A 112500-nucleotide genomic window follows, 5' to 3' on the forward strand; every position below is an offset into this window, starting at 1 on the left:
CACCATGGGCAACCAGCCCTCGATGAAATCGGTCGGTTCGGCGGGAATCGGCTGTGGGCTCCAACGCAGGCGGTTGGGGTTGATGCCCCCCAGCGGCCCGCTCAGCGGCTGACGCGCCAGGCGCTCGAAACGAGGGTGCAAGGCAGACGGGCGAATGCGATACAGCCAGGTGCGACGCAGCTCGCTGCGGGCCATGGTGAACGCCGTGCCCGAGAGCAGCTCGGCATACAGCCCATAGGGTGCCTTCTGTGGCGAGTTCTGCCCGACCGGCAAGGCCCCTGGCAGCGCTTCGCTGGCAAACTCGTTGCCGAAGCCGCTGAGGTAGTGAAGGTCGGGTGAGGTGTCGCGATTCATCGATGCCTCCGGGCTCTGGCCGAGCCGTTGCGGGCAGCTGGCTGCTGGCCCGATGTGGGGTGGCAGCGCGTCTGCATTGTTTTTATCGTAATCAGATTACGAATAACGTAATTTGCTCCACGCATGGCGTCAAGCTATAAAGGCCCGACTTGAAGAATCCAGAAGAAGATGTCCATGACCAAAGCCAGCTCCCCCGCCGACAACGGCAAGCAGAAAGTCCGCTCGGCGGAGGTCGGCACCGACATCCTCAAGGCCCTTGCCGAGTTGTCCCCGTCCACCTCGCTGTCACGCCTGGCGGAACATGTGCAAATGCCGGCAAGCAAAGTGCACCGTTACCTGCAAGCGCTGATCGCCAGCGGCTTTGCCGAACAGGATGCCGCCACCAACCATTACGGCCTGGGACGCGAGGCATTGCGGGTGGGGCTGGCGGCGCTGGGCAGCATCGATGTGCTGAAAACTGCCGCACTGCCGCTGTCGCAACTGCGCGACGAACTTAACGAGAGCTGCTTCATTGCCGTGTGGGGCAACCAGGGCGCGACCGTGGTCAGCATTGAACCGGCGGTGCGTGCAGTTACCGTGGTGACGCAGATGGGCTCGGTGCTGCCGCTGCTCACCTCCTCCACCGGCCTGGTGTTCGCCGCCTACCTGCCCGAGCGCGAAACCGTCGAGTTGCGTGACCGCGAACTGGCCGCCCTGCAGCACCACGCCGACGATTACCAGCCGGTGCTGGCAGGCATTCGCGAACGTGGCCTGCACCATGTGCACGGCCTGCTGATGCCGGGCGTGGACGCCCTGTCGGCGCCGGTGTTCAATGCCATGGGGCAGGTGGCGGCGGTGATGACCGTGGTCGGGCCGACTTCGATCTTCCACGCCGACGAACATGGCCCAGCGGCGCAACGGCTACTGGCGGCAGCGCGGGAAACCAGCTGGCGCATGGGCTATTCGCCCGCTACCTGAGCGCTAGCGGCACTATTGCCCGATACGTAAAGGTGAATGTCATAAGCAGCTATTTTTCCCAGCGGATCAAGCGCTTATTCTTAACTCACTGGCCGGCATGAAGGGCTCTCCCCCCCGCCTTTCAGGCCTGCGAGGTTCACCGACGTAGATTTTGAAGCTCCTTGATCTAACGTCTCGATTGGCCGCTGCGGCTTGCAGCGGCCTTTTTTATTTGAGCGGATAAATCTTCAGCCCAGCGGGTACTTCTGCAGGTTCGCCATCATCTGCTGCAATGCCTGCAAACTGTCCTGAGGATGCACCGCCCCGTCAAAGTCGCCGATTTGCGCCCAGTGCTCCGCCACCTGCTCCGGGGTAAACCCCTCGCGCGGATCAAAACCCACTCCCAGGCTGCGCTCCCAACGCACCTTGCCCACCCAGCCGCCGCCCACCTCGAACAGCTCCCCCGTGCCCTGGCACTGCTCGCTGCCCAGGTAAACCACCAGTGGGCTGACCAGCTCGGGCTTGAGCCGCTCGAATACCTGGGGTGGGATCAGCCCCTCGGTCATGCGGGTACCGCCCGTGGGAGCAATGGCGTTGACCAGGATGCCGTGCTTGCGCCCTTCGATGGCCAGCGTGCGGGTCAACCCGTACAGGCCCAGCTTGGCCATGCCGTAATTGGCCTGCCCAAAGTTGCCGTAGATACCCGAGGTGGAAGCCGTGAAGATCACCCGCCCCCAGTTTTGCTCGCGCAAGTGTGGCCAGGCGGCGCGGGTGACTTTGAAGGCCCCTTCGACATGCACCTGGTACACCTGCTCCCAATCGCTGTCGTCCATCTTGTGAAAGGTCTTGTCGCGCAGGATGCCAGCGTTGTTCACCAGCACATCGACCCGGCCGAACGTGTCCAGCGCCTGCTCGACGATACGTGCACCGTGGCTGACCGAGTCATGGTTGGCGATGGCGCTGCCACCGGCGGCGCGGATCTCCTCCACCACCCGGTCGGCGGCCGAGGCGCTGGCACCTTCCCCGTGGGTAGAACCGCCAAGGTCGTTGACCACCACCCTGGCACCCCGCGCGGCGAACAGCAGCGCGTGGGCGCGGCCCAGGCCGCCACCGGCGCCGGTGACGATCACCACGCGATCTTGCAAATGGACGGGCTCGCTCATGCTCATGGCTCCAGGCAGGTTCAGGTCAGCCGAGTGTCCGCCGCCAGCGGCAGGCGGACAATCAAGCTCACACAGGCTGAATGCCTGGCAATAACGCAGGGCGATGAGGCCCCGTCAGGACCACGCCACTTTCGGCTGGTAGTAGCTGGACGGTTGTTCGCGAAAGGCCAGGTAGTGGCGCAGCACCTGCATCGGCGCTTCGGTATGGGGGTAATGGCCAATGCCGTGCAGCTGCACGGTGTCCGGCTCCGGCACCAGTTGCCGGTAACGCTCGAGCATGTGCCCGCCGGACAGTGGGTCGACCACGCCATTGATGAAGCGCAGTGGTACGCCTTTGCGCTGCATCGCCCCGACCCAGCGTTCACGGTGCAACCTGCGCTCGGGCATGTAGCCCACCAACTTGTGCAGGATGCGTGTACCCCGGTTGGTAGCGATCAGGCTCCAGAAGTCATCCAGCGCGCTCTCACTGGGGTGAGTGCAGGGGCCATAGACCTGGGTCACATTGCGCACCAGGTCGTCACGCCCGAACGAACGCCCCACCAGCCAGCCAAAGCGGCTGAGCAGCAGCTTCTGGATCAGCAGCATGCGGCAGCTTTCGGGGAACAGCCCGCTGTTGAGGAACACGCAACTGGCGATGTCGGCGCGCTGCTCATGATGGCGCGCCAACAATTCCTGGGCCACGCTGCCGCCATAGTCATGGGCCAGCAGATGCACCGGCTGCTTGACCTGCAGGTGGGCAAGCAAGGCCTGCTGCAGGTCCGCTTGCTCCATCAGGCTGTAGGCATGATCAACCGGTTTGGCCGAATCGCCAAAACCGAGCATGTCGCACGCGATCACCCGGAAACGTTGGGTCAAAGGCCCCCACAGGTAGTGCCAATCCCAGCTGGCAGTGGGAAAACCGTGTAACAGAAGCAGGGGCTCTCCTTGCCCTGCGGTCCAGTAGCGGATGCTCTGGCCCCGGAAGATGAAACTCTGTCCCCGGGTACGCCAGACGCACAATGGAATTTCGGCCATAGGCATCAGAGCGGTCCCGGAGAAGTGGTGTTGACGGAATAGGGCAAGGCTGCGGTCATTGCATGTCACCTCGGCACATACATGTGCTCTCTATGTCGAGGCAGAGTCTAGCCAGCAGCCCGTTGGCTGGAACTTGCGTTGCCAGCCAGCTTGATGACTGAGCGAGTCAGTGGCACGAACGGTCAGAGCAGCATGGCCAGCAGCGGCGCTGCGAACAGGTTGAGCAGCCCAGTCAGGACCATGACCAGGCCGGCCACCGAGCCTTCTTCGCGGCCCACCTCCTGCGCCCGGCTGACCCCGGCGCCATGCGCGCCAACACCAAACAGCGCACCCCGTGCCAGCGGTGTACGCAGCGGCAACCAGCGCAGCAGCACGCCGCCGAACATGGCGCCGAGCACGCCAGTGAACATCACGAACACCGCCGTCAGTTCCGGCACGCCACCCAGGTCGTGGGCCAGCGGCATGGCGAAGGGCGTGGTGATCGAACGCGGCACCAGCGACAGGCTGGTTGCGCTGTCCAGCGCCAGCAGGTGCGCCAAGCCCCAGGAGCTGGCAATCGAGGCACAGCTACCAGCCACCATGCCCACCATCAGGGCTGGCCAATGGCGCGCCAGCATGGCCCGCTGCTGCCAGATCGGCACCGCGAAAGCCACGGTCACTGGGCCGAGCACGCTCATCAACCAGTGGGTGTTGCGGGCATACTCGGCATAGGCTGTATGCAGCGGCACGGCCACCGCCAGCAGCAAAACCGGCACCAGGATCAATGGCGACAGCAGGTAGCGCTTGCTGCGCCGGTACAGCCAGCGGCTACCCAGGTAGGCCAGCAAGGTCAGCGCCAGCCAGAACAGCGGCATGGGTTCAAGGCTCATGGCGTAACCTCCAACGGCACACCAGTTCCACGGTCAATGCCGTCACCACCATCACCATCAACGTGCTCACAGCGATTACCAGCAAGATGCGCCAGCCCTCTTCACGGATCAGCGAGCCGTAGTCCAACAGGCTCATCAGCGCCGGGATGAAGAACAGCAGCATCTCGGCCATCAGCCAGCCGGCGCCCAATTGCAACATGGCCGGCTTGAGCACACCCGAAGCGAACAGTATCAACAGCAGGGCCAGGCCCATCACGCCGCCAGGGATCGGCCAGCCCAACCAGCTGGCGAGCTGGCCGCCGAGCAGGAACAGGGCACAGAGGATCGCCAACTCGATGAGCAGGCGCAGGGCTTTTTTCAATAAGGCGGGTTTCATGGCGGGTTTCCTCGACAGGCCCTCATTTTAAGATTCGACTGCCTAGGCCAGAAGCGAATTGTTAGACTGATCGCCATTCCATAATGGAATCCAAGCATGGAATTCAAACAACTGCGCAGCTTTATCGAAGTGGTCCACCGGGGCGGTTTTACCCAGGCCGCACAGACGCTGCACATCAGCCAGTCGGCGGTGAGCAAGCAGGTAGCCCAGCTGGAGCAAGATGTGGGCCAGCCGCTGCTGGAGCGTCAGGCCTCGCAACTGCACCTGACCGCTGCCGGGCGCATCGTGCTGGAGCGTGGCGAAGCCCTGCTGCGTCAGCGTCAGGCGTTGCTCAACGAACTGGACGATCTCAGCCTGATGGAGCGTGGCGAACTGCGCCTGGGTTTACCGATGCTAGGCAGCGACGCCTTGTTCGCCGGCCTGTTCGCCGAGTACCGACGGCGCCACCCGAACATCGCCATCCAACTGCTCGAAGGCGGTAGCCGCAGCGTCGAACAGGCTGTCAGAAGCGGCGAGCTGGAACTGGGCGGCAGCTTGACGCCCAGTGACGAGGCATTCGACTACCAGCCGTTCTGCAACGAACCCCTGGACGCCTTGCTGCCGGCTGGGCATGCCTTGTCGGGCTTGGCCGGAGTGGACCTGGGGCAACTGGCCGATACGCCGTTCTTGCTGTACCAGCGCAGCTTCGTGCTTAACGATCGGCTGTTGAAGGCGTGTCAGCAGCAGGGCTTTACCCCGAAAGAAGGCGGGCGCAGTGGCCAGGCAGATTTTTTGGCGGCGCTGGTGGCGGCGGGCCAGGGTGTGGTGTTGCTGCCCCGGGTGGTAGCAAAAGCGCTGGAGCGCCCCGGGGTGGTGCGTGTGCCGCTGCGTTCGCCGGAAGACCTGCGGTGGGATATCGCGTTCATCTGGCGACGCGGGGCCTATCTGTCACGGGCGGCTCAGGCGTGGCTGGCCTTGTTGCGCGAGCTCAACGCCTGACACTGCCCCTGTAGGAGCGGCTCTACCTTGGGACTCAGGCTTTGAAGGCACTCGCCAACTCAGCCAACCACGGCTCGGCATCTGCCTCCGGGGTCACTGTCTCGCTCGCATCCAGGCGCAGCATCGGCTGCACTTCGCGCACGCCCAGCTCGGCAAACAGCTCGCGCATCTGCTCGCCACCACCACAGTAGGTGTCACCATAGCTGGAATCGCCCAGCGCAATCACTGCGCCCGGCAGGCCGCGCCAGGCCGCAGGCAGGGTGTCACGAATGGCGCTGTACAGCGGCATGAGGTTGTCCGGCAGCTCGCCCATGCCGGTGGTCGAGGTCACGGCCAGCAAGGCGTCGGGGGCAAAGCCTTGAAGATCCTGAAGGGTGGCGCGGGCCGCATGCCAGGCCTCCAGCCCCGCTGCCTTGAGCAGCGATTCAGCGTGACGTGCGACTTCTTCGGCGGTGCCGTAGACCGATCCGGAAATAATGACGACTTTCATCGGGAAGAGGATTCCGAAACTGAGTGAAAACGTAGGATACTAGCATCCAGCGATGGCAAAAGGCCGCCTCTACCAAAGTCGCCGCCTTCAGCCCTGCTTCGCCCCTTCTTGCTCAATGGCCCGAACATGATCAACGCGCAATTGCTGCAATCGATGGTCGATGCGTCCAATGACGGGATCGTGGTCGCCGAACAGGAAGGCGACGACACTATCCTGATCTACGTGAACGCCGCCTTCGAACGCCTGACTGGCTACAGCCGCGACGAAGTCCTCTATCAGGATTGCCGCTTTCTGCAGGCCGACGACCGTGACCAGCTTGGCCGCGCGCGCATCCGCAAGGCCCTGGCCGAAGGCCGCCCGTGCCGCGAAGTGCTGCGCAACTACCGCAAGGATGGCAGCGCCTTCTGGAACGAACTGTCGATCACGCCGGTGAGAAGCGACGCCGACCAGCGCACCTACTTCATCGGCATCCAGAAAGACGTCAGCCGCCAGGTCGAACTGGAACGGGAACTGGCCGAAATGTGCGCTCGTCCGAAAACCGACGAACGCGCCTGAACCAAGTACGCCACGCACGGTCAACCCCGTTGAAGAAATCGCCACCACCGAGTTCGATCATGCAAGCAGACGTGCTCCTCACCCAGGACGAGCTGGACTTCATACAGAACATGCAACACTCGCCGCAATTGAACCTGGCCGACTCCATGTCGAGCCTGCTGGTCAATGGCGACCGCCGCATCCAGAACTTGCTCACCCAGCTGGTGGCCAACGAGCAAGTGACCTTGCAGGCCCAGTTCAATAACCAGCAGATCAGTTTCCCGCTGCAACTGGTCGAGGACGAGTTTCACGCCCTGCACTTGCAACTGGGCTCACCGGAAATCTACGAAGACGGCCCCATGCTGCGCCCTTGGCGCCTGTCGATGGACCAGCCGAGCGCACTGCTTGATGCCCATGACCAGACCTGCGGCCTGTGGGTGCGTGATATTTCCTTCAAAGGTGTGTTGCTGGAAATCCGTGATCTGCCAGCGGCACCCGCCCGCTTCGAGCTTCGCTTCGCCCCAGGCGGCATCAGCCCGATCGAACTGCATGGCGTATTGGGCCGGCGCATCGGTCCAAACCTGGCGGCCTACGACCTCAGCCAAAGCCCGGCCGAAGAAATCGAACGGTTGCGGGACTACATCCTCCAGGCCCATCGCCAGGCCCATCCCGAGCTGCACACTCAGGTATCGAGCTGACCGGCCAGGAACTGCCGCAAACGCTGGCGCATCACACTACCTTGCGCCCCCAGGCAAGCGACAAGGCTGCCAGCCAAGCTCTCCTGTGCCACTTCTGCCGCTTCGCCGGCCAGCAACAACGGGCATTCCAGCATCGCCGCCAGGCGCGTAACGTGCCGGGTAGTTTCTGCTGTCGGTGCCTGATGAGAAAACAGCACCAGAGCGTCCGGCTTCAGACGTTCGCAGACCAACGCCAGTTCTCGCAGCGGCTGCCCGCTCGCCAGTAGGGTCACACCTGTTTCCTCGCTGCTCAGAAGCAGGCTGGTTACCAGCAACTCAAGTTCATGACACTGCCCCGGCAACGGCGCCAACAACACGTTACGGCTGCGCGGCACATGGGCAAGCTGCAGACGGGCGAACACCCGACCGCGCAGGAACTGGTCAAGGAACAGCCATTCACTGGTCTGCCCGTAGCCGCCTTGCCGCACGGCCATGTCGTGCCACACAGGCATGAACACTTCGGCGAAAACCTGATCCAGGGTGCTGGCGGCAAATACCATCTCGTAAAGGCGATCCAGGCCTGCCAGATCGAAGCTCTGCACCGCTAGACGAATCTGGTGCTGCCAACGCTGCCAGGCATCTGTCGCGCCACCCGCCTGCCCGGCAAGGGCATGGCCTCGCGCGAGAATACTACCCACCTTGCTGACCGACACACCGCGCTCCAGCCAGCCAAGGATACGGCGGACCTCGTCGATGTCGGCCTGTGAGTACAGGCGGTGGCCACTGTCGGTGCGAATTGGCTGGATCAGGCCATAGCGGCGCTCCCAGGCACGCAGGGTCACGGCGTTGACGCCAGTCAGGCGGGAAACTTCACGAATCGGAAACAGCTCCTGCTGCTCGAAGCTGGCATCGATAACCGGACTACGTCCCTGTTCGTTCATCTGCACGGTGTACCCTGGGTGCGGAAGTTGAACACATAGTCTACTACGACAGCACCCGCCGCAGGGTGCAGCCATTTGCCGGCTGACATTTGCCGGTGATCGCAACTGCGCGATAATCCGCGCCCGATTCTTGCATGCACGCCTGCGTCGCCCACCACCCCGGGCCACGCAGCCAAAGGGGCCAGCTACCCGCCAGCCCCGTTGCCAGGAGATACACGATGTCTACCCCACCCGTCACCTTGATGGTGTCGCGCCGCGCCGCCCATGGCCGCTACCAGGACCTGCTGGCCTGGCTGCACGAAGGCGAGCAGCTGGCCACCGACTTCCCCGGTTACCTCGGCTCGGGCATCCTCGCCCCGCCACGCGATGGCGACGAATTCCAGATCATCTTCCGTTTCAGCGACGAGCCCACCTTGCATGCCTGGGAACATTCCGCTTCGCGGCGGGCTTGGCTGCAGCGCGGCAACGGCCTGTTCGAGCGCCCCAAAGAGGCGCGCATAAGCGGCATCGATGACTGGTTTGGCACCAACATGGTGCAAAAACCACCGCGCTGGAAGCAGGCCGTGGCCATCTGGCTGGCGTTCTTCCCGGTATCGCTGGCATTCAACCTGCTGTTCGGCCACTGGTTGTCGGCACTCGACCTGATACCCCGCGTACTGCTCAGCACTTTGGCCCTGACGCCGCTGATGGTGTACCTGTTCATCCCGTTGTCCACCCGCTTGCTAGCCAGTTGGCTGCTGGCCTCCCCGGCCACCACTGGCGCCTTGCGCAGCCGCTGAGGCCAGGCCATACAACAGGGAAACAGTTCGGGTATGCTGGGTGGCAACCAAAGGACAGACAAGTTGACCGCCCCGAACATGAACAGCCCCATTCTCGTTACCGGAGCCAGCCAGCGCGTCGGGCTGGCCCTGGCCCTTGAACTGGCACAGGCCGGCCATACGGTGGTCAGTGCCAGCCGCAGCATCCAGCCACAGGCGGCCCACCCGAACATCGTGCAGTTCCAGGCCGACCTGTGCCAGCCGGCCGACCGCCAGGCCCTGATCGACCACCTGCACACCCATTACGACGGCTTGCGCGCCATCATCCATAACGCCTCACTGTGGCTCGACGATGGCCTCGACAACCTCGACACCATGTTCCGCCTGCACGTCGAAGCGCCCTACCACCTCAACCTGGCCCTGGGCGACCTGCTGGCCAAGGTGGAAAAGGCCGACATCATCCACATCTGCGACGAAACCTCTTCGCGCGGCAGTAAAAGCCACATCGGCTACGCCGCCACCAAGGCCGCGCTGCAGAACATGGTGCTGTCATTTGCCGAAAAATATGCGCCCAAGGTGCACGTGAACGGTATCCTGCCTGGGCTGCTGATCCTCAAGGAAGGGGGTGACGAAGCCTACCGCCAGCAAACCCTGAAAAAGGCCCTGCTGGAATTCGAACCCGGCGCCGGCCCGCTGATCGAGACCGTCAAGTACCTGCTCGCCAGCCAGTACAGCACCGGCAGCCAGGTGGTCATCAACGGTGGCCGCCACCTGAAGAACCGCATGACTTGAGAGACACCCATGACGCCACAACAACAGCTCGAACTTGAGGCCGCCGCGTTCCGCCGCCTGGTCGAACACCTGCAAAAGCGCACCGATGTACAGAACATCGACCTGATGAACCTGTCCGGTTTCTGCCGCAACTGCCTGTCCAAGTGGTACAAGGCCGCGGCTGACGAGCGCCAGCTCGACCTGAGCCTGGATGATGCCCGCGAAGCGGTGTACGGCATGCCCTACGCCGAGTGGAAAGCCCAACACCAGAAAGAAGCCAGCGCCGAACAACAAGCGGCGTTCGAAAAAGGAAAACCTCGTGACTGATCTGAACACCCTGCGCGCCAGCCTGGCCAGCGGCCAACATGTCTTTGCCGATACCCTGGCGTTCATTGCCGACAACTACAGCTACCAGCCTCAGGCGTTCAACAATGGCGGCGTGGAGAATGCGGCCGGGCAAAACGAAGGTTCGTGCAAAACCCTGGGCCTAGCTTTGCTGGAAGGGCTGAGCGACCAGGAAGCGCTGCTGGCCTTTGGCGAGCACTACCGTGACGTGGTGGCCACGCCCGAGGGCAGCGACCATGGCAATATCCGCGCGCTGATCAAGCAGGGTCTGGCGGGCGTGAAATTTGCCGGGCAGCCCCTGTCGCGCAAGGCTTGAGATAGCCCGGGCCACTCCCACAAGGGGCGCATACTTCCTGTGGGAGTGGCCTTGTGTCGCGATGGGCTGCAAAGCAGCCCCAAAATATCGATCCCACCCTCAATCCATGATGGTTCCAGGCCCCCCTTCTTTCAGCTCTCCCTGCTGCAGCCACTGCAAGGCCACCGGCCACAAGCTTTCGCGAAACCGGTCATGGAAAAACGCGAAATGGCCAATTTCGTCGACCGAGATATCCACAGGCGCGATACGCAGGTGCCGGGCACCCTGTAGATAACCCAACAATCGCTCGGTCGCCGCCACGGTGCCAAACGGGTCGTCAGTGAGGCTGATGGCCAGCGTCGCCGCCCGCACCTGAACGAACGGAAGCGTCGCCAGCGCCCGAGCGCTGGGGCGATGCTCGTAACGTGGGGTACGTGTGGTCCAGTCGTGCACCACGCCGGATGGCGTGTCTTCAAGCCAACCCAGGCGCTTGCCGGGGAAGTAGCCGAATAACCGCGTCAGTAGCGGCATTACCACATGCCATTTGCCGAGCAACTGCCAGCGCTGGTCGACAGCGTAGTCGCGCCAATAGGCAAACTGCGCGCCCACCATCACTACCCGGCGTACCTGGCCTGCCGACGCGGCCAGCCCTACTGCGCAGCCGCCGAAACTGTGCCCCACCACGTCCACTGGCTGACCGGGGAAATGCTCTGCCGCATGCGCCAGCATCGCTTCGAAATCCAGCCTGCCCCAATCGCTCCACGAGGCCTGGAAGCCGCGCAATGAAGCTGGGCGGGACTCGCCGATGCCACGGTAATCGTAGGTCAGCACATCGCAGCCATGGGCAAACAGGTAGTCGGCAAAGCGGGAGTAATAGCGGCAGCGTACCGAAGTGGCAGCGTTGATGATCACCAGCGGACGCTGGGGGTCAGGGCGAGCGTGGCGCCAGCAGAAGCCGCCGAGGCTGTAACCGTCGGCTGTGGCCTGGCGAAAGGGGGCGGCGGGTTGGGTGAGGCTACTCATGGCGCATTCCCTGTTGTTGTGCGCCAAAGCTAGCAAAGATTTTATAGCCTGTACCGGCCTCTTCGCGGGTTTACCCGCAAAAGGGCCGGTGCAGGTTAACTACGGTTACAGCTCGATGCAGTCGAACTTGACATCGGTGGCCACGTCTTCGTCGTAGTTGACGTCAGCGCGCTCGAAACCGAACAGGTTGAGGAACTGCTTCTTGTAACCGGCGTAGTCGGTCAGCTCGAACAGGTTCTCGGTGGTCACTTGTGGCCACAGGGCCTTGCAGGCGGTCTGAACGTCGTCGCGCAGTTCCCAGTCGTCCAGGCGCAGACGGCCCTTCTCGTCAACGTCGGCCGGCGCACCGTCGGCACGGTACATACGGTCGCGGTACATGCGGTCGAGCTGGTTCTGAGTACCTTCGTGAATGCCTTTCTCCTGCATGATCTTGAAGACCATCGACAGGTACAGCGGCATCACCGGGATGGCCGAGCTGGCCTGGGTCACCACCGACTTGAGCACGGCCACGTTGGCGCCGCCTTTCACTTCATCGGCCAGTTTCTGGTCCAGACGCAGGGCGGTTTCGTCCAGGTCCTGCTTGGCCTGGCCCAGGGCACCGTGCCAGTAGATCGGCCAGGTGATATCGCTGCCGATGTAGCTGAAGGCCACGGTGCGAGCGCCTTCGGCCAGCACGTTGGCGCCTGCCAGGGCATCGATCCACAGCTGCCAGTCCTGGCCACCCATGACGGTGACGGTGTCGGCGATTTCCTGCTCGGTGGCCGGCTCGATGCTGGCCTCGATGATGGTGTCCTTGTTGGTGTCGATGGCGGTCGACTTGTACGGCTCGCCGATCGGCTTGAGTGCCGAGCGAATCACTTCACCGGTCTGCGGCAGCTTGCGCACGGGCGATGCCAGCGAGTAGATGACCAGGTCGACCTTGCCACCCATTTCGTTCTTGATCAGTTCGATGACCTTGGCACGGGCTTCGTCAGAGAAGGCGTCACCGTTGATCGACTTGCTGTACAGGCCTTCGGCCTTGGCAAACTTGTCGAAGGCTGCAGAGTTGTACCAGCCAGCGGTGCCGGCCTTGGTCTCAGTGCCAGGCTTTTCGAAGAACACACCCAGGGTGTCGGCCTTGAAGCCGAACGCCGCGGTGATGCGAGCTGCCAGGCCGTAGCCGCTGGAAGCGCCAATGACCAGGACCTTCTTCGGGCCATCCTCGCGCACGCCCAGCTTGCGGGTGGCTTCGATCTGGTCACGGACGTTGAGCTCGCAGCCCTTCGGGTGAGTCGTGGTGCAGATGAAACCGCGAACCTTAGGATGAATGATGGCCAATGTCTGTACCTCGTCAGGTTTATGCCGGGGAAGCGCCGCTTGGGGCGATTCCGATTGATCAGAGGGTGAGACTACCCCCGCAGGTTATCCGACACATATTACGGGGTGATCATGGGGATGCAAAACCGAGGTTCTTGCGTGCCGGCATCAATCCAAGGCCAACGCGGCTCTCAACCAGTCCAGAAACTGCCGGGCCAGCGGATCCTCCTGACTCTCCCGATGCACCAGGCAAGCCCACGCAGGCCCCCGCACCCGCTGCGCCGACAACGCCTGCAAACGCCCCTCTTGCACGGCCCGACGCGCCAGCAACTGGCTGACCAACGCCACCCCCACCCCCTCGCTCGCCGCATCCAGCAACAGCCCCGGGTCGGAAAAATTCAGCCCCTTGCCCTGCTGCCCAACATCCTCGCCGCCCTCCAGTTGCCAATGGCTCCAGTCCATCTCCCGTTCGCCGTGCAAGGTCGTACGCGCGGTTGCAGTCGCCAGGGAAGGATGGCAAGCCGGGTACAGCTGGTCCTGATGCAGCACGCTGAAGCTGCACTCAGCCTGGGCACTGAGATCATCGCGGATAGCCAGGTCGATGGTCTCGGTGGCCATGTCCGGCACCTCGAAACTGGTAAACAACCACAAGTCGACCTGCGGACAGCGCTGGTGAAAGTCCGCCAGCCGCGGCAGCAGCCAGTGCCTGGCAAAAGCCGGGCTGGTGTTCACCACCAGCTGATTGGGCTTGCGGTACTGGTCTAGCCGGCGAATGCCTACGGCCAGGTGCTGCAACAGCGATTGCGTGGTGCTGAGCAGGTCGTGCCCGGCGTCGGTCAGGCTCACGCTACGGCCACTGCGATGAAACAGCGGCTGCTCCAGGTAGGTTTCCAGGCTGCGAATTTGTTGGCTGATGGCCGACTGGGTCAGGTTCAACGCCTCGGCGGCCTTGTGGAAGCTGCCTAGCCGCGCAGCGGCCTCGAAGCCGCGCAGGGCATTAAGGGGTGGCCAGTGTTTGAGCATGATTGATAAGACCCGCTAATCAGATTTGCGCTAAATCTATCGTTTGTCGCCAGCCAAGCCTAGCCATAGCATGGACACCAACACCCGCGACGGCGGGCTTCGTTGATAAAAATCCTTAATAGATCGGAGTTCACTATGCACCTGTCCCTCGACAGCGGCTGGCGTATGCCTGCCGAATGGGCCCGCCACGCGGCAACCTGGATGGTCTGGCCACACAACCAGGCCGTATGGGAAAGCGGCTGGCACGTGCGCCTGGCCGATGTACAACAGGACTACGCTCGTGTCGCAGCGGCCATCGCCCGTTTCGAACCGGTAAAGATGGTGGTCGACCCCTCCGCCATGGCCAGCGCCCGCGCCTTGTGCGGCGCCAATATCGAGCTGATCGAACTGGCCGTGGACGACAGCTGGTGCCGTGACAGCGGCCCAAGCTTCGTCTGCCACCCACAGCATGGCCTGGCCGGCCTGAGCTGGCGTTTCAATGCCTGGGGCGGCAAGTCGCACCACAGCCTGGACCGCAGCCTTGGCCGACGCATGCTCGACCAGCTGGGCCTGGACGGTTTCAGCACGTCCCTGTGCAACGAAGGTGGGGCGATCCATGTGGATGGCGAAGGCACACTGATCACCACCGAATCGGTGCTGCTCAACCCTAACCGTAACCCAGGCATCAGCAAGGCTGAATTCGAGGCCTGTTTCGCCCGCTACCTGGGCATCAGCAAGACCATCTGGCTGCCGGGTGACCCGCAGTACGTCACCGGTGACATGACCGACGGCCACGTCGATGGCGTATGCGCCTTCGCCCGCCCAGGCGTGCTGCTGGTCGACGCCACCCATGAGCAACACTCGGTGTACGCCGAGGTGGTGCGGGAAAACCGCCGCGCCCTGGAACTGGCCACCGACGCCCAAGGCCGCCATTTCGAACTGCTCGACCTGTACGAGGCCAGCGCCGCCGTCGATCAGAATGCCGAGGTGTTCTGCGCGTCCTACACCAACTTCTACATCGCCAACGGCGCGATCATCATGCCGGCCTATGGCATCGCTGCCGACCAGGAGGCCGCTGCGCAGCTGGGCCACGCCTTCCCAGGCCGGGAGATCGTGCCGGTGCGCATTGACCACATCGCCTACGGCGGTGGCGGCATTCATTGCATCACCCAGCAGCAGCCCGAGGTACAGCCATGAGCCAGTTGCGTATCGCCACCACGCAGATGCCGTGCAGTTGGAACCTGCCCGACAACCTCGACCGCGCCGAGCAACTGGTACGCCAGGCCGCTGCCAAGGGCGCCCAGGTGATCCTGCTGCAGGAGTTGTTCGCTACCCCGTACTTCTGCATCGAGCAGGATCACCAGCACCAGGCCCTTGCCCAGCCCTACCCCGACAGCCCGATCCTGCAGCGCTTCGCCGCGCTGGCCGGCGAGCTGGGCGTGGTGCTGCCGCTGAGCTGGTACGAGCGCGCCGGCAATGCCTTCTTCAATTCGCTGACCGTGGCCGACGCCGATGGCCGCCTGCTCGGTGTGTACCGCAAGACCCACATCCCCAACGCCATCGGCTACCAGGAGAAGGAATACTTCAGCCCTGGCGACACCGGCTTCAAGGTCTGGGATACCGCCTTCGGGCGCTTGGGCATCGGTATCTGCTGGGATCAGTGGTTCCCCGAAACCGCTCGCTGCCTGGCCCTGATGGGCGCCGAGGTGCTGCTGTTCCCCACCGCCATCGGCTCCGAGCCGGGCTGCGCCGAACTGGACTCTCGCGACCATTGGCAGGTCGCCATGCGCGGCCATGCCGCCGCCAACCTGCTGCCGGTGGTGGCAGCCAACCGCGTGGGCGAGGAAGTTGCCGCCAGCGATGCAGCGCTAGCCATGCGCTTCTATGGCTCATCGTTCATCTGCGACCACAAGGGCGCCATGCTCGCCGAAGCCGACCGCGACAGCAGCGGCATCTGGCTGCATGACCTGGACTTGGCCGGCATGCGCGAAGACCGCCTGAGTTGGGGCATCTTCCGTGATCGCCGCCCGGAAATGTACGCAACGCTGCTGACCCTGGACGGTAAACACCCACACAGCCTGAGGGCCTGAGCATGAAACACCACGTTCTAGCCGCATTGGCACTGGCCGCCTGCGCTGGCCAGGCACTGGCCGAACAGCCGGTGCTGCGCCTGTACAACTGGGCCGACTATTTTGCCGAGGACACCCTCAAGCAGTTCACGGCCGAAACCGGTATTCAGGTGATCTACGACGTGATGGACGGCAGTGAAGTGCTCGAAGCCAAGCTGATGTCCGGGCGCAGTGGTTACGACCTGGTGTTCCCCGGCGATACCGTTGCAGAGCGTTTGATGCGCGCTGGCAGCCTGCAGCCACTGGACCACAGCCGCCTGGAGGCGCTCGACGATATCGAGCCCGGCCTGCGCAAGCTGCATGCCCAATACCCCAAGGCCAGCCAGGCCACGGTGCCCTACACCTGGGGCACCATCGGCCTGACGGTGAACGCCGACAAGGTTCGCCAGCGCATGCCTGGTGCACCGCTGGACAACCTCGACTTGCTGTTCAAGCCGGAGTTGGCGGCCAAGTTCGCTGACTGTGGTATCTCGGTCATCGACTCGCCCGATGAAGTGCTGGCCGTGGTACTCAACTACCTGGGCCGCGAACCACGCAGTGCCAAGCGTGAGGACCTGGCCGCCGCCAGCGAACTGCTCAAGGCGATACGCCCGTATGTGCGCAAGTTCCAGTCCCAGCCGGTGACCGAATTGGTCAACGAGAACTTGTGCCTCTCACTGGGCTACAGCGGCGATGTGATCCAGGCCCAGCGTACCGCCGAGTCCGCTGGCAAGCACCTCGACTTCCAGTACCGCGTACCGCGCCAAGGCACCACGGTGTGGATGGACACCATGGCCATTCCGGCCGATGCCAGGCACCCGGAATACGCCTATCGTTTCATCAACTTCGTCATGCGCCCGGCGAACATGGCTGCCATCAGCAACTTTACCGGCTACCCCACGGCCAGCGCCAAAGCGCGCCAGGCGGTGGACCCACGCATGCGCGACAACCCCGATATCTATCTCGACGAAGCCACCTATGCCCGGCTGATTCCGGGCCGGGATATTCCACAGGCCGACATGCGGGCACGCATGCGTGTGTGGACGCGCTTCAAGACTGCACAGGACTGAACCATGCCAAGCCGTAGAACCTTCCTGCAACTGTCGTTGGCCGCCGGCCTCGGCGCTGGCCTTGGCCTGCCCCTGGGGCTGGCCCGTGCCGAAGAACCGGGGCGCTGGTTCATGCCTGACGAGGGCGAATTGCAACAGCGCGCCTTCATCGCCTTTGGCGCCCAGGATGCGATCTGGGAGGACTTCACCGCCGACGTGCAAGCCGCACTCGGTCGCATTAGCCAAGCCATCGCGCGTTATCAGCCGGTGACCGTGTTCTGCCGCGCCAGCGAGCGCCAGCTGGCCGAGCAGCACTGTGGCCACCACAACACACATTTTGTCGAATGCCAACTGGATGACATCTGGATGCGCGACATCGGTGCCAATTTCGTCGTCGACGATGACGGCGCCCTGGCGGCGGTGGACTTCAACTTCAATGGCTGGGGCAACAAGCAGCGCCACCGTAACGATGCCCAGCTGGCCAAACGCGTTGCCACCCTGGCCAACGCGCGCTACCAGCGCAGTGAGCTGGTGGGTGAAGGGGGCGCCATCGAGGTGGACGGGCACGGCACCGGCATCATGACCGAGAGCAGTTGGGTCAATGCCAACCGCAACCCGGACTGGAGCAAAGCCGAGGTCGAGGCCGAGCTGAAGGCGCGGCTGGGCCTGAGCAAGATAATCTGGCTGCCGGGCATCGCCGGGGAAGACATCACTGATGGGCATGTGGATTTCTACGCCCGCTTCGTGCGGCCGGGTGTGGTGATTGCCAACCTGGACAACGACCCGGACTCCTATGACCACGCCGTGACGCGTAAACACCTGGAAATCCTGAAGCAGGCCACCGATGCCGAAGGCCGTAAACTGCAGGTTCACGTAGTGTCACCGCCGCTGCGCGGGCGGCGTAACAAGTTCAGCAAAGGTAATGACGACTTTGCAGCGGGGTACATCAATTACTTCGTGATCAACGGCGCGATCATCGCACCGCAGTTCGGTGATGCGCAGGCGGATGAGAAGGCCCGAGCACTGCTGGCGGCGTTGTATCCAGGGCGGGATATCGTGCAACTGGACATCGATGCCATCGCGGCTGGAGGTGGGGGGATTCACTGTGTGACCCATCAGTGCCCGGCCGTTTGAATGAGGTTGCCTGGCCTGGCCTCAATCACGACGCCGCCGGCGCCCGGTGATCATCGACAACGGCAAGTTTTCGCGCAGCAGCACGCTTTCGTAGATGGCCGCCAGCACATGCACACACACCAGCGCCAGCACCGCATTGGCCAACCAACCGTGCAGGTCGGTCGGCCAATCGGCGCCCCACAGTGCATCCACTTCCTGCGACGCCCAACCAGTCAGGCCCAGGCCAGCGATACCCGCCAGCATCAACAGCATCACCAAGGCGCCAATCGGCGAGTGCCCCAGACGATGGCAAGGCTCCCCACGCAGCACCTTGCGCGCGTGCCCGGCCAGGCGTGCCGGGGTTGGCCAGAAGTCGGCCCAGCGCGCACTGGCTGGCCCGACAAAGCCCCAGACCACGCGCACCACGACGCACGCCAGTGCGTAGTAGCCCAGCCACTGGTGCCAGTCATCGCCCTCTTCGTTGAAAAAGTAGTTGGCGAAGAACACCGCTGCGATCGACAGGTGGCACAGCCGCAGGAGGGGATCCCACAGCCGCACCATGCCGTCGCTGTTCAATCGTGGTACTCGGACTTGACCGCTTTGCCGGTCACCGGGTCATGATAAATCTCGACCTTGCGACCGTCCTTGTCGAACCCATAGATCTCGTAGCAATTGCCCTTGGTAACCTTGAACTTGTTGATCTTGTAGCCCTGCTCCTTGAGCTGGGCCTGGAACTTTTCCTGGTCTTGCCAGGTGCTTTTATCCGCGGTGGTGCATTGGGTGGCGGCGAATGCTGTGCTGCTGCCGATCAGGAGGGTCAGTGCGATCAGGATGCGCATGGGTATGGGCTCCATTGGGTTGAGTGAAACAGCACGAAATTCAGCTTAGTTGGGGAGGACGCCAAGTGCCCATTGATTTGTTTTTCATATCATTCCGAAAGAAAAACAAACTTAACAAATAAGCCAAACCCGCCGATGCTGGTGGCACTACGCCTATTGCCCGGAGAACAACAACATGAACGACGTGGTTATCGTCGCCGCAACCCGTACCGCCATTGGCAGCTTCCAGGGCGCCCTGGCCTCCGTGCCTGCGGTCGACCTCGGCGCCGCCGTGATCAAGCGGCTGCTGGAGCAGACCGGGCTGGACCCGGCGCAAGTCGACGAAGTCATCCTCGGCCAGGTGCTCACCGCCGGCGCCGGGCAGAACCCGGCGCGCCAGGCTGCGATCAAGGCCGGCCTGCCCTTCAGCGTACCGGCCCTGACCCTGAACAAGGTCTGCGGCTCGGGCCTCAAGGCCCTGCACCTGGCCACCCAGGCCATCCGCTGCGGCGACGCCGAGGTGGTGATTGCCGGTGGCCAGGAGAACATGAGCCTTGCTCCCTACGTGATGCCCTCGGCCCGTACTGGCCAGCGCATGGGCCATGGCCAACTGATCGACAGCATGATCACCGATGGCCTGTGGGATGCGTTCAATGACTACCACATGGGCATCACTGCCGAGAACCTGGTGGACACGTACAGCCTCACCCGCGAACAGCAGGATGCCTTTGCCGCCGAATCGCAGCGCAAGGCGGTGGCGGCGATCGAGGCCGGCCGATTCGACGCGGAAATCACCCCCATCCTGCTGCCACAGAAAAAGGGCGAGCCCAAGGTCTTCGCCCGTGACGAGCAGCCACGCCCGGACACCACCGCCGAGTCCCTGGGCAAACTGCGCCCGGCCTTCAAGAAGGACGGCAGCGTCACTGCGGGCAATGCCTCCAGCCTGAATGACGGCGCCGCCGCCGTGTTGTTGATGAGCGCGGCCAAGGCCAAAGCCCTGGGCCTGCCAGTGCTGGCGAAGGTCGCCGCCTATGCCAGTGCCGGGGTAGACCCGGCGATCATGGGTATCGGCCCGGTTTCGGCGACCCAGCGTTGCCTGGACAAAGCCGGTTGGCAGTTGGCCGAACTGGACCTGATCGAAGCCAACGAAGCCTTTGCCGCACAGGCGCTGGCCGTGGGCAAGGCGCTGGAGTGGGATGCCGCGCGGGTCAACGTGAATGGCGGAGCGATTGCCCTGGGCCACCCGATTGGTGCTTCCGGGTGCCGCGTGCTGGTGACCTTGCTGCACGAGATGATCAAGCGCGATGCCAAGAAAGGCCTGGCGACCTTGTGCATTGGCGGTGGGCAAGGTGTGGCACTGGCGATCGAGCGCTGATCTCAGATTGAGTAGAACAGGCTAGGCCCTTTCGCGGGGTTACCCGCGAAGAGGCCGGGCCTGCTTGAACACCACTCTCAGGCTTCAGAACCGCTCATCGGCAATCGCCGGCAAGGTCAGCTCCCGCACATAACTGGCCGCCGAAAGCTCCAGCAGCGTGCGCACCATCAGCACCACATCGTGCAGCGGTATCAGCCCCCCTTCCCCACGCGCGGCAGCCTCTTCCACCGGCACATCCAGGCCGTCTTCGGTATTGAGGTACCCAAGGTTCAGGCACGTCACCCCAAGGCCTTGCCCTCGATAGCCTTCACGCAATGCTTCGGCGATGCCGCGCAGGCCGAACTTGGAGGCAGCGAAGGTCACTTCTGGGCGACCGCTTTGGGGCAGGCCGGAAGTGGAACCGGTCAGGATGATCCGTGGTTTTTCGCTTTCGAGCAGCAGCGGCAGCAGCCGTTTGACCAGCAGGATGGTGGCGGTGATGTTGCAGTCGACCATGCGCTGCAGCGCTGCGTCACAGTCATCAAGGAAGCTGTAGTGGTCTTCGAACGCTTCGGCCTCCCACAGGCCGAGGTTATAGATCAGCGTATCCACGCCACCCTCAGCCAGCGCTCGGGCTATCGACTCTACTGCAGCGGCAGGCTGGCCTAGATCGGCCTCGATCCACTGGGCGTCAATACCCTTGCCGACATTCACTGCCGCGGGTTTGCTGCGCGACACCCCAATCAACGTATCGCCGGGTTTGCCCAACCCTTCCATGAAAGCCTTGCCCAGGCCTTTACTGGCGCCGACTACCAGAACACGCATCGCATCACTCCCTGTCGATTTGATCGGAGTCGGCATTCTAGGGGGTTTTAAGCGCCCGTGGCGATGATCAAGCCGCAGCTCGGTTTTCGTCCAGCGCAGCTGCCAGCACGGCCACTTCCTGGCACTTCTGCACGGCCACTTCCACCGGGCTGCGCGACAACGAGCAGGCCGGCGCCAGCCATAGCCGCTCCCCCAGACGCTCATGGGCATCGTGCAGCAGGCCCAGGGTTTCTCCCAAGTCGCAAGCAGCTGCAGTGCGGCCGTCGACCAGGCCCAGCGACAACACCTTGTAGGTCGGTAGGCGGTCCAGAAGGGTCTGGTACTGCTCGGGTGCCTGTACCAGGTCGACATGCAGGCCATCGACAGGCAGGTTCACGGCCAGGCCGAGGTTGCCGTCAAGGCCACCGTAGTAGGTGGCAATCAGCTTTTTCAGCGGCGCGCGCTGAAGAATGTTGTAGACGCGCTCGTAAGCGTTTTTCCAGTCCTGCGGCAGGTCTTCGGCGAGAATCGGTTCATCGATCTGCACCCACTCCACGCCCATTGCAGCCAGGCGGTTGAGGTACTGATCGTACAGCGGCAGCAGGCGCTCGAGCAGTTCCAGCGTTTCGATGCTGCCGTTGTTTTCGCCCTGCCACAGATAAGTCAACGGGCCGATCACCACTGGCTTGACCGCATGGCCCAAGGCCTTGGCTTGTGCCACTTCATCAAAAAGCTGCGCCCAGCTCAGGTCGAACGGTTGATCATGCCAGGCAAAGTCACCCACTGGCAGCAATTGGATGCCGGCATCACGCTGAGCCTGCCAGTGACGGGCACGCGCCTCGCGGTCACCGCTGATGTGTGGAAAGCCCAGGTTGTGTGCCAGTGCCATGTTTTGTCCCTTAACCTGCATAAATGAATGAGAGGGATTTTCCGGCGGATAAACGCTTGAGACAAACTCATTAAATTTGAGATGAACCCAAGATTTCTTCATGATCATGCTGATGTCTCATTCAGAGCATCACCCTGCGCATTCGGACATGACCCCGCCCGCCTTCTGCCGCACAATGCCACCCTGACCACACCGGGTGCCCAGCCACATGAGCCTGCTGAAAACCGCGCTGCGCGAAAAGAACTTCGTCTGCGTCATGGAATTCGTCCCCAAGCCTTCGGCTGAACGCTTCGCCGCCATGGAAGCGATCTTGGCCCGTGCGCACCTGTGCGGCTGGCCGATGACCGTGGCCATCGGCGATCGCGTCGGCAGCCCGCTGGACATGTCGCCGCTGGACGCCCTCGCCTCGTTCGCCAACCCTGTGCCTGCCCTGCCGCATTTTTCCGGCAAGGATCGCGAACGCCATCACCTGCTCGCGCAACTGCAGCGTATGGACGCCGCAGGCCTCGATCAGCTGTTGCTGCTTACCGGCGACCGCCTGCCCGGCCATGAACCAGGCCTGCGCCCGGTGCGCTACCTGGAATCGGTCGCCGCCCTGCAGATTGCCCGCCAAGCCTGTCCGCACTGGCTGCTGGGCGCGGCACTGAACCCGTTCAAGTACCACGAGGAAGAAGGCGGCGCCCAGTATTTCAAGGCCGAGAAAAAGCTGGCGGCTGGGGCTGACTTCTTCACCCTGCAACTGGGCTTTGATGCCGCCAAGCACCAGGAAGCCATGCTTTGGATGCGCCGCCAGCCCACGCCCAAGCCCATGCTGGCCTGCCTCATGAGCCTCACCCACGGGCGCGCGACGATGCTCGACCATGTGGCCGGCGTCACCGTCACCCCGTCCATGCGCGACATGCTCGAAGCGGAGACCGCGCTGTCCAAGGTATTTGCCCAGGCGCGCAGTGTTGACCGCCTGGCCTTGCAGATCATCGGTGTAAAGCTGATGGGCTACGCCGGTGTGCACCTCTCAGGGGTGCACGAACTCAAGCAGTTGCTGGCCCTGGAAGCCCGTATCGAGCACTGGCAAACCCGGGTTCACACGCTGGAGCAATGGGCGCCCGCCTGGCAGGCCAGCTGGCAGATGCCCGGCCTGCCGGCAGTGATCTTCCATCCGCCGCAGGCGAGCTGGCGCCAGGGCGAGTCACAGGTCGATGCCACGTTCAAGGAGAAAGCGCGCTATCACCTGATGCACGGCATGCATTCACTGCTGTTCAGCCGCCGCAACGGCCTGAGCAAGGCATTTGGCTGGGCGGTGCGCCAGCCTCTATGGGCTACGCGCCTTGGCGCACTGGTGCTGCACAAGGTGGAGCGTGCTGTGAAACGGCCACTGGTGGGTTGCGATACCTGTGGCCGCTGCCGCCTCGAAGATACCTTGTACGTCTGCCCAGAAACCTGCCCCAAAGGCCTGGCCAATGGCCCCTGCGGTGGAACCGCCCTGAACCGCTGCGAGTTCGGCGACCGCGAGTGCATCCACAGCGTCAAGTACCGCACCGCCAAAGCCGTGCGGCAAACTGCCGTGCTGACCGAGCGGCTGATCCCGTGCATCGAGGTCGAAACCCGCCACCGCAGCTCCTGGCCGCAGTGGTTCGCAGCGCAGACGCCGCGGCGGCTCAGCCCGCAGCCAACGCCTCGAAGCCAGCCCGAATCGTAGCTTCGGGTAATTCATCGGCGATGAACACCATCACACTCTCGCGCGTTTCGCCAGCGCCCCACTCGGCGTCCCAATCGAAGCCATAGAGCTTGAGCACACCTTGGAATACCAGCTTGCGCTCTTCGCCGGCAATGTTCAGCACGCCCTTGTAGCGCAACAGTTGTGTGCCGTGGGTTTCCAGCAGTTCGTTCATGAAGCCGCTGAGGCGATCGATATCCAACGCAGTGTCCGTGCGCAGCACCATCGTGGAGATACGGTCCGGCGTGGCGGGTTTGAGCACCGGGCGCAGTGTCAGTTTCAAGTTCGCACCCAGGTCAGGGTTGAGGTTGAAACCTCGCACATCCAGTAGTTCAGCCAGGTCGATGCATCCGTGTTCAACCACCCGGATCGCGGCCCGACCATTGATGCGGGCCAGGCGCTCGCGCAGCGCGTCTACCGCAGCCGGCTCGACCAAGTCTGTCTTGCTCAGCAGCAAGCGATCGGCAAAGCCGACCTGGGCCTGAGCGATGGTCTGGGTCAGGTGCAGTTCGGCATGCGCGGCATCGACCAGGGTGATGATGCCGTCGAGGATGTAGCGCTCACGCAGTTCCTCGTCGATGAAGAAGGTTTGCGCTACCGGCGCCGGGTCGGCCAGGCCGGTGCATTCGATCACCAGGCGGTCGAAGGCGATTTCCCCGGCATCCAGGCGCTCGAGCAGCAGGTACAGGGCGCGGGTCAGGTCGCCATGGATGCTGCAACACACACAACCGTTGGCCAGGGTCATCACCTGCACCGGCTGGTCGCCCAGCAATTGGCTGTCAATGCCGGCCTCACTGAATTCGTTTTCGATCACCGCGAGCTTCAGGCCGTGCTCGGCCTTGAGCATGTGCTTGAGCAAGGTGGTCTTGCCGGCACCGAGGAAGCCCGTGAGGACGGTTACGGGAATAGGCGTCTGCACGCAGAAAGTCTCCTGAATCTGAAAATGACTGTGGGAGCCGGTTACCCAGGCTCCCACAGGTTCACACGTGTCGCAGGCTCAACAGCACTTGGGCCCGGACTTGCCGCCGTAACGCGCTTCTTGCCGTTCGCGGAAGAACGCTTCGTAGCTCATCACCGGCTTGTCCGGGTGCGTCTTCTGCATGTGCTCGACATAGTTGTCGTAGTCGGGCATGCCGACCATCAGGCGGGCTGCCTGCCCCAGGTATTTTCCCAGTCGACCCAAGTCGTTGAACATAACTGCAGTCCTCTCGATTACGCGTCAGGCAACGCCTGGAACGGGGTTTCCTTGTCGGTGCGCTCCTTGCGGCCCAGGGCGGCGTAGCCGACCTTGATGGCGAAGAACAGGATGCTGAAGACCACCAGCAGGAACAGAATCGTCAGGCCCGCGTTGGTGTAGGCGTTGAAGATCACGTGCTGCATCTGCCCGATGTCCTTGGCCGGGGCCAGCACTTGGCCTGCGTCCAGCGCGGTGCTGTACTTCTTGGCCAGGGCCAGGAAGCCAACCGCCGGGTTCGGATCGAACAGCTTGATCAGGCCAGCAGCAGTGGTGCAGATCAGCAGCCAGACGGCCGGCAGCAGGGTGACCCAGATGTAGCGCTGACGCTTCATCTTGATCAGCACCACGGTACCGAGCATCAAGGCGATACCGGCCAGCATCTGGTTGGAGATGCCAAACAGCGGCCACAGGGTGTTGATGCCGCCCAGCGGGTCGATCACGCCCTGGTAAAGCAGGTAGCCCCAGAGTGCCACGCAGCCAGCGGTGGCGAGCAGGTTGGCACCCCACGATTCAGTGCGTTTGAGTGCTGGCACGAAGCTGCCCAGCAGGTCCTGCAGCATGAAGCGCCCGGCTCGGGTACCGGCGTCCACTGCGGTGAGGATGAACAGCGCCTCGAACAGGATCGCGAAGTGGTACCAGAAGGCCATGGTGTTTTCACCTGGCAACACCTGGTGCAGGATCTGCGCGATACCGACCGCCAGGGTAGGCGCACCCCCAGCACGGGCCAGGATGGTGTGCTCGCCGATGTCACGGGCGACGGCTTCAAGCTGCTCGGGTGTAATCAGGAAGCCCCAGCTGCTGACTGTCTGCGCCACCGACGCTACGTCTGCACCGACCACGGCAGCCGGGCTGTTCATGGCGAAGTACACGCCAGGCTCGATCACCGAAGCGGCGACCATGGCCATGATGGCGACGAACGATTCCATCAGCATGCCACCGTAGCCGATGTAGCGGGCGTTGGTTTCGTTATCCAGCAGCTTGGGGGTGGTCCCCGAGGAAATCAGCGCGTGGAAGCCGGACACCGCACCACAGGCAATGGTGATGAACAGGAACGGGAACAGGGTGCCCTTCCACACAGGGCCCGTGCCGTCGGTGAACTGGGTCAGCGCCGGCATTTTCAGCTCGGGGGCAATGATCAGGATACCGATGGCCAGGCCCACGATGGTGCCGATCTTGAGGAAGGTCGACAGGTAGTCACGTGGTGCCAGCACCAGCCAGACCGGCAGCACGGCGGCGACAAAGCCGTAGCCCACCAGCATCCAGGTGATCTGCACCCCGGTGAAGGTGAACGCCGGGCCCCATACCGGGTCCGCAGCGATCACGCCGCCCAGCCAGATAGACGCCAGCAGCAGCACTACGCCAACCACCGAGATCTCGCCAATGCGGCCCGGGCGGATGTAGCGCATGTAGATGCCCATGAACATCGCGATCGGGATGGTCGCCATCACCGTGAACATGCCCCACGGGCTTTCGGCGAGGGCCTTGACCACGATCAACGCCAACACCGCGAGGATGATGATCATGATCAGGAAGCAGCCGAACAGGGCGATGGTCCCCGGAATGCGGCCCATCTCCTCGCGCACCATGTCGCCCAGCGAGCGACCATTGCGGCGGGTAGACATGAACAGGACCATGAAGTCCTGCACCGCACCGGCCAGCACCACGCCGGCAATCAGCCACAACGTGCCGGGCAAGTAGCCCATTTGCGCGGCAAGTACCGGGCCGACCAAGGGGCCTGCGCCCGCGATGGCGGCGAAGTGGTGACCGAAAAGAATGTGTTTGTTGGTCGGAACGTAGTCCAGACCGTCGTTGTTGAGCACCGCCGGGGTGGCACGGCGAGGGTCGAGTTGCATCACCTTGGTGGCGATGAACAAGCTGTAGTAACGGTAGGCAACCAGGTAAATGGCCACCGCCGCGACCACGATCCACAAGGCGTTGATTGCCTCGCCGCGACGCAGGGCAACCACACCCAGCGCGCAGGCCCCTATGACTGCCAGCGCCAACCACGGAATGTGGCGTAGCAGGCTATTATTGTTGTTCATGGTTAGCTTCCAGCTGGTGGATTGGAAAGACCGCCCACCGAGTCTAGGGCGAGTCATCGCGCATTGCCACACTTGCTTTGGTCTAGAGCCTCTGCGGCCAGATTGCGGTACCTGATGCACATAACATTCTAACTATAGTCAGGATGTCACCTTAGGACCTACCCAAGGATCCATGCCATGAGCGATCACGACGAACGCCGCCGTTTCCAGCGTATCCAGTTCGACGCCCCGACCAGGCTTTGCCAGGGCGAACGTTGCTGGGAGGTGAAACTGCTCGACCTGTCCCTCAAAGGCCTGCTGGTCGAAAGCCCGAAAACCTGGGATCCCGACCTGAGCCAGGATTTCGAAGCCTACATCGTGCTCAACGACGAAGTGACCGAGGTGCAGATGCAGGTCGAACTGCGCCACGAAGAACCGAGCCGGCTGGGCTTCATCTGCCTGTACATCGACATCGATTCGATGAGCCATTTGCACCGTCTTGTGGAATTGAACGTGGCCGACAGCACCGAAATGATGCGCGAGCTGCGCGAACTCATCGAATAATGAAATCTCTTAGCTAGCTAATATCATTCCCACCGAGTGTTTCCTGTCTACCCAGACAGCTTTAAGCCTGGGTAGCAGAACTTTGTACACAGCTTTCCAATACAGCTTCTGACAAGTTGGTACGCCTTCTGCATTGGGATTTAGCACCCCATGCGGTCGTATCTGTGCGCGCTCCGATCAAAATATTGTATACAATTCTTGTGGCAATCATTTGAGGTAAGTGTCTACAGTAGCGGCACAACAATAAACAGAGAGCCTGCTCCATGACTACGTCCCCTAGCACGTCTCCCGCCAAGCGCCCCGAGGATGAAAACCTCGGCCTTGGTGCCAACCTGGCTTATGGTCTGCAGCATGTGTTGACCATGTACGGGGGATCGTCGCGGTACCCCTGATCCTGGGGCAGGCCGCGGGCCTGAACGGTGCCGAAATCGGCATGCTGATCGCCGCCTCGCTGTTTGCCGGTGGCCTGGCCACCCTATTGCAAACCCTTGGCCTGCCGTTCTTCGGCTGCCAGTTGCCGCTGGTGCAGGGCGTGTCGTTCGCCGGTGTGGCGACCATGGGTGCGATCCTCAGCAGCGAGGGCGGCGGTGGCCTGCCTGGCGTGCTTGGCGCGGTCATGGCGGCGTCGCTGATCGGCTTCCTGATCACCCCGGTGTTCTCGCGCATCACCAAGTTCTTCCCTCCCCTGGTGACCGGCATCGTCATCACCACCATCGGCCTGACCCTGATGCCAGTGGCCGCACGCTGGGTGATGGGTGGCAACAGCGCCTCGCCAGAGTTCGGCAGCGTGGCCAACATCGGCTTGGCCGGGTTGACCTTCGCCATCGTGCTGCTGCTGAGCAAGCTGGGCAGCGCGACCATTTCGCGCCTGTCGATCCTGCTGGCCATGGTGATCGGCACACTGATCGCCTGGTCGCTGGGCATGGCCGACTTCAGCAAGGTCACCGAAGGCCCGATGCTGGCCTTCCCCACGCCGTTCCACTTCGGCATGCCGGAGTTTCACATCGCCGCGATCCTGTCGATGTGCATCGTGATCATGGTAACCCTGGTGGAAACTTCGGCCGACATCCTCGCCGTGGGTGAAATCATCGACACCAAGGTTGACTCCAAGCGCCTGGGCAACGGCCTGCGTGCCGACATGGCATCGAGCATCCTGGCACCGATCTTCGGCTCGTTCACCCAGAGCGCGTTCGCTCAGAACGTCGGCCTGGTGGCCGTGACCGGGGTCAAGAGCCGCTACGTGGTGGCCACCGGTGGTGTGATTCTGGTGGTACTCGGCCTGCTGCCGATCATGGGCCGGGTGATTGCCGCCGTGCCTACCCCGGTACTGGGTGGCGCTGGCATCGTGCTGTTCGGCACCGTGGCGGCCAGCGGTATCCGTACTTTGTCCAAGGTCAGCTACAAGAACAACGTCAACCTGATCATCGTCGCGGCCTCGCTGGGCTTCGGCATGATCCCGATTGCCGCGCCGACCTTCTACCACCACTTCCCGAACTGGTTCGAGACCATCTTCCACTCGGGCATCAGCTCGGCGGCGATCATGGCCATCTTGCTGAACCTGATCTTCAACCACTTCACCACCGGCAACTCGGAAAACCAGTCGGTGTTCGCTGCGGCGTACGAGCGCACCATCCAGTATTCGGACATTTCCGCGCTGCGTGATGGCGACTACTTCAAGGACGGCAAGCTGTTCGATGCCGAGGGTAACGAAGTGCCGATGCTGGAGCTGGACGAGCATGGCAATGAAACGGTCAGGCGCGCAGCGGTTGCCGAGCATTGACTGCTGACTGAGCGGTGAGGTGGAGGGGGCCGATGCGCATCATCGGCCCCTTTTTCGTTTGCCTGTTCTGGCCTATTGCCGTCGATAGGGCCAGAACAGGCTACAAGTTACTCGAACAATGCATCCAGGGCTTGCTCCAGCCGGGTCACGGCAATCACCTGCAACCCCGCCGGTGGCTCTTTCGGCGCATTGCCCTTGGGCACGATGGCCCGCTTGAAGCCGTGCTTGGCCGCTTCCTTCAAGCGCTCCTGGCCACTGGGCACCGGCCGCACCTCACCCGACAGGCCGATCTCGCCAAACACCAGCAGACCATGGGCCAGCGGCCGATTGCGCAGGCTGGACATGACCGCCGCCAGCAGCGCCAGGTCCGAAGCCGTTTCCAGCACCTTCACCCCGCCCACCACGTTGAGGAACACGTCCTGGTCATGGGTAGGAATACCGCCATGACGGTGCAGCACCGCCAGCAACATGGCCAGGCGGTTCTGGTCCAGGCCCAGGGTTACCCGCCGCGGATTGGCCAGATGGCTATCGTCGACCAGCGCCTGCACTTCAACCAGCATTGGCCGGGTGCCCTCCCAGGTAGCCATCACCACGCTGCCTGGCACTTCTTCCTGGGTACGGTTGAGGAAGATCGCCGACGGGTTGGACACTTCTTTAAGGCCACGGTCGGTCATGCCGAACACGCCCAGCTCGTTGACCGCGCCAAAACGGTTCTTCACCGCCCGTAACAAGCGCAGACGGCCATCGGACTCGCCTTCGAAATACAGCACGGTATCGACCATGTGCTCCAGTACCCGCGGGCCGGCCAGCGAGCCTTCCTTGGTCACGTGGCCGACCAGGAAGATCGCCGTGCCGCTCTGCTTGGCGTAACGCACCAGCAACGCCGTGCTTTCGCGCACCTGGGCCACACCGCCGGGGGCCGATTGCAGCTGCTCGGTGAAAATCGTCTGGATCGAGTCGATCACCATCACCCTGGGTTTCTCGACGCGTGCCGTAGCGATGATGGTCTCGATGCAGGTTTCGGTCATTACCTTGAGCTGGTCCTGGGGCAGGCCCAGCCGCCGTGAGCGCATGGCAACCTGTTGCTGCGACTCCTCACCGGTGACATACAGCGCCGGCATGCCGACGGCGATGTTGCATAACGTTTGCAACAAAATGGTCGACTTGCCGATACCGGGGTCACCACCAATCAGCACCACAGAGCCATCCACCAGGCCACCGCCCAGTACGCGGTCCAGTTCAGTGCTGCTGGTGGTGAAGCGCGGGATTTCTTCGACGCTGACTTCGGCCAAGGTCTTGATCTGTGCCTGCTGCCCGGTCCAACCCGCGCGGCCGCTGCTGGGCGCAGCGGCGCCGCCGCTTTCGATCATGGTTTCGACCAGCGTGTTCCAGGCCCCGCATTCGCCGCACTGGCCGGCCCATTTGGGGAAGGTCGCGCCGCACTCGGTGCAGCCATACAAGCGCTTGGCCTTGGCCATGGGTGGGGTCTCCTGGAAAAAATCGCCATGATAGCCGAGCAGGACGTGTCTCGAACGCTTCGGGATGCGACAAAACTATTCGTTCTAACTGCAGTCAGTAGCCCTGAACACAACGCATGAAGCGTTTTAGTGGCTTACACTGCGTTAACCTTACCTTTTGTTACAAGGAACCAAACATGGGCATGCTCAACGAGTTCAAGGCTTTCGCGGTCAAAGGCAATGTCGTCGACATGGCGGTCGGTATCATCATCGGCGCGGCCTTCGGCAAGATCGTCTCGTCCTTCGTCGGTGACGTGATCATGCCACCACTGGGCCTGCTGATCGGTGGTGTGGACTTCAGCGACCTGGCCATTACCCTGAAGGCTGCCGAAGGTGACGTACCAGCGGTAGTGCTGGCGTATGGCAAGTTCATCCAGACCGTGATCGACTTCGTGATCGTGGCCTTTGCCATCTTCATGGGGGTGAAGGCGATCAACAGGCTCAAGCGTGAGGAAGCCGTGGCGCCGACTACGCCGCCGGTGCCTTCGGCTGAAGAGACACTGCTGACCGAGATTCGCGACTTGCTCAAGACGCAGAATCAGAATCGCTTGCCGTGAGGTAGCAGGGGGCTGCCTTGCAGCCCCCTGGCCTTACCAGTAGTTTTCGACCGCTACCTGCCCTGGCCGCTTGCTCAGGCTCAGTTGCAGGTCACGCGCTTTCAGCACTTTACGGGTTTCGTCGATCATTTCCGGGTTACCGCACAGCATCACCCGTGAATGCTCTGGCGACAGCGCCAGCCCCGCCGCCTTCTCCAGTTCACCATTCTCGATCAACGTGGTAATGCGCTGGTTCAACGCCCCTGGGTGTTGTTCACGGGTCACCACCGGAATGAACTGCAACTTGCCCGCATGCTCCGCCAGGTACTCGCGTTGCTCCAGCCCGGCGATTTCATCTACGTAGGCCAGCTCTTTGGCTTCGCGCACCGAGTACACCAGCTTGATGTTGTCGAAACGCTCCCAAGCCTCGAAGTCCTGCAGGATCGACATGAACGGCGCAATGCCCGTACCCGTGGCCAGCAGCCACAGGTCGCGACCACCGACGAAACGGTCGAGGGTGAGGAAACCGAAAGCCTGACGGTCGATCAGCAAGGTATCGCCCGCACCCAGCCGGCTAAGCTCGCTGGTGAACTCGCCACCGGGTACCACGATGGAGAAAAAGTCCAGATGCTCATCATGGGGCGCGCTGACCATTGAATAGGCGCGCCACACCACGCTGCCATCGGCCTTGGTCACGCCAAGGCGGGCGAACTGACCGGAACGAAAGCGGAACCCCGCATCGCGCGTAACCCGCAGGCTGAAGAGGTTCGGCGTCAGCGGCTGAACATCGAGCAGGGTCTGGCGGGTGAACTTTTCGGCGCTAGCGGTCATATCGGGCTCCAGGGTTGGCGTGTGCACAGTGTCGCTTAAAGTGGCTTGGATAAAAACCACCGCTTTGTAGGGCCTCACCAAGGGGGATCGTGCCGAACTGGCAGAAAACCCTAAGTGCTATAACAAAAAAATCCCAACACTAAGGTAGGACTTTCCTACAATCATCGGGTACCCAAATGGATTGGATCCTACGCCCCGAGGAATGTCTCGATGCTTCACTGGAAACCCGAGCATCTTCATGCGTTCGTCAGCGAGCGCAACCCGCAGAAGCTGTTCGACATCGCAGTCCATCTGGCTCAGGAGCTGGGCATGGATTACCTTGGGCTGAATATCCGCATCCAGATCGCCACGCAAACACCAAGGCTGTACCTCTACAGCAACTACCCAAGTGAGTGGATCGAGCGCTATCAGCGCGACGATTTCTACAAGCAGGACCCGGCAGCGCACATGAGTCACAGTTCGACCACCCCCGTACTATGGACTGACGACCTATACCGAGACGCCCCTCAATTTCGCGAAGCGGCCTGTCAGCACGGCTTGCGTCACGGCTGGACGCAATCACTGCACGACCTGCAGCACAACGAAAGCCAGATCAGCGTGGCCAGGCCTGCCGAAAAGATCGACATCGTCGAGCTTTATGACAAGGCCGGCAGCGTCCAGTGGCTGTGCCATACCCTGCATGCCGTGCTTGGCGAACACCACCTGAACGCACTGTGCCCACCTCAACCAAGAATGAGCGAGCGTGAACTGGAAGTGCTGAAATGGTCGGCTGCCGGCAAGACCGCTGCCGACGTTGCCTGCATCCTGTCGCTTTCGCAAAGCACGGTGAACTTCCACATCCGCAGCGTGATCACCAAGACCAACGCTGCCAACAAGGCTGGCGCCATCGCCATAGCCGCCCTGCGTGGCTGGATCTGACCTTCACACCTGCGACCTTGGGCAAAGCCCTGTAGAATCGCCCGGCAAAGCCCGGAGCGAACCGCAACGGGCAGTTTCGTACCCGAGCCAGACGCCATGCCCCTGTTGACCACCCCCTACGCCGAACTCGACCTGATCCGCCAGCCGGAGCAGGCCAACGACCCGCTGCAGGCCTTCGATGCCGCCGACGAGTACCTGCTAGCGCAATTGCACGAACAGGCACCTGACGCCAACTGCCGGGTACTGGTGCTCAATGACAGCTTCGGCGCCCTGGCCGTCAGCCTGGCGGGCCGCCTGCAGGTGGTCAGCAGCGGTGACTCACATCTGGCGCACCTTGGCCTGGAAAAGAACCTGACGCGCAACGGTTTGACGTTCGATAGCGTGCCGTTCGTACCGGCCAGCGAGCACTGGCAAGGCCTCTTCGACCGAGTGCTGGTACGCGTGCCCAAGACCCTGGCCCTGCTTGAAGAACAACTGATCCGCCTGCAGGGCCACCTGGCGCCTGGCGCGCAGGTGATTGCCGGGGCCATGATCAAGCACCTTCCACGGGCGGCCGGTGACCTGATGGAGAAGTACATCGGCCCTGTGCAGGCTTCGCTGGCACAGAAAAAGGCCCGCTTGCTGACCGCAACGGTGGCCGAACGCCCGCTCGCCCGCTCACCCTACCCTAGCCGCTACCACCTCGACGCGCCGGTGCTGGAGTTGGTCAACCACGCCAACGTGTTTTGCCGTGAGGGCTTGGATATCGGCACAAGGGCGTTCCTGCCCCACTTGCCCCGCGACCTGGGCAACGCGCGGGTAGCGGACCTGGGCTGCGGCAACGGCGTGCTGGCGATTGCCAGCGCCCTGGGCAACCCGGACGCTGAGTACACCTTGGTCGATGAGTCGTACATGGCCGTGCAATCAGCGCAGGAGAACTGGCGAGCTGCACTGGGCGAACGTGCCGCCAATTTCGTCGCGGCCGATGGGTTGGCCGGGGTAGAGAAACAATCGCTGGACGTGGTGCTGTGCAACCCGCCGTTCCACCAGCAACAGGTGGTGGGGGACTTCCTTGCCTGGCGCATGTTCCAGCAGGCGCGAGAAGCGCTGGTGGTGGGTGGGGCGCTGTACATCGTGGGCAACCGCCACCTGGGCTATCACAGCAAGCTGGCGCGGTTGTTCCGAGGGGTTGAGCAGGTGGCGGCTACGCCCAAGTTCGTCATTCTGAAAGCCCGCAAATAAGAGCCCGCGCCGCCCCTGTGGGAGCGGGCTTGCCCGCGAACACCGGCGAAGCCGGTGCCATCTATCGCGATGCCTGCTTCGCGGGCACGCCCGCTCCCACAGGCGCCCCCGCTGCTCTCAATGGGTGGTCAATCCCGCAGCCCCCATGAACAGCCGCATCACCCATGCCGCCACGCCCAGCGCGGCAACACTCATCGCCCAAATCAGCAGTAGCCAACCCAGCCGCTGCCACAGCGGTTTCTTGTCTTCCAAGCCATGTTTGCCCGTCATCATGCGGCCCTCCTAGTGATAACCGTCTTCGTGGGTCACCTTGCCGCGGAACACGTAGTAGCTCCAGAAGGTGTACATCAGGATGAACGGCAGGATGAACAGGGTGCCCACCAGCATGAAACCTTGGCTTTGCGGGGGCGCTGCGGCCTCCCAGATCGAGATCGACGGCGGGATGATGTTCGGCCACAGGCTGATGCCCAGGCCGCTGTAACCCAGGAAGATCAACACCAGGGTGAGCAGGAACGGCGTGTAGTGTGCATTGCGCGCTACCGCCTTCAGCAGCCCGTAGAAGGTCACCAGCACCAGCAGCGGCACCGGCATGAACCAGAGCAGGTTGGGCATGCTGAACCAGCGGTCGGCGATTTGCGGGTAGGCGATGGGGGTCCACAGGCTGACGATACCGATCACCGCCAGCAGCACCAGCGCCAGCGGCCGGGCCATGTCGTGCATCTTCTGTTGCAGCGGCCCTTCGGTCTTCATGATCAGCCAGGTGCACCCCAACAACGTGTAGGCAACGATTAGCCCCAAACCACAGAACAGACTGAACGGGGTAAGCCAGTCGAGTGTGCCACCGGCGAAATGGCGGTCGACCACTTTGAAGCCTTCGAGGAAGGCACCCAACGCCACACCCTGGAAGAAGGTGGCGACCAACGACCCCCAGATGAATGCCTTGTCCCAGATATGCCGCTTGTCGGCCTTGGCCTTGAAGCGAAACTCGAAGGCCACGCCACGGAAGATCAAACCGATCAACATCAGGATAAGCGGCAGGTACAAGGCCTCGAGAACGACGGCGTAAGCCATCGGGAAAGCCCCGAACAGCCCCGCCCCGCCCAGGATCAACCAGGTTTCGTTGCCGTCCCACACTGGCGCGACAGTGTTCATCATCACATCACGGTCCTGCTCGCCCTTGACGAAGGGGAACAGCATGCCGATGCCCAGGTCGAAACCGTCCATCACCACGTACATCATGACGCCGAAAATGATGATCACGGCCCAGATCAGCGGAAGGTCGATACCCATGGCTCAGTTCCCCTTGTTCAGGCTGGCAGAGGTGGCCTCTCGGCCATCATCGGCGGCGGACAACGGCCGCGCCGGAGTGCGTTTCTGGCCAGGGCCACCCGGCGTGTGCTCGTCACCTTCCCCGGTCTGCGGCCCTTTGCGCACCAGGCGCATCATGTAGCCAAGGCCGGTGCCGAACAGGGCGAAATACACCACCACGAAGGCCACCAGGGTGAAACCAAGCTGGGCGTAGCTGTGGTTGGACACGCCGTCAGCCGTGCGCATCAGGCCATACACCACCCAAGGTTGGCGGCCGATTTCGGTGGTGAACCAGCCGGCCAGCAGCGCGACCAGCCCAGATGGGCCCATCCACAGGGCCACATGCAGGAACGGGCGCGAGCTGTACAGCGTGCCGCGCTTGCGCAACCACAGGCTCCACAGGCCGACGAAGATCATCAGGAAGCCGAGCCCGACCATGATCCGGAACGACCAGAACACGATGGTCGAGTTAGGCCGATCCTCGGGCGGGAACTCCTTCATCGCCGGCACCTGCTTGTCCAGGCTATGGGTCAGGATCAGGCTGCCCAGCGCGGGAATCTCGACCTTGAAGCGGGTAGTCTCGGCCTTCATGTCGGGGATGCCGAACAGAATCAGCGGGGTCGGCTCGCCGGGTACGTTCTCCCAGTGGCCTTCGATCGCGGCAATTTTCACCGGTTGATGCTTGAGCGTGTTGAGGCCATGGAAGTCGCCAATCACCGCCTGGATCGGGGCGACGATAAGCGCCATCCACATGGCCATCGACAGCATCTTGCGCACGGCCGGGTTGTCACGCCCGCGCAGCAGGTGCCAAGCCGCCGAAGCACCGACGAAGAACGCGGTGGAAACGAACGCGGCTGTGGCCATGTGCATCAGGCGGTAGGGGAACGAGGGGTTGAACACCACTGCAAACCAGTCCACCGGCACCACCCGGCCATCGATGATCTCGTGGCCTTGTGGGGTTTGCATCCAGCTGTTGGAGGCAAGGATCCAGAACGTCGAAACCAGTGTGCCGAGCGCCACCATCACCGTGGAGAAGAAGTGCAGGCCACGGCCGACGCGGTTCCAGCCAAACAGCATGACACCCAGGAAGCCCGCCTCGAGGAAGAACGCAGTGAGAACTTCGTAGGTGAGCAGCGGGCCGGTGACGGCGCCGGCAAAGTCGGAGAAGCGGCTCCAGTTGGTGCCGAACTGGTAGGCCATGACCAGGCCAGAGACCACGCCCATGCCAAAGTTGACGGCGAATATCTTCGACCAGAAATGATAGAGATCACGGTAGACCTGGTTGTGGGTCCTCAGCCAGAGGCCTTCGAGGACTGCCAGGTAGCTCGCCAAGCCAATGGTGATGGCCGGGAACAGGATGTGGAACGACACGGTAAAGGCAAACTGCATTCGGGCGAGCTCTAAGGCCTCTATTCCGAACATGGTGCTTCCTCTTCAGATAATCCGGCGTCCGGGCTTGTGGCCCCAGTCGCCCACTGCCCCCACTGGGTCGAGTACGGCGCGTTGGAATTGTTCTGTTCGATCGCAGGGATTTCGGCCCAAGGGCCCGATCGTTACATCTGGAACGATTGATCCAGATCAACGACTGCTAGGAAGCATAGTCCCGAATGGCCTGACGGGCCGTGTGGTTGATTGCCGCGTGACCGGTTGCCCCACCCTCTTTCATAAACCGTGGAAAAGTGCAGACCTGGGCAAACAGTAACCGTTTGTTACAAACAGATGATACGCTGCCCACCCCTCTACTGCGCCGAGGCCCCTGGTTTCCGATGTCCGATTCCGCACCGCAGTTGTTGCGTCACCACCGCCCTTTCCTGGCCTTCTGGCTGGCCCGCGTGTTCACCGCCAGCGGCTTCCAGATGCTCACCGTGGCCATTGGCTGGCACCTCTACCAGTTGACCGGCAATGTGCTGGACCTGGGCCTGGTCGGTCTGGTCGAATTCGCCCCACGGGTGTTGTTCATGTTGCACACCGGGCATGTCGCCGACCGCTATGACCGGCGCAAGGTCGCTGCCTTGTGCCAGAGCCTGCAGGGGCTGATTGCCCTGGCGCTGGCGGTGGGCAGCGCGACCGACAACGTCACCCGCGAACTGATCTTTGCCCTGGCCTTCCTGCTCGGAGCCACGCGCTCGTTCGAAATGCCGGCAACCCAGGCCTTGTTGCCCAATGTGGTGCCACCTGGGCTGTTCCCGCGGGCGGTGGCGGCTTCGGCGTCGGCCACCCAGTCGGCCACCATCGTGGCGCCGGCAGTGGGCGGTTTCCTGTATGCGTTCGGCAGCATCTGGGTGTACGGCCCGACCGTTGCCCTGTACGCCATTGCCTGTGTGCTGACCCTGAGCCTGCAGGCACGCGGCCAAGTCGCCCAACGTGGGCGCGCCAGCATCGAATCGCTGCTGGCCGGCATCCGCTTCATCCGCAGCCGGCCCGATATCCTCGGCGCCATCTCGCTGGACCTGTTTGCAGTGTTGCTGGGCGGGGCCACCGCGCTACTGCCGGTGTTCGCCAAGGACATCCTGCTGACCGGCCCGATGGGCCTTGGCCTGCTACGCTCGGCACCCGCGGTGGGGGCGTTGCTGATGTCGCTGTGGCTGGCACGCTTCCCGTTCGAGCGCAAAGTCGGGCGGACCATGTTCACCGCCGTTGGCGTATTCGGCGTGGCGACCATCGCCTTCGGCCTGTCGACCTCGTTCTGGTTCTCGCTGGCGGTGCTGGTGGTGCTGGGCGCGGCGGACATGATCAGCATGGTCATTCGCAGCTCGTTCGTGCAACTGGAGACACCGGATGAAATGCGCGGGCGGGTGAGTGCAGTGAACGGCTTGTTCATCGGTGCCTCGAACCAGCTCGGTGAGTTCGAATCGGGGGTGACGGCGCACTGGTTTGGCACAGTGCCGGCGGTGGTGATGGGCGGGGTGGGCACCTTGGTGGTGACCGGGGTATGGATAAAGCTGTTCCCGACCCTGGCCAAGCGCGATCAACTGCACAGCAAGCCCACCAACTGAACGCCGTGGCCCGATCGCTGGCCGCTCAGAGCATCAAGGTCATGCAACGTTCATGGCCGCTGCGGGCCGTGTAGCCATCGCCACTGTCCATCCAGCCGGTGGCGCGGTACAAACCCAACGCCGCATGGTTGTCGCGGTCCACTGACAATTGCAGGCATTCGACATCCGGCCACATCGCGCGCACCACTGCCGGCAAGGCCTGCATGCACCCACGGCCCAAGCCACGCCCCTGCAAGCGTTTGTCGACCTGCAAGGCCGTTATCATCGCCGCACCAGGCTTGGCCCAGGCGGGTAGAAATGCCCCGCACTGAAGCAACAGCAACCCCTGCGGCACGCTGTCGAGCACAATCACCAGTGCACGCCGTTGATCGCTTTTGCAGTTGAGCAGCAGATACAACGCACTGGCCACATCACCGGCATGGCGTTGCTGCGCTGGGTGCAGCTGGATATCGAGCAATTGGGCGCGCTGGGCCTGGTTCAGGTCACGGTAGTCAATCAACTGCACAGCGCTGCTCCCACGAGGCCGCATGCCGCGCGGCGCAGAATCGGCAGTATATCGCGACATTGATTACCGCTCACCGAGCATGCTGGTATGATGCGCGGCTTTTTTCCTCCCCACACAAAACCACGGCAACCGGTACGGTCTGTGCTTTGCTGATGGGGTCGATACATTCATGGCGCCGGGGGCGCCTTGGGGAGCGGGCATGCTGGAAAGGCTGTTTCAACTAAAAGCACACAACACCAACGTGCGCACCGAGATTCTTGCGGGCGTTACCACCTTCCTGGCCATGGCCTACATCCTGTTCGTCAACCCGAGCATCCTCGGCGAGACCGGCATGGACAAAGGGGCGATCTTCGTCGCCACCTGTCTGGCTGCAGCCATCGGTTCCACCACCATGGGCCTGATCGCCAACTACCCGATTGCCCTGGCACCGGGCATGGGCCTGAACGCGTTCTTCACCTACACCGTGGTGCTGCACATGGGCCACACCTGGCAGGTGGCGCTGGGGGCGGTGTTCCTGTCGGCGGTGATGTTCTTCCTGCTGTCGATCTTCCGCATCCGCGAATGGATCGTGAACAGTATCCCGTTGCCGCTGCGTTCGGCGATTGCCGCCGGTATCGGCCTGTTCCTCGCGCTGATCGCCCTGCATAACGCTGGCATCGTCGTCGATAACCCGGCCACTTTGGTGGGCCTGGGCGACCTCAAGCAACCTGCACCGATCCTCGCCACCCTGGGTTTCTTCCTGATCGTCGGCCTGGAGTCGCTGAAAGTGCGCGGCGCCGTGTTGATCGGCATCCTGGCGGTGACCATCGCCTCGATCGTGATGGGCGTGACGCCGTTCGGTGGCATCGTCTCCATGCCGCCGTCGCTGGCCCCAACCTTCTTGCAGCTGGACATCGCTGGCGCGCTGGACGTCGGCCTGGTCAGCGTGATTTTCGCCTTCCTGTTCGTCGACCTGTTCGACAACTCCGGCACCTTGATCGGCGTGGCCAAGCGCGCCGGGCTGATGGGCAAGGACGGCCACATGCCGAAGATGGGCCGTGCCCTGATCGCCGACAGCACCGCCGCCATGGCCGGTTCGCTGCTGGGCACCTCGACCACCACCAGCTACATCGAATCCGCTGCGGGCGTGAGTGCCGGTGGCCGCACCGGCCTGACCGCCATCGTGGTGGCCGTGCTGTTCCTGCTGGCGTTGTTCTTCGCCCCGCTGGCCGGTAGCGTACCGGCATTCGCCACCGCCCCGGCCCTGCTGTTCGTCGCAGTGCTGATGGCCTCTGGCCTGGCGGAAATAAACTGGGACGATGTCACCGAAGCCGCACCGGTGGTGGTGACCGCCCTGGCCATGCCGCTGACCTACTCGATCGCCAACGGCATTGCCTTCGGCTTCATCTCCTGGACCGCCGTCAAGCTGATTTCCGGCCGCCACCGCGACCTGAACCCGGCCCTGGTGATCCTTTCCATCCTGTTCGTCATCAAGCTGGGCTGGTTCAACGCATGAGTGCTGCTTTCGACCCCTCCTCCTACGCCACCCAGCTGGACGCCAAGGTGGCCCGGCTGCGCGAGCTGCTGGCGCCGTTCAGCGCGCCGGAGCCGGCCGTTTTCGATTCGCCGCGTGAGCACTACCGCCTGCGCGCCGAATTCCGCCTGTGGCGCGAGGATGGCCAGCGCCACTACGCCATGTTTGCCCAGGGCGATAAGCACAAGGCGATCTTGATCGATGATTTCCCCATTGCCAGCCAGCGCATCAATGCCCTGATGCCGCGCCTGAAGGCAGCTTGGCAGGCCAGCGAGGAACTGGGCAACCGCCTGTTCCAGGTGGAGTTCCTCACCACCCTGGCTGGCGATGCGATGATCACGATGTGCTACCACCGCCCGCTGGACGAGGCATGGGAAGTGGAAGCGCGGCAACTGGCTGAAGCGCTGGGCGTAAGCGTCATTGGCCGCTCCAAGGGCAAGCGCCTGGTGATCGGCCGCGACTACGCGATTGAAGAACTCGACGTGGCAGGCCGTGTGTTCAGCTACCGCCAACCAGAAGGCGCGTTCACCCAACCCAACGGTGCGGTGAACCAGAAGATGCTCAGTTGGGCCTTCGAGGCCATCGGTGAGCGTGAGGACGACCTGCTGGAGCTGTACTGCGGCAACGGCAACTTCACCCTGCCGCTGGCTACCCGTGTGCGCCAGGTGCTGGCCACCGAAATCAGCAAGACATCGGTCAATGCCGCGTTGAGCAACCTCGACGAGAACGCTGTGGATAACGTGCGGCTGGTGCGGTTGTCGGCAGAGGAGCTGACCCAGGCGCTGAATGAGGTGCGACCCTTCCGTCGACTGGAAGGCATCGACCTGAAAAGTTATGAGTTCGGTACCGTGTTCGTCGACCCGCCGCGGGCGGGGATGGACCCGGATACCTGCGAGCTGACCCGGCGCTTCGAGCGGATCCTGTACATCTCGTGCAACCCGGAAACGCTGGCGGCAAACATTGCCCAGTTGCAGGACACGCACCGTATCGAGCGGTGTGCGTTGTTTGACCAGTTCCCCTATACCCACCATATGGAGAGCGGGGTTCTACTGGTCAGGCGCTGACCGTCGCACCTTTGGGGCCGCTTTGCGGCCCCAAAGGTTTGAATCAGAAGTCGAAGAAGACTGTCTCCCCTTCCCCCTGAATACGGATATCAAAGCGATATGCCGTCTTCCCATCCACTTCGCAACGCTTGGCAATCAAGGTTTCACGCCGCTGTGGCTGTTCGATCAGGTTGAGCACCGGGCATTTGGCATTGGCCTGGGCCTCATCATCGAAATACAGGCGCGTGTGCAGGTGAATGTTGATGCCACGGGCAAACAGGCTGATGTTGATGTGCGGCGCCATTGGCACGCCAGCAGCGTTGTTCACCACACCCGGCTTGACCGTGTGCAGCGTCCACTCACCGGCATCGAAGGTGGTAGCGGTGCGGCCAAAGCTGTTGAAGGCGTTTTCCAGGTTGTAGGCATCCTGGTACTCGCCGTTGGCATCTGCCTGCCACACTTCCAGGAACGAATCGCGCACCAGGTGGCCGTTACCGTCGTACACCTGGCCGATCAGCAGAATGTGCTCGCCCGGCGCGTCAGGCTTGGCCAGGCGGTTCCAGATTTCCTGGTCGCGGGTCGGGTTGCCGGCCGCTTCCAGGGCCAGGCCGATGTGCACGTAGGGGCCGGCAGTCTGCGAAGGGGTTTCCGGCAGCAGTTCGATTGGCATGGCGGGTTCCTCAGCAGTTTTCGAAGTGGGTCTTGCGCTGGCCACGCAGCACGATGTCGAAGCGGTAGGCCAGGCAGTCCATCGGGTTGGCATTGCTCATGTCGAGCTTGGCGATCAACTGCTGCACGGCTTCAGGGTTGGCGATCGACTTGACGATCGGGCACATCGGGATCAGCGGGTCACCCTCGAAATACAACTGGGTAATCAGCTTGGTGGCGATCGACGGGCCGCTGATGGCGAAGTGGATGTGCGCCGGGCGCCAGTCGTTGGGGCCATTGCGCCATGGGTACGGGCCCGGCTTGATGGTACGGAAGCTGTAGTAGCCGTCACGGTCGGTCAGGCAGCGGCCAACGCCACCGAAGTTCGGGTCCAGCGGCGCCAGGTAACGGTCGTTCTTGTGGCGATAGCGGCCGCCGGCGTTGGCTTGCCACATCTCTACCAGGGTGTTCGGTACAGGCTTGCCGTACTGATCGACGACACGGCCGGCGACGATGATGCGTTCACCAATCGGCAAGCCACCGTTGTTGAAGTTCAGCAGCAGGTCATGGTCGTGGGTACCGAAGCCCAAGTGGGAAAAGTCCGGACCAGTGGTTTCGCTGATCGACTGCGGAATGCTGACCAGTGCCTGGCGCGGCGAGCGGGCGATGGACGTTTTGTAGTCAGGCGTAAGGGCTTTGGGGTGCCAGTTGCGATCACGGATCACGAAGCGGCTGTTGTCCTGTGCGGGCATGCCGATTTCCTCTCTTGGAATTATCTGAACGCCTGGGCGTGGCAGGCGGACTTACAGTTTCCGACAGGTCGCGCACGATGAACATTGAAATCAACCACACGAAACATAACCAAATGGTTATGCCTAAACACTTTGCCCTGACACTCGCCGCTGTCGTGAACTAATCTTTGTCTTCTTGTTTCACGCTCGGGAGAGCACTCATGGAATGGCGAAAAGGCCGACGCAGCGACAACGTGGTCGATGCCCGAGGCGAGGGTGGCGGTGGCGGCGGCATGCGTTTCGGCGGCGGCAAAGGGCTGGGGCTCGGGGCGATTCTGCTGATCGTCGGTATCGGCTGGCTTACCGGGCAGGACCCGTTGCAGATTCTTGGCCAGCTCACCGGCCAGATGGAACAGCAGCAGCAACAAACGGCGCCCAGTGGTGCGGGCGGCAAGGCGCCGCCGGCCAACGACCAGCAGGCCGATTTCGTCGCCTCGGTACTGGGCGATACCGAAGACACCTGGAAGGCCCTGTTCGCCGAGGCCGGCAAACAATACCGCGACCCCAAGCTGGTGCTGTTCAGCGGCCAGGTCAACTCGGCGTGTGGCTTTGCCTCCGCAGCGGTCGGGCCGTTCTATTGCCCGGCGGACCAGCGGGTGTACCTGGACATGTCGTTCTTCCGCGAAATGGAAACCCGCTTCGCTGCGGCCGGCGACTTTGCCCAGGCTTATGTGATCGCCCACGAAATCGGCCACCACGTGCAGACACTGCTGGGCGTTTCGGCAAAGGTCGATGCCGCACGTCGCAGTGGCCAGCGGATGGAGGGCGACAACGGCTTGCTGGTGCGCCAGGAGTTGCAGGCCGACTGCCTGGCCGGTGTTTGGGCCTACCAGGCCCAAAAGCGCCTGAATTGGCTGGAGCCAGGTGACGTCGAGGAAGCGCTGAATGCGGCCAATGCCATTGGCGATGACCGCCTGCAACAGCAGGGCCGTGGGCGTGTGGTGCCGGACTCCTTCACCCATGGCACTTCGGCGCAGCGGGTGCGCTGGTTCAAGACCGGGTTTGCCGAGGGTGAAGTGAACAGCTGCGATACCTTCAGTGCACGTAACCTCTGACACGGATTGGGGCCGTTTGGCGGCCCCAATCATCCAGTTACAAATCTGCTGAAAAAGCGTTTCAGCTTCCCCCATCATTGCCGATAACTCCTGCACGAGTCAGCGGGCATCCAGAACAACAACGCCTGGCGATCGAAGATCAAAAGAGCGAAATCAACTTCTGGAGAGCGTGCATGAACAGCTGGTTCGCCAACATCAGCGTCAACCTCAAACTCGGCCTGGGCTTCGGCCTTGTGCTGGTCCTCACTGGCCTGCTGGCCCTCACCGGCTGGACCAGCCTGGGCAGCCTGATCGACCGCAGCAACTGGATGGGCGATATCGGCCAGTTGAACAAGGATCTCACTGACCTGCGCATTGCGCGCCTGCAGTACATGATCGCCAACGGCGACGATACTGCCGCCGCCAACACCCAGGCCAAGCTGGACGCCTTCAGCAAGCAGCAAGCCTACCTGGCCACCACGTTCAAAAGCCCGGAAAACATCAAGCTGCTGGGTGAGCTGGGCGACACCATCAGCGCCTACAAGCTTTCGCTGAACAAGATGCGCCAGGGCTACGACGCCACCCGCAGCGCACGCGTTACCATGGACAGCTCGGCCACCCGTGCCGACCAGGCCATGGACGCCCTCAGCCAGGAAGTGATGGCACGCCCCGAGGCGGACAGCGTGCGCCTGGCCCAGTACCAACTGATCAGCAAGGCCCGCCAGCAACTGCTGCAGGTACGCATCGATGTGCGCGGCTACATCGCCGACAACAGCAGCGCCAACGAGCAGGCCGCCCTGCGCCAGCTGGATGCAGCGCTGGCCGACATCGACAACCTCAAGCGCCAGCTGCCCGCCGAAGACGCCCGCCTGCAACAGTTCGAAAGCTCGGTACTGGCTTACCGTGACGCCGTGCGCCAGTTCCGCGATGCGGTCGCCAACATCACCACCTCACGTGCCGAAATGACTGTGCAGGGCGCCGATATCGTCAAGCGAAGCGATGCGCTGTACCAGATCCAGCTGCAGCGCCGTGACATCGAGAGCACCCAGGCCCGCAGCCTGCAGGCCATCGCAACGTTGCTGGCGCTGCTGGTCGGTGTGCTGGCAGCGGTGCTGATCACCCGCCAGATCACTCGCCCGTTGCACGACACCCTGGTGGCCGTGGAGAAGATCGCCAGCGGCGACCTTACCCAGCACATGCGCGTCACCCGCCGCGACGAACTGGGCGTACTGCAGCAAGGCATCGCGCGAATGGGCACTACCTTGCGCGAACTTATCAGTGGCATCCGCGATGGCGTCACCCAAATCGCCAGCGCCGCCGAAGAGCTGTCGGCAGTAACCGAACAGACCAGCGCCGGCGCCAACAGCCAGAAGGTCGAGACCGACCAGGTAGCCACCGCCATGCACGAAATGGCCGCCACCGTTCAGGAAGTGGCGCGCAATGCCGAGCAGGCCTCGCATGCCGCAACCGGTGCCGATGACGAAGCCCGCGCCGGTGACCGCGTGGTGGGCGAGGCGATTGGCCAGATCGAGCGCCTGGCCGAAGACATGCACCGCTCCACCGAGGCCATGACCCTGTTGCAGCAGGAAAGCCAGAAGATCGGTAGCGTGATGGACGTGATCAAGTCAGTGGCCGAACAGACCAACCTGCTGGCACTCAACGCGGCGATCGAGGCGGCGCGCGCCGGCGAGGCCGGGCGTGGCTTTGCCGTGGTCGCCGACGAAGTGCGCGGCCTGGCCCAACGCACGCAGAAGTCCACCGAAGAGATCGAAGAGCTGATTGCCAGCCTGCAGCAGGGTACCCAGCAAGTGGCCAGTGCCATGCAGGGCAGCCGTAGCTTGACCGACAGCAGCGTCGAACTGGCGCGCAAGGCCGGGGCTTCGCTGGAGAGCATCACCAGCACGGTGTCGAGCATTCAGTCGATGAACCAGCAGATTGCCGCGGCGGCAGAGCAGCAGAGTGCGGTGGCTGAAGAGATCAGCCGCAGCATTCTGAATGTACGTGATGTGTCGGAGCAGACGGCGGCGGCCAGTGACGAGACGGCGTCGGCGAGCGTTGAGCTGGCGCGGTTGGGTGGGCAGTTGCAGACACTGGTCAGCCAGTTCCGCGTCTGACTTGAAGCCCCTGGGGCCGCTTAGCGGCCCATCGCGACGCAAGGCCGCTCCTACAGGAAATCGCGTTCCCCTGTAGGAGCGGCCTTGTGTCGCGAAAGGAGGGCGAAGCCCTCCCAGCGCCCGAACAGGCTTACTTGACGATCATCCCCACCCCACGCCCACGCGGATCAGAAGCGGTCTCGAGCTTCGCCCCATCCACCCGGATCGCCTGGATATCGCCCATCTCCCAACCCTGGTCCTCCAGCACGTAACCCATCTTCTTCAGTTCATCAGCTACCGGCCCGGTCAGGGGCGCATAGCTGTCAAAGTAGATGGTGTCCTTGGGCAGCAACTGATGGTGCACCCGCTGCGCCGCCACCGCCTTGTCCAACGGCATGCCGTAGTCGTACAGGTTGTTCATCACCTGGAAGATCGAGGTGAAGATCCGTGAACCACCCGGGGTACCGATCACCAGCTCGACCTTGCCATCGCGGGTCATCAGGCTAGGGCTCATCGATGAAAGCATGCGCTTGCCCGGTTCGATGGCGTTGGCATCACCGCCGACCACACCAAAGGCGTTAGCCGCACCCGGTTTGGCGCTGAAATCATCCATCTCGTCGTTCAGCAGGAAGCCCGCGCCCTTCACCACCACGCCACTGCCGTAGTCGAGGTTGAGGGTGTAGGTATTGCTGACCGCATTGCCTTGCTTGTCGACGATCGAGAAATGCGTGGTCTGGTGCGGCTCCAGCCCTGGCTTGACCTTGTCGGTGTCGGAAATGGCCTTCGGGTTGACCTGCGCGGCGCGCTTGGCCAGGTAATCCTTGGCCACCAGCTGGTCCACCGGCACCTTGGTAAAGGCCGGGTCGCCAAGGTAGTCGGCACGGTCGGCGAACACCCGCTTTTCGATCTCTGCCAACAGGTGGATGTACTGCGCCGAGTTGTGCGCCACCCCTTTGAGGTCCGCCGCGCGGTCTTCCTTGATGCCCAGCAACTGGGCCAGTGCCACGCCACCGGAGCTCGGCGGTGGGGCGGTGTACACCACATTGCCGCGCCAGCTTACGGCCATCGGCTCACGCCACACGGCCTTGTAGTCCTTCAAGTCTTCTTTGGTGATCAGGCCTTTGTCGGCCTGCATCTGCGCCACCAGCAGGTCGGCGGTCTTGCCCTGGTAGAACTCGCTCACGCCCTTGTCGGCGATGCGCTCCAGGGTCTGGGCCATTTCCGGCTGTTTGAACAGCTCGCCAACCTTCATGTTGCCGAAGTAGTCGTTGAAGTTGGTCGCTGTCTTGAACATGCCCTGGGCATCGTTGCGGTACTGGTACTGTTTTTCCGCCACCTTGAAGCCGTTTTTCGCATAGCCGATGGCCGGGGTCAGCAACTCGCTCCAGGGCAGCTTGCCGAACTTCTGGTGCGCCTCCCACAAGCCCATCACCGTACCGGGTACACCAGCGGCGCGTACACCAACCAGGCTCAGGTTCTCGATGACCTCGCCCTTGTCGTCCAGGTACATGTTGCGCGTGGCGGCCTTGGGCGCGACTTCGCGGTAGTCGAGGAAGTAGGGCTTGCCGTCGATGAACAGGGTCATGAAGCCGCCACCACCGATGTTGCCGGCCTCGGGGTAGGTCACCGCCAGGGTGAAGGCGGTTGCCACTGCGGCGTCCACCGCGTTGCCGCCCTTTTTCAGAATGTCGGCGGCTACCTGTGCACCATATTGATCAGGTGCGGCCACCGCGCCGCCCTCCAGGTTGGCGGCGTAAACCGAGGAACAGCTCAGAATCGCGGCTGCGAGAGCCAGGTACTGGAACGGGACAATACGCATGACACTTCCTTGGTGTTGTTTTTGTTGAGCAGTCAGTAAGGCCGAAGCGCTTCGACTGTGCAATCAACCGTAGGAAGTTTCGCCGCCTGTGGGCAGGATTTGTCGCGTTCAGGCAACTCAGCAGGCGTACATCGCCAATTTGCGCTGGATGAAGTCCAGGAAGCACTGGATACGCAGCGCCAGCTGGGTGTTGCGGTAGTAGACCGCGTGGATCGGCTGACGGTAGCCATTATTGGCTTCGCCCAGCAGCACTTGGAGGCGCCCGGTGCGGATGTCTTCGTGGGTCATGAAATGCGACAGGCTGACGATGCCCTCCCCGGCTAGCGCCAGCTGGCGCAGGGTCTCGCCACTGGAGGCGAGCAATGCCGGGCGGATGCTGAAGCGGTCGCCCTGGGCGTGGCGCAGTGGCCAATGGTTGAGCGATTCGGGCTGGCTGAAGCCGAGCAGGCAGTGGTTGGCCAAATCCTCGACGCGCTGCGGTGTGCCGTGCTGCTCCAGGTAGGCAGGGCTGGCCAGTACCTGCACGGGGCTGCAACCCAGGTTGCGCGCATGCAGGCTGGAGTCGGCCAGCTCACCGATGCGGATCGCCACGTCGGTGCTCTGCTCCAGCAGGTCGATGATCAAGTCGTCGGTGTTCAGCTCCAGCTCGATGCCCGGGTACTGGCGGCGGAACTCGCCGATCCACGGCAGGATGGCATGCAGCATGAACGGCGCAGCGGCGTTGATGCGCAGCCGCCCGGAGGGGGTCTGGCGGTTCATCGAGAGGCGCTCTTCCATCTCGTCCATCTGCTCCAGGATCAGCCGCGAACGCTCGAGGAAGAAACGGCCCTCCTCGGTCAGGTCCATGCGCCGGGTGGTGCGGTTGACCAGCGTGGTGCCCAGCTTGCCTTCCAGCCGCGACAGGGTGCGGCTGACGGCGGAGGGGGTCTGGCCCATCTGGTCGGCGGCGGCGGAGATCGAGCCGCAGTCGATGACGGCGACGAATACCTGGAGTTCTTCGGATCGGGTTATCACACGATTGGCCTTGGCAGGGGTATGCGGTGATTGATAGCGGGTCATCGGAGTCTGTGCAAGGGGCCGCTGCGCGGCCCCAACCTCCCATTACTGCGCCTTGCCGAATACCTTGTCCAGATGGGCTTCATACGCTGCCAAGGCAGCCGGCACATCCGGCCGCTTCATCACATCCACCGCCAGGAAGGTCGGCAGGCCGCTCATGCCAAGGAACTGGTTGGCCTTGTGGAACGGGAAGTAAACGGCATCAACACCCTTGCCTTCGAAGAAATCGCTCGGGTCATCGAACGCCTGCTGCGGCGCGTTCCAGGTCAACGACAGCATGTACTGCTTGCCGTGCACCAGGCCGCCGCTGCCGTACTTTTGCGAGTGGTCCGAACGGGTGCGGCCATCATTGGCGTAGAGGCTGCCGTGGCCTGCCGTGAAGACTTCGTCGATGTACTTCTTAACCGTCCACGGCGCCCCCATCCACCAACCGGGCATCTGGTAGACGATCACATCAGCCCAGAGGAATTTCTCCACCTCTGCCTGCACATCGTAACCACCGTCAATGAATGTCTGCTGCACGTCGAACCCGGCGCGGTCCAGATGAGCGAGGGCCGCTTCGTGCAAGGTTGCGTTGAGACGGCCATCAGAGTGAGCGAACTGTTTACCACCATTGAGCAGAAGGATCTTTTTCATGCTGGCCTCCACGGCCGAATCAAAATTCAGGCCGGCAGATTAGAGGCTCACGGGTGTGGGATACAGCAGTGACGGGGCAAAATACAATTGATCAGAAGTCACGAATTGGCAATGAATTATTGCCGTAGAATCAGCTCACCAACCATCATCGAGTAGCGCCCCATGAGTGAGCAGTTCGCCTTCATCCTCAAAGCCAAGACCCGCCCGGAAATGGCTGATGCGTTCGAAACCCTGTTCCGCCCCTACGTCGAGCCAAGCCGCCAGGAGCCAGGCTGCATCGAGTACCACATGCTGCGCGACAAGGAAGACCCGAGCCTGTTCGTGTTCTTCGAAGTGTGGGCCGACCAGGCTGCACTGGACGTGCATTCGGCCCTGCCGCACATGACTGCGTTCTTCGAAAAACGCATGGAATACCTGGAGCGCGATTTCGATATCCAGCGGGTCGACATGCTCAGCGCATCATCTGCTAACCGTTAATCAGCAGATGGCCGCCGAGTACGGCCAGGCCGATGAAGAAGCAACGCTTGAACAGCAGCGCACTGATGCGCTGACGCAGCCACTGCCCGGCCAGCATGCCAAGCAGGGCCGGCGCCAGCATCAGCAGCGATGCCCCCAGCGCCTGGCCACCCAGGGCATCCTGCCCAGCCAGGCCAACGGCCAAGGCCAGGGTCGAGACCGTGAATGATAGGCCCAAGGCCTGGATCATCTGCTCTCGGCTCAGACCCAGGCTCTGCAGGTAGGGCACAGCGGGCATCACGAACACCCCAGTCGCCGCCGTGACCACGCCAGTGACCAGGCCGCAAAGCGGCCCCAGCCAACGCTCGTGCCCCGCAGCCACATGAAAGCCCAGGCCGACCAACCCATACAACGCATAGACCAGCAAGGCGGCTCCCAACGCGTGGGCAGCCCACGGGCCGCTGTTGATTCCCAGCCAGGCGCTGCCCAGCCATGTACCGACAAAGATCATCACCAGCATCGGCCCCAGCCGCACCAGCAGCGCCCGCAGGTGCCCACCGCTGGCCAACTGCCAAAGATTGGTGAGGGTCGAGGGCACGATCAGCAATGCGGCAGCCTGCGCCGGTGACATGGCCAGGCCCAGCAAGCCCATGGCAATGGTCGGCAGGCCCAGGCCGATCACCCCCTTCACTGCACCAGCTAGCAGGAAAGTCAGTACCACCAGCAGCGAGAGTGCTGGGCCAATGTTCTGGAAGAAAGTGAGCAAGGTAGTCATGGGGCCGATGATGGCGTACAGCGAACGAGGTGAAAATCTGCCATATACTCAGCCAGCCTCTTGCCAAGACAGAGCCACATGCACTTTGACCTGATCGACCTCAAGCTGTTCCAGCACACCCTGGAGTGCGGCAACATCACCGCCGGCGCCAGCCGCAGCCATCTTTCACTGGCAGCGGCCAGTGCGCGCATCCGCGCCATGGAAGCCTCGCTGGGTATTCCTTTGCTTGAGCGTAACCGTCGTGGCGTACAACCGACGCCGGCCGGCCAGGCGTTGTTGCAGCATGCGCGGCTGATAACCCAGCAAGTCGAGCGCTTGCAGTTCGACCTAAGCCAGTATGCGCAGGGGCAGCAAGGCCAGGTGCGCCTGCTGTGCAACACCGCTGCGCTTACCGAGTACCTGCCCGAACTGCTGGCCAGCTTCCTGGCGGAAAACCCCGGTGTCAGCGTGGACGTGCAAGAGCTGCCGAGCTTGCGCATCGTGCAGTCGATTACCCAGGGCATCGCCGACCTGGGCATCGTTTCCACCGCTGCCCCCAGCGAGCATCTGCAAACCCGGCCGTTTCGCGACGACCCGCTGGTGCTGGTGACACCGCTGGGCCACCCGCTGGCCCATGCAGCCGCGCCCAGCTTCATCGAAAGCCTGAGCCATGGCTATGTCGGCCTTGGGGCTGGCAGTGCGTTGGCGCTGTACCTGGAAGAGCAGGCGCTACGCGAGGGGCGGCGCATGCGGATTCGGGTGCGGGCAGAAGGGTTTGACGGGGTGATTCGCATGGTGGCGGGCGGTGCAGGTGTCGGGGTGGTGCCGCTGGCAGCGGTGCAGCGCTGGCAAGGGATGTTGCCGTTGCATTGGGTAGCGCTTGAGGAACCATGGGCCAACCGCAAGTTGCTGGTATGCGCGCGGGATTTTACTGCGCTACCGGGCTATGCCGCAGGGCTGGTCACCACACTCTGCGGCTGAGGCAAGCAACAAGTGCAGGTAGTGCCGGCCAGCATCACCGACCTGCATTTATGGCGCGTGGGCAAAGACCGGTACGCCTGCATTCTCGGCTGGCCAGCCAAGTCGCTCTCAGCGCCAACAGCGTGCGCAAGGCTCTGGGCGGGCACGAAGAACTGGCGCACATCACCGTCGAGGTAAAACGCCTGGCATAGCGCGGGCAGGCAGCTGGACGTCGAGCCCAGGCAACTGCGGCTCGGCCGATGGGCCTATGGTGACCCGTCATTCAGCCAGTCACCAGGAGTTGTGCCATGTCCGATTTCATCACCGTCCTGCGCGAAACCTGCCCGACGCCGGTCGTGGACGCCACCAAGTGGAAGCGCATCGGCGGCGATCCGCACACCGTCAACCTCAATGCCTACCTGTCTGCCGACGGCAGCAAGATCATGGGCACCTGGATCTGCACCCCAGGCAAGTTCGAGGTCAACTACGAGAAGTGGGAGTTCTGCCACTTCCTCGCTTAGTGAAACCAAAAATATCCCAAAACCAACAAAAATACGTTATCGACTTGTTTTTCTTGATTTTTTTTTGGGAATAATTTTAGGATACCCCAGCATCCAGTTCCTAAATCGAAGCCACCGATAAGGCCCTTTGCTAACCTCCCCTCTCCAAGGTCAACACTTTCTCAATCGCATCTCTGAATCCCGGTTTTTGAATGATACGGCCCTTGGAGTCCGAGACCTCGCCACGAGGCCCGATTGTCTGTCCCATCTGACGCAGATTATCCTCATCGATTGCAAACCTCAGCGCCGATAATTCAACCTCCCTCAGCCGAAAGTATGTTTCAGGTGTTTTCCCTTCAACCGCACCTAAAAAAATGGGCGTCATGCCACTAGAAAGCTGTCGACGCATCTTTGATTTTAACGCCTTCAACTCCTTTACCAGCAAAGAAACATTTAACTTCAGCACCGGATCTTCGATACTCGAGACCCAAGATAATGCATCAGAGAATTGATGCGTTGGAGCTGGCATCGATGCTTGTTTCCAAGCATGGATTAGCAATCTGTAATGTTCCCCTGTAGGATTCACAATCGACTTTTCACTGGGTACTGCCAAGCCGCGAGCTTGTCCCATAGCCAGCAGAGCTCTGTATGAGAAGTCCTTTACCTCAAGGCTCGCAGCAATCTTACAAGCTTCGTTGATCGCCTCCAGACTTCGACGGCGTCGAGAGTCACTTGCTTCGGATGTCAACCTTTCAAATACCACTTCTGGAAGCTCACTCATCATTCTCGTCTCCATGCGCACCAGAGGTAAGCGATACGTAATTCGAAAAAATCGCCTTGATTTCGGATGTTATGGGAGTCAAACCGGCTTGATATTCATCAACATCCAATATCATTAACTTCCCTGAGATCAAATTATCGATTCTTTCCCAGGAATGCAGACGACTCATCAGCAACGAATTTAACTGATTGCATGCAGCAAGCTTTTGCGCATTTGTAAGCTTATACATTGCTGGCCGCAACCCGTTATTAGCTGCCATCCTGTCGATCATTTCTGAAATCAATGGCAAGGCACGAGATGGGTTCGCAGATCTGTAAATAGTTGCATTTTGACAGATTTCAGACAGCAGATGGTAGGTCGACTCTGAGGCCCTGAAGCTCATCTCCTTCAGGTCTTCCGAAACAACTAACTTAAGCTCTGCCTCACTATTTTCTGACTCAGTGTGATCGATTGCTTTTACGCAATCCATTACGTAGCGATTGACAGCCCCATAGTCACGTAACAACACTTCGAGTTTTGCTGCACTTTGTTGCTGTTGAGCGACTGAACGTTTACGGTCCAGCTCCCGATCAAATGGTAGATCTTTGATGCTCGCATCGTACCAGGCGCTTTCCAACTCATCCAGTTCAGCTGTATAAGCTTGATATCTACCGCTTTCATCATGAATTTCAAGAGCTATCTCATTCGCCAATGAAACCAATCCTCCTAAGAATGCTATCCCTGAAACAAAGAAACGACAACGAGGACAATTTTTCTGCCCTAGATACCCAGCTTCAACCGCGGCATATACATTCTCAATGAGATCACCACCTATATTGCAGGCGGCAGCCGACATCGGGCATATTCCCCAATCAAAAATTACGTTTGCAGATTTTGTCGATGACTTCTCGAAAAAAATCCTATTTCCGTCAGTTGCAATCAAATTCCTAGCTTGCGATTGCAAGCCATTGGCAAGCACGTCTCGCACCAAATTATCACAGGCGGTATATTCAGCACGCTTCTCGGCCTCTTGCATAGGCCTCCGCATTTGGTGTTCCTTAAGACTCACATAGTGAATGGTCATGACGAGCGCTGCATGCCCAACCAGCTTCGACACTATATGTATCGGCGCATCCCCGTCCGCTATATAGGCGGTGATGAGACTTACCCTCAAGCAGTGAGGAGTGTAGTCACTAAGATAACGAGGTCCGTACTGACTGTTTTTCCTGGCTAGATCTTCCCCACCCCGTTGAATGAGATAAAGTAGCTTAGGCAATGTGGTCTGGAAGGCCGTTGCCGTAGTAATAGGCTGACCCGTTTTATCTTGTCGAAAAAGAAAGCATTGGCTACCCCGAGATTTCAAAATCTCACTATTGATCTCTGCGTGTGTTTTTATCGAAGTCCATGGTGTGGGGTAATCAAGCGGTGAGTATTTTTCCTGCCAGTCCCTCAACACCAACAACCAATACGCCAAATCCTCTGGAATCCATTCGACTTCGTATCCTTGATCACGAGCACCAGTTTTATTAGTTGTGCAATAGAACTTTGGATATCCATTTTTCCCTTTTTGAACTGCCGCCTGAGGTGTACTGCTCCTGGTGCCACGCAAAGCAAGATGCCCAGTATTCTTCCTCCACTCAATTGTACCAGTTTCCATGTCAACAACTCCGACCTCTCGGTCAGCCTCTCCGCTATCCAGCCACAGAATCTGTTGCCCCCGTAATGGAAACCTTAGCAAGGTATAAAGCGCTACAAACCGAACCGGAGACCATACCTGATACACAACTACTCTGCGCCGTTTCCCAGCAACAACCCGCTCAATTCGCTCAAGCTTTCGCCATACCGTATGAGGATCATCGACATCAATTTTCGATAATGGGACATCAAGCCAGTCTCCGCGGCTATCGAAGAACTCTTGGAGATGCTCTAACTGGCTTAGGGACACGCGTCGTGATAGAGACATCTCATAATCAGGAACGAGGTAGTTTCTAGCTCTCAAAATATACTCGTAACCAAGCGAGGGTTTATTCGTCTGACCTAGTTTAGAATAGCCTAACCCTTTGGCGAATCCGGCGAGGATGCTAGAAAACGGATTTCTGAAGTCGTTTAGCACGACGCTCTCATCCCCATCGACATCTGTACATTCTTCGTCGAGAACCCACTGAAAAAATGTCGAAATTGACGTGTGTACCTGCTGCTTCAGGGACTCTGCCTGAGACTCAATCAATGATATATACAGCGCAGCATTAAACTTATTAGCCCTTAATAATAAAAATTTTGGATCATCAGGTAAATTTAATTCGTGAAAGTATCCGTTTATCAGCACCCTCAACGCCATGCGACGTATTGCATAATTTGTTTGAAACCTCAAATGTTTCTCATATACATCACACAAGCATGGGTAGCTATCTGAATAATCAGGAGCTATTTCCAGCGAAAGAAAGTCTTGTATACTGATCCAGCCTTTGTGCTTGAAGGCTCGATAGGGAGCACTCGGCAGCCTAGGATCCTGCTTATATCCGTCTCTATACTCGGCATATGACTTAAAACCAAATTTTTCGGCAGCTTTTTTTGCTTCTTCATATGTTTTGTAATTCCTGTCGCGCTCAACCCCAAGGAAATTTGGCCATCCTGACCATGGAAGAAAGTGACTCTTAGGGTCGCACGGCAGACGAGGATCCAGTTTATATTTAGCTCTATAGTCAGACGCACTTATAATCCCCAACCGCTGAGCAGCGGCGCTAGCCTCGGCCAAATCACTATAAAAAAGCGGTTTAAAGAAACGAAACAAAAACTTCCAACTGACCCAGCCTTTAGAAGCGTACTCCGACCAAGGCGCACAGGGTAATTTTTCGTCTTCCTTACGCCTAACCAAATACTCATCTTTACTCGTAATGCCCAATTTATGCACCGCCTGCTCCATCTCTGAATAGGTGGGATAAAATTTAGATTTCTGCCTATCAAAAAAATCATACCAATTAGTCCAGCCGCGGCCAGAATAAGCCTTTTCAGGGCTAGATGGGAGCCTGGGATCTTCGTAGTATCTTTTCCGATAATCCGGAACACTCACAATCCCCAGCTTTTTTGTCGCTTGCTTAGCCTCTTCATAGCTCGCGTATATAGCAACCAGCTCATCTGAAAGGAACGGCCCCCACCCTTTCCAACCTGTTTTCGCGTAGACTTCATTTGGATTACTCCTCAGTTTTTTATCGGCTAAGTAACGGTTTTTATATTCTTTCGCGGTGTGTACACCTAGCCTTCTCGCTGCGCTTTTTGCTTCTTCATAGGTTGGATAAGCTTTCTCATAATCCTCTTGGAAGAAATGCCTCCAAGATTTGCATTCATCGTAAAACCGTACGGGATCGGAAGGCAGACGTGAGTCTTCCTTATAACGAGCCACGTATTCTAGCTGAGTTGAAATACCTAGAAACCTTGCTGCAATCTGTGCTTGCGACAACGATTCGTATAAGTCTGGCTTTGCCTTGCTCAGAAACACATACCAACAATCCCATCCTTTTCCCGCAAAGAAAATTGGGGGATTTGATGGTAATCCCGCATGCTCTTTGTATCGACTCCTATATTGACCGGCAGTGCATATATTAAGCGCGGCAATTATCTGGCGAGCTTCATCATAGCTACAATAAGATTCTTCTGGCATTTTTATTCTCATGCAATTTAGTTTATTGCAGCGACGCATGTATAGCGTAGTTCAATACATCACCACCTTCCACCGCCACCCTCAGATCGTTTTTGAATGGCCGGATAGAAACATCGACCATTTGAGCTGATAATCAGATATAAAAAACACTAACGCTCACCTTCATATGGAGTTAGCCTAGACAGAAATTCGCAAACGGGCATATTAGTGTCGGGTACAGACATCTCTCTTCTGACATACTTTGTGATGCTACAAAACATCATCACCACACGAACACATTCTATGAAAGACCTAATCGTTGTACTGCGCGACACCTCCCCTTTACCAGTTCTTGACGCATGCACCTGGGAACGGCTGTCGGGCGAGCCTCACACTGTCAATCTGAACTCGTACACCTCGGAAGATGGCTCGAAGATTATGGGTACATGGATATGCACGCCCGGTAAATGGCGCGTGGCCTATACCAAATGGGAGTACTGCGACTTCCAAGAAGGTTATTGCGTGATTACCCCCGATGGTAAGCAGCCAATTCACCTCAAAGCAGGCGACAAATTTATTATAGAGCCTGGCTTTTCCGGAACTTGGGAAGTAGTAGAGACCGTACGCAAATATTTCGTATTCTCTTAAATGTCAAATGGCAGCGCCGCGCCATCGCGTCGGCGCATGACCATGATCGCGGATTTGAAGGAGGTACAGACATCACGCCTTCGAATTCTGCCAAGCGGGACATAGATGCGGAAGACTTTGTGCGGTGCAACCTCACGACTGGCTCAGTGTTGAGTGAAGATGGCCCGGGAGGAACTGGGCGATCTGCTGGAGCTGACTCAAGCCTGAGGAGGCCTGCTGTAAACCACTTTTTTCACTGTAAACCACAGTGGCTTACAGTGAAAAAAAGTGGTTTACAACGTAGCTACGACACGCGCTCTGGCGACTCCCCAGGCCAACGCGCTCGTCATTGATTCGTTCGGCCGGGTGTCGAACGCTTCCTCATAAAGCGCGGTTCCCGACGGCGCGTACACACCGATAAACAGCTGCGTTGCGGCTTTCCGCGAAAGCTTTACCTGCACGTCGAGATAAAATCCGTCATTCAGGATCTCTTCGTGGGTCCGGTGATGAAGCGTAGGATCTGCCCAGCTTCAATAAACATCTCCGCGCAAACGCATGCAGCCCCCTGCAATCGATGGATAGCGATGGATTCCAAGCTAGCCAAAGCGAGGCGGTAATCAAGCCGATCTAAGCTTTTTGTGAGTCGCGCCCGACAAGTGACCACCTTGTAGTGACTTAAAACAACCCCAACCGATCACGCAAAGCAGAAGACTCACGACTACAGTCAGGAAGGTTTGCACGCAGCCTAAACAAAAAAGCAGCTCCCGAGAGCTGCTTTTCTCTTACTCCCCCTTTTTGTGCTTGTGAGGTTTCAGGTCCGGATGGTCCTTCTGCTTCTCAGGGGTGACTCGCTGCCTTTTGTCCGGAGTGCCATCTTCATTGGTGCGCTTAGGGCCTGGCTTGATGCTCATGCAAAACTTCCTTTTCCGCTTGGGTTGTTGGATGCAGCTATGTAATTAGTCCAGCTTCTCTCAGCTGTCAAAGCAGGCTTGTGCAGAGCCGCCTGGCCGATGATCCGGGCCATATCGAACATTTAAAGGCCTGAATAAGAGCCTCCGGCCAAGGGCTTGCAAGGGGCTGTGAAATCCAGCGCTGAGCGATACGAGGACGTCTGGACGTTCATCATGCCGAGCACGGTGTGGAACAGGTTGTCGTGGCTCAGCGGTGACGTGGTTTGAGCTTTCAAACAACCCACGTTGACCTTTTCGCTCTTCGCGAGCGAGTCAGACATCCAAAGTACCAACGGCACCTTTGTTTGCTCGTCAGGAGCCATCGCGTAAGGCAGCCCGTGCAGATAGAGCCCACCCTCCCCCAGCGATTCGCCGTGGTCCGAAACGTACATTAGCGCAGTGTCGAACTTGGTGTTGGCCGCCAGGATATCGATGAGATTTGCAGTCACATAATCGGTGTAGAGGATTGAGTTGTCGTAGGCATTGACCACCTCCTCCTGCTTACATTTGTCGAGCTCGTTGGTCTCGCACACCGGTGCGAATTTCTTGAATTGCGAGGGGTAGCGCTTGTAGTAGGCCGGGCCGTGACTGCCTTTGTAGTGGAGCACCAGGACAGCATCGCCTTCCTGGCGCTTGATGAAGTCTTGCATCTCCGTGAGCAGCACCCCGTCCTTACACTCCTCGCTGGTGCACAGTTGGGAATCCGCGTGAGAGGCAGCCTTGTGGTTGGGAATCCTGTCGCAGACCCCTTTGCACCCCGAGTTGTTGTCAGTCCACATGACACTGATGCCAGCGCGTTGAAGCACGTCGAGCAGCCCTTCTCGGCTCTTGGCCAAGCCATCTTTGTACTGGGCCTTACCCACGTCCAGGAACATGCATGGCAGCGAGACCGCGGTGGCGGTACCGCAGGAGCTCACGTTCGTGAAGCTAATGACATTTCGCTTTTCTAGTTCCGGATTCGTTTCACGGGAGTAGCCGTTGAGGGAGAAGTTGGCGGAGCGAGCGGTCTCTCCTACTGCCAGTACCAGCAGCCTGGGTTTACGAGCCGCACCCTGTCGATTAACTACCGCATCAGTACCAATGGCCGTCAGCGTTTTAGGTGAGGCCAGCTGACGCTTCAGGTACCCATGGCCAGCCGCAAACAAGTTGGTAGGTACCAGAATCAGCCGGATCTCCCGATTGTTGCGCAGCAAGGAGGCATACGACTGGTACTGACTCAACGCGATGCCAGATAAGGTCAACAGAGCGAGCGACAGAGCAATGAACCTGCTGACCAAAGCTTTGGCCCAAGGCTTACGCCGGAGGGGAACCCGGGCAATCAGGTAGACGGGCAACACCCCAACCATTGCGACCCAAAGACCGAGCTTCCAATTCAGCAGCTCGGTTGCCTCAGCGACGTCGGTCTCCACAACGTTGGTGAACATTGTGTAATCGACCACGATGCCGTAGGCATTCATGAAGTAACTCGCGAAAGACGCGCTGATCAGTACCAGACACAGCAAGGGTTTGGCCAGCCGCCCCCATGACAGCAAGCTCAGAACGGTAAACACCCATGCGAATACTATGACTGGGAGGCTAGCAGCTAGCAGCCAGTTCACTTCATCGGTTTTGAATACCAGCGTCCAGAGCACGTTCCAGAGCTCAGCGTTCGCGAATAGCAGCAACCAAAAAGTCACCAGGCCGATTAGCAAATTAGTACTGATGCCTTTCTGCCGCGCATTGCGAATAGCAAAGATCCATTTGCTTAACAGGGTGTGAACAATGGATTTGGAAGGTGTCATTATCAAACTCTGGAAGCTGCTTATCCATGGCGGTAGCTATGGAGTTAGCGGGAGCTACAAGGCAAGCCGTCGACAGATGCTGAGCGATTGCGCAATGTGCGGAGCGCCAGAGGCCTTGGGCCCCTACGCGTTGGGGACGCTTAGTATGTGTGAGGCATAGGGATAAAAAGAGAAATGAATCTCGCTGAGCGCATTATTTCCGGGACCTGATAACGACACGATGACCTCGGGATTACAATGCTGACAGAAATCCAATAACTGCTGCTTTGATTGTCAATGATCACGCTATGATCAAAATTAGGGGAATACCACCCACCAAAAACAATGCGCCGCTCAGCTAGATAAATTTAATTTCACGAACAAAACGGTTTCGTTTTGTCGTAGGCTAATTTTGAACTTTCAATTCAACTTACAAGTCTTTCTCGCGAGCAGAACATTATTTTCAACTTTTGCTCGTTAATATGTCACCCATCAATGAGGGGCGAATACCATGAGCTTTTTCAAAAACATCCTGGGCGGGCACCATGGTCGTGAAAACCACGGTGGAGGCAAGCACCACAGCGGGGGACATGGGGCCGAGCAATATGATCGCCATGGCCGGCAGCAGGGCTGCGACGGCGGCAATCAGGTGTATGACGGCGGGCGCCCTGCCACTCCAGCCCCCATCAAAGATCTGCAGGGCTGCAGGCAGTGCCGGACGGCCAACGATCCGTCAGCACGCTTTTGTCTAAACTGCGGAACACCGCTATCGAGTGGTTGCACCGCCTGCGGCTCGCTGCTGAGTGCAGGAGCAAGATTTTGCAGTCAGTGTGGCCAAGCGACGCTCTAAGGCTAGCTAGACAGGAAGGCCAACGAGACCACAACCCTGCGCAAGGAGAAATACGTGGGTTCAAATCACGACCATGGCAGCGCTGCAGTACGCGAGGGGCATCAGAAGAAGCTAATCATGGCGCTCGCCTTGACTGGCAGCTTCATGATTGCAGAAGTGATCGGCGCGTGGATTACCGGCAGCCTGGCGCTGCTGTCGGACGCATCTCACATGTTCACAGATACTGCCGCCTTGGCGATCTCACTGATTGCACTTCAGATAGCCAAGCGGCCGGCAGATCAGAAAAGAACCTTCGGCTATGCGCGCCTGGAAATTCTGGCTTCGACGTTCAACGCCGTGCTGCTCTTCCTGGTGGCGATGTACATCTTGTATGAGGCCTACCAGCGCTTCTTCATGCCGGCGGAGATCGCTACCGGAGCGATGATGTGGATCGCAATCGCCGGCCTGATCATCAACCTAATTTCGATGCGCCTTCTGGCATCTGCGAGCAACGAGAGCCTCAACGTCAAAGGAGCCTACCTCGAAGTTTGGAGCGACATGCTCGGCTCGCTAGGCGTAATCATCGCGGCACTCATCATCCGCTTCACCGGCTGGACTTGGGTCGACACGATTGTCGCTGTGGCAATCGGCCTCTGGGTTCTGCCGCGGACGTGGCAGTTGCTTCGCGAAAGCCTGGGAATCCTCATGGAGGGTGTGCCGAGGGGGCTCGACGTGACGGCAATCGAGGCTACCATCCTCGGCGTAGATGGCGTTACGGACGTTCATGACTTGCACGTCTGGGCCGTCAGCAGTGGCAGCAACGTGATGACGTCGCACGTAGTGATACGGGATTCTGCAGATGGGGATGCTGTGCTGGCGGCCGTCGTGGATGCTGTCAGCGATGCATTCGAAATCCATCACTGCACCATCCAGATCGAGCGGGCAGCTTTCCACGAAAGCGTTCCGTCGCCCTCACACTGATCGATCGGTAAAAACCAAACAAACACATCACCCTCCTGGCTGAGGGTGATGTCGTAGAAGACATGCGGTGAAGGATGGCGTAAACGGCAGGAGCACTTCGAGAGGGGTTGGTGAATGGCTTCGCCTGCCCCCGACCATAACCTCCAGAAGGTTCAGCGATGGCTTGGATCATCACGAAGTATCTACTCACTGCCGGATTAGTGATTCTCGTATCGGAGCTGGCAAAGCGCAGTGACAAGCTGGGCGGGCTGGTCGCCGCCCTGCTGCTGGTCACGGTCTTGACGCTGGTCTGGCTTTACCTGGAGAACCAGAGCATGGAGAAGATCTCCAATCATGCTTGGTACACCTTCTGGTACGTGCTGCCGACCCTGCCGATGTTCATCGCTTTTCCAGTGCTGCTGCCCAAACTGGGATTCTGGCCAACGCTTATCAGCAGTATCGTCATCACCATGGTGAGCTTTGGGGGCTTTGCCCTGCTGCTCCGTCGATTTGGCATTGAGCTGTTATAAGTCACGAGCCAGGACTGCAATTCAGGGGCCGTTCAACGACTATTGATGCACTCACCTTTGACCAGGTAGCGAACCATATGTAGTTCGCCCTTTGAGTCTTCGTAGGTCATCATGCTTCTCACGTTACCGCAGTACCGCACGCTGGGCGATACATACACCAACTTACTAACGTCAAGGTCCATGCCATAGGCGTAGTCTTCAAGCTGAGGCATGGGCTTTTTTACGCGCTGAGCATAATCCGCAGTAGCCTCTCTAGCAGATCGCTCAATGCGTTGATTGATCTCCATACCGCTTTGGGCATTGGCTGTTAGTGATGTAAAGAGCATAAACACGGCGATCGCTGATACAGTAGTGTTCATAAGAAGTCCCTTAATAAAAAAGCGCCCGTAGGGGGGCGCTAAAATTCACCTACCAAAGGAGCGTATGGTTTACAGGTGAATGCACTGGCGTGAACAACTGCCCGTCGCTCTTGCCAAGCTGCTTTGAAATGAGACAATTTCCAAAGCAGCAATGCCTCTTACGCTGCCGTTAAACTAGCAAAGGAGGCTAACACCAAGATGATCGCGCAATTACAATTTGGACATGTAATAGATTGTAAGATAATTATTCGAGAGAATACTGAGCCCTCGCGTGAACTAATTCACAGAAAGGCGCAGGGGTTTGGGGCCGTCCATGGGGACTGCCTGCATGGCACTCGATCCAAGGCCAGTACCAGTCCCGCCAGCTAGCGGCAGAAATGCTGCCTGTCCTGGCCGATTCCACCCGTCAGGCGAAGCTGTCGTACACCGTTGCAGGCCCCAGAATCCGCTAAGCTCAAGGGTGGAGCCTGCATGACTGTCAGAAATCTTGCGGCTACATTACAAATTTGTAGGATTTCGCCGCGACCAGCTTCTTCGCGTTAAGATTCAAGCGTCCTCAGGTGACCCGGCGTATGGACAGAGGTAGCGACTACCACATGCCATACCCCCAGCCAAACTTTCGAACAGCCTGCAACCATGGCGGATTAGGCCAACTCCTTCCTCACACCTTGAGATAAGTTATGCGCGTTCTAGTTGTGGAAGACGAAATTAAAACTGCCGAATATCTTCAGCAGGGCCTATCCGAAAGCGGGTATGTCGTAGATATCGTGCACAACGGTGTAGATGCCCTGCACTTGTTCAACACTAATGTCTATTCGTTGGTCCTGCTGGACGTGAACCTCCCAGGTATCGACGGCTGGGATCTGCTGGAAACCATCCGCAAGAGCAGCCGGGTCCGCATCATCATGCTGACCGCCCGCGGACGCATCAATGACAAGCTCAAGGGCTTGGACGGCGGCGCGGATGACTACCTTGTTAAGCCATTCGAATTCCCTGAGCTGCTTGCACGCATCCGTTCGCTGCAACGCCGTGGTGATGAGTTAGTAGAGAAGAGCTCGCTGAAAATTGCCGACCTAGAACTCGACTCCGTCCGCCATCGCGTTTTCCGCGGTGGCACACGAATCGATCTCACCACCAAGGAATTTGCGCTTTTGCACCTGCTCATGAGCCGAACGGGCGAAGCGCTGACTCGCTCTCAGATCATCTCGTTGGTCTGGGATATGAATTTCGACTGCGACACCAATGTCATCGATGTAGCCATCCGGCGCTTGCGCTCGAAGATCGATGACCCGTTTGAAACCAAGCTCATTCACACGCTTCGTGGCGTTGGGTACGTTTTTGAGGAACGCGCATGAGGCCATTCAGCCTGGCTGCAAAGCTGGGACTAAAAGTTGGATTGATGAGCGCAGCGCTGCTGCTGATGTTCGCTACCTTCGGTTACATGATGGTTGGGCAAGCACTGGATAGAAATGCTCGCATCGATCTCGGCGTCAAAATGGAGGCAATGGCGCACAGCCTTTCCGAAATCACTGATATTGCCGATGTCAGTTCAGATTCGCACAAGCTGGTGGATTTGGTCACAGGCCAGAACAACCTCTACGTAAGCATCTACAGGTCCGCAGAGAGTGAAGATCCTTTACTCACCATCGGTTCCAAACAGATCAATCGAGAGGTTCATAGGTTCCAGGCTGCGGCGCAGACCACGGAATATGAGTGGAGCGACTATAACGGACGCCCCCTGCTCAGTGCTTCTCAGGCCATGACTCTGGGCGATGGTACGGAGGTCGGCGTCTACATGACTGCTGATCAGTCATCCAATGAAGCCCTACTCGATGCGTTGTTAACCTGGGGCCTAATGATGTCCCCTGTCATCCTCGCGTTGATCCTGGCCATTGGTTGGTGGACCGTGCGCAGAGGCCTGCTGCCACTGACCAAGTTCCTCAAGATCGCGTCGAAGATCTCAACCGAGAGCCTCGACCATCGCCTTCCAACTGATGGGATGCCTGCAGAACTCAAGAAGCTCGCCGACGGTATCAACATCATGCTGGCTCGCCTGGATGATGGGGTTCAGCAGCTCTCGCAGTTTTCTGACGACCTTGCTCACGAACTTCGGGCACCGCTCTCCAACCTAATGGGCAAGGCCCAGGTTGCCTTGACCAGAGAACGATCGCTTTCCGAGTACCGGGAGGTTCTAGAGTCGTGCACAGAAGAGCTGGACCGCATGAGCCGCATGGTTTCCGACATGCTGTTCTTGGCCCAGGTCAGTCATCCAGCATCCATGGTGGAGTTCGAACCCGTTTCCTTGGTGGACGAGGTTCAGCGAGTGTGCGATCTCTTCAGCATTTCGGCAGAAGAAGGCGAGATCCAGCTGCAGATCTCTGGCAGTGATGACGTGGTGCGCGGGAACCGCCTGATGGTTCAACGTGCCGTCTCGAATCTGGTCTCGAACGCGATCCGTTACTGCCCTCGCGGCCGCACGGTCTACGTGAAGGTGCAGCATAGTGCGAGCGGTACGACGTTGAGTGTCGGCAACCCCGGCCGCGGTATTGCCAAGGAACACCATGCGCACTTGTTTGAGCGGTTCTACCGTGTGGACAAGAGCCGAGCACGGAGCGAAGGCGGTACCGGTCTTGGCTTGGCCATTGTGCAGTCGATCATGAGCCTGCACCAAGGGTCGGCGAGCGTGGAGGTGACCGAAGAAAACTTCACGTGGTTCCACCTTCACTTTCCCGCAGCCCAGCAAATGCAGCCGGCAATGACCGCCGCTTAAATTGCGCAGACACGATTAGGCCCGTCAATCGACGGGCCTTTTTGTTTGCCTCAATGCATCAGTGCCGGAGGACCACAGGGTCCATGGGCGACCGCAGAATCACCGACTTGATGATCTTCTGCTCGTCAGGATTGGCATTCTTCCACAGGTGGGAGAAGTACTGAGCATTCACTTTCTCTTGAGCACTTACGCTGCCGGCGGCATCGATCAGGCGCATTGTCGAGTAGACACAGATCAGCGCCAGAATGAAGAACGCCGTGGCAACCACCATCACATAACGCTTGGCCAGCACCGGTGCACGCTTGAGCTCCTGGATAGAGGCGTCCGCGGCCTTTGTCGCTGCTGTAAGCTCCGAAATCAGTGGCTGGATGGCGGTTTCGACTCCGCGGCATGCAGCTGAATATGCTGATGCAGCGGCGCGCAAGGCAACTTCTTCCGCATTCGACCAAGCCTTCTCCGCCTTTCGCACCTCCTCCTGAATCTGCCGGCCGACAGCGTCCACCTGTTCCACCAGTTCGTTCGACCTCTCCAGAACAGCGCTGGAGGTGCGCGTCTGCGAGGTCAGCTCGTCGAGTTGGACAGTGAGTTTTTCAGTGCAGCGGCGAAAGTCACCGATAGCAACTGCCCAGGGCTCTATGTCATTCATGGCTATCTCCTAGGGCGGCCAACAACGCCGCGCTGAATTAACGCGCTAGATATCAAAATTGTAATTTAAGACAAAATTCGAAGTCGCCCTCGACAGTGCCGAGATAGACATGATCCTTCCAGATTTGACGATTTAACGCATCCTATCTGCAGCCAAAATTACGGAATTGTAATTATTGACTCACCTTGTCGTTAGCTTCGCGTTCCTAAACTACAAACCAACAAAGGCCGCTAATCAGGTAGGCCTAGTATGAACCGAGGTTCACAATGAAATTTGTCAAGTCTATCGCTATTGGCAGCCTGCTGCTGGGTCTCATGGGTACCGCTTACGCTGAAGGCGGCTTCGAGCGAGCGAAACAGTTCAACGAGAACTTCCGAACCGAACAGGCTCGCCTATGGAGCGATGACTCTTCGGACCAGAACAAACAACAAGTCGCTCAAGAGCAAAAGAAAGAAAGCAAGGATGGTAAGGAACAAGCCGACAATTAATCGGCGGTTAAATAGGACTTCAAATGACGAAAGTAATCGACAAAAAAGCCAGGGTAAAACCTGGCTTTTTTGTGCTTGGAATTTAGCCTTCGTTCTTGCGAGGCGTTTCCGCATTGCTTTCTCCGGCCAGACCCTCGGCACCTTGTGCGGTACGCTTCCAATGGCACAGCAGGAGCTGGCTGGCGTTCGCTTCGGTAATCGATGTGCAAGCTAGATCAGCGGGCAGACCATCCTTGCTGTCTCGCAAGCGCCTGGACAGATAGAACGAGCCATCCTGCGGCCACTTGGCAGGATCCTTGATGTTCTCGGACTTCCCGCTGCTGTAAAACTCCGACGAGTATGAGCGGCGGCCAGGATAGATCAGGGGAGCGGAATGAGCAGACTGCACATTGAGCCAGGCTTGAACCACATCTCGCTGATTCTGAGGTCGCTCCTCTAGTACCCCGGCGTAGATGATGCCCGCACCGATGATTGGCAACACCAATGCGCTCGCAGCGGCAGCCCAGGTGGTCTTCGGGCCAACTTCGCTGACCCGTGCAGACAGCAGCAAGGCCCACGCTGGCAGCGCGGGTAGCAGGTAGGTCCACAGAATGTTGCCTGCAAATGTGAAGAAGACCGGTGTCGCCAAGGCCCACAGCCAGAGGTAGGCTTCGAAGCGCTGCATCGATCCACGCTTGCGGATCAACAGTGGTAGGAACAAGGCCCATGGCAGTAGCGACAATCCGAGCTGGATCCAGATGCTGCCGTACGGCTTGGCATGAGCACTACCATAGAGGTCCCCTGCCCAGTTACTGACGACGTAGCGGCTCCAGTGCTCACCAACGAAGAAGTACTCCATGAAGCCGGGCGTTTTCATTTCGGCCGCGACATACCACGGCACGGATATACCGAACATGAGCACAAGGCCGCTAATCCAGGGAAGCCTCAGTACCCGTCCCCATTCCTTGTAGATAACGAACCAGGCGAATGCCGGCGCCCCCATAAGCACAAGGGTCAGCGGCCCTTTGGCAAGCAAGCCCAGCCCGAGACCTGCGAACATCAGGTAGGCATCCGCCTTGCTGGCGCACTTCATCCAACGCCAGAAACCGTAGCTGGCCAGCAGAATCGAGAACGACAAAACAGGGTCAGTCAGCACAACACCGCTGGAGACCAGGCCAAGTGTGGTGCTGGAAAAAATAATGGCAGCCCAGATGCCGGCGTTACGAGAAATCTGCTGCGTACCGAGTTTGATGATGATGAAACAGCTTGCCAGGTGTAGTAGCCACGCTGGGAAACGCGCAGCGAACTCGTTAACGCCGAAGACCGTCATGCTCGCGGCCTGAGTCCAGAAGGACAACGGAGGCTTGCCCCAGAATGGTACCCCGTAGTCGAACATGGGCGTGATCCAGTCATTCAACTCGACCATCTTGCGAGCCATTTCAGCGTAGCGGGCCTCAGATGTGTCCATCAGCGGGTAGATGCCCAGCCCCACCAAGCGCAATAGCAAAATCGAACCCAGGATCAACCACAGCGTCCTCTCGTTCTTCAGATTCAGCATTTCTTACCCTCGATCGAAGCCATCGAAGGGTGGAGTGACACGGGATCTACCTTGTTGCTGTGCTTCAGGAAATAGAGAGGCCGGCGCTTCACTTCCGCGAGTGTCACGCCCAGGTACTCTCCCACCATGGCGACACCGACGCACATGAATGAAGCCATTCCGACGATCAGGTGATGGATGTCGAAACTGCCTGCCACAAGCGACGCGAGCATGTAGCAGATGCTGGAGACGAATAGTCCGAAACTGATGAGGCTGAAAATGCGCAGCGGTTTGCGAGAGAAGCTGACGATGCTCTCGATGGCCAGATTGAACAGGCCAGATGCATTCCACTTGGTGCTCCCGGCATGGCGAACAGTGCGATTGTAGGGCAGTTCGATAGTACGAAAGCCTACCCAGCCGATCATGCCTTTGAGAATCCTGGAGCGTTCGTCCAGCGCCCGCAGTGCTGCCAGCGGCGCAGGCCCAATCAATCGGAAATCGCTGACATCGGCCGGCATGTCCACCTTCTCCACCAGGCGCTGCATGACCCAGTAGTAAGCCCGGGCACTCATGCGCTTGAACCACGAATCACCGATTCTCAAGTTGCGCTGCATGTTCACTACGTCGTAGCCGCGTTGCCAGTAGTCCACCATGGCCGCGATGAGCTCTGGTGGATCCTGCAGGTCGACATCAATGAAAATCAGCGCACTGCCACGGGCATGATCTATCCCGGCACTCAGTGCAGCCTCTTTACCGAAGTTGCGACTCAGGGACAGGCAACGTACAGATGACCCATCCTGATAGTGGCGAAGAATGTCGGCTGTCCGGTCACTACTGCCGTCGTCGACATAGAGGATTTCGCAGGAGACGGGTAAGCGCTTAACCACGCGGGTGATTCGCTGGTGGAACTCGGGGATGGTTTCCTCTTCCTGGAAGCAAGGGACCACGATGGTTAACAAGGGATCAGGGCGCTCGGGAAAGCGATGTAATGTCTGCATGATTGAATGTCCAAAAACGATGTGCAATGAATCCAAGTGCAGTGAGGCTTAAGGTCACTAGGACTTGGGAGATAAGCGGTGACAGATTCGACTTGATGAGGAACCACATACCCACGCCATTGCCGAAGTTTGTGGCTAACGCGACCAGTGCAAACCTGACAGGCTGAAACTTACGAGAGCCATCTGCCACAAAACAGAGCGCCCTATTTCCAATAAAGCTTGCGATTGCGCCAACCATGCCGCCACAGATACTGGCCAGCAACGGAGTAGCAAATTCTGTCGTAACCAGCACTAGGAACACCACGTAATGGATTCCCGTTGCTATGAAGCCGATCCCCAGATAACGAATTAGTAAGGTAATAAGAGGTGGGTTTTGATTTTCCATGGCCAAAGCCTATGGAGGCAAAGGTGAAAAAACAGTGAACTAAATGTAAATGCTTAATTAGCTGAATCTATATATGATAAGTAATGAGTTGGCGCACTAGACTAGCACGCTACAATATCAGAGGGATTGCCTGAGGATTACGCTTTTGAAATAAAGGCCTGCCAATAACGCACGCATGACCTGTGCATTACAATGTTGTCAAGATAAGGAAATGTCAGACGACATTGAGCTAGATTCCCCGAATGAAGGGGGATCGAATGGTTACACAAAATGAAACATATACAAGCAGCGTTGTTTCTTACAGTCCTGACATATTGGATGATCTGCCAATTGATGATCAGCTGGCCGTAGAGTTTTTCGCAACAGCACGTTGTGCCAGTTTCAAACAGGCTGCCCGAGGGCTCAATGTGCCAGTGGTAGGCCTTCGCAAACGCTTGGAGAAACTGGAAGAGCACATTGGTGCTCCCGTGTTTGTCTACAAGCACAACAAGCTTGCTCTGACCCGGACAGGCGAGAGGGTCAGCCAGTACCTGTGCCAACTCTTCGGCCCTGAAGGCCTGGGCAAGTCTGGTGAAAAGGAGGACTCCAGGCTTACCATCGCGATCACAGAGCCAGTGCTGAGCGACATCGTGAACCGCGATCTAGTCGCCTACGTACGCGATCATGCCGAAATGCGGCTGGAAATCCATTCAGAGTGCACAACGCAGATGCTTTCTGAGTGTGAAGTCGATGTGGGTATCGCTTTCGTGAGCCCAGATGATGAGGGCGCTTTTGATCGCCATCCTACGTATAGGTTTGAACGGCTCGGCCGGATTGGGCACGCGCTGTTCATTTCCAGCCGCTACTCAAGGAGCGTCACCCTTCCTGTGGAGAGCTTGGATTTGCACAACTTCATGCTCGTTGTCCCTTGGGATGAAGAGATCTTGGCGGGCTCACGAAAGTGGGCATCGATAATGTCTGAGCATCAGGGCGGTACCACTCGGGTCAAGAGCTACAACCTATCACGAGGCCTTGTCGTTGGTGGTGCGTGTATTGGAGTGCTGCCCGACTACAGCCGAAAACTGGAGAGAAATATCCTACCCGTGCCGGGTTTCCTGGACGACCTGGAGGAGAAAGATGTCTATCTTGTTATCAAATCGAAATTGATACGTAATCCCCAGGTTTTGGAAATTCGAAGATTGATCAAGAAGAGCTTCTTTGATAAGAAAGACTGGCTTGTTCGGTAACAGTTTTGTTAGGTTTGAAACTCTCCCGTTAACACTTAAGAAACACAACTGTCATATTCGCTTGCAATCTAGTCAGAGTGCTTAGAACAAAGGCATCTTGTTACAGCAGGTGACAACCGTGGCCTGCTCCCATCTGCAAGATCAATTTAGGCCGGCGCAGGGCGAAACACAACGTCGGTACCTAAGCACTTAACATACGAGAGGCAAGCAATGATCCGTTCTTCGAACATGCGGGAAAAGCTGTTGGCTGCCGCAATAATAGGCACATTTTCCTCGCAAGCATTCTCCGGAACAGTAACCACTGACGGAGCTGACATCGTTCTGAAGACCAAGGGCGGTCTTGAAGTATCGACTTCTGACAAGGAATTCAGTTTCAAACTGGGCGGCCGAGTTCAGGCCGATTACGGCCGGTTCGATGGTGTCTTCACCAAGAATGGCGATACCGCTGACGCAGGGTACTTCCGTCGCGCCTACCTTGAGCTCGGCGGCGTGCTGTACCGCGATTGGAAGTATCAGCTCAACTACGACCTTTCCCGCAACACGGGCAACGACTCCGACGGCTACTTCGACGAAGCCAGCCTGACCTACACCGGCTTCAAGCCGGTCCAACTGCGGTTCGGCCGTTTCTATACCGACTTCGGTCTTGAGAAAGCCACAAGTTCGAAGTGGACCACCGCCATGGAGCGGAACCTCTCGTACGACCTGGCGGACTGGATCAACGACAACGCCGGCATGGGTGTACAAGCCACCAGCACCATCGCTGACATGGCTTATGTCTCCGGTAGCGTGTTCAGTGAAACCAACAACAACTCGGATGGCGACAGCACCAAGCGCTACAACGTACGTGGCGTGTTCGCACCACTGCACAGTGATGGCAACGTCCTGCACGTCGGTGCTCAGTACGCTTACCGCGACCTCAAAAACAGTGCGGTCGATACCCGGATTCGTTCGCGTCTGGGCGTTCGCGGTGTAGATACCAATGGCGGCGGCGATGCCGGCACCAACGGTAACCGCATGCTGTTTGGCGGTGCCGCCGCACAAGATGGCCTGTGGAAGGACGATTCGGTCTGGGGTCTCGAAGGTGCCTGGGCCACCGGCCCGTTCTCGGTGCAAGCGGAATACCTTCGCCGCAAGCTGAAAGCTGACCAGGCCAACAACGACATGAAGGCCTCCGGTTACTACGCCCAGATGGCTTACACCCTGACCGGCGAGCCGCGTATCTACAAGCTCGACGGTGCCAAGTTCGACACTATCAAACCAGAGAACAAGGAACTGGGGGCCTGGGAAGTCTTCTACCGCTTTGACGATATCAAGGTCGAAGACGGCAACCTGGTCACCGCAGCGGACCAATCAAACGAGCGCAAGGCCAAGAGCCACACTGTGGGTGTGAACTGGTACGTCAACGAGGCGGTGAAAGTCAGTGCCAACTACATCAACGTGCGTACCGACAATAACGAGAACACCGTGGGCGACGACAGCGGCAATGCCATCGTGACCCGTCTGCAATACGTCTTCTGATCCCTCTCATCAGTCTGACGTGAGAAAGCCGGAAGCGCTGTATGTGCTTCCGGCTTTCCTGTTTCTGACGTGATCAAGCATGGAGCGCCCTCCTCCTACCTGCTTTTGCTTACCGATGACCTCTCTTGCCAACGCTCGGCGAATCTGGTGTGATTGCCGCGTCGGGCTTTGCATGGTGGCCGTGCAAGCAAATCAAACCTGACTCCTACTCATGATTGAACCTGATTCGACGTCCAGCTTCGCGTCTAACGGCCCTACAAGCGCAGCTACCCCAACGTCGCTCTTTAGGGGATAGTCATGTCTGCCAAAAAGCTGCTTCAACCTCTCGCTGCTCAGCTGCACGCCTCGTTTTCGGCTTCTGGCCGCCTGTATTCTCACCAGGACATCCACCAGCTGTTCCACGCGGCCATCGGCTCCGTTGCACCGCAAGTAGCCTCCCAAGACAAGCTCCCAATCCAGGTCAGTCGTGACAACGACACACGGCAGTACAACCTCTACGCGGCGGTCGAGCGTGCGAAAAAGTGCTTGGGATTGACCGATCTTCAAGCAGTCGGTGTGGCAGAAGAGGTCATCGAGGTGCTACGAACCGCGGGAATCGGCGTGAACCAGGTTCGCCTGCTTCTTGACCCCACCTTCACCTCGAAGACTCGCAAAAAGGCCTTCAAAGCCCTCTGCAAGAATCTGGATCTGAACGAGCTCGGCGATCGGTTCGTCCCCAAGACGGCCACGTTGGCCATCGCTGCTGGTATTGCGCCGCCTCCCAACATGTCGTGGAAGGATCGCTTCGCCTTGGCTGCAAATTCCCCTATGCGCGGGCCAAGCGAGCTCATCAGCATGGTGAACCGAGATGAGTGTTATTTGTGGGTATTCCCACCGACTGACCATCATGCGACGGCTCCAGCGACGCATGACCGTTTCTTTGGTGAAAAGACCCATCCGAGCGCAGAAATGGGCATGGGTTTCAGCATCATCGATTCCGGCTGGACCCGCCCCAAGTACCCGCTCGCCAGGCAGTCACAAGAGACCTTCATCCAGTATTCGCTTTCTGCGCCGATGTGGTCCTGGCGCGCACAAAGTGACACCTGGCGCCTGGGAAACATCCTGCGCTCCAGGATCCTTGACGGAGCTCCTTGGCATAACGAGCCTCTGAGCGATGTGTTGCCAGAGGGTTTGAAGTCTCTGCCGCGGATCTATGGGTGCGAAACCTGCCGAACGCTGTTCATCGAGAAACACAGCGGCTATCCGGATGTACCCACTCAGTGCCAGTGCGGGGATGCGAGCAGCACCGATGACCAAAACGAGCCACCTGCTCTCAATAGCTGATTTTCTTTCGGTGGCGGGGCTTTGCCCTCCCCTGAAGGGATTGGCTATGGGAGCGGGATTCGCTCAGCCCAAACCTGAAGGTGCCGCCACCTAACCGAGCGATATGAGCTGAATGCTCGCGGAGTAGATATGCAGAACAGTAAAAACAAACAAGACACCCTGGCGGCGATCAATGCGCTTGTCGAGATTGCGTATGATCAGGGATTTTCGGACGGACACGGAGTCGGCAATCAAGTCGGTTTTGTAGGCGGTGTGATGAGCCTCAAAGCTGCCTTGGCCTGCGGTTTACGGCATGGCTCACCTGAGTGTGGTAAGGCCCTTGAAAGCCTCAAGCGTATCGGTATCGACGAGTGAGTGAATAGCACCGGTCGTGCGCTATCTGCGCCCGCCCGGTGCTTCTACTCCAGGATCAGCTGGCCCACTAATCAAGGCAGCCTTTCTCGCTATTGCAGAGCCTTCATTCAGAATTTCATTTTGAATCCTGATATGGCTGGGCACAAAGCCCAATGACTCAGAGAAGCGATGCGCGTCAGGGCGAGCGCGGTCGCAGGTGAGCTTTACTATGACGCAGCCAAGTTCGCGAGCTTGTTCAAATGCCCACGAATAGGTTACGACCCAAACCACTTCACGCATATCTTCATGCACCCTCGCCGCTTTAATTTGGGCACGTCACGAGCCTAGGTAGAAAATGTTAGGCGTGTAGGGCAATTGCAGGGTAACCGCTCATCATTTTTGCTATACCACTCCCTTGCGATTGAATTGCGCTCTAAGATCTCAGGCCGTTCAGCAATGGGCCATTCACTTTTTCAAGAGCCGCAGACCATTTAGTACCACCAGCAAACTGACCCCCACGTCCGCAAAAACTGCCATCCACATCGTGGCGAGCCCCATCAGGGTGAAGGTCAAAAACAGTGCTTTGATCCCTAGCGCGAAGTAGATGTTTTGCTTGAGGATGCTGACAGTATCCCGCGACAGTTGCACGAATGCAGGGACCTTGCGCAGGTCGTCATCCATCAGCGCGACATCTGCCGTCTCAATCGCGGTACCGGTACCTGCTGCGCCCATGGCGAAGCCGATCTGGGATTTAGCCAACGCCGGCGAGTCGTTAATACCGTCACCTACCATGCCCACTATATGATTGGCCTTCTGGAGCTTGCCAATCACATCGAGCTTATCTGCTGGAAGCAAGTTTCCGCGCGCCTGGTCGATGCCTAGGCTCCTACCAATGGCCTCAGCGGTATGCTCGTTGTCGCCAGACAGCATCGCAGTCTTGATGCCGAGTTGGTGGAGAGCCTCGATGGCCTTTTGGCTCGAAGGTTTGATAGTGTCGGCCACTCCGAAAATGGCAAGCACACGTTGTGTGTCGAGCAGCGCAACTACCGTTTTACCCTCACGCTCCAGCGCATCCATGGCGCCGGTAAGGATGGGTGTGGTCAAGCTCAGCTCACTGACAAGGCGGTAATTGCCCAGGTAGTAGAGGTGACCGCCAATGACACCCTGGATGCCTCGCCCTGGCAGCGCCTCGAACTGCTCGACATCGGCCAACTGGTCCAGCGAATCCGACGCTGCTTTGGCGATTGCCTGGGAAACCGGGTGGTCGGAGCGGACCGCCAGGCTGGCCGCGATCAGTTCAGGGGAAACGTCAGCGACTTCACCCCACAGACGGTAATCTGTTTGTACGGGTTTGCCATGTGTCAGTGTCCCGGTCTTATCGAAGGCAATGAAACTGAGCTTGGCGCCAAGCTCTAGGTAGATACCGCCTTTGACGAGAATCCCCTTCCGCGTCGCGGCAGTCAGCCCGCTGACGATGGTTACCGGCGTTGAAATGACCAACGCGCAAGGACAAGCGACCACCAACAGAACGAGCGCACGGTAGATCCATTCGGTCCAGACGCCAGCCATGAACAGTGGTGGGACGACCGCAATGGCAACCGCGAAAAAGAACACTGCCGGTGTATAGATTCGGGCGAAACGATCCACGAATCGCTGAGTCGGCGCCCGCGAGTTCTGTGCCTCCTCGACCGCGTGGATAATCCGCGCCAATGTCGTATCGCTGGCCTTGGCCGTCACGCGGTACTCGACCGAGCCAGACTCGTTGACCGTGCCCGCATACACGGGGTCACCCACAGTCTTGTCCACGGGCAAGCTCTCACCGGTGATCGGAGCCTGATTGACCGCCGAACTCCCCGAGATCACCTCACCATCCAGGCCTATGCGCTCGCCTGGGCGCACGCGCACAATAGCCCACAGCTCAACACCTTTGACCTCGACCTCCCGCCAACTGCCATCGTGCTGCTGCACTGTGGCGCGGTCAGGCGTCAGATCAATCAGGCCTTTGATTGCATTGCGTGCGCGATCCAGGGATCTCGCCTCAACCCGCTCGGCCAGCGTGAACAGCACCATGACCATCGCCGCTTCCGGCCATTGGCCAATGAGCGCCGCACCCGTGACAGCAATGCTCATCAGCGCATTGATGTTCAGGTTCAGGTTACGCAGCGAAATCCAACCCTTCTTGTAGGTGGACGGACCTCCCAACGCGATGGCCAACAAGGCCATAAGGGCCACCACCCACTCAGGTGCGGCGGCGGTGAAGTGCAGCACTTCCGAGAACACTGCGGCGATCCCGGCCAATCCAATGGTCCACCAGCGGCTTACGTGGGCATTGGGCGCTACAACCTTGGCTGCCGAGTCGCTGCCCTGCCCAGACGAAGCCGCCGGCACGGCTTGCATGCCCAGTGCATGAATGGCGGCCACGATCTGGCTACTGTCAGCCAGCTCGTGCCAGACACCCATCGTCCTGTTCATCATGTTGAATTCCAGGGCATGAATGCCGGTGACCTTCTTCAGTTTCGCTTCGATCATGGTCTGCTCGGTTGGGCAGCACATTTGGGCGATGCTGAATCTTTCGAACTGACCGCGCCGCTCTCCCGTGGGCGCACGCGATTCATCAACCTTCACATTAGCGCTGGCATGGACGAACAGCGGAGTAGAAGCGTTCGCGGCAGTTGCTGGCTCCGCCAGTGCATACAGCGTGGAGGACGATGCGGCTCGTGCAACCGGAGACGAAGCGCAACAGCCTGTCGCACAGCTCTCGACCGAGGACTGCTCAGTCTCAACCTTGCACGCCTCCCCTGAGGTGCAGCATGCATCAGCTTGTTCTTCCTGCTTGTCCGGTGCAGGGCTACCTACCGGCTCGGCTAACTTGTAAAGGCCAGACTCCTGGGCAGACAGCTTCGGCGAATTCCCCTGGCAGCAGGATGAGGATTGAGCATTCACATCAGCCGCTGCCGCTGGGTCGAACACTTCGACAGCGCCTTTGGTGTTGGAGGGTTTGTCACCGCAGCAGCTTTTCATAGGCAGTTCCTGAGCATCGATGGACATCAGTAAACACCCTATAGCGACTATAGGGACAAGGGGCATCGTTGACAGTTAGGTCACGCTCAGCGTGACTGGCTGATCTCGCTACGGATCAGGTCGTACAGCGGTTGCGCACCAAATGACAGCAGCGGCTTGCCATTCACGAAGAATGTCGGCGTGCCTTTGACCCCCAGTGTTTTGGCATCCTGAGTGTCTCGCTCGATGGCTGCGATGATGTCCGGCGACATCATGTGCGAGCGCGCTTTGTCGACGTCCAATCCGGCCAAGGCAGCGGCTTCCCACGCAGCCGCAGCCGTGGCGTCGTCATGCCATTGCGGCTGAGATTCCAGGACGGCTTCCAGCACAGGCGCAAATACACCCTGCTTGCGCGCAGCCTCCAGTAAGCGAATGGCCTCCTCAGAGCCAACGTGCAAGCGCACATAGCGCAGGACCAGCCTGACGTCCTCGGGGTGTTTGGCCATCATCTGTTTGACGATCGGATAGAACGCCCGGCAGCTTTCACATGATGGGTCGAAGAACTCCACAATGGTGACTGGAGCCTTGGCGGGCCCGAAACTGGGTGCATTGAAACGCAGCAGCGCGCTGGTGGATTGCACCGGCACGGCCACCTCCGGTGCGGGCTCTTTACCTTTGTAGATGAATGCAGCCGCCAGGAAACCCGCGATGGCAAGGAGGCTGATGATGATGACCGCAGTGCGTCTGCTCATGGTTTGGCGTTCCGACGAAGAAGCAAGAGAAGAATGATCAGGAGGGTGAATGCAGCCAGCGAGAGTGAGGGCAAGGGCAGTACGCCCATCATCGTCATGTCCACTCCTGAGCATGAAGGACCTGTGCCGCAGGGCTTGATGGCTTCCGGGATGACGGCGAAGTACAAAAGGTTGTGATACAGGGCTGCAAGCCAACCCGCGGCTGCGAGTGGTACGGCATAGCGCCAGATGTCCGAATCACACCGTACCGTCGCGACGGCAAGCATGATGGCCAGCGGGAACATGAACGCTCGTTGATACCAGCACAACACGCAGGGCTCCTGCCCCATAACTTCACCCACGAACAGCACTACCAGCGTCGAAACGAGTGCCAGCAACCAAGCCGTGAACAGCAGCCCGGCGTCGCTCGGTAACGTTTTTGATGTTGCATCCATAGAGAGAAGCCCGGTCGAGTTCTGAGGCGGAATCGACAATCAACACTGTCGAGGGTCTGAGTATAAGCATCAGGGTTCTAGCGGCTATAAGGTCAACCCTGGTGCTCTGTGCGTATCACTGACTTGCCCGGGCCTCCCAGTACGCCTGGAGTTGGCAGTTGAGTAAGCAGACTACGATCAGAACCGCGAGCAATGCCGAAGGCAGCGGCCCTATGGTTTCGCCGGCATGTCGAACCCAGCGGATGTTACCCTCTGCTGGGCCAATGTCCGGCTGCAAATACACCAGCAGATCGAAGAGGCCAGCGTGCCTGCTGCTGCCGCTGAGAGTAGCCCCCGATAAAGGGCGCTCTGGCCGTGGCGATACAGCGCTGTCGACGCCAGCCACAGGATTGGCACGAGCAGCATCAACTGAACAAGACAAATCACCCCAGGCGCTTGAGCCAACACCACTTCCTGCCCCCAGAGCATCACATTCAGCGCCAACGCGAGAAACCAAGCGGCCACAAGCAGCCCTCGCGGCAAACGTGTCGCCCCACTACTCACAAGGACATAGATCCGCGCCGTACTTCATGCAGTTCGCTCCCTCAAGTCGGTTCGCGTAGACTCAGGGTTATAGCAACTATAAGGTCAAGCTCCATGAGCGAAACAACGTTGAGCATCGGTGAACTGGCCAAGGCGACGCAGACGAAGGCCGTGACCATCCGTTACTACGAGCAGCTCGGGCTGCTGCCGCCAAGTGGCCGCACCGCCGCGGGCTACCGGATCTACGGGGAAGCTGAGCGTGACAGGCTGCTGTTTGTGCGCCGCAGCCGTGGCCTGGGTTTCACCCTCGATGATGTCCGTGAGCTTCTGGGGTTCGCTGACCACCGCGAAGCGTCCTGTGCGGCCGTGGACGCGAAGGTCGCCCAACAATTGAGTCAGGTGAAAAGCCGCATACGCGACCTGAAAGCCCTTGAGGCTGAATTGCAGCGGCTGCTGGGATGTTGCAAAGGCGGTGTGATCGAAGAGTGTCGCATCATCGAGTCGCTGACCCGGCACGACTGCTGACTCTTGTTCAGCAACGGAAGCGCAGGCTGGCTCGGGTGCCTTGCGGTTCGAGGTTGAGCAACGTCGCCTCGCCGCCAAAATGCTCCATCACCTGGCTGACCATGAACAGGCCGATGCCCAGGCCACCCTGCTTGGTGGTGTAGAACGATTTGAACGCGGATATCTCCTGCTGACGGGAAATCCCGGGGCCGGTGTCGTCAATCAACAGAAGTGCTTCGGCGGTGCCTGAGCGCTTTAGCGACAAGCGCAATTCTCCGCCCTCTGGCATCGCCTCGATCGCATTGGCCAGCACACTGTTGAGGACCTGTCCCAGCAACAAGGTGTGACTGATCACCTCGACCTTACCGCTGATCGCCAGCGTAGTGCGAATCCGCGATTGCTGAAGCTGTGCCTCGAAACTGCTCACCGCCTCACGGGTGATGGCCACCAGGTCCACGGATTCTGCCTCGCCGCGCAGCGACCGCAGGTATTGCAGCAGATCATTCACCCACCCCGACATCCGGTCGACCTGCGCAATGATATCCGCGATGTTTCCAACGGCTGGCTGACTTGGCATGACCTGTGCCAGTTCCGCACTGCTGCGGATGCTTGCCAATGGGTTGCGCAGACTGTGTGCGACTGCGGTGGACATCTCCACCAAGCCGGCATACGTCTTGTTTGCCACCAACTGGTCCTGCTGCTCGGTCAGCAGTCGCGCCGCTCGCCACACGATCCAGAACAGACCGAAGTAGATTGCCATCCCACCCAGTGCTGTTGCGGCCCAGATCAGCCTGCGACCGCGCTCCAACCGCTCGAAGAGATCGACTGGCTCCTTGTAGATCTCGACCATCGCCAAGACCTTGCCTTGATCATCCAGCAAGGGAATGTAGTTCTCGACGAAGAACATTTTCGGTGACCGAGTGAACTGTTGCTCTGGTTTGCCAGGCTCGACTTCGTCGTACCGGGCACTGACTCGCCCCCTGAGCGAAAAGCGCTATCCAGCACGCTATCGTGTTCAAGCTTGCGGCCCACCAATTGAGGGTTGGTGGACCAGATGACCTCTTTGTCCGGCGAGAAGATGGTGGCCAACAGAAGGTCTGGAAGGTTGGACAGGTGATCGAGAAACTCTAATCGCGCCCGCTGACGATTCTCTGCGGTGCCCCGCGTGAGCATGCCGTAACGCACAGCGGACAAGACGTCACCCATCTTCATCCCCGTCAGGTCATGGTGACGAATTTCACCAACGGCGATCGACTGGATGAATTGAGCCGAAAGCAACGCATCGCGTTCCAAGCTTTCATTGACCAGAAAGCGCGTTGAAAACCCGGCAAGGCCGAGAGCCACCGCGCCGATGATGATGAAACTGGTCAGCGAGAAACGCAGCATCAGGTTGAGCGGTTCAGAACGCTCAGGAGGCCTCGCCCGAAATTGCCAGGTGCGCATCCGTCCAGAAAACAATCCCATCACGCCTCCTGGTCCTCGGCAGGTCCTTAGCAGGTGCCGGCCGAGAAAGTTGCTAATTCACCTCCCCTATACATGGGGAAAAGAATGGGCTTACCCAGTATTGGGGGATATCTCCATCGCAGCATTACTGCAATCTTCACGTTCTGGCTAAGAAAGCTGTTCACCGGTCATAGAAACCTTCAATTTTCGCACTCTGCGAAGCAACGTAAAAGCAGGCGCACTGAGGATCAGCAAATCCGATGCCAGAAGAGGACTCGCCGGAATATGGAGAAGATTTAGCCAAGCCCCCGCTCCAAGTCTTCCGGTCTAAGTAAAATCAACTTGATCTCCGCAACGAGATGGCTGTTACGGCTTTGGAAGTGGTTGATCATCTTCCATCGGCAGCTGGTACCACTCTCGCCCATGCTGTCTGACCGCGATGGCAAGCTAGGCAACGTCATTTTCCTGAATCTCTGCGGCAAACATATCAGTGACAAGCGCCATCGTTCCGGGCCTACCCCCTTGGTTTTAACCAAGACCGCTGGTTTAGATACCCGGACGGATCGTAAAAATCAGCATGCCCGGATAGCCTGGCGGCGCGATGTCATCGGACAGGGATGCGCCAGCTCAGGGACTGTTCACCAAGCTGGGCACCAGCAGCGATAAAAAGCGCCGTTCTCTATGTCGACAGGGACATTTTTATAATGAAAATTAGGTGCCTTTAGGGTAGGCCAACAGACGTAAGGCGTTGAATACTACCAACAGTGTTGAGCCCTCATGGATCGCAACAGCAGCGCCAATGCTCAAACCCATGATGGTTGACGGAACGAGGATGGCCACAATCCCCAAGCTGACGAACAGGTTCTGGCGAATGATCGATCGCGTGTGACGGCTCAGCCCCACCGCAAAGGGGAGTTGCCTGATGTCGTCAGCCATAAGCGCGATATCAGCCGTTTCCAGAGCCACATCGGATCCCGCAGCTCCCATTGCGATGCCCACGCTTGAGTTGGCCATGGCAGGGGCATCATTCACGCCGTCACCCACCATAGCTACACTGGAGCTAAGGCGGAGATTCTTGATGGCTTTGACCTTGTCCTCCGGCATCAGGTCTCCCCAAGCCTCATCCAAGCCAACTTGTCTGGCTACAGCTTCCGCAACGCGGTTGTGGTCACCAGAAATCATGACCATACGGCCGATGCCCATCTCTCTGAGTTTTTGGAGTGCCTCTTTGGCTCCCTCTCGGGGGGTATCCAGTAACCCGATAGCGCCCAGATCCTTGTCGGCGCGACGTACCACCATGGTAGTGCGGCCCGACTGACGCAGACGCTCTGCAGCCTCCAAGGCTGCTTTGCTCAGTGCGGGAACACCATCAGTACCGAACATCTCGACCTTGCCAATCCAGACGAACTGCCCATCAAGCTCAGCACGCACGCCGCGACCAATCATGTTGGTCATGTTCTTGGCTTGGAATCGGCGCCATGTGCCAATCATCTCTTCACCGTCACGCACAATTGCCGCAGCCAGCGGGTGGTCGCTCATCGACTCCACTGCGATGGCGACGTTTAGTAAATCCTCAATCTGCGTACCGCCTACGGGTATTACATCGGTGATACGTGGGCGCCCTTCGGTCAGGGTACCGGTCTTGTCGAATGCCATGGCATTCAAGGAGCCAAGCTCTTCAAGCGGCGCACCGCCCTTGATCAGTACCCCACCACGAGCTGCCCTGGCGATGCCCGATAGAATGGCGCTTGGTGTTGCGATCGCAAGCGCGCAGGGGCTGGCTGCAACCAGTACGGCCATCGCCCGGTAGAACGAGTCACGGAACGGCTCGTCAAGGAAAATGCCGGCAAAGATCAACCCTACCACTAGCAGCAAAACTAACGGGACGAATACGCGTTGAAAGCGGTCCGTGAATCGCTGGGTCGGTGACTTCCTGACCTCCGCTTCACTGACCATCTTGATGACCCGCGCCAGAGTACTTTCAGTGGAGCGACGTGTTACCTCAACTTCGATGAGCGTTTCGCCATTGATGGTACCGGCGAAGACTTTGGAGGCTGCGTCCACTGCATCTGGCTTGCTCCGTGCGAGTTCAGCATCAACTACAGGCTGCTTGTCAACGGGGACGCTCTCACCGGTCACCGGCGCCTGGTTAATGCTTGAGGAGCCTACAACCACAAAGCCATCGGCAGGCAGGCGGTCATTGGGACGCACGATGACAACGTCACCGGGAACGAGAAGCTCCACCGGCATTTCCTGCGTTCCGTTTGTTCTGCGTACGATAGCGGTGGCCGGTGCGAGCTTGGACAGAGCCTCAATCGCTTTCTTCGCCCGCCCCATCGCGTAGCTTTCAAGGGAATGCCCCAAACTGAACAGGAACAGCAGCAGAGCCCCCTCCGCCCAGGCGCCAATGCTCGCGGCACCGGCTGCGGCGAGAAGCATTAGCGAATCGATGTCAAAGCGTTTCTGGCGGATATTGCTGATCGCTTCCTTGGTGGTGAACCATCCACCGAAAACGTAGGCCGACACGTACAAAACCAGCTGTAGTCGATCAATTAGGTCGAGTTTTCCTGCGAGGGCTCCGGCCCCCAGGAGAGCACCACAGATCAGCGCGAAAATCAGCTCGGTGTTCATGCCAAAAATGCCGCCATGCTCATGGCTATGACCTTCATGCCCGGCTTGATCATCAGGGCGTTCAATCAAACTCTTCATAACTCGTCCCTTCTGGGGTCAAGGCTTCCAATTGCCCTCTGCAGTTGGGAGCCGTCGCTATTAATTAGCTAACATCTAATGCACGGTTTGCCCGGGCCCAGGCGTTAACATTCCGAACCTATGGTGGTATCGGGCGTAATAAAAAATGCCAGGCGCTGCCTGGCATTTATGAATGCTCTAGTTGTTCTGTTCAACTTGCTTACTACTTGTTGTTGATACATTGCGAATACATCGAGTAACGAACGGTCTTGAGCGTGCCCTGGGAGTCCTCGAAGGTCATCAACCGTGGGTAGACTTGGCAAGTACGGGGGTCCTGCGACTGACGCACGAACTTAGCAACGTCTATCTTCATACCATATTTGTAATCCTGAATCTCTGGCATTGGCTTGCCATTCTTCTCTGCGTACGTAGCCACTGCGGTCTGGTGTTCCTTGGTGTATTGCAGCTGCTTGCTCTCGGAGAAAGTGTTGGCCTGCGAAGCCATCGAGAAAACAACAAGTGCAGCAGCGATAATTATCTTTTTCATAAAACCCTCTCAATTTCAAATCTTCTCGGGCATAACCTTAGCAATGCATAGGCATCACCGGCATGACGAGAAACTTACAATTTTGAAAGGTAAGTGCATCTACTTCACTTTAAACAAAAAAGCCCACAACACGTGTTGTGGGCTTCTCTCTAGCGGAGGCTGTTAGCTAACCACTTCGGCCTCCTCGCCGTCTTCATCCTTACGGTGTGCCCAGTGATACAGGGCAGGCAGTACGAGCAAGGTCAGTGCGGTGGAGGACAGGATCCCACCAATCACCACTGTCGCCAATGGCCGCTGAACTTCTGCACCGGTACCGGTGGCCAAAGCCATCGGGATGAAGCCCAGGGACGCTACCAAAGCTGTCATCAGAACAGGTCGCAAACGGGTCAATGCGCCTTCATCGACTGCCTGCCTGAGCGTCCGCCCCTCCTCTCTTAGCCCGCGGATGAAGGCAATCATCACCAGGCCGTTCAGTACTGCAACGCCGGACAGTGCGATGAAGCCGACACCTGCCGAGATCGACAGAGGGATGTCCCGCAGCCACAGCGCCACAACACCACCAGTGAGTGCGAATGGAATACCAGTGAAGACCAGCATGCCGTCCTTCAGGTTGTTGAACATCAGGAACAACAAGGTCATGACCAACAGCAAGGCGACTGGAACAACGATCTGCAGACGCTTGGCTGCCGACTGCAGCTGCTCGAACTGGCCACCCCAAGTGGTCCAGTAGCCGGCGGGAATTTGCACCTTAGTATCCAGCGAGGCTGCTGCTTCCTCAACGAAGGATCCCAGGTCGCGGCCTCGAACGTTTGCACTAACGATCACTAGACGTTTGCCGTTCTCGCGGCTGATCTGGTTCGGTCCCAGTTGCAGGTCTAGATTCGCAACCTGCGACAGCGGGATGAAGCCGATCTGATTGGCGCCCTGGGCCGCATTGGCAGGTACCGGGATCAGCAGGCTAGACATACCCGCCACGTCGGTGCGAACGGTCTCAGGCAGGCGTACCACCATGTCGAAGCGCCGATCGCCTTCATACAGCGTACCGGCCTGACGGCCACCCACCGCGATAGCGATCGAGTTCTGAACATCCGCGATATTTAGGCCGTAGCGCGCAGCTTTTTCACGGTCAATATTGATGGTTAGGACCGGCAGACCGGATGTCTGTTCAACTTTCACTTCCGACGAGCCCGGGACCGCTCTGAGCACTGCTGCGATCTTGTTGGCAGTATTGTTGAGCACGTCCATATCATCGCCGAAGACCTTCACAGCGACGTCACTACGCACACCCGAAATCAGTTCGTTGAAACGCAGCTGGATTGGTTGGGACAACTCATAGTTACTCCCTGGAATACCTTCAGCGGCTTTCTGCACTTCAGCGATTAGCTCATCACGTGACTTCTTGGGGTCCGGCCACTGGTCCTGCGGCTTGAGCATGATGTAGGCGTCGGAAGCGTTAGGCGGCATTGGGTCAGAAGCGATTTCTGCAGTACCCGACCGAGCGAACATCCGCTCTACCTCGGGAACCTGCGCCATCACCGCTTTCTCCAAGCGCTGTTGCATCTCTACGGACTGAGTGAGGCTCGTTCCAGGCACACGCATCGCCTGCATCGCGAAATCGCCCTCACTGAGGCTTGGGATGAACTCGCTACCCATCCGACTTGCCAGTACACCGCTGAGCACGACCAAGGCTACTGCGGCCGAGAAAGCGATGTTCCGATGTCCCAGCACCCATTGCAGAACTGGCTCATAGCGCTGTCGAGCTGTGCGCATGACCACGCCTTCCTCTTCCTTTACCTTGCCAGTGACGAACATGGCAATAGCTGCAGGAACAAAGGTAACGGACAGGATCATTGCTCCCAGCAGCGCCATCACGACGGTAAAGGCCATCGGGTGGAACATTTTACCTTCGACGCCGGTGAGGGCGAAGATCGGCAGGTACACCACCATAATGATTAGCTGACCGAAGATCAGCGGCCGGCGAGCTTCTCGCGCCGCAGCAAAGACCTCATGGAAGCGTTCGGTTTTGGTGAGCATGCGGCCATGCTTATGCTGCGCATGAGCCAGTCGTCGGATCGCGTTTTCTACGATCACCACAGCACCGTCGACGATGATGCCGAAGTCGAGTGCCCCCAAACTCATTAGGTTGGCACTGACCTTGTTGTTGAACATGCCTGTGAAGGTGAACAGCATGGACAGCGGGATCACCATCGCGGTGATCAGTGCAGCACGGATGTTGCCGAGGAACAGGAACAGAATGGCAATTACCAGAATCGCACCTTCCACCAGGTTCTTCTTCACCGTAGCGATGGCTTTTTCAACCAGATTGGTGCGGTCGTAAACGGTCACGGCCACCACGCCCTTTGGCAGGGTGCGGTTGATGTCCGCCAGTTTGGCGGCGACAGCTTGAGATACGGTACGGCTGTTTTCACCAATCAGCATGAACACAGTACCGAGCACGACTTCGCGGCCGTTCTCAGTAGCAGCACCTGTTCGGAGCTCTTTGCCGATGCTGACGTCAGCAACGCTGCTGATGCGAATCGGTGCACCATCCACGCTGGTGATCACGATGTTGGCGATGTCTTCGATGCTGCTTACCTGACCTGGCGCACGGATGAGCAACTGCTCACCATTACGCTCGATGTAGCCGGCGCCGACGTTGGCGTTGTTACTTTCCAACGCTGCGACCAGGTCATTGAGGGTCAGCTTGTAGGTAGCCAGGCGCTTTGGATCCGGCGCAACCAGGAACTGCTTGGCGTAGCCGCCGATGGTGTTGATCTCCGCTACACCCGGCACATTGCGCAGCTGAGGCTTGATGATCCAGTCCTGGATCACGCGCAGGTCGGTCGGGGTGTACGGTGTACCGTCCTCTTTGACCGCGCCATCTTCGGCTTCAACGGTCCACAGGAAGATCTCGCCGAGGCCGGTAGATACCGGACCCATGACGGCTTCTACACCGTCTGGCAGCTGTTCCTTCGCAACCTGCAGCCGCTCGTTGATTAACTGGCGGGCAAAGAAGATGTCAGTGCCATCCTTGAAGATCACGGTGACCTGAGACAGGCCAGAGCGAGACAGGGAACGGGTCTGCTGAAGGCCCGGGAGACCGGCCATGGCCGTTTCAACAGGAAACGTGATCCGTTGTTCGGTTTCCAAAGGCGAATAACCAGGCGCTGCAGTGTTAATCTGCACCTGAACGTTGGTGATATCGGGTACCGCATCGATGGGCAGCTTTTGATAGCTGTAGATACCGATACCCGCCATGATCAGAACAGCGATCATTACTACGATGCGCTGCTCGATGGCGAATCTGATGATACGTTCAAACATGAGAAATCATCCTGTCAGTTCGCATCAGTGACCGTGTTCGGCAGAAGCTTTGCCGAGCTCAGACTTGAGTGTGAAGCTGCCACTGGTTGCTACCTGGGCGCCGGCTTCAATACCGTCGATGATTTCCACGTACCCATTGTCGCGACGACCCAGTTTTACCGGGCGGGTGTCAAAACCTTCTGGGGTTCGTACGAATACCGAGGGTTTGTCTTCAACGGTCTGCACTGCGTGCTCAGGGACCGCTACGGCAACTCGATCAGTCTGGGAAGTGACCGCAATGTTCACGAACAGGCCTGGACGCCAGGCACCGTTGGGGTTGGTCAAGGTGACGCGGACAGTAGCTGCACGGTTTTGCTCGCCCAGCAGGCTGCCGACATAACCCACCTTCCCTTCGACCTCGACGTTCATATCAGGCGAAGAGACTTTCACCGCACGACCAGTCGTGACCTTGCCCAGATCTGTAGGTGGGACGGCGAAGGTTGCCCAGACCTGGTTCAGGTCGGAAAGGATGAAGGCGTTGGTCGCCTCGCTAACGACTTCGCCAACGGTCAGGTGTTTCTCCACTACCACGGCGTCGAAGGGAGCTCGGAGTTCGTAACGATTACCGCCAACGGAGTTAACCGAGGCACCGATCGCGCCGACCTTCTGCTTGGCGTTGGCCAAGGAGATCTCCGCTTCTTGCAGCGCTTGGCGTGCTTGGAGGTAGTCTTGCTCAGCAGAGATCTTGTCCTGCCACAGCTGTTTCTCACGCTCAAAGGTCACACGCGCCAGTTCGACGCGACGCTGTGCGGCCTGTTGTTCACTGCGCAGGTCAGAGATCTGCTGGCTGGCGATTACAGCGAGGACCTGACCCTTTTTGACCGTCTCACCCAGGTCCGCCTGCACCGCTTCAACAACGCCAGGGACACGAGGAACGACGTGGGCAGTGCGGTCTTCGTCGAAGCGGATCTCGCCCGGGAAGCTCACGACAGTACCGAGATCACGAGGCGCTGCAGCTTCCAGGGCAACACCGGCTGCCTTGATCTGTTCAGCGCTGAGCGTCAGCTTGCCCTCTTCTTCACCACCCTCTTCGCTGTGGCCCTCTTCTCCATGACCCTCATCACCCTCCTCTATGGCGGCAGATGCGGCTTTCTTTTCGTCGCCATGACCGTCGTTAGCACCGTGCTCGGCGGTACTAGCGGCCTGCTGCTCGGAACTGTTGTTCCAGGCAAGGCTGCCAAATCCGAGGGCTGCCACAGCGGCTACCGCGAGGGCGATCTTGCGTTTATTATCCATTGCTACTCCTGCTGATCGTTGGCACCGGCTTGTTCAAGGCTGGGTGCCGAAGAAAATGTTTGGCCCGTTCAGCGAGCGCCGGCAGTTGAGCCGACTTCGCCATAAACCCTTTCCACCTGCGCACGCGCATTGGTCGCCGCTGCCAACGATTCGAGGTATTGGCCACGAGCGACGATCAAGGTGCGCTGGGCATCCAGCACTTCGATGAAGCCGAATTTGCCCATCTCGAAGCCGCGGGTTGCGGTCTCTACGGCTTGTTGGGCTGACGGCAGAATGGTCTTGTCGTAGGACTCGACCTCCTGCATTGCGGTGGACCACTGGTTCAACGCGGTTTGGGTTTCGGTGCGCAGGCGCAGCTCCACAGCATTGCGCTGGTCTCGGGCCTGATCGGCACGTCGAGAAGCGGAAAGAATGTTGCCTTGGTTACGATCAAACAGCGGCAGAGGCATAGACAGGCCCACAGTGTTGACCCGCTCGCGCACAGAGCGGTCGTACTGGCTGCCTACGCTGACAGTAAGATTCGGGATACGCTGAGCTTTCTCTGAACCGAGCGAGGCATCGCTCTTGTCGATCTGCACCACGGCCTGGCGCATTTCTGCGGTCTGATCGAGCTTTGCCAGCAGCTCTTCAGTCTGCGGTGGCAACCCCGGGGAGAGGGTTGGCGATTCGAGTCGATCAAAGACCGTGACCGAGCTCCCGGTAATTTGCGCGAGCTGCTGGTAAGCGGTCGTCTTTTCCGTTTCGGCACGTCGAACTTGAAGCTTGGCTTCGGCCAGTTGCACCTGGGCGCGGGTGGCCTCTACTGGGGACGATTTACCTGCGCGAACACGGCCATCGACGATGCGGAGGCCGCGCTCAGTCAGTTCGAGAGATTGTTTGGCCAGGTCAAGGCCTGTCTGGGCCCGCAACGCGGCGTAGAAGGCCTGTACGACGTCTGCACGCAGACCGTTCACGCGACGGTCCAACTCCAGCTGTGCGGCGGTCTGCCCGTAAGTGGCGACGTCGACACGAGCTCCTCGCTTACCCCCCAGCTCCAGGGTCTGGCTAAGCGACACGGTCGTCGTGCTGGTGTTACGACGGGTGTCTTCTACGTCGTACGAAATAGTGGGGTTGGGGATAAGCCCGGCCTGCTTGCGAGCACCATCAGCGATTCCAATCTCTTGCCTGGCCGCGGCCAGGTCAGGGTTGGCATCCATGGCCGTCGAAAGCGCCTGGGGCAAGCTGATGCTTTGAGCAAGTGCTTCTGGGGCCATCAACCCGGCCATGACCGCGCAAAGGGCGGCGATCTTCCAAGGAGTGACGGAGGTCTTAGATAAGACATTGCGGTTATACCGGGGCACTTTGATGGTCCTCGTGCACAAACTTCGATAAAGCTTGGCGAGAACGCCGAAACAGCTGCCAAGCCCCACTTGATTAGGTGATGGCACTCTAATGAGCGGTAGCTATCAGAGGGGTGGCTAGAAAATTACAATTTCGTAAGAAATCTCTGTAATGCCCGTAAATACTGGGAAAACCAACCCGGCACTATGATTTCGTTACAAGCAACGGAGATGGCAAACACGCGGTGTAGAAGCGCCAAATAGCTGGCAGATGACGAAATTGTAATTATCCTATCACCCTCCCGTTATCTTCGGCCTGCAAATATGAGCTCGCGCTACGCTAGGCGCACCGCCGGGTCAGAACAATTAACGACACCCGCGCAGGTAAACATAATAAAAACTGCCGTGAATCAAAGGAGCATCGGATGAAAATCAAAGTACCACTGTACCTGGCGGCAGTTTCTGCGCTGTCTGGAAGCTATGCTATTTCGGCACAAGCTGAAGACAAGCCCGAAGGCTTCATTGAAGGCAGCAGCCTTACAGTGCTGAACCGTAACTTCTACTTCAACCGTGATAACCGCGACAGCACCGCCCCCACTTACAACAGTGGCAAGGGCAATACCAACGGCTACTCCGAAGCCTGGGCGCACGCGATCATCAGCAAATTCAACTCTGGGTTTACCCAGGGTACCGTTGGCTTCGGCGTTGATGCCTTCGCCATGATCGGCCTTAAGCTCGACACCGGTGATGGTCGCAACGGCGGCCGTAGCTCCTTCGACGTGCTACCTGTTGATAACAAGGGCGAAGCTCGCGACGAATACACCAAGGTAGGCGGCGCAGCCAAGGTCCGCTTGTTCGATACCATCGTGAAAGTGGGTGATGTGTTCCCATCGACACCGGTGGTTGCATCCGGCGACTCTCGCCTGCTGCCTGAAAGCTTCCGCGGTGTGACCGTTGAGAACACCAGCATCCAGGGCCTCACCCTTCAGGGTGGTCGACTGCACGCCATGAGCCAGCCAGTCTCCAGTGACCTGAACGACAACTTCGTGACCTTCTACGGCGGCCCGGTCAACTCGCCATGGATCGGTTACGGTGGTGGTGACTACTCGGTCAACGACAACTGGACTGTGAGCGTCTATGCCAGCCAGCTGAAAGACGTCTGGAATCAGTACTACGCCGGCACCAGCGTGGTTTACCCGCTGAGCGACGATCTGGCGCTGATCGGTGGCTTCAACTACTACAAAGCCGTAGATGAAGGTAAGAAGCGCCTGGGTGAATTTGACAACAACATCTGGAGTGCCAAGGTCGGCGTGCGTTACGGTGCCCACACCCTGGCCCTGTCGCACCAGCGCAACAACGGAGACGACGATTTCGACTACCTACGTCAGTCGGACTCGATTTTCGTCGACAACTCCATCCAGTACAGCGACTTCAACTCGCCGAAAGAGCGTTCCTGGATGCTGCGCTATGACCTGAACTTCACCAGCTACGGCATTCCAGGCCTGACGTTCATGACCCGCTACGCCAGAGGCTCGGGCGCGGATTACTCGAACGCTAACCAGTTCTACATGCGCACTGACGACAACGGCAACCCGCTCGACAATCAGAAGCGTTGGGAACGTGACGTCGAAGTCAAATACGTTGTCCAAACCGGTCCGGCAAAAGATCTGTCCTTCCGGTTGCGCCAGGCAACAACGCGTGCCACTGCATTCGAATCTGATCTGGATGAAACTCGTGTAATCATCGAGTACCCGCTTTCGATTCTGTAATTCGCTAGCCGGACCAGTTATTCATTAGCTGGTCCTATTAGCACAACGAGCATTACGAATTCACCTTGAGAGGCTTAAGTGCTCCTTTGGTAAAAGGTGAATATTTGGCGCCCATTGGGCGCCTTTTTTTTGCCTAGAATTCAAGTAAGCGTTCGATTGTACGCATCGCATGTCGGTGAAGTTCATGACTACACCAATGACCAGTCTCCTCGATGTGAGCGACCTCGCCGTCATCTGAGCGGAACGAAGCCAGCACAAAGAAGAAAATAACCCAATACTTCATAAGGTCAAATCACCTGCTGGAGAGAGGGCCCGCAACTGTCAAACCCAAACCGCGACAAGATATACCGCTAGACTATCAACTGTATTACCTAGAAATTACAAATCCGTCATTTGAGCCCCGACGCGCTCATTTTGATTTACCATCCCTTTCAATAATGCCGGCGCGCGTGCGCGGTTAATTGCTCAGTGATATCGAGACAAAATCCCATGCGAATTCTGGTAATTGAGGATGAAGTAAAAACTGCGGAGTATGTGCGTCAAGGTCTGACGGAATGTGGCTATGTCGTAGATTGCGTCCACACCGGGTCAGATGGATTATTCTTGGCCAAGCAGCACGAATACGAGCTGATTATTCTCGATATAAACCTTCCAGAGATGGACGGTTGGCAGGTTCTTGAGTTGTTGCGGCGTAAAAATTGCCCTTCCCGCATCATGATGCTGACGGCGAGAAGCCGGCTGGCGGATAAGGTCCGGGGGCTGGAGAACGGCGCAGACGACTACCTGATCAAGCCATTTGAGTTCCCTGAGCTTCTGGCCCGGGTTCGCGCCTTGATGCGCAGGTCAGATCACCCCGCATCCGTAGAAGTCATTCGCGTCGCTGACCTAGAGCTTGATCAGAGCCGACACAGGGCATTCAGGGACGGTCAGCGCATAGACCTGACCACGAAAGAATTCGCGTTACTGCATTACCTGATGCGTAATACCGGTGTGGTGCTGAGCCGTACGCAAATTATCTCGCAGGTTTGGGATATGAATTTCGACTGCGACACAAACGTTGTAGAGGTGTCGATTCGAAGACTCAGAGCCAAGATAGATGACCCTTTCGAGACCAAGCTGATACATACGCTTCGGGGCGTAGGGTATGTGCTCGAAAAGCGATAATTGCCAAGATCTCTCGTACCGAAAATCAGTTATATACTCCCGTCGCTTGCGAGCTTGAGCTTTCTGTCTACGATCCGCGGCGCTGATTCCTCACCCAACAAATGAGGTAGGCTGTACATGAGGTATAGCATTTATTATCAGCAGGTTTCGCAAGGTCAATCGCATGCCAGGATTGATGCCTGTCCAACTGAAATTATCTTCAACAGCGACCATGGCTTAGCACTTATTCCGTGCGTCGGTGATGTTATCAATCTCCCCTCTACGGCGGTCAAAGGAGGGGTATGCGGCGTCGTTAGATCAAGGATTTTCAATTATCTACGAGGCCCAGAAGATCTGTACTGCCACGTCAATATTCTTGTTGAAGAGGCGGGCATTGGGCGGACGGATCATCGACCCCAGTCGATGCGGTGATCTGGTGTACCGGATTCAAGCCGGCGCTGGGGCACTTGGTGCGTCTTGGTGTAGTCACTGAAGGCGGTCGCGTCGAAGTTACAGGTACACGTGCGGTGAATGAGCCTGGCCTTTGGCTGGTGGGTTATGGCGAGTGGACAGGTTCTGCCTCGGCGACCTTGATTGGAGTGACCCGTACAGCCCGTAGCACCGCTGCTGAGATTGAGCAGTTTTTGGTGAAGGTGGAGACCTGAGTTCCCCTATTTCCAATGTGAATATCCGGAAATCCGGAGGCGCCTTGTTTGGATAGGCGGTCATGTACGGCCCAACTCCCGAGCATTGCTCGGGAGTTGCCTAAGGCGATCAGTCCTGTAGGGGTACCTTTCGCTGATAGCCCATGGGCGTAAGCGATCTACTCTTTTTGGATATCAACAATCGTCGCCGCGCTGCCCTCCATCCGGAAATCAAACGCTACTTTGTCTCCCACCTTCAATTGTTCGAGCTGCTGCGCAGAAGCTTTGAAGCCCATGGTCATGGCTGGCCATTTCAATGCCGGCACCGGTCCATGTGCCAGGGTCACTTTACCGCCCAAGGCGTCAATAGCCTTTACCGTACCTTCAGCGTGAGCAGCAGGTGCTGATGGGGCTTCCTTCATATCCATTCCGTCCATGTTCATTCCGACCATGGAGTCTTGGGCTTGCGCGCCTGATGCGAAGGCAACGAACAGTGCAACATTGAGGTAGAGCTTTTTCATTGGATGTCTCCTGGTTTGGAATCATGGGTTACTGCAAGTTCGCGGCGCCGTATTAGCCAATACGCTGCGGGAATCACAAAGAGAGAGAGCAACGGCGCCGTCAGCATGCCGCCTACCATCGGTACGGCGATGCGACTCATCACTTCGCTGCCTGTCCCGCTGCTCCAGAGAATGGGTAACAAGCCTGCAACGATAACTGCCACTGTCATCGCCTTCGGCCGGATGCGCTGCACCGCGCCCTCGCGAATGGCTTCCAGAAGTGCAACTTGCGTGCGCTCGCTATTGGCTTGCCGTTCAGACCAAGCGTTGTTCAGGTAGATCAGCATGATCACTCCGAATTCCGCCGCGACCCCGGCCAGGGCAATGAAGCCAACACCGGTGGCCACCGACAGATTGAAACCCATCAGGTACAGCAACCACACGCCACCGGTGAGGGCGAAAGGCAGGGTGCCCATAATCAGCAGCGCTTCGCCGAGGCGGCCAAAGGTCAGGTAGAGCAGGACGAAGATGATTGCTAGGGTCGCCGGCACCACCCAGGCCAACCGTGCGTTGGCGCGCTCCAGATACTCGAACTGCCCTGAATAGCTCAGACTCACTCCTGGATCGAGCTTCACATCGCTATCAACTGCCTGACGCAAGTCAGCGACCACAGACGACAGGTCACGGCCCCGCACGTCGATGTACACCCAGCCAGAGGGTCGGGCGTTTTCGCTCTTAAGCATCGGCGGGCCTTCAGCGATTCGCACATTTGCCACGGTACCGAGGGTGATCTGGCCCCCTTGTTCGGTGTAGATCGGTAGCTGACGCAGGGCGTCGACTGAGTCGCGCCATTCGCGGGGATAGCGCACGCTGATCGGGTAACGCGCCAACCCTTCGACCGTCTCACCGATGGTTTCGCCACCAATGGCGCCGGCGACAATGGCCTGCACGTCGGCGATGTTCAAACCGTAACGGGCAGCAGCCTGGCGGTCGATGTCGAGATCGACGTATCTCCCTCCGGTCAAACGCTCGGCAAGGGCTGAAGTCACGCCAGGTACAGACTTCGCTACCCGTTCGATAGCCAAGGTCGTGCGGTCGATCTGCGCCAGGTCGCTGCCGGCCACCTTTACGCCAATCGGGCTCTTGATACCGGTGGCGAGCATGTCGATTCGGTTGCGGATTGGCGGAATCCAGATGTTGGTCAGGCCCGGTACGCGTACGGTCCGGTCGAGTTCCTCGACCAGTTTTTCGCTGGTCATTCCTGGCCGCCACTGATCCTTGGGCTTGAGCCGCACGATGGTCTCGAACATCTCCAACGGTGCCGGGTCGGTGGCTGACTCCGCGCGACCGGCCTTGCCGAACACACTGGCGACTTCTGGCAACGTGCGGATCAGTCTATCGGTGCGCTGCAGCAGCTCCGAGGCCTTTTGCGCCGACAGGCCTGGCAGGGCCGAGGGCATGTACAGCAGGTCACCTTCGTCCAGCGGCGGCAGGAATTCTCCACCCAGGTGGCTCAATGGCCACAGGCTGCTGAGCAAGATCGCCAGCGCGCCCAACAGCGTCAACCACGGCCTACGCAGTACGACCTCAAGCGCCGGCCGGTACACGCGAATCAGCCCACGGTTGAGTGGATTACGCTGCTCGGCAGGCAATGGCCCACGGATCCAGTAGCCCATTAGCACCGGCACCAATGTCACGGCTAGCCCCGCCGCGGCCGCCATGGCGTAGGTCTTGGTGAACGCCAGGGGTGCGAACAGCCGTCCCTCCTGGGCCTGCAAGGTGAACACCGGCACGAACGACAGGGTGATGATCATCAGGCTGAAGAACAGCGCCGGCCCGACCTCCACGGCGGCATCTGTCATGACCCGCCAGTGCTCGGCTCCTCTCAGCACCTGCCCCGGATGACGGGCATGCCAGGCCTCGACCCGTTTGTGCGCGTTTTCGATCATCACCACAGCGGCATCGACCATTGCGCCAATGGCGATGGCAATTCCGCCCAGAGACATGATGTTGGCGTTGATGCCCTGGTGCCGCATGATGATCAGCGCGATCAGCACCCCCACCGGCAATGACACGATCGCAACCAGCGACGAGCGCAGGTGCCACAGGAAGGCCGCACACACCAGTGCGACCACGATGAACTCCTCGATCAACTTGTGACTGAGGTTGTCTACGGCGCGGTCGATCAATTGGCTGCGGTCATAGGTAGTCACCAGCTCGACGCCGGCGGGCAGGCTTTTCTTCAGTGTTTCGAGCTTTTCCTTCACACGGGTGATGGCTTCCCGGGCATTCTTGCCGCTGCGCAGGATCACCACGCCGCCCACGGCTTCGCCTTCGCCGTCCAGCTCCCCGATGCCCCGCCGGGCTTCCGGCCCGAGTTGTACTCGGGCGACGTCGCCCAGCGTCACCGGTGCACCGTTGGCAGCCAAGCGCAGGGGGATGGCGCGAAAGTCGTCCAGCGTCTTCAGGTAGCCCGAGGCCCGCACCATGAATTCCGCCTCACCTTGTTCCAGCACGCCACCGCCCGTTTCCTGATTGGCCTTGCCGATGGCGTTTGCGACCTCGCCCTGGGTGATGCCGAGACTGGCCATACGCAGCGGGTCGAGTACCACCTGGTACTGCTTGACCATGCCGCCAATGCTTGCCACTTCAGCGACATCCGGTACGGTCTTGAGCTCAAAGCGCAGGAACCAATCCTGCAGGCTGCGCAGCTGTGCCAGATCATGCCTGCCACTGCGGTCGACCAAAGCGTACTGGTAGATCCAGCCAACGCCTGTGGCGTCCGGCCCAAGTGCTGGTTTGGCTGAGGCAGGCAGGCGCGACTGAACCTGGCTCAGGTACTCCAACACGCGTGAGCGTGCCCAGTACACGTCGGTGCCATCTTCAAACAGCACGTAGACGAAGCTGTCGCCGAAGGCAGAAAAGCCACGTACGGTCTTGGCGCCCGGTACCGAGAGCATCGTGGTGGTCAGCGGATAGGTGACCTGGTTTTCGACGATCTGGGGTGCTTGCCCTGGGTAGGAGGTACGGATGATCACTTGGGCGTCCGACAGATCGGGCAAGGCATCGATCGGCAGGCTGCGCAGCGAAAATATCCCCCAGGCCACCAGGAACAAAGTGGTGAGCAGAACCAGTATGCGATTGCTCACTGACCAACGAATCAGTTTTTCGATCATGGCTGGCCCTCCAGCGCATTGATCTGCTCGATGACCATGCCGTCGTCGCGCTCCCGAACACCAAAGCGGATACGTTCACCCACCTTGAGCCCAGTAATCAGCGTGGGGTCGGCCACATGAAAAGTCATGGTCATCCCAGGCATTCCCAGGGTGACGAAAGGCCCATGGGCGATGGTCAGCTGATTACCTTCAATTTGCACGATTCGACCGTCTGCTTCATGCAGCTCGGGCGGTTGCGAGGCGGCCGGTGAGTCCGAGGCGGTGGTCGCCTCGATGCCTTTGAGGCTGGCTTCGGAGTCGATCAGGAACTGTCCGGATGCCACGACTTTTTGCCCGGCCTGCAGGCCTTTCAAGATGGTAACCTGGCCGCCGTTCTCCTGGCCTAGCAGCACTTCCACTGGGCGGAACCGGCCTTGGTCTTCGGCCACCATCACCAGATCACGTTTGCCGGTGCGGATTACGGCCTCGGCAGGTAGCAGCAGGCTGTCATCGGCGTTTTCGCCTGGGCGCAGCGCAACCTGCGCGGTCATTCCCGGCCGTAGCCGACCATCTTTGTTGGGCAGCTCAATACGCAGGCGCAAGGTACGGCTTTGCAGGTCTGCATCCGCGAGCAGAGCTGTCAGTTTGCCTAGAACGGTCTCGCCGGGATAAGCCGGCAAGTGGGCCTCTACTGCTTGCCCCTCGTGCAGGCCACTTGCCTGAGCTTCCGGCACAGCGGCTTCGAGCCACACATTCGCAATGCCATTGATACGTGCCAGAGTTGCGCCAGGTGTCACGGTCATTCCTGGACGCAGATCCAGCGCCTGGATGACCCCGGCACTCGGCGCGACCAGTGTCACCTGGTTCTGCACCTTGCCGCTGCGTGCGACCCGGTCGACCAGTTCACCCGGCATACCGGCCAGCAGCAGGCGCTGGCGTGCTGCAGCTAGCAACTGCACATCACCCAAGTGGCGCAGCGCGAGAAACTCTTCCTGCAGACCAGCCCATTCCGGAGCCAGTACATCCGCCAGAGGCGCGCCTTTGGCCACCACATCCCCTGTGGCTCGGCCATAGGTGCGCTCGACGAAGCCTGCGGTGCGTGCCTGGAGTGCACTGAAATCCCGCTCATCGAAGGCCAGTACGCCGCTGACCTGCAGGCTGCGCTGCAGCCGGCCACGGCTCACCGTCGCTAGGCGTACCCCAAGGTTCTGTTGTACGCCTTGGCTGATTTGCACCGTTGGCTGCACGGGATCTGTGCCTTCTTCGGCGTATTTCGCTACCAGTTGCATGTCCATGAACGGCGACTTGCCGGGCGCTGGGAAGTGTTGCTGCGGGTACATCGGGTCGTACCAATACAATGGCTTCTGTTCCGCTGTTGCTGCGGGTGCTTGTGCAGGTTGCCCAGGATGCCCCAGCCAATAGCCTGTCCCGGTGCCAATGGCCAGGGCGAGTGCTGTGATCAAACCGATAGACGTGTTGTTCATGCACGCACCTCTCCATATACGAAGTGCAGGCGAGCGGCGGTCGCCGCTAGCTGCCCTTGCAGGTCGATATCCTGTAACCGTGCCTCGATGCGCTGACGCCGCGCTGTGACTACCTCTTCCAGCGCCGACTTGCCTGCCCGGTAGTCGGCCAAGGCCAGGCTGACGCGTTGTTCGGCCAGCGGCAGCAAGGTTTCGCGGCTGCGCGTCACCGCCCTTTGCAGGCGTTGGTATTCCGCCAGGTCAGCTTCGAGCTGCGCGGTGTGTTCACGCAGTGCCGCTTCCTGTTCGTCCTCCAGTTGCCGCACCTGGGCCTGGCGAGCGGCGATCATCGGGTCCTGCCGCGACCCGCTGAACAGCGGTAACTGGAAACTGACCTGCAGGCTGACCATGTTGCTGAATTCAGGCCCGCGGCGTTGGTAGTCAACCTGCCAGCCCCAATCTGACTTTTTCTCGGCGATGGCCTGCTGCACCTGAGCTTGGGCTTCACGGGTCATGGCCCCGTAGGCGGCCAACTCCGGATGGGCGTGTAGGGTGTGCAGGTAGTCAGGTGCGCGTACCGGCCACTGCGGAAACGTCGGCGCTTGTAATGCGTCGGCATCCTGTCCGATCCAGCGTTTAAGTGCGGCGCGGGCCTGGGTGGCTTGGGTCAGTAGTTGGTCCTTCTGCTCTTCCAGCTGCGCGGCCTCCTGGCCCGGGGCCAGGGCGTCGGCGGAAGCGCCGCCCCCTGCGGCCAGGCGTGCACGTACCGCCGCTGCCAGCAGGCGGTTCTCGTTGAACAGATTGTCGAACTGCTGCAATTTGCGTTGCAGGGTGTACGCGGTAATCCAGGCTTGTGCCGTGGCTGCACGCACTTTCAGACGCTCGAACAGCGCTTCGGCATCCGCCCGCTCGACCGTGGCCTGAGCGGTTTCGACCCGCGCTTTTCGTTTGTCGCGGTTGGGCACCTCCTGAGAAAGGCCGACCACCTGCATGGTCATGAAGTCTCGGTTGGTACTCCATCGATCGCTGCCATCCACGGGCAGGTTCTGCACACCGAGATTCAATCGTGGATCTGGCAATTCACCCGCAGGCACAACTGAGTGACGTGCTGCGGAAGCCTGTTCTTGGCGTGCTTGAAGCGAAGGTGCGTTGCGCTCGGCGAGTTGCAGCGCATCGTCCAGCGTGAGCGAATTCGCCTGCGCGGATAGCACCGGCAGCAGGAGTGTCAGGGCGGCAGCAAGCATCCGCCCTGAATGGGAACATAGGGGAGTCATGAAGATGATTCCTCGAAAAAACCAGCGCATAGGCGCGTGTCATCGTTCAGCCGCCGAGGCAGAACAATGGTGTGAGTTTTACGAAAGAATCAGGCCCGAGGAGGGCGCCAGTGATCGGGGGGAGCCCTGGTTAGAAGGCTTTGACCGTAGGTATCGACGGGACGTGGAGTGGCGAAGGTGAGTGCGGGCTCGACCATGCTGACCTGCAGTGTGCTTGCAGTTCTACATTCCTGACCGACTTTACAGGCTTTGGATGAGTGTTGGTTGGGCTCTCCGTTGTCTTGATCCTGGCAACAATCGTGGTCCATGCCTGCCATCATATCCATGCCCTGAGACTGCATCGGGCATGGTTCTATGGGTGAGTCGATTCCCGCCATCCCATGGAGAGGAAGCGCGCCCACGAGCATCAACATAGTTAGCAGTCGTAGGAATCGAATCATGATGGTCGAGTGTAGGCCAAAGCGGTTAGCGCAACATTAACGACGCGTGCGATTGTTAGCCGTTCGGTGCGCGGCAGGAAAAACGAAATTGAATGCTGTAACCCCTTCGGACGAGGTGCACCAGACTTTTCCATCATGTGCTTTGACGATGGAGCGGGTAATGGCCAGACCAAGCCCTGCATTGCTAGGTCCTCCTTCTCGCCTTGCCGGATCGGCCCGGTAGAAGCGATCAAAAATCTTGTTGATGTGTTGCGTGTCAATGGCGGACCCGCCGTTTTTGATCGTGAGGGTTACCTTGTCTGCTGCTTGCTGAATTTCTACCGAGATCTCGCTCCCGTCCGGCGTGTATCGCACGGCATTCGAGAGAACGTTGGATACAGCTCGATCAATCATGAGCCTGTCTCCGGAGATGATGCCTTTCCCTTGAAGCGTGAGGCGTATGTCGCGATCGTCGGCCAGCAACTGGTAGTACTCGAAGAGTTTGGCAACAAGGTCATGAAGCTGGATGTCCACCTGCTCAGGGATGATGAGGCCGTTGTCTGACTTGGCGAGGAAGAGCATGTCATCGATCATGCGTGACATCCGCTTCAGATCTTCCAGGTTTGAATACAGGTTCTCTTCATACGCGTCGACATCGCGCTTCCGGGACAGCACCACTTCGGTGTGCGTTAACAGGTTACTGACAGGCGTTCGCAACTCATGCGCGATATCGGCTGAGAAATTTGATAGACGAACGAAGGCATCTTCCAGGCGTGCGAGCATCCCGTTGAAGGACAAGATCAGTGTTTGCAGTTCGAGTGGTACAGGCTCCAGCGGGATTCGCTCTTGAAGTGACCTGGCAGATATGGACGTCGCAACCTTCGTAATTTGTTCGACGGGGCGTAGGCCACTTTTCGCGACCAGCCAGCCTATACCAGCACTGACCAACGCACTAATAACCAAACCAATCGCAAACCACCGCTGGAGGGTTTCGAAGAAGTGCGCATGGCTGGTGATATCCAGCATCAGCATGACGGTGCCGAGAGCTGGTTGGCCCTGGATCGCAACGTCAGCGGTGATACCGCGGAAATTATGGTATTCGTCCTGCCATTCCCACACCTCTTCCTTGTCAGCGCGCTTGTAGTGGTCTGGAATTTGTACGGCTTTGAGATCTGAAAATAGTACCTCACCCTGTGAGGTCAGCACCTCTGCCGTCAGATCCTGATGAGCACCCAGCAATGCGCGGAGTTGTGGTCTCAACTCTTCCATTCCCGTTCCAGGTGCCTGGATTGACAGAATGTGTCTCGTTGACTCCAGCTTCTCGGACAGCGCTTGTTCATCGAGCATGCGGAAGTGATGCTGGCTCAGCATGTTGAAGCTGATGCCCGCGACCACAAGAACAGCAATGACCGCGAACATGATCATCAGAGTCAGGCGCTTTACGAGCGAGGACCGGGACAAAATCACTCCGGGGCATCCATCATGTAGCCCATTCCTCGAGCTGTGTGAATGAGCTTAGGAGCAAAGTCATCATCAATCTTTGCCCGTAGCCGTCGTATCGCAACCTCGATCACATTGGTGTCGCTGTCGAAATTCATGTCCCACACCTGGGAAGCAATCAGAGATTTGGGGAGCACTTCACCACGCCGGCGCATCAAAAGTTCCAGAAGTGAAAACTCTTTAGCAGTAAGGTCCATTCGCTTGCCACCTCGAGTAGCTCTTCGTTTGAGGAGGTCTACCTCAAGATCCGCCATTCTCACAGTGGTCTGGGCTGCTGTGCTGGTGCCCCTGCGTAGTAAAGTCCGCACACGAGCGAGCAGTTCTGAGAAAGCAAAGGGTTTGATCAGGTAGTCATCGGCTCCCAGCTCAAGGCCCTTCACTCGATCATCCACCCCATCTCTGGCAGTCAGAAACAATACAGGGACGTCTTTGCCGGCTGCGCGGACCATTCGCAAGACTTCCCATCCTTCTAGCCCCGGCATCATCACGTCGAGTATCAGCAGGTCATAGCTTTCGCTCAGTGCATGTTGAAGGGCATCGGTACCCGTGAGGACCCGGTCAACAGTGAATCCCGCCTCTGCAAGGCCCTGTTGTAAATAAGCACCGGTTTTCGGTTCATCCTCAGCTACGAGTAGTTTCATGTGCTCAGCCTTCAAAAGGTGTACACACCCAGTGTGCAGCAAAAAAGTGAGCAAACCAGAAGCTGACGTAAAAGTAATGTTGGGATCAGCCAGCTGTCAGGGCCTGCCGTCTACGGTCATTGAAGACGGGCATTGCAGTCACGCCTGCCGTTATCGGTAGCAATGGTTTCAAACCACCTGATGGAGATAGTCCCGTGAAATCGATCAGACTTTTGCTTGTGGCTACATCTATGCTGCTGTCGTCGGCCGTTTTTGCTGAAGGTGGGAGCGATCGAGCAATAGAGCGGATGCAGCAGCTTCGCGACAAAGCCGAAGCAGTTCTGGTGAGGGCTGAAAAAGCTGAGCCCGGCCAACGACATGTGCATATGAAAGAGCACATGTCCATGCTTAAGGACCTGATGGGCCAATTGCACCAAGATCACCCCAAAGCGGGTATGTCCAAAGAAGATCACCTGGCGTGGATGGAGAAACACGACAAGATGGTTGATGACGTACTCAGTCAAATGGTTCGTGAACACAAATTGATGATGGCGGACAAGGAGTGTCATCCATAGCCCAGGATTCGTGGCCGTTCCCCCTCTGCTCCTTTGGCCTATCGGCGCCCACACGGCGCCGTTTTTTTTGTGGGCCGCATGAAGCTGACGGAACTGTAATGCCGAGCTCAGCTTTCTGAAAGCGCAGCCTGGCTAATGTGACCCCAAGCCTGAACTCCATGGGCCGCACAGTAATCCGCCGAGGAACAACAGATGAACTCGATCAAAGCTCTCGTAATGGTTATCACTTTTGGAATGGCTGGCCTTGCTCTGGCTGAAGGTGGTGGCGACCGTACCTTTGCGAAAATGGAGGCTGCCCGCCAAACCGCCACTGAGGCGTATCAGCTTGCACAGCAGAAGACCGACAAGGCGCCGATGGCAAGCCAAAGCCATAAACACGGGCAGCATGAGAACTGCTAATCCGAGCTTACAGAAATGTAATCACTCGGGAATCTTTTATGTGGCAGTTTCAAATCGCTTTCTCCCACTGTGGCTTGCGCTTTCGAGCAAGTCCATAAGACTTGTGGGACCCCCAAGGAAGCCGGGTCTGCGATCGAGCGGCCCGGATATCAGCGAATTATCTGACTGACTGGACACTACGGCATGCACAGCAAAACCACGAGACGATCTTTCGTCAAAGGCCTGGCCGCTACTGGACTACTGGGTGGACTGGGCATGTGGCGCGCGCCGGTCTGGGCTGTGACCAGCCATGGCCAACCGAATGTTCTGACAGGCACCGATTTTGATCTCTACATCGGTGAGCTACCGGTCAACATCACCGGAGCAACTCGCACAGCCATGGCAATCAATGGATCGTTGCCGGGGCCGATCCTTCGTTGGCGGGAGGGAGACACAGTCACGCTCCGCGTACGCAACCGCTTGAAACAGGACACTTCTATCCATTGGCACGGCATCATCCTGCCAGCGAACATGGATGGTGTGCCTGGTCTGAGCTTTCATGGCATCGCACCCGATGGCATGTATGAGTACAAGTTCAAGGTCCATCAGAACGGTACCTACTGGTACCACAGCCACTCCGGGCTCCAGGAGCAGGTCGGGGTGTATGGCGCCCTAGTCATCGACGCGAAAGAGCCTGAGCCGTTCACCTATGACCGGGACTACGTGGTCATGCTCAGCGACTGGACGGATGAAGACCCTGCACGTGTGCTGTCCAAGCTCAAGAAGCAGTCTGACTACTACAACTACCACAAGCGCACCGTGGGCGACTTCGTCAACGACGTAGGCGAGATGGGATGGTCGGCTGCGGTGGCGGATCGGAAAATGTGGGCTGAGATGAAAATGAGCCCTACCGACCTCGCTGACGTAAATGGTTACACCTACACCTATCTGATGAACGGCCAGGCCCCGGACGGTAACTGGACGGGCGTGTTCAAACCGGGCGAGAAAATCCGCCTGCGCTTCATCAACGGCTCGGCCATGACGTATTTCGATGTGCGAATTCCCGGCCTGAAGATGACGGTTGTCGCAGCGGATGGGCAGCATGTCAAACCCGTTGCGGTCGACGAGTTCCGCATCGCCGTTGCCGAAACCTACGACGTAATTGTTGAGCCGGAAGACGAGCAGGCTTACACCATTTTTGCTCAATCCATGGATCGCACAGGCTACTCCAGAGGCACTTTAGCCCTTCGCGAAGGTATGCAAGCTGCAGTTCCGGCAGTTGATCCTCGCCCTCTCATTTCAATGAGCGATATGGGTATGGATCACGGCAGCATGGCTGGCATGGACCACGGCAAGATGGCTGGGATGGACCAAGGCAGCATGGCTGGCATGGACCACAACAAAATGGCTGGGATGGACCAAGGCAGCATGGCCGGTATGGACCACAGCAAAATGGCTGGGATGGACCAAGGCAGCATGGCCGGTATGGACCACAGCAAAATGGCTGGGATGGATCAAGGCAGCATGGCCGGTATGGACCACAGCAAAATGGCTGGGATGGATCAAGGCAGCATAGCTGGTATGGACCACAGCAAAATGGCAGGGATGGACCAAGGCGGCATGGCCGGCATGGACCACAGCAAGATGGCTGGTATGGACCACGGCAGCATGGGAGACATGGGCGGCGCCATGCAGTCTCACCCAGCCTCAGAAACTAATAACCCCTTGGTCGACATGCAGACTATGAGTCCAACGCCCAAGTTGGACGATCCGGGAATCGGCCTGCGCAACAATGGACGACGTGTCCTGACGTATGCGGATCTGCGCAGCACGTTCATTGATCCAGATGGACGTGAACCAGGGCGCACCATCGAGCTGCATCTCACAGGCCATATGGAGAAGTTCGCCTGGTCCTTTGACGGCGTCAAATTCTCCGATGCTGAAGCCCTGCGCCTCAAGTATGGCGAGCGTCTGCGAATCACGTTGGTCAACGACACCATGATGACTCACCCCATCCACCTCCACGGAATGTGGAGCGATCTGGAAGATGAGGAGGGTAATTTCATGGTTCGAAAACACACCATCGACATGCCTCCAGGCTCAAAACGAAGCTACCGAGTAACCGCGGATGCTTTGGGCCGTTGGGCCTACCACTGCCACCTACTGTTCCATATGGAAATGGGCATGTTCCGAGAAGTCCGCGTGGACGAATGAACTGGAGATCCAAGATGAGCAAACCAATGAAGCGAAACGCCTTTTTCCTTTCTGCTGCGATGGCTGGTCTGTTTGCTGTTTATGCTCCTTCGTCGTGGTCCAGCGACAATCATGAACAGCACACCCAGAAGTCTGCCGATGCCGCGAAATCGAAGGGTTCTCAGGGCATGGATCATGACTCGATGAAGGGTATGGATCATGGCTCCATGAAGGGTATGGACCACGACAGCATGAAAGGTATGGACCATGGCTCGATGGAAGGTATGGATCACAGCAAAATGATGGAATCGCATGGCAGCGATAACGCTAAGGCAGGGAAAGATGACCAATAGCCTGGTACGACCATCGCTGCTGGCATTGACCGTTTCATTCAGCTTGCTGGGTGCTGCGCCCAGCTTTGCTGCTGAGGAGATGGACCATTCGGCAATGGGGCACGGAGCCATGGAAATGGATTCCGCTCCGTCGGCTGACCCGATGCCAGGCATGGACCACGCTCAGATGGGCGCGAGCAAGCAGCAGAAGAAAGCCGCGCCCGTTGATCACAGCAAAATGAAACACAGTCAACCTGCGGCCAAACCTGCACACATGGACCACAGCAAGATGGACCATGGCAGCATGCAGGGGATGGACCATGGGGCCATGGATCACTCGATGATGAACCATGGCTCTGATGCCCCAACGACGACTAGCCGTACTCCGATACCTGTGCTGACGGATGCTGATCGCCAAGCTGCCTTTCCTCCGTTGGGCGGGCATCAGATGCACGACAGCGCGATCAACAGCTTCTTCCTGCTAGATAAGCTTGAGTACCAGGATGCAGACGAAGGCAGCGCGCTGGCTTGGGAAGCCTCTGGATGGGTTGGCGGCGATATCAACCGGCTGTGGATCCGCTCCGAAGGTGAGCGGACGAATGGCGTCACCGAGGACGCTGAGTTGCAGCTTCTGTATGGGCGATCCATTAGCACATGGTGGGATGTGGTCGCTGGGGTGCGCCAGGATTTCCAACCAGGATCTCCACAGACATGGGGAGCTTTTGGTATCCAGGGCATGGCGCTCTATGACTTCGAAGCCGAAGCCACAGCGTTCATCGGTGAGAATGGCCAGACAGCTGCTCGGCTAGAGGGCGAATACGACATTCTCCTGACCAATCGCCTGATCCTGCAGCCAACCGCTGAAGCCAATTTTTATGGCAAAAACGATCCCGAGCGCGGGGTGGGTTCTGGCCTGGCAAACACCGAAGTCGGTCTGCGCTTAAGGTATGAGATCGTGCGCCAGTTCGCACCCTACGTCGGCGTCACCTGGAGCCGCTCCTACGGCAAAACGGCAGACCTGATCCGCGATGAAGGCGGGGATGTCGATGAAGCGCGTTTCGTTGCCGGCATTCGGATGTGGTTTTGAGAGCCTGACATGAAGAGAACAATTACAACGTTGGTAGCAGCAGGCGCCGTGGGTAGTGCGGCGGCGTTGGGGGCCGCGTATTTTGGCCTGGTCAACGTCGGTGCTGATGATCCTCACTTCCCAGCCGTGCATGCTTTCCTCGCCATGGCGCGGGATCGCTCCATTGAAGTGCGCGCACGGGACATCGAGGTACCGAACCTAAAGGATGAAACCCTTATCCGTACAGGTGCCGGTAACTACAATGCGATGTGCATTGGCTGCCACCTCGCCCCTGGGGTGGATAAAACCGAGCTCAGCCAAGCGCTTTATCCGGCACCGCCCAATCTTGCCAAGATTGGTTCAAGCAATAACCCCGCAGCGGCCTTCTGGACCATTAAACACGGTATCAAGGCTACCGGCATGCCCGCTTGGGGCAAGAGCATGGGTGACCAGTACATCTGGGGTATTGTCGCTTTCCTTGAGCAAATGCCGCAGATGAACGCAGAGCAGTACAAGGCCCTGGTAACAACCAGTGGCGGCCACCAGCACGGTGGTGGGGAAAGTGAGATGCACAACCATGAGGGCCAGCATGGCGGCAATGAGCCAGACCATCATGGCAAGGTTTCCTCTGAGGCAGGGCACCACGATATGGAGCAGTCAGAGGCTCATCACTCACACTCGGCAGATTCCGAGGGTCACGAATCTGAGGGCGGCCATCATGATGCTACCGAGTCCTCTAGTGATCAGAATTCCAAACCAGGTTCGAAGACGCACACACACAAAGATGGAAAGGTACACACCCATGAAGGCTAACAGCCGCTTTCTCAGGTTGGCCGCCTTCGCGGCATTCATCGCGCTGCCGCCAGTCTACGCAGCCGTACCGACCACGATTGATGTTCATCGGGATGCCAATTGCGGCTGCTGTAAAAAGTGGATCGCACACTTGGAACAAAATAGCTTCAAGGTCATTGACCATGTTGAAACCGACATGAGTGCTGTAAAACAGAGCCTTGGGGTCGCACCGCGTTTGGCTTCCTGTCACACGGCAGTGATTGATGGGAAGTTTGTCGAAGGACACGTGCCAGCTGAGCAGGTTCGTGAGCTGGCAAACAGAGATGATCTGATCGGTGTCGCCGTCCCAGGTATGCCGGCAGGCTCCCCAGGTATGGAAGTGGATGGTGTCACTCATGCATACCAAGTCATCGGTTTCAACAAGAGCGGGCAGGATGTAGTGGTTGCGGAGTATCCAGGCCACTGATCGACAGTTTTCCCAACGCAAACGGCGCTTTTAAAGGCGCCGTTTTAGTTTGAATAGAGTTCAAGAGCTCAGTTCTGGCCGCGGCAATTGATGCCAGCTGCGCGGTATTCGAGAATGTTGAGCTTGCCTGTCGAGTCTTCATAGGTCATTTGCGCAGGCATCACATCACAGCTTCCCCGGTTTGAGGTCACAGCAATCACTTTTGCTACATCGAGCTCCATGCCGTAGCGGTAGTGGACTACCTCTGGGGGATTTTTACCGATGGAGGCTGCGTATGCGCGCATGGCCTGCTCATTCGCCTGAATCATTTTCCCGTGCAGGCGGTCGGACCCGCCCTCAGCCATCGCGGCCGAGGAAGCCATCAGAATCAGTATGGCGGCAACGCCGTTGAGAGCTTTCATGTTCGTCACTCCGATTTGGTGTGATTGAATCTTAGGGGGCAGCACCTGTCTCTCGGGTGATCTGTGGATTACATCTTTGTCAGTCGGCAAGCGGTGTCGAACGGCATTCTCTGAGAGCTGGTGAAAGGCCAGAAAAGCTCATTCCCTGGGCGCAGCATAGATCCTGGGTGAGCGCCTCGTCAGTGCCTTGCGTGTGCATTCCGAGCACGGGTATTGGGATGCCAAAGCAGTGGTCAGTGCCACGGGCACCTGGAGCAACCCTAATATCCCTGCTTATCCCGGTGCCGAGCTGTTCCGTGGTCAGCAGCTGCATTCAGCTCATTATGTTGAGCCGCTGGCCTTCTCGGGTAAGCGAGTACTGATCGTCGGTGGAGGTAACTCCGGGGCACAGATTCTCGCTGAGGTTTCCCAAGTAGCGGATGCGACCTGGGTAACGCCCACCGAGCCACTCTTCCTGCCTGATGATGTGGATGGTCGAGTGCTGTTCGAACGGGCGACAGAGCGCTGGAAAGCGCAGATGGAGGGCCGTGTGATTGAGCAGCCAGTCGGTGGGCTGGGCGATATCGTGATGGTCCCGGCTGTGGTCGAGGCGCGTGAGCGAGACGTTCTGCACGCTGTGCGGCCCTTCGTTCGTTTCACCCCCGACGGTGTGGTTTGGGCGGACGGCTCGGAGACCGCGGTCGATGCGGTGATCTGGTGCACCGGATTCAAGCCGGCGCTGGGGCACTTGGCGAGCCTCGGGGTAGTCACGGGTGACGGACGCGTCGAAGTTTCAGGTACACGGTCAGTGAATGAGCCTGCCCTTTGGCTGGTGGGTTATGGCGAGTGGACAGGCTCTGCATCCGCGACCTTGATCGGGGTGACACGCACAGTCCGCAGCACTGTTGTTGAGATCGAGCAGTTTATGGTGAAAGCGGAGGCTTGAGTGCATCCGCTCTTCCCCTGTGCTCAGTGGGTCTGCTGCGCCATTTCGCTGTGTCTGGGCAACCCGAGCGAGATGAGCGCGGCAGCCAATACGAAGATGCTGGAAACCCACAGGCAGGCCTGCAAACCGTAGGCTTGGAACACCCAGCCTGACAGCAGTGTACCGACCAGCCGCCCCAGGGCGTTGGACATGTAATAGAACCCTACATCCAGGGAGACGCCGTCTTCCTTGGCATAGCTGACGATCAGGTAGCTGTGCAGCGAGGAGTTCACCGCGAACAGCACACCGAACAGCATCAGCCCACCGAGCAGCACCACCTGGGCCGACCAGCCTGCCGATAGGCCCACGGCAATGAGCGCAGGCAGTCCCGCCAGGGCGATCGCCCAAATGAAGGCCGCTCGACCGTCCGGCACGTGACCGCGCTTCTTACCGGTGATGTGAGGAGCAAACGACTGGACGATGCCGTAGCCAATGATCCACGCGGCGAGGAAGCCGCCGACCAGCCAGAAGTCCCAGCCAAACGCGGTGCTCAGGTACACCGGCAGCGCCACGACGAACCAGACGTCCCGGGCACCAAAGAGAAACAGCCGTGCGGCCGAGAGGATGTTGATGGCTCGGCTCTTGGACAGCATGTCGCGGAACTTGGGTTTGGCCTTGGCTTTGCCCAAGTCCTTTTTCAGCAGCACCAGACTGCCAATCCAGATCAGGGCCAGTACTGCCGCCATGGCCAGCACCGCCAGGGTGAAGCCGAGCAACGCGAGCAGTGCTCCGCCGAGGAAAAAGCCCACGCCTTTGAGCGCGTTCTTCGAGCCCGTCAGGATGGCCACCCATTTGTAGAGCGTCCCCTGTTGGCTGTCCGGTACCAGGAGCTTGATGGAGCTCTTGGCGCTCATCTTGTTCAGGTCCTTGGCGATGCCGGACAGCGCCTGAGCGGCCATCACCCACGGCACCGTAAGCCAGGCTGCCGGCACTGTGAGCATCAGCAGTGCAAAGACCTGCATGCCCAAGCCGATGTTCATGGTGCGGTTGAGTCCCAGGCGGGCGCCGAGGTAGCCACCCACCAGGTTGGTGATCACGCCGAACACTTCGTAGAACAGGAACAGCGCGGCGATCTGCAGCGGCGTGTAGCCCAGCGAATGGAAGTGCAGTACCACCAACATGCGCAACGCGCCGTCGGTGAGGGTGAAGGCCCAGTAGTTGCCGGTAACCAGCAGGTACTGACGCACTTCCGCAGACAGGGCTGACAACGCCTTCATGATCGCTGTTTACTCCGCTGCGCCGACCAGGCGGGCCAGTTCCGCTGCACGGTTGGCGTAGCCCCATTCGTTGTCATACCAGGCGTAGAGCTTCACCTGGGTGCCATTGACCACCAAGGTCGACAGTGCGTCGATGATCGAGGAGCGCGGATCGGTGCGATAGTCGATGGACACCAAGGGGCGCTCTTCGTAGCCCAGGATGTCTTTCAACGGGCCTTCGGCCGCCGCCTTCAGCAGAGCGTTGACCTCTTCAGCCGTTGTCTCACGTTCCACTTCGAACACGCAGTCGGTCAGCGAGGCGTTGGCCAGCGGTACGCGCACGGCGTGACCATTCAACTTGCCGCGCAGCTCGGGGAAGATCTCGGCGATCGCAGTAGCCGAGCCCGTGGTGGTTGGGATCAGGCTCATGCCAGAGGCACGGGCGCGGCGCAGGTCCTTGTGCGGCGTATCGAGGATGCTCTGGGTGTTGGTGAGGTCGTGGATGGTGGTGATCGATCCGTGGCGGATGCCAAGGTTCTCGTGAATCACCTTGACCACCGGGGCCAGGCAGTTGGTAGTGCAGGAGGCGGCGGTAACGATGCGATGCTGCGCCGGGTCGAACAGGTGCTGGTTGACGCCCATCACCACGTTCAGTGCGCCTTTCTCCTTCACTGGAGCGCAGACCACCACACGTTTGACGCCCTGATCCAGGTAGGCCTGGAGCACGGCTACCGACTTCATCTTGCCGCTGGCCTCGATGACCAGGTCGCAGCCTGACCAGTCGGTGTCGGCGATGGTCTTGTTCGCGGTGACCTGAATGCGCTTGCCATCGATCACCACCGTACTGCCCTCAGCACGGGCTTCACGGAGCCAGCGGCCGTGGACCGAGTCGAAGTTGATCAGGTGGGCATGGGTCTCGGCGTCGCCGGCCGGGTCATTGATCTGCACAAACTCGAACTCTGGCCAGTCCCAAGACGCGCGCAGCGCCAAGCGACCGATACGGCCAAACCCATTGATACCTACTTTGATAGCCATGTTCTTGTTCTCGGGTCGCGATTAGCGAAGGGTCAGAGGGTAACGCTGAACTGGTTGATGTAGCCGACGTGCGCAGGGTTCTGAATTGCACGTGGACGCAGGGCCTGGACCTGGGAAACAGCTTCCTGCACAGGGATGCCGCACTCGATCATCAGGCGGGCGGCAAACAGGCCGGTGCGGCCAGAGCCGCCCTTGCAGTGAATGGCGATCGTCTTACCGGTCACCACCAGCTCTTTCAGGCGTTCCCGGTGAGTTTCCCAGGCAGCAGCAAACGGCTCACCGGGTGCTTCGTCGTCTTCGACCGGCAGGTGGAACCATTCGAGGCCCAGCAGTTGGCACTCCTCGGGAAGCAGATCGATCTCGTTCTGCAGCAGTTCTTCACTCGGCATCAGGGTTACCAGCGCGCTCGCGCCGGCATCGCGCAGCGTTGCCAGAGCCTGAGATACCGATGTCTCCTTGGTACCTGGGCACGGAGTGAAGATCAGCTGGCCGACCAGTTCGGAATTAGCCAACACGGAATACGGGTGCAATTGCATGCTCACAAAGCCTCAAATGGATCGTTGATTGACACGCTTGGATAGTTCTTCAGCCGACTCTTTACGTTCGGAGTAGCGATCGACCAGATAGTCGGAGCGATCACGAAGCAGCAGGGTGAACTTCACCAGCTCCTCCATCACGTCGACGACACGGTCGTAGTACGAAGAGGGTTTCATGCGACCCGCCTCGTCGAATTCCAGGTAGGCCTTCGGCACGGACGACTGGTTAGGGATGGTGAACATGCGCA

The 112500-nt window shown here is 59.0% G+C and carries 105 protein-coding genes and 6 pseudogenes (2 of these 111 cut by a window edge); 51 read left to right on the forward strand and 60 right to left on the reverse strand.

The features are described from left to right. On the reverse strand, window positions 1–354 hold the beginning of the coding sequence (gene hmgA / locus ACNQP3_RS24470; RefSeq protein ID WP_012274143.1) for a homogentisate 1,2-dioxygenase. The gene continues 948 nt to the left of window position 1, outside the view; 354 of the gene's 1302 nt are visible here — the first part of the coding sequence; it begins with the start codon at window positions 352–354; the stop codon falls past the left edge of the window. Between the two features lie 174 nt (window positions 355–528). On the opposite strand from hmgA, the gene ACNQP3_RS24475 reads away from it, so the two are divergent. After that, complete coding sequence (locus tag ACNQP3_RS24475; protein ID WP_041166588.1) at window positions 529–1311, forward strand: IclR family transcriptional regulator; 783 nt, start codon at window positions 529–531, stop codon at window positions 1309–1311. Between the two features lie 227 nt (window positions 1312–1538). On the opposite strand, the gene ACNQP3_RS24480 is transcribed toward ACNQP3_RS24475, so the two are convergent. The 4 genes from ACNQP3_RS24480 to ACNQP3_RS24495 form a co-directional block, all read right to left on the reverse strand. Then, entirely contained in the window at window positions 1539–2453 is a 915-nt protein-coding gene (locus ACNQP3_RS24480; protein WP_012274145.1) for an SDR family oxidoreductase, read from the reverse strand. A 114-nt stretch (window positions 2454–2567) separates the two neighbouring features. Then, a complete protein-coding gene (locus ACNQP3_RS24485) occupies window positions 2568–3473 on the reverse strand; it encodes an alpha/beta fold hydrolase (protein WP_012274146.1) in 906 nt (301 codons plus the stop codon). Window positions 3474–3649: 176 nt separating this feature from the next. Continuing rightward, on the reverse strand, window positions 3650–4336 hold the full coding sequence (locus ACNQP3_RS24490; RefSeq protein ID WP_012274147.1) for an LrgB family protein: 687 nt from the start codon (window positions 4334–4336) through the stop codon (window positions 3650–3652). Continuing rightward, window positions 4326–4712: a CidA/LrgA family protein gene (locus ACNQP3_RS24495; RefSeq protein WP_060515741.1), complete on the reverse strand. Its 387-nt coding sequence runs from the start codon at window positions 4710–4712 to the stop codon at window positions 4326–4328. The genes ACNQP3_RS24490 and ACNQP3_RS24495 overlap by 11 nt, the downstream gene beginning before the upstream one ends. Before the next feature lie 96 nt (window positions 4713–4808). On the opposite strand from ACNQP3_RS24495, the gene ACNQP3_RS24500 reads away from it, so the two are divergent. After that, a complete protein-coding gene (locus tag ACNQP3_RS24500) occupies window positions 4809–5690 on the forward strand; it encodes a LysR family transcriptional regulator (protein ID WP_012274149.1) in 882 nt (293 codons plus the stop codon). Between the two features lie 34 nt (window positions 5691–5724). Here the strand turns inward: ACNQP3_RS24500 and ACNQP3_RS24505 are convergent, their stop codons facing one another. Continuing rightward, window positions 5725–6180: a flavodoxin gene (locus ACNQP3_RS24505; RefSeq protein WP_012274150.1), complete on the reverse strand. Its 456-nt coding sequence runs from the start codon at window positions 6178–6180 to the stop codon at window positions 5725–5727. A 126-nt stretch (window positions 6181–6306) separates the two neighbouring features. Here ACNQP3_RS24505 and ACNQP3_RS24510 point away from each other — a divergent pair, with 126 nt between their 5' ends. Both ACNQP3_RS24510 and ACNQP3_RS24515 read left to right on the forward strand, forming a co-directional pair. Further along, window positions 6307–6735, forward strand: a complete 429-nt coding sequence (locus ACNQP3_RS24510) for a PAS domain S-box protein (protein WP_060494110.1) — start codon at window positions 6307–6309, stop codon at window positions 6733–6735. A gap of 59 nt (window positions 6736–6794) precedes the next feature. Then, window positions 6795–7412 carry a hypothetical protein gene (locus tag ACNQP3_RS24515; RefSeq protein ID WP_264316544.1) on the forward strand — a complete coding sequence of 206 codons (618 nt, stop codon included), beginning with the start codon at window positions 6795–6797 and terminating at the stop codon, window positions 7410–7412. Here ACNQP3_RS24515 and ACNQP3_RS24520 read toward each other — a convergent pair. Beyond that, window positions 7397–8332 (reverse strand): MerR family transcriptional regulator, encoded by a 936-nt coding sequence (locus ACNQP3_RS24520; RefSeq protein ID WP_179027890.1) that lies wholly within the window; start codon window positions 8330–8332, stop codon window positions 7397–7399. The two genes, ACNQP3_RS24515 and ACNQP3_RS24520, sit on opposite strands and share 16 nt — an antisense overlap. A gap of 218 nt (window positions 8333–8550) precedes the next feature. Between ACNQP3_RS24520 and ACNQP3_RS24525 the strand changes: the two genes are divergently transcribed. Genes ACNQP3_RS24525 through ACNQP3_RS24540 form a run of 4 tightly spaced genes read left to right on the forward strand, consistent with a single transcriptional unit; the run spans window position 8551 to window position 10522 of the window. Continuing rightward, entirely contained in the window at window positions 8551–9111 is a 561-nt protein-coding gene (locus tag ACNQP3_RS24525) for an antibiotic biosynthesis monooxygenase (RefSeq protein ID WP_264316545.1), read from the forward strand. A 33-nt stretch (window positions 9112–9144) separates the two neighbouring features. After that, window positions 9145–9882 carry a dihydromonapterin reductase gene (gene folM, locus ACNQP3_RS24530; RefSeq protein ID WP_012274155.1) on the forward strand — a complete coding sequence of 246 codons (738 nt, stop codon included), beginning with the start codon at window positions 9145–9147 and terminating at the stop codon, window positions 9880–9882. Between the two features lie 9 nt (window positions 9883–9891). After that, window positions 9892–10188 (forward strand): DUF1244 domain-containing protein, encoded by a 297-nt coding sequence (locus ACNQP3_RS24535; RefSeq protein ID WP_012274156.1) that lies wholly within the window; start codon window positions 9892–9894, stop codon window positions 10186–10188. Beyond that, a complete protein-coding gene (locus tag ACNQP3_RS24540; RefSeq protein WP_012274157.1) occupies window positions 10181–10522 on the forward strand; it encodes a HopJ type III effector protein in 342 nt (113 codons plus the stop codon). The genes ACNQP3_RS24535 and ACNQP3_RS24540 overlap by 8 nt, the downstream gene beginning before the upstream one ends. A 99-nt stretch (window positions 10523–10621) precedes the next feature. Here ACNQP3_RS24540 and ACNQP3_RS24545 read toward each other — a convergent pair whose 3' ends face one another. From ACNQP3_RS24545 to ACNQP3_RS24555, 3 genes are all read right to left on the reverse strand, one after another. Next, complete coding sequence (locus ACNQP3_RS24545; protein ID WP_060494101.1) at window positions 10622–11524, reverse strand: alpha/beta fold hydrolase; 903 nt, start codon at window positions 11522–11524, stop codon at window positions 10622–10624. A 105-nt stretch (window positions 11525–11629) separates the two neighbouring features. Beyond that, window positions 11630–12841, reverse strand: coding sequence for an enoyl-ACP reductase FabV (fabV, locus tag ACNQP3_RS24550; protein ID WP_012274159.1), 1212 nt, complete (start codon window positions 12839–12841; stop codon window positions 11630–11632). A 147-nt stretch (window positions 12842–12988) separates the two neighbouring features. Continuing rightward, window positions 12989–13843 carry a LysR substrate-binding domain-containing protein gene (locus ACNQP3_RS24555; protein ID WP_264316546.1) on the reverse strand — a complete coding sequence of 285 codons (855 nt, stop codon included), beginning with the start codon at window positions 13841–13843 and terminating at the stop codon, window positions 12989–12991. A gap of 135 nt (window positions 13844–13978) precedes the next feature. On the opposite strand from ACNQP3_RS24555, the gene ACNQP3_RS24560 reads away from it, so the two are divergent. The 4 genes from ACNQP3_RS24560 to ACNQP3_RS24575 are packed head-to-tail and all read left to right on the forward strand — an operon-like array spanning window position 13979 to window position 18113. After that, complete coding sequence (locus ACNQP3_RS24560) at window positions 13979–15019, forward strand: agmatine deiminase family protein (RefSeq protein WP_060515738.1); 1041 nt, start codon at window positions 13979–13981, stop codon at window positions 15017–15019. After that, a complete protein-coding gene (gene aguB / locus ACNQP3_RS24565; RefSeq protein WP_264316547.1) occupies window positions 15016–15912 on the forward strand; it encodes an N-carbamoylputrescine amidase in 897 nt (298 codons plus the stop codon). The genes ACNQP3_RS24560 and aguB overlap by 4 nt, the downstream gene beginning before the upstream one ends. A gap of 2 nt (window positions 15913–15914) precedes the next feature. After that, a complete protein-coding gene (locus tag ACNQP3_RS24570; protein WP_012274163.1) occupies window positions 15915–17000 on the forward strand; it encodes an extracellular solute-binding protein in 1086 nt (361 codons plus the stop codon). 3 nt (window positions 17001–17003) lie between these two features. Next, window positions 17004–18113: an agmatine deiminase family protein gene (locus ACNQP3_RS24575; protein WP_060515736.1), complete on the forward strand. Its 1110-nt coding sequence runs from the start codon at window positions 17004–17006 to the stop codon at window positions 18111–18113. Window positions 18114–18134: 21 nt separating this feature from the next. Here the strand turns inward: ACNQP3_RS24575 and ACNQP3_RS24580 are convergent, their stop codons facing one another. Then, a complete protein-coding gene (locus ACNQP3_RS24580) occupies window positions 18135–18668 on the reverse strand; it encodes a cytochrome b/b6 domain-containing protein (RefSeq protein WP_081336958.1) in 534 nt (177 codons plus the stop codon). Beyond that, a complete protein-coding gene (locus ACNQP3_RS24585; protein WP_012274166.1) occupies window positions 18665–18931 on the reverse strand; it encodes a PepSY domain-containing protein in 267 nt (88 codons plus the stop codon). The genes ACNQP3_RS24580 and ACNQP3_RS24585 overlap by 4 nt, the downstream gene beginning before the upstream one ends. 175 nt (window positions 18932–19106) lie before the next feature. Here ACNQP3_RS24585 and ACNQP3_RS24590 point away from each other — a divergent pair, with 175 nt between their 5' ends. Then, window positions 19107–20285, forward strand: coding sequence for an acetyl-CoA C-acetyltransferase (locus ACNQP3_RS24590; protein WP_012274167.1), 1179 nt, complete (start codon window positions 19107–19109; stop codon window positions 20283–20285). An 84-nt stretch (window positions 20286–20369) separates the two neighbouring features. Here ACNQP3_RS24590 and ACNQP3_RS24595 read toward each other — a convergent pair whose 3' ends face one another. Both ACNQP3_RS24595 and ACNQP3_RS24600 read right to left on the reverse strand, forming a co-directional pair. Continuing rightward, window positions 20370–21089, reverse strand: a complete 720-nt coding sequence (locus ACNQP3_RS24595) for an SDR family NAD(P)-dependent oxidoreductase (protein ID WP_060494107.1) — start codon at window positions 21087–21089, stop codon at window positions 20370–20372. 67 nt (window positions 21090–21156) lie between these two features. Beyond that, the gene (locus ACNQP3_RS24600; protein WP_012274169.1) at window positions 21157–21957 is read right to left on the reverse strand and encodes a 5-methyltetrahydropteroyltriglutamate--homocysteine methyltransferase; all 801 of its coding nucleotides are present in this window, start codon (window positions 21955–21957) and stop codon (window positions 21157–21159) included. A 208-nt stretch (window positions 21958–22165) separates the two neighbouring features. Here ACNQP3_RS24600 and ACNQP3_RS24605 point away from each other — a divergent pair, with 208 nt between their 5' ends. Further along, window positions 22166–23653, forward strand: a complete 1488-nt coding sequence (locus ACNQP3_RS24605) for a methylenetetrahydrofolate reductase C-terminal domain-containing protein (protein WP_012274170.1) — start codon at window positions 22166–22168, stop codon at window positions 23651–23653. Here ACNQP3_RS24605 and yjiA read toward each other — a convergent pair. From yjiA to ACNQP3_RS24620, 3 genes are all read right to left on the reverse strand, one after another. Beyond that, entirely contained in the window at window positions 23613–24590 is a 978-nt protein-coding gene (gene yjiA / locus ACNQP3_RS24610; RefSeq protein WP_012274171.1) for a GTPase, read from the reverse strand. The genes ACNQP3_RS24605 and yjiA overlap by 41 nt on opposite strands. Window positions 24591–24668: 78 nt before the next feature. Next, window positions 24669–24866, reverse strand: a complete 198-nt coding sequence (locus ACNQP3_RS24615) for a YbdD/YjiX family protein (RefSeq protein WP_003251633.1) — start codon at window positions 24864–24866, stop codon at window positions 24669–24671. A 17-nt stretch (window positions 24867–24883) separates the two neighbouring features. Beyond that, window positions 24884–26950, reverse strand: coding sequence for a carbon starvation CstA family protein (locus ACNQP3_RS24620; protein WP_012274172.1), 2067 nt, complete (start codon window positions 26948–26950; stop codon window positions 24884–24886). A gap of 177 nt (window positions 26951–27127) precedes the next feature. On the opposite strand from ACNQP3_RS24620, the gene ACNQP3_RS24625 reads away from it, so the two are divergent. Both ACNQP3_RS24625 and ACNQP3_RS24630 read left to right on the forward strand, forming a co-directional pair. Then, window positions 27128–27493, forward strand: a complete 366-nt coding sequence (locus tag ACNQP3_RS24625) for a PilZ domain-containing protein (protein WP_012274173.1) — start codon at window positions 27128–27130, stop codon at window positions 27491–27493. 263 nt (window positions 27494–27756) lie between these two features. Next, a pseudogene (locus ACNQP3_RS24630) lies at window positions 27757–29273 on the forward strand (nucleobase:cation symporter-2 family protein). Between the two features lie 107 nt (window positions 29274–29380). On the opposite strand, the gene radA reads toward ACNQP3_RS24630, so the two are convergent. Beyond that, on the reverse strand, window positions 29381–30751 hold the full coding sequence (radA, locus tag ACNQP3_RS24635; protein ID WP_012274175.1) for a DNA repair protein RadA: 1371 nt from the start codon (window positions 30749–30751) through the stop codon (window positions 29381–29383). Between the two features lie 176 nt (window positions 30752–30927). Here radA and mscL point away from each other — a divergent pair, with 176 nt between their 5' ends. Beyond that, window positions 30928–31347: a large-conductance mechanosensitive channel protein MscL gene (mscL, locus tag ACNQP3_RS24640; RefSeq protein ID WP_012274176.1), complete on the forward strand. Its 420-nt coding sequence runs from the start codon at window positions 30928–30930 to the stop codon at window positions 31345–31347. 33 nt (window positions 31348–31380) lie between these two features. Here mscL and ACNQP3_RS24645 read toward each other — a convergent pair whose 3' ends face one another. Then, on the reverse strand, window positions 31381–32157 hold the full coding sequence (locus tag ACNQP3_RS24645; RefSeq protein WP_041166589.1) for a ferredoxin--NADP reductase: 777 nt from the start codon (window positions 32155–32157) through the stop codon (window positions 31381–31383). 210 nt (window positions 32158–32367) lie between these two features. Here ACNQP3_RS24645 and ACNQP3_RS24650 point away from each other — a divergent pair, with 210 nt between their 5' ends. Continuing rightward, window positions 32368–33075 (forward strand): autoinducer binding domain-containing protein, encoded by a 708-nt coding sequence (locus tag ACNQP3_RS24650; RefSeq protein WP_012274178.1) that lies wholly within the window; start codon window positions 32368–32370, stop codon window positions 33073–33075. Window positions 33076–33171: 96 nt separating this feature from the next. Next, window positions 33172–34296, forward strand: coding sequence for a methyltransferase (locus ACNQP3_RS24655; RefSeq protein WP_060494109.1), 1125 nt, complete (start codon window positions 33172–33174; stop codon window positions 34294–34296). A gap of 117 nt (window positions 34297–34413) precedes the next feature. Here ACNQP3_RS24655 and ACNQP3_RS24660 read toward each other — a convergent pair whose 3' ends face one another. From ACNQP3_RS24660 to ACNQP3_RS24670, 3 genes are read right to left on the reverse strand one after another with little or no spacing between them, the layout of a single operon-like run. Continuing rightward, entirely contained in the window at window positions 34414–34569 is a 156-nt protein-coding gene (locus ACNQP3_RS24660; protein WP_012274180.1) for a DUF2474 domain-containing protein, read from the reverse strand. Between the two features lie 9 nt (window positions 34570–34578). Continuing rightward, window positions 34579–35586, reverse strand: coding sequence for a cytochrome d ubiquinol oxidase subunit II (cydB, locus tag ACNQP3_RS24665; RefSeq protein WP_012274181.1), 1008 nt, complete (start codon window positions 35584–35586; stop codon window positions 34579–34581). 3 nt (window positions 35587–35589) lie between these two features. Further along, entirely contained in the window at window positions 35590–37026 is a 1437-nt protein-coding gene (locus ACNQP3_RS24670; RefSeq protein WP_012274182.1) for a cytochrome ubiquinol oxidase subunit I, read from the reverse strand. 344 nt (window positions 37027–37370) lie between these two features. Between ACNQP3_RS24670 and ACNQP3_RS24675 the strand changes: the two genes are divergently transcribed. Then, window positions 37371–38600: an MFS transporter gene (locus ACNQP3_RS24675; protein ID WP_012274183.1), complete on the forward strand. Its 1230-nt coding sequence runs from the start codon at window positions 37371–37373 to the stop codon at window positions 38598–38600. 25 nt (window positions 38601–38625) lie between these two features. Here ACNQP3_RS24675 and ACNQP3_RS24680 read toward each other — a convergent pair whose 3' ends face one another. Then, window positions 38626–39105 (reverse strand): GNAT family N-acetyltransferase, encoded by a 480-nt coding sequence (locus ACNQP3_RS24680; RefSeq protein WP_012274184.1) that lies wholly within the window; start codon window positions 39103–39105, stop codon window positions 38626–38628. 199 nt (window positions 39106–39304) lie between these two features. Between ACNQP3_RS24680 and ACNQP3_RS24685 the strand changes: the two genes are divergently transcribed. Beyond that, window positions 39305–40600: an NCS2 family permease gene (locus ACNQP3_RS24685; RefSeq protein ID WP_012274185.1), complete on the forward strand. Its 1296-nt coding sequence runs from the start codon at window positions 39305–39307 to the stop codon at window positions 40598–40600. Continuing rightward, a complete protein-coding gene (gene trmA / locus ACNQP3_RS24690) occupies window positions 40597–41682 on the forward strand; it encodes a tRNA (uridine(54)-C5)-methyltransferase TrmA (RefSeq protein WP_264316548.1) in 1086 nt (361 codons plus the stop codon). The genes ACNQP3_RS24685 and trmA overlap by 4 nt, the downstream gene beginning before the upstream one ends. A gap of 43 nt (window positions 41683–41725) precedes the next feature. Here trmA and pcaG read toward each other — a convergent pair whose 3' ends face one another. Further along, window positions 41726–42331 carry a protocatechuate 3,4-dioxygenase subunit alpha gene (pcaG, locus tag ACNQP3_RS24695; RefSeq protein WP_012274187.1) on the reverse strand — a complete coding sequence of 202 codons (606 nt, stop codon included), beginning with the start codon at window positions 42329–42331 and terminating at the stop codon, window positions 41726–41728. A 10-nt stretch (window positions 42332–42341) separates the two neighbouring features. Next, window positions 42342–43061, reverse strand: a complete 720-nt coding sequence (pcaH, locus tag ACNQP3_RS24700; protein ID WP_012274188.1) for a protocatechuate 3,4-dioxygenase subunit beta — start codon at window positions 43059–43061, stop codon at window positions 42342–42344. Between the two features lie 200 nt (window positions 43062–43261). Here pcaH and ACNQP3_RS24705 point away from each other — a divergent pair, with 200 nt between their 5' ends. Together ACNQP3_RS24705 and ACNQP3_RS24710 are read left to right on the forward strand one after the other, a co-directional pair. Further along, entirely contained in the window at window positions 43262–44155 is an 894-nt protein-coding gene (locus ACNQP3_RS24705; protein ID WP_012274189.1) for a neutral zinc metallopeptidase, read from the forward strand. 173 nt (window positions 44156–44328) lie between these two features. Beyond that, entirely contained in the window at window positions 44329–46248 is a 1920-nt protein-coding gene (locus ACNQP3_RS24710; protein WP_069942680.1) for a methyl-accepting chemotaxis protein, read from the forward strand. Between the two features lie 130 nt (window positions 46249–46378). Here ACNQP3_RS24710 and ggt read toward each other — a convergent pair whose 3' ends face one another. The 3 genes from ggt to ACNQP3_RS24725 all read right to left on the reverse strand — a co-directional run bounded on the left by ggt (window position 46379) and on the right by ACNQP3_RS24725 (window position 49738). Beyond that, window positions 46379–48046, reverse strand: coding sequence for a gamma-glutamyltransferase (gene ggt / locus ACNQP3_RS24715; protein ID WP_264316549.1), 1668 nt, complete (start codon window positions 48044–48046; stop codon window positions 46379–46381). Between the two features lie 117 nt (window positions 48047–48163). Further along, a complete protein-coding gene (locus ACNQP3_RS24720) occupies window positions 48164–49060 on the reverse strand; it encodes a LysR family transcriptional regulator (protein ID WP_041166788.1) in 897 nt (298 codons plus the stop codon). Between the two features lie 87 nt (window positions 49061–49147). After that, on the reverse strand, window positions 49148–49738 hold the full coding sequence (locus ACNQP3_RS24725) for an NAD(P)H-dependent oxidoreductase (protein ID WP_012274193.1): 591 nt from the start codon (window positions 49736–49738) through the stop codon (window positions 49148–49150). A 162-nt stretch (window positions 49739–49900) separates the two neighbouring features. Here ACNQP3_RS24725 and ACNQP3_RS24730 point away from each other — a divergent pair, with 162 nt between their 5' ends. Continuing rightward, window positions 49901–50215 carry a putative quinol monooxygenase gene (locus ACNQP3_RS24730; RefSeq protein ID WP_012274194.1) on the forward strand — a complete coding sequence of 105 codons (315 nt, stop codon included), beginning with the start codon at window positions 49901–49903 and terminating at the stop codon, window positions 50213–50215. Here ACNQP3_RS24730 and ACNQP3_RS24735 read toward each other — a convergent pair. Further along, window positions 50205–50969 (reverse strand): sulfite exporter TauE/SafE family protein, encoded by a 765-nt coding sequence (locus ACNQP3_RS24735; RefSeq protein ID WP_060515375.1) that lies wholly within the window; start codon window positions 50967–50969, stop codon window positions 50205–50207. The two genes, ACNQP3_RS24730 and ACNQP3_RS24735, sit on opposite strands and share 11 nt — an antisense overlap. Window positions 50970–51047: 78 nt before the next feature. Between ACNQP3_RS24735 and ACNQP3_RS24740 the strand changes: the two genes are divergently transcribed. The 3 genes and pseudogenes from ACNQP3_RS24740 to ACNQP3_RS24750 form a co-directional block, all read left to right on the forward strand. Continuing rightward, window positions 51048–51929 carry a LysR substrate-binding domain-containing protein gene (locus ACNQP3_RS24740; RefSeq protein WP_060494439.1) on the forward strand — a complete coding sequence of 294 codons (882 nt, stop codon included), beginning with the start codon at window positions 51048–51050 and terminating at the stop codon, window positions 51927–51929. Between the two features lie 24 nt (window positions 51930–51953). After that, window positions 51954–52120, forward strand: a pseudogene (locus ACNQP3_RS24745) (cation transporter); the annotation flags it as partial. A gap of 96 nt (window positions 52121–52216) precedes the next feature. Then, a pseudogene (locus ACNQP3_RS24750) lies at window positions 52217–52423 on the forward strand (cupin domain-containing protein); the annotation flags it as partial. A gap of 136 nt (window positions 52424–52559) precedes the next feature. Here ACNQP3_RS24750 and gmtX read toward each other — a convergent pair. Together gmtX and ACNQP3_RS24760 are read right to left on the reverse strand one after the other, a co-directional pair. Further along, a complete protein-coding gene (gene gmtX, locus ACNQP3_RS24755) occupies window positions 52560–53192 on the reverse strand; it encodes a gamma-mobile-trio protein GmtX (RefSeq protein WP_059183340.1) in 633 nt (210 codons plus the stop codon). Then, window positions 53182–56826 carry a VPA1269 family protein gene (locus ACNQP3_RS24760; RefSeq protein ID WP_264316550.1) on the reverse strand — a complete coding sequence of 1215 codons (3645 nt, stop codon included), beginning with the start codon at window positions 56824–56826 and terminating at the stop codon, window positions 53182–53184. The genes gmtX and ACNQP3_RS24760 overlap by 11 nt, the downstream gene beginning before the upstream one ends. A gap of 282 nt (window positions 56827–57108) precedes the next feature. Between ACNQP3_RS24760 and ACNQP3_RS24765 the strand changes: the two genes are divergently transcribed. Then, window positions 57109–57453, forward strand: a complete 345-nt coding sequence (locus ACNQP3_RS24765; RefSeq protein ID WP_004577665.1) for a cupin domain-containing protein — start codon at window positions 57109–57111, stop codon at window positions 57451–57453. A 272-nt stretch (window positions 57454–57725) separates the two neighbouring features. Here ACNQP3_RS24765 and ACNQP3_RS24770 read toward each other — a convergent pair. The 3 genes and pseudogenes from ACNQP3_RS24770 to ACNQP3_RS24780 form a co-directional block, all read right to left on the reverse strand. Next, window positions 57726–57989: pseudogene (locus tag ACNQP3_RS24770) on the reverse strand (hypothetical protein). 225 nt (window positions 57990–58214) lie between these two features. Continuing rightward, complete coding sequence (locus tag ACNQP3_RS24775; protein ID WP_003253468.1) at window positions 58215–58343, reverse strand: hypothetical protein; 129 nt, start codon at window positions 58341–58343, stop codon at window positions 58215–58217. A gap of 122 nt (window positions 58344–58465) precedes the next feature. Continuing rightward, window positions 58466–60163, reverse strand: coding sequence for a phosphoethanolamine transferase (locus ACNQP3_RS24780; protein WP_059183342.1), 1698 nt, complete (start codon window positions 60161–60163; stop codon window positions 58466–58468). A 490-nt stretch (window positions 60164–60653) separates the two neighbouring features. On the opposite strand from ACNQP3_RS24780, the gene ACNQP3_RS24785 reads away from it, so the two are divergent. The 3 genes from ACNQP3_RS24785 to ACNQP3_RS24795 all read left to right on the forward strand — a co-directional run bounded on the left by ACNQP3_RS24785 (window position 60654) and on the right by ACNQP3_RS24795 (window position 62461). Continuing rightward, window positions 60654–60992 (forward strand): zinc ribbon domain-containing protein, encoded by a 339-nt coding sequence (locus ACNQP3_RS24785; RefSeq protein WP_080635014.1) that lies wholly within the window; start codon window positions 60654–60656, stop codon window positions 60990–60992. Between the two features lie 54 nt (window positions 60993–61046). Beyond that, a complete protein-coding gene (locus ACNQP3_RS24790; RefSeq protein ID WP_004577663.1) occupies window positions 61047–61952 on the forward strand; it encodes a cation diffusion facilitator family transporter in 906 nt (301 codons plus the stop codon). Between the two features lie 158 nt (window positions 61953–62110). Then, complete coding sequence (locus ACNQP3_RS24795) at window positions 62111–62461, forward strand: DUF3147 family protein (protein WP_004577662.1); 351 nt, start codon at window positions 62111–62113, stop codon at window positions 62459–62461. A 32-nt stretch (window positions 62462–62493) separates the two neighbouring features. On the opposite strand, the gene ACNQP3_RS24800 is transcribed toward ACNQP3_RS24795, so the two are convergent. Next, window positions 62494–62820, reverse strand: a complete 327-nt coding sequence (locus ACNQP3_RS24800) for a DUF2790 domain-containing protein (protein ID WP_004577661.1) — start codon at window positions 62818–62820, stop codon at window positions 62494–62496. A gap of 680 nt (window positions 62821–63500) precedes the next feature. Here ACNQP3_RS24800 and ACNQP3_RS24805 point away from each other — a divergent pair. After that, entirely contained in the window at window positions 63501–64175 is a 675-nt protein-coding gene (locus ACNQP3_RS24805) for a heavy metal response regulator transcription factor (protein WP_059183343.1), read from the forward strand. After that, a complete protein-coding gene (locus ACNQP3_RS24810; protein ID WP_059183344.1) occupies window positions 64172–65590 on the forward strand; it encodes a heavy metal sensor histidine kinase in 1419 nt (472 codons plus the stop codon). The genes ACNQP3_RS24805 and ACNQP3_RS24810 overlap by 4 nt, the downstream gene beginning before the upstream one ends. Window positions 65591–65648: 58 nt before the next feature. Here the strand turns inward: ACNQP3_RS24810 and ACNQP3_RS24815 are convergent, their stop codons facing one another. Then, window positions 65649–66236 (reverse strand): hypothetical protein, encoded by a 588-nt coding sequence (locus ACNQP3_RS24815; protein WP_004576065.1) that lies wholly within the window; start codon window positions 66234–66236, stop codon window positions 65649–65651. Between the two features lie 266 nt (window positions 66237–66502). Between ACNQP3_RS24815 and ACNQP3_RS24820 the strand changes: the two genes are divergently transcribed. After that, entirely contained in the window at window positions 66503–66724 is a 222-nt protein-coding gene (locus ACNQP3_RS24820; protein WP_003253450.1) for a hypothetical protein, read from the forward strand. An 82-nt stretch (window positions 66725–66806) separates the two neighbouring features. Here the strand turns inward: ACNQP3_RS24820 and ACNQP3_RS24825 are convergent, their stop codons facing one another. The 3 genes from ACNQP3_RS24825 to ACNQP3_RS24835 are packed head-to-tail and all read right to left on the reverse strand — an operon-like array spanning window position 66807 to window position 69623. Beyond that, window positions 66807–68261: an ArnT family glycosyltransferase gene (locus tag ACNQP3_RS24825; protein ID WP_004576064.1), complete on the reverse strand. Its 1455-nt coding sequence runs from the start codon at window positions 68259–68261 to the stop codon at window positions 66807–66809. After that, complete coding sequence (locus ACNQP3_RS24830) at window positions 68255–69238, reverse strand: glycosyltransferase family 2 protein (protein ID WP_033726583.1); 984 nt, start codon at window positions 69236–69238, stop codon at window positions 68255–68257. The genes ACNQP3_RS24825 and ACNQP3_RS24830 overlap by 7 nt, the downstream gene beginning before the upstream one ends. Continuing rightward, the gene (locus tag ACNQP3_RS24835; RefSeq protein ID WP_004576062.1) at window positions 69204–69623 is read right to left on the reverse strand and encodes a GtrA family protein; all 420 of its coding nucleotides are present in this window, start codon (window positions 69621–69623) and stop codon (window positions 69204–69206) included. Before ACNQP3_RS24835 ends, ACNQP3_RS24830 begins: the two co-directional genes overlap by 35 nt. A gap of 257 nt (window positions 69624–69880) precedes the next feature. Here ACNQP3_RS24835 and ACNQP3_RS24840 point away from each other — a divergent pair, with 257 nt between their 5' ends. From ACNQP3_RS24840 to ACNQP3_RS24855, 4 genes are all read left to right on the forward strand, one after another. Then, a complete protein-coding gene (locus ACNQP3_RS24840; RefSeq protein ID WP_059184118.1) occupies window positions 69881–70849 on the forward strand; it encodes a LysR family transcriptional regulator in 969 nt (322 codons plus the stop codon). A gap of 210 nt (window positions 70850–71059) precedes the next feature. After that, window positions 71060–72367 carry an OprO/OprP family phosphate-selective porin gene (locus ACNQP3_RS24845; RefSeq protein ID WP_009395904.1) on the forward strand — a complete coding sequence of 436 codons (1308 nt, stop codon included), beginning with the start codon at window positions 71060–71062 and terminating at the stop codon, window positions 72365–72367. 297 nt (window positions 72368–72664) lie between these two features. Next, the gene (locus ACNQP3_RS24850) at window positions 72665–73690 is read left to right on the forward strand and encodes a hypothetical protein (RefSeq protein ID WP_059183345.1); all 1026 of its coding nucleotides are present in this window, start codon (window positions 72665–72667) and stop codon (window positions 73688–73690) included. Window positions 73691–73819: 129 nt separating this feature from the next. Further along, complete coding sequence (locus ACNQP3_RS24855) at window positions 73820–74044, forward strand: hypothetical protein (RefSeq protein ID WP_059183346.1); 225 nt, start codon at window positions 73820–73822, stop codon at window positions 74042–74044. Window positions 74045–74488: 444 nt separating this feature from the next. Here ACNQP3_RS24855 and ACNQP3_RS24860 read toward each other — a convergent pair whose 3' ends face one another. The 3 genes from ACNQP3_RS24860 to ACNQP3_RS24870 all read right to left on the reverse strand — a co-directional run bounded on the left by ACNQP3_RS24860 (window position 74489) and on the right by ACNQP3_RS24870 (window position 78209). After that, window positions 74489–76576, reverse strand: coding sequence for a heavy metal translocating P-type ATPase (locus ACNQP3_RS24860; RefSeq protein WP_059183347.1), 2088 nt, complete (start codon window positions 76574–76576; stop codon window positions 74489–74491). A gap of 554 nt (window positions 76577–77130) precedes the next feature. Beyond that, window positions 77131–77775 carry a DsbA family protein gene (locus tag ACNQP3_RS24865; protein WP_059183348.1) on the reverse strand — a complete coding sequence of 215 codons (645 nt, stop codon included), beginning with the start codon at window positions 77773–77775 and terminating at the stop codon, window positions 77131–77133. After that, entirely contained in the window at window positions 77772–78209 is a 438-nt protein-coding gene (locus tag ACNQP3_RS24870; protein ID WP_059183349.1) for a disulfide bond formation protein B, read from the reverse strand. The genes ACNQP3_RS24865 and ACNQP3_RS24870 overlap by 4 nt, the downstream gene beginning before the upstream one ends. Window positions 78210–78845: 636 nt before the next feature. Here ACNQP3_RS24870 and ACNQP3_RS24875 point away from each other — a divergent pair. Further along, the gene (locus ACNQP3_RS24875) at window positions 78846–79256 is read left to right on the forward strand and encodes a MerR family transcriptional regulator (protein WP_059183350.1); all 411 of its coding nucleotides are present in this window, start codon (window positions 78846–78848) and stop codon (window positions 79254–79256) included. Window positions 79257–79263: 7 nt separating this feature from the next. Here ACNQP3_RS24875 and ACNQP3_RS24880 read toward each other — a convergent pair whose 3' ends face one another. The 7 genes from ACNQP3_RS24880 to ACNQP3_RS24910 all read right to left on the reverse strand — a co-directional run bounded on the left by ACNQP3_RS24880 (window position 79264) and on the right by ACNQP3_RS24910 (window position 89852). Next, window positions 79264–80085: a sensor histidine kinase gene (locus tag ACNQP3_RS24880; RefSeq protein WP_256560056.1), complete on the reverse strand. Its 822-nt coding sequence runs from the start codon at window positions 80083–80085 to the stop codon at window positions 79264–79266. Then, window positions 80022–80699 carry a hypothetical protein gene (locus ACNQP3_RS24885; RefSeq protein ID WP_060494134.1) on the reverse strand — a complete coding sequence of 226 codons (678 nt, stop codon included), beginning with the start codon at window positions 80697–80699 and terminating at the stop codon, window positions 80022–80024. Before ACNQP3_RS24885 ends, ACNQP3_RS24880 begins: the two co-directional genes overlap by 64 nt. A gap of 690 nt (window positions 80700–81389) precedes the next feature. Further along, window positions 81390–83387, reverse strand: a complete 1998-nt coding sequence (locus ACNQP3_RS24890) for a heavy metal translocating P-type ATPase (protein ID WP_059183352.1) — start codon at window positions 83385–83387, stop codon at window positions 81390–81392. Between the two features lie 202 nt (window positions 83388–83589). After that, window positions 83590–83913 (reverse strand): DUF2790 domain-containing protein, encoded by a 324-nt coding sequence (locus tag ACNQP3_RS24895; protein ID WP_059183353.1) that lies wholly within the window; start codon window positions 83911–83913, stop codon window positions 83590–83592. A 162-nt stretch (window positions 83914–84075) separates the two neighbouring features. Then, window positions 84076–87237 (reverse strand): CusA/CzcA family heavy metal efflux RND transporter, encoded by a 3162-nt coding sequence (locus tag ACNQP3_RS24900; RefSeq protein ID WP_059183354.1) that lies wholly within the window; start codon window positions 87235–87237, stop codon window positions 84076–84078. Between the two features lie 24 nt (window positions 87238–87261). After that, window positions 87262–88512, reverse strand: coding sequence for an efflux RND transporter periplasmic adaptor subunit (locus tag ACNQP3_RS24905; protein WP_059183355.1), 1251 nt, complete (start codon window positions 88510–88512; stop codon window positions 87262–87264). A 68-nt stretch (window positions 88513–88580) separates the two neighbouring features. Next, window positions 88581–89852 carry a TolC family protein gene (locus tag ACNQP3_RS24910; RefSeq protein WP_139139817.1) on the reverse strand — a complete coding sequence of 424 codons (1272 nt, stop codon included), beginning with the start codon at window positions 89850–89852 and terminating at the stop codon, window positions 88581–88583. A 404-nt stretch (window positions 89853–90256) separates the two neighbouring features. Between ACNQP3_RS24910 and ACNQP3_RS24915 the strand changes: the two genes are divergently transcribed. The 3 genes and pseudogenes from ACNQP3_RS24915 to ACNQP3_RS24925 form a co-directional block, all read left to right on the forward strand. Then, window positions 90257–91600 (forward strand): OprD family porin, encoded by a 1344-nt coding sequence (locus tag ACNQP3_RS24915; RefSeq protein ID WP_059183356.1) that lies wholly within the window; start codon window positions 90257–90259, stop codon window positions 91598–91600. Between the two features lie 489 nt (window positions 91601–92089). Continuing rightward, window positions 92090–92764: a heavy metal response regulator transcription factor gene (locus ACNQP3_RS24920; protein ID WP_003253420.1), complete on the forward strand. Its 675-nt coding sequence runs from the start codon at window positions 92090–92092 to the stop codon at window positions 92762–92764. A gap of 365 nt (window positions 92765–93129) precedes the next feature. Beyond that, a pseudogene (locus ACNQP3_RS24925) lies at window positions 93130–93408 on the forward strand (pyridine nucleotide-disulfide oxidoreductase); the annotation flags it as partial. Window positions 93409–93566: 158 nt separating this feature from the next. Here ACNQP3_RS24925 and ACNQP3_RS24930 read toward each other — a convergent pair. The 6 genes from ACNQP3_RS24930 to ACNQP3_RS24955 form a co-directional block, all read right to left on the reverse strand. Beyond that, window positions 93567–93908: a copper-binding protein gene (locus ACNQP3_RS24930; RefSeq protein WP_059183357.1), complete on the reverse strand. Its 342-nt coding sequence runs from the start codon at window positions 93906–93908 to the stop codon at window positions 93567–93569. Continuing rightward, window positions 93905–97063 carry an efflux RND transporter permease subunit gene (locus ACNQP3_RS24935; RefSeq protein ID WP_060494133.1) on the reverse strand — a complete coding sequence of 1053 codons (3159 nt, stop codon included), beginning with the start codon at window positions 97061–97063 and terminating at the stop codon, window positions 93905–93907. The genes ACNQP3_RS24930 and ACNQP3_RS24935 overlap by 4 nt, the downstream gene beginning before the upstream one ends. Beyond that, the gene (locus ACNQP3_RS24940) at window positions 97060–98526 is read right to left on the reverse strand and encodes an efflux RND transporter periplasmic adaptor subunit (protein ID WP_060494132.1); all 1467 of its coding nucleotides are present in this window, start codon (window positions 98524–98526) and stop codon (window positions 97060–97062) included. Before ACNQP3_RS24940 ends, ACNQP3_RS24935 begins: the two co-directional genes overlap by 4 nt. After that, the gene (locus ACNQP3_RS24945) at window positions 98523–99779 is read right to left on the reverse strand and encodes a TolC family protein (protein WP_059183360.1); all 1257 of its coding nucleotides are present in this window, start codon (window positions 99777–99779) and stop codon (window positions 98523–98525) included. The genes ACNQP3_RS24940 and ACNQP3_RS24945 overlap by 4 nt, the downstream gene beginning before the upstream one ends. A gap of 476 nt (window positions 99780–100255) precedes the next feature. Next, window positions 100256–101662 carry a heavy metal sensor histidine kinase gene (locus ACNQP3_RS24950; protein ID WP_059184120.1) on the reverse strand — a complete coding sequence of 469 codons (1407 nt, stop codon included), beginning with the start codon at window positions 101660–101662 and terminating at the stop codon, window positions 100256–100258. Continuing rightward, window positions 101662–102339, reverse strand: coding sequence for a heavy metal response regulator transcription factor (locus ACNQP3_RS24955; protein WP_059183361.1), 678 nt, complete (start codon window positions 102337–102339; stop codon window positions 101662–101664). Before ACNQP3_RS24955 ends, ACNQP3_RS24950 begins: the two co-directional genes overlap by 1 nt. Window positions 102340–102533: 194 nt before the next feature. Between ACNQP3_RS24955 and ACNQP3_RS24960 the strand changes: the two genes are divergently transcribed. The 7 genes from ACNQP3_RS24960 (at window position 102534) to ACNQP3_RS24990 (ending at window position 108120) form a co-directional block, all read left to right on the forward strand. Beyond that, window positions 102534–102893: a co-regulatory protein PtrA N-terminal domain-containing protein gene (locus ACNQP3_RS24960; protein WP_059183362.1), complete on the forward strand. Its 360-nt coding sequence runs from the start codon at window positions 102534–102536 to the stop codon at window positions 102891–102893. 192 nt (window positions 102894–103085) lie between these two features. Further along, window positions 103086–103292 carry a co-regulatory protein PtrA N-terminal domain-containing protein gene (locus tag ACNQP3_RS24965; RefSeq protein ID WP_059183363.1) on the forward strand — a complete coding sequence of 69 codons (207 nt, stop codon included), beginning with the start codon at window positions 103086–103088 and terminating at the stop codon, window positions 103290–103292. A gap of 183 nt (window positions 103293–103475) precedes the next feature. After that, complete coding sequence (locus ACNQP3_RS24970) at window positions 103476–105485, forward strand: copper resistance system multicopper oxidase (protein ID WP_264316551.1); 2010 nt, start codon at window positions 103476–103478, stop codon at window positions 105483–105485. A 14-nt stretch (window positions 105486–105499) separates the two neighbouring features. Then, complete coding sequence (locus ACNQP3_RS24975; protein WP_225876663.1) at window positions 105500–105817, forward strand: hypothetical protein; 318 nt, start codon at window positions 105500–105502, stop codon at window positions 105815–105817. Beyond that, complete coding sequence (locus tag ACNQP3_RS24980) at window positions 105807–106883, forward strand: copper resistance protein B (protein WP_059183366.1); 1077 nt, start codon at window positions 105807–105809, stop codon at window positions 106881–106883. The genes ACNQP3_RS24975 and ACNQP3_RS24980 overlap by 11 nt, the downstream gene beginning before the upstream one ends. Before the next feature lie 9 nt (window positions 106884–106892). Beyond that, on the forward strand, window positions 106893–107675 hold the full coding sequence (locus tag ACNQP3_RS24985; protein ID WP_059183367.1) for a c-type cytochrome: 783 nt from the start codon (window positions 106893–106895) through the stop codon (window positions 107673–107675). Next, window positions 107665–108120 (forward strand): DUF411 domain-containing protein, encoded by a 456-nt coding sequence (locus ACNQP3_RS24990; protein WP_059183368.1) that lies wholly within the window; start codon window positions 107665–107667, stop codon window positions 108118–108120. The genes ACNQP3_RS24985 and ACNQP3_RS24990 overlap by 11 nt, the downstream gene beginning before the upstream one ends. 68 nt (window positions 108121–108188) lie before the next feature. Here the strand turns inward: ACNQP3_RS24990 and ACNQP3_RS24995 are convergent, their stop codons facing one another. After that, a complete protein-coding gene (locus ACNQP3_RS24995) occupies window positions 108189–108521 on the reverse strand; it encodes a DUF2790 domain-containing protein (RefSeq protein WP_059183369.1) in 333 nt (110 codons plus the stop codon). Window positions 108522–108690: 169 nt separating this feature from the next. On the opposite strand from ACNQP3_RS24995, the pseudogene ACNQP3_RS25000 reads away from it, so the two are divergent. Continuing rightward, window positions 108691–109446 (forward strand): annotated as a pseudogene (locus tag ACNQP3_RS25000) (NAD(P)-binding domain-containing protein); the annotation flags it as partial. 23 nt (window positions 109447–109469) lie between these two features. Here ACNQP3_RS25000 and arsJ read toward each other — a convergent pair. The 4 genes in view from arsJ to arsH are tightly spaced (at most 32 nt apart) and all read right to left on the reverse strand, a layout consistent with a single transcriptional unit that may run on beyond the window. Next, a complete protein-coding gene (arsJ, locus tag ACNQP3_RS25005) occupies window positions 109470–110702 on the reverse strand; it encodes an organoarsenical effux MFS transporter ArsJ (protein ID WP_059183370.1) in 1233 nt (410 codons plus the stop codon). A 9-nt stretch (window positions 110703–110711) separates the two neighbouring features. Then, a complete protein-coding gene (locus tag ACNQP3_RS25010; protein WP_049274266.1) occupies window positions 110712–111716 on the reverse strand; it encodes an ArsJ-associated glyceraldehyde-3-phosphate dehydrogenase in 1005 nt (334 codons plus the stop codon). Between the two features lie 32 nt (window positions 111717–111748). Continuing rightward, entirely contained in the window at window positions 111749–112252 is a 504-nt protein-coding gene (locus tag ACNQP3_RS25015; protein ID WP_059183371.1) for a cyclin-dependent kinase inhibitor 3 family protein, read from the reverse strand. Between the two features lie 12 nt (window positions 112253–112264). Beyond that, window positions 112265–112500, reverse strand: the 3' end of a protein-coding gene (gene arsH, locus ACNQP3_RS25020; RefSeq protein ID WP_059183372.1) for an arsenical resistance protein ArsH. The gene runs 481 nt beyond the window's last position; the window shows 236 of its 717 coding nt (coding positions 482–717); the start codon falls outside the window, past its right edge; its stop codon occupies window positions 112265–112267.

Origin of the sequence: Pseudomonas sp. LFS074, from assembly GCF_047978165.1 — a bacterium.
Taxonomy (GTDB): domain Bacteria; phylum Pseudomonadota; class Gammaproteobacteria; order Pseudomonadales; family Pseudomonadaceae; genus Aquipseudomonas; species Aquipseudomonas putida_P.

Excerpts from the sequence above, each read along its gene's own strand:
- ACNQP3_RS24475 (WP_041166588.1), top strand. The coding sequence starts at position 529 with ATGACCAAAGCCAGCTCCCCCGCCGACAACGGCAAGCAGAAAGTCCGC.
- ACNQP3_RS24480 (WP_012274145.1), bottom strand. The coding sequence starts at position 2,453 with ATGAGCGAGCCCGTCCATTTGCAAGATCGCGTGGTGATCGTCACCGGC.
- ACNQP3_RS24485 (WP_012274146.1), bottom strand. The coding sequence starts at position 3,473 with ATGCCTATGGCCGAAATTCCATTGTGCGTCTGGCGTACCCGGGGACAG.
- ACNQP3_RS24490 (WP_012274147.1), bottom strand. The coding sequence starts at position 4,336 with ATGAGCCTTGAACCCATGCCGCTGTTCTGGCTGGCGCTGACCTTGCTG.
- ACNQP3_RS24495 (WP_060515741.1), bottom strand. The coding sequence starts at position 4,712 with ATGAAACCCGCCTTATTGAAAAAAGCCCTGCGCCTGCTCATCGAGTTG.
- ACNQP3_RS24500 (WP_012274149.1), top strand. The coding sequence starts at position 4,809 with ATGGAATTCAAACAACTGCGCAGCTTTATCGAAGTGGTCCACCGGGGC.
- ACNQP3_RS24505 (WP_012274150.1), bottom strand. The coding sequence starts at position 6,180 with ATGAAAGTCGTCATTATTTCCGGATCGGTCTACGGCACCGCCGAAGAA.
- ACNQP3_RS24510 (WP_060494110.1), top strand. The coding sequence starts at position 6,307 with ATGATCAACGCGCAATTGCTGCAATCGATGGTCGATGCGTCCAATGAC.
- ACNQP3_RS24515 (WP_264316544.1), top strand. The coding sequence starts at position 6,795 with ATGCAAGCAGACGTGCTCCTCACCCAGGACGAGCTGGACTTCATACAG.
- ACNQP3_RS24520 (WP_179027890.1), bottom strand. The coding sequence starts at position 8,332 with ATGAACGAACAGGGACGTAGTCCGGTTATCGATGCCAGCTTCGAGCAG.
- ACNQP3_RS24525 (WP_264316545.1), top strand. The coding sequence starts at position 8,551 with ATGTCTACCCCACCCGTCACCTTGATGGTGTCGCGCCGCGCCGCCCAT.
- folM (WP_012274155.1), top strand. The coding sequence starts at position 9,145 with ATGCTGGGTGGCAACCAAAGGACAGACAAGTTGACCGCCCCGAACATG.
- ACNQP3_RS24535 (WP_012274156.1), top strand. The coding sequence starts at position 9,892 with ATGACGCCACAACAACAGCTCGAACTTGAGGCCGCCGCGTTCCGCCGC.
- ACNQP3_RS24545 (WP_060494101.1), bottom strand. The coding sequence starts at position 11,524 with ATGAGTAGCCTCACCCAACCCGCCGCCCCCTTTCGCCAGGCCACAGCC.
- ACNQP3_RS24555 (WP_264316546.1), bottom strand. The coding sequence starts at position 13,843 with ATGCTCAAACACTGGCCACCCCTTAATGCCCTGCGCGGCTTCGAGGCC.
- ACNQP3_RS24560 (WP_060515738.1), top strand. The coding sequence starts at position 13,979 with ATGCACCTGTCCCTCGACAGCGGCTGGCGTATGCCTGCCGAATGGGCC.
- aguB (WP_264316547.1), top strand. The coding sequence starts at position 15,016 with ATGAGCCAGTTGCGTATCGCCACCACGCAGATGCCGTGCAGTTGGAAC.
- ACNQP3_RS24570 (WP_012274163.1), top strand. The coding sequence starts at position 15,915 with ATGAAACACCACGTTCTAGCCGCATTGGCACTGGCCGCCTGCGCTGGC.
- ACNQP3_RS24575 (WP_060515736.1), top strand. The coding sequence starts at position 17,004 with ATGCCAAGCCGTAGAACCTTCCTGCAACTGTCGTTGGCCGCCGGCCTC.
- ACNQP3_RS24585 (WP_012274166.1), bottom strand. The coding sequence starts at position 18,931 with ATGCGCATCCTGATCGCACTGACCCTCCTGATCGGCAGCAGCACAGCA.
- ACNQP3_RS24590 (WP_012274167.1), top strand. The coding sequence starts at position 19,107 with ATGAACGACGTGGTTATCGTCGCCGCAACCCGTACCGCCATTGGCAGC.
- ACNQP3_RS24595 (WP_060494107.1), bottom strand. The coding sequence starts at position 21,089 with ATGCGTGTTCTGGTAGTCGGCGCCAGTAAAGGCCTGGGCAAGGCTTTC.
- ACNQP3_RS24600 (WP_012274169.1), bottom strand. The coding sequence starts at position 21,957 with ATGGCACTGGCACACAACCTGGGCTTTCCACACATCAGCGGTGACCGC.
- ACNQP3_RS24605 (WP_012274170.1), top strand. The coding sequence starts at position 22,166 with ATGAGCCTGCTGAAAACCGCGCTGCGCGAAAAGAACTTCGTCTGCGTC.
- ACNQP3_RS24615 (WP_003251633.1), bottom strand. The coding sequence starts at position 24,866 with ATGTTCAACGACTTGGGTCGACTGGGAAAATACCTGGGGCAGGCAGCC.
- ACNQP3_RS24620 (WP_012274172.1), bottom strand. The coding sequence starts at position 26,950 with ATGAACAACAATAATAGCCTGCTACGCCACATTCCGTGGTTGGCGCTG.
- ACNQP3_RS24625 (WP_012274173.1), top strand. The coding sequence starts at position 27,128 with ATGAGCGATCACGACGAACGCCGCCGTTTCCAGCGTATCCAGTTCGAC.
- radA (WP_012274175.1), bottom strand. The coding sequence starts at position 30,751 with ATGGCCAAGGCCAAGCGCTTGTATGGCTGCACCGAGTGCGGCGCGACC.
- mscL (WP_012274176.1), top strand. The coding sequence starts at position 30,928 with ATGGGCATGCTCAACGAGTTCAAGGCTTTCGCGGTCAAAGGCAATGTC.
- ACNQP3_RS24645 (WP_041166589.1), bottom strand. The coding sequence starts at position 32,157 with ATGACCGCTAGCGCCGAAAAGTTCACCCGCCAGACCCTGCTCGATGTT.
- ACNQP3_RS24650 (WP_012274178.1), top strand. The coding sequence starts at position 32,368 with ATGCTTCACTGGAAACCCGAGCATCTTCATGCGTTCGTCAGCGAGCGC.
- ACNQP3_RS24655 (WP_060494109.1), top strand. The coding sequence starts at position 33,172 with ATGCCCCTGTTGACCACCCCCTACGCCGAACTCGACCTGATCCGCCAG.
- ACNQP3_RS24660 (WP_012274180.1), bottom strand. The coding sequence starts at position 34,569 with ATGATGACGGGCAAACATGGCTTGGAAGACAAGAAACCGCTGTGGCAG.
- cydB (WP_012274181.1), bottom strand. The coding sequence starts at position 35,586 with ATGGGTATCGACCTTCCGCTGATCTGGGCCGTGATCATCATTTTCGGC.
- ACNQP3_RS24670 (WP_012274182.1), bottom strand. The coding sequence starts at position 37,026 with ATGTTCGGAATAGAGGCCTTAGAGCTCGCCCGAATGCAGTTTGCCTTT.
- ACNQP3_RS24675 (WP_012274183.1), top strand. The coding sequence starts at position 37,371 with ATGTCCGATTCCGCACCGCAGTTGTTGCGTCACCACCGCCCTTTCCTG.
- ACNQP3_RS24685 (WP_012274185.1), top strand. The coding sequence starts at position 39,305 with ATGCTGGAAAGGCTGTTTCAACTAAAAGCACACAACACCAACGTGCGC.
- trmA (WP_264316548.1), top strand. The coding sequence starts at position 40,597 with ATGAGTGCTGCTTTCGACCCCTCCTCCTACGCCACCCAGCTGGACGCC.
- pcaG (WP_012274187.1), bottom strand. The coding sequence starts at position 42,331 with ATGCCAATCGAACTGCTGCCGGAAACCCCTTCGCAGACTGCCGGCCCC.
- pcaH (WP_012274188.1), bottom strand. The coding sequence starts at position 43,061 with ATGCCCGCACAGGACAACAGCCGCTTCGTGATCCGTGATCGCAACTGG.
- ACNQP3_RS24705 (WP_012274189.1), top strand. The coding sequence starts at position 43,262 with ATGGAATGGCGAAAAGGCCGACGCAGCGACAACGTGGTCGATGCCCGA.
- ACNQP3_RS24710 (WP_069942680.1), top strand. The coding sequence starts at position 44,329 with ATGAACAGCTGGTTCGCCAACATCAGCGTCAACCTCAAACTCGGCCTG.
- ggt (WP_264316549.1), bottom strand. The coding sequence starts at position 48,046 with ATGCGTATTGTCCCGTTCCAGTACCTGGCTCTCGCAGCCGCGATTCTG.
- ACNQP3_RS24725 (WP_012274193.1), bottom strand. The coding sequence starts at position 49,738 with ATGAAAAAGATCCTTCTGCTCAATGGTGGTAAACAGTTCGCTCACTCT.
- ACNQP3_RS24730 (WP_012274194.1), top strand. The coding sequence starts at position 49,901 with ATGAGTGAGCAGTTCGCCTTCATCCTCAAAGCCAAGACCCGCCCGGAA.
- ACNQP3_RS24735 (WP_060515375.1), bottom strand. The coding sequence starts at position 50,969 with ATGACTACCTTGCTCACTTTCTTCCAGAACATTGGCCCAGCACTCTCG.
- ACNQP3_RS24740 (WP_060494439.1), top strand. The coding sequence starts at position 51,048 with ATGCACTTTGACCTGATCGACCTCAAGCTGTTCCAGCACACCCTGGAG.
- gmtX (WP_059183340.1), bottom strand. The coding sequence starts at position 53,192 with ATGATGAGTGAGCTTCCAGAAGTGGTATTTGAAAGGTTGACATCCGAA.
- ACNQP3_RS24760 (WP_264316550.1), bottom strand. The coding sequence starts at position 56,826 with ATGCCAGAAGAATCTTATTGTAGCTATGATGAAGCTCGCCAGATAATT.
- ACNQP3_RS24765 (WP_004577665.1), top strand. The coding sequence starts at position 57,109 with ATGAAAGACCTAATCGTTGTACTGCGCGACACCTCCCCTTTACCAGTT.
- ACNQP3_RS24775 (WP_003253468.1), bottom strand. The coding sequence starts at position 58,343 with ATGAGCATCAAGCCAGGCCCTAAGCGCACCAATGAAGATGGCACTCCG.
- ACNQP3_RS24780 (WP_059183342.1), bottom strand. The coding sequence starts at position 60,163 with ATGACACCTTCCAAATCCATTGTTCACACCCTGTTAAGCAAATGGATC.
- ACNQP3_RS24785 (WP_080635014.1), top strand. The coding sequence starts at position 60,654 with ATGAGCTTTTTCAAAAACATCCTGGGCGGGCACCATGGTCGTGAAAAC.
- ACNQP3_RS24795 (WP_004577662.1), top strand. The coding sequence starts at position 62,111 with ATGGCTTGGATCATCACGAAGTATCTACTCACTGCCGGATTAGTGATT.
- ACNQP3_RS24800 (WP_004577661.1), bottom strand. The coding sequence starts at position 62,820 with ATGAACACTACTGTATCAGCGATCGCCGTGTTTATGCTCTTTACATCA.
- ACNQP3_RS24805 (WP_059183343.1), top strand. The coding sequence starts at position 63,501 with ATGCGCGTTCTAGTTGTGGAAGACGAAATTAAAACTGCCGAATATCTT.
- ACNQP3_RS24810 (WP_059183344.1), top strand. The coding sequence starts at position 64,172 with ATGAGGCCATTCAGCCTGGCTGCAAAGCTGGGACTAAAAGTTGGATTG.
- ACNQP3_RS24815 (WP_004576065.1), bottom strand. The coding sequence starts at position 66,236 with ATGAATGACATAGAGCCCTGGGCAGTTGCTATCGGTGACTTTCGCCGC.
- ACNQP3_RS24820 (WP_003253450.1), top strand. The coding sequence starts at position 66,503 with ATGAAATTTGTCAAGTCTATCGCTATTGGCAGCCTGCTGCTGGGTCTC.
- ACNQP3_RS24825 (WP_004576064.1), bottom strand. The coding sequence starts at position 68,261 with ATGCTGAATCTGAAGAACGAGAGGACGCTGTGGTTGATCCTGGGTTCG.
- ACNQP3_RS24830 (WP_033726583.1), bottom strand. The coding sequence starts at position 69,238 with ATGCAGACATTACATCGCTTTCCCGAGCGCCCTGATCCCTTGTTAACC.
- ACNQP3_RS24835 (WP_004576062.1), bottom strand. The coding sequence starts at position 69,623 with ATGGAAAATCAAAACCCACCTCTTATTACCTTACTAATTCGTTATCTG.
- ACNQP3_RS24840 (WP_059184118.1), top strand. The coding sequence starts at position 69,881 with ATGGTTACACAAAATGAAACATATACAAGCAGCGTTGTTTCTTACAGT.
- ACNQP3_RS24845 (WP_009395904.1), top strand. The coding sequence starts at position 71,060 with ATGATCCGTTCTTCGAACATGCGGGAAAAGCTGTTGGCTGCCGCAATA.
- ACNQP3_RS24850 (WP_059183345.1), top strand. The coding sequence starts at position 72,665 with ATGTCTGCCAAAAAGCTGCTTCAACCTCTCGCTGCTCAGCTGCACGCC.
- ACNQP3_RS24855 (WP_059183346.1), top strand. The coding sequence starts at position 73,820 with ATGCAGAACAGTAAAAACAAACAAGACACCCTGGCGGCGATCAATGCG.
- ACNQP3_RS24860 (WP_059183347.1), bottom strand. The coding sequence starts at position 76,576 with ATGTGCTGCCCAACCGAGCAGACCATGATCGAAGCGAAACTGAAGAAG.
- ACNQP3_RS24865 (WP_059183348.1), bottom strand. The coding sequence starts at position 77,775 with ATGAGCAGACGCACTGCGGTCATCATCATCAGCCTCCTTGCCATCGCG.
- ACNQP3_RS24870 (WP_059183349.1), bottom strand. The coding sequence starts at position 78,209 with ATGGATGCAACATCAAAAACGTTACCGAGCGACGCCGGGCTGCTGTTC.
- ACNQP3_RS24875 (WP_059183350.1), top strand. The coding sequence starts at position 78,846 with ATGAGCGAAACAACGTTGAGCATCGGTGAACTGGCCAAGGCGACGCAG.
- ACNQP3_RS24880 (WP_256560056.1), bottom strand. The coding sequence starts at position 80,085 with ATGGTCGAGATCTACAAGGAGCCAGTCGATCTCTTCGAGCGGTTGGAG.
- ACNQP3_RS24885 (WP_060494134.1), bottom strand. The coding sequence starts at position 80,699 with ATGGGATTGTTTTCTGGACGGATGCGCACCTGGCAATTTCGGGCGAGG.
- ACNQP3_RS24890 (WP_059183352.1), bottom strand. The coding sequence starts at position 83,387 with ATGAAGAGTTTGATTGAACGCCCTGATGATCAAGCCGGGCATGAAGGT.
- ACNQP3_RS24895 (WP_059183353.1), bottom strand. The coding sequence starts at position 83,913 with ATGAAAAAGATAATTATCGCTGCTGCACTTGTTGTTTTCTCGATGGCT.
- ACNQP3_RS24900 (WP_059183354.1), bottom strand. The coding sequence starts at position 87,237 with ATGTTTGAACGTATCATCAGATTCGCCATCGAGCAGCGCATCGTAGTA.
- ACNQP3_RS24905 (WP_059183355.1), bottom strand. The coding sequence starts at position 88,512 with ATGGATAATAAACGCAAGATCGCCCTCGCGGTAGCCGCTGTGGCAGCC.
- ACNQP3_RS24915 (WP_059183356.1), top strand. The coding sequence starts at position 90,257 with ATGAAAATCAAAGTACCACTGTACCTGGCGGCAGTTTCTGCGCTGTCT.
- ACNQP3_RS24920 (WP_003253420.1), top strand. The coding sequence starts at position 92,090 with ATGCGAATTCTGGTAATTGAGGATGAAGTAAAAACTGCGGAGTATGTG.
- ACNQP3_RS24930 (WP_059183357.1), bottom strand. The coding sequence starts at position 93,908 with ATGAAAAAGCTCTACCTCAATGTTGCACTGTTCGTTGCCTTCGCATCA.
- ACNQP3_RS24935 (WP_060494133.1), bottom strand. The coding sequence starts at position 97,063 with ATGATCGAAAAACTGATTCGTTGGTCAGTGAGCAATCGCATACTGGTT.
- ACNQP3_RS24940 (WP_060494132.1), bottom strand. The coding sequence starts at position 98,526 with ATGAACAACACGTCTATCGGTTTGATCACAGCACTCGCCCTGGCCATT.
- ACNQP3_RS24945 (WP_059183360.1), bottom strand. The coding sequence starts at position 99,779 with ATGACTCCCCTATGTTCCCATTCAGGGCGGATGCTTGCTGCCGCCCTG.
- ACNQP3_RS24955 (WP_059183361.1), bottom strand. The coding sequence starts at position 102,339 with ATGAAACTACTCGTAGCTGAGGATGAACCGAAAACCGGTGCTTATTTA.
- ACNQP3_RS24965 (WP_059183363.1), top strand. The coding sequence starts at position 103,086 with ATGAACTCGATCAAAGCTCTCGTAATGGTTATCACTTTTGGAATGGCT.
- ACNQP3_RS24970 (WP_264316551.1), top strand. The coding sequence starts at position 103,476 with ATGCACAGCAAAACCACGAGACGATCTTTCGTCAAAGGCCTGGCCGCT.
- ACNQP3_RS24975 (WP_225876663.1), top strand. The coding sequence starts at position 105,500 with ATGAGCAAACCAATGAAGCGAAACGCCTTTTTCCTTTCTGCTGCGATG.
- ACNQP3_RS24980 (WP_059183366.1), top strand. The coding sequence starts at position 105,807 with ATGACCAATAGCCTGGTACGACCATCGCTGCTGGCATTGACCGTTTCA.
- ACNQP3_RS24985 (WP_059183367.1), top strand. The coding sequence starts at position 106,893 with ATGAAGAGAACAATTACAACGTTGGTAGCAGCAGGCGCCGTGGGTAGT.
- ACNQP3_RS24990 (WP_059183368.1), top strand. The coding sequence starts at position 107,665 with ATGAAGGCTAACAGCCGCTTTCTCAGGTTGGCCGCCTTCGCGGCATTC.
- ACNQP3_RS24995 (WP_059183369.1), bottom strand. The coding sequence starts at position 108,521 with ATGAAAGCTCTCAACGGCGTTGCCGCCATACTGATTCTGATGGCTTCC.
- arsJ (WP_059183370.1), bottom strand. The coding sequence starts at position 110,702 with ATGAAGGCGTTGTCAGCCCTGTCTGCGGAAGTGCGTCAGTACCTGCTG.
- ACNQP3_RS25010 (WP_049274266.1), bottom strand. The coding sequence starts at position 111,716 with ATGGCTATCAAAGTAGGTATCAATGGGTTTGGCCGTATCGGTCGCTTG.
- ACNQP3_RS25015 (WP_059183371.1), bottom strand. The coding sequence starts at position 112,252 with ATGCAATTGCACCCGTATTCCGTGTTGGCTAATTCCGAACTGGTCGGC.